A 114887-nucleotide genomic window follows, 5' to 3' on the forward strand; every position below is an offset into this window, starting at 1 on the left:
CCGCCGCCGCGCCCGCCGGTCGCGGTGGCGCGCAACGCCGCGCCGCAGGTCGGCGGGCTCGGCTGGCCGGTCAGTGGCGCGTTGCTCGCGGCCTACGGCGGCAAGCTGCCCGACGGCCGCAGCAGCACCGGCGTGCTGATCGGCGCGCCCGCGGGCACCGTGGTCCGGTCGGTCGCCGACGGCACGGTGGTGTTCGCCGAATGGATGACCGGCTACGGCATGCTGCTGATCGTCGACCACGGCAACGGCTACATGAGCCTCTACGGGCACAACGACGCGCTGGTGAAACGCGCGGGCGATGCGGTCAAGCGCGGCGACACCGTCGCCAGCGTCGGCAATTCCGGCGGACAGGGCCGCAGCGGCCTGTATTTCGAGCTGCGCCAGAACGGTACACCGGTCAATCCGGTGACGTGGCTGCAGCGCCGCTGAGGCCGCCGCCGCGCGCGTCGCGTGGAACTGAACATTCCCGCGCGCTCGCCACCCATTCACGGAGCGCGCCCGCATAATCGATCAGCGCGCACCCGGTGCGTGCGCTTCCGTTCTCTCCCCCGGAGTCCTGCATGCGCGTACGTTCCCTGACGCTGGCCCTGTCCCTGCTGTTGTCGCCGGCGGCGTTCGCCCAGGATCCTGTGGTTCCGCCCGCGACCGCGCCGCAGGCCGGGCCGGCCGACGCCGTGCCTGCGAATGACGCGCCGCAAGAGACGGACCCGGTGCCGGCGACGCCCGCCGTCGATCCGCCTGCCGAGGACATGCCTGTCGAAGATGCGCCCGCGGCCGCCCCGGTCGACGCCGCGCCGCCGGCCGACGCGCCTGCGGACGAGGACGGGATCGCACCGGAGGTCGCCGCCAGTGACGACCCCGATGCGATGACCCAGGCGTCGAGCCGGGTGCCGCTCGAGGAGATCCGCCGCTATGTCGGCGTCTTCAACGCGGTGCGCCAGGCCTACGTGGAGCCGGTCGAGGACCGCAAGCTGATGACGTCGGCGATCCGCGGCCTGCTGCTGGATCTCGATCCGCACAGCGTCTACATGGAACAGGACACCGCGACCGCGTTCGACGAAGGCACCGAAGGCGCCTACGACGGCATCGGCGTGGAAGTGATGTACCTGCCCGACGGCAGCATGCGGGTCATCGCGCCGATCGACGGCACCCCGGCTGCCGAGGCCGGCATCCGCGCCGGCGACGTGATCGTCAGTGTCGACGGCAAGCCGCTGAGCCCGGCCGACAACACCGGCCCCGGTCCACTGCGCGGCGCCTCCGGCACGCCGGTGACGCTGGGCGTGCTGCGCGACGGCGAGACCGCGCCGCTCGAGATCGAGGTGATGCGCGAGACGATCCGCGTCGTCAGCGTGCGCGGGCGCATGCTCGAGCCCGGCTACGGCTACATCCGCGTCAGCCAGTTCCAGGTCGATACCGCGACCGATTTCGCCCGCGTCACCGGCGAGCTCAAGCAGCAGGCCGGCGGCGCATTGCGCGGCCTGGTCATCGACCTGCGCAGCAACCCGGGCGGCCTGCTGACCTCGGCGGTGCAGATCGCCGACGACCTGCTCGATCGCGGCACCATCGTCACCACGCGCGGGCGCATTCCGATCAGCGACGCGGAGTTCAACGCGACGCCTGGCGATCTGCTCGATGGCGCGCCGGTCGTCGTGATCACCGATGTCGGTTCGGCCAGCGCCTCGGAAGTGCTGGCCGGCGCGCTGCGCGACAACGAGCGCGCTCGCATCGTCGGCAGCCGCACCTTCGGCAAGGGCTCGGTGCAGACCGTGCTGCCGCTCGACAACGGCGATTCGGTGAAGCTCACGACGGCGCGTTACTACACGCCGAGTGGCCGCTCGATCCAGGCGCGCGGCATCGATCCCGATGTCGTGCTGCGCCCGGAGAATGCCGACGACGCGGCCGATGCGCCGCGTGCCGCGAGCGCCTACACCGAAGCCGCACTGCCGGGCCACCTCAGTGGCGACGAAGAGGATGGCCAGACCGGTGGCGAAGCCTTGCCGGGCGATGCCCCGATCGCCGCGGCGCTGGCCGAGCTGAAGACGCCGGGCGCTGCGACGGCGGCAGGCGCTGCACCCGCGCCCGCGGACGACACGGCGGAATAACGCCGCGCGCGGCGGCGGTGGCGCGCTGCCGTCGCGCAATCAGCTGGCGTGTATCGCGTCGGCGCCGTGGCGCCTGTGCGCGTTCGGAACGACGCCTTGCGACCGGCCTGTCGTGCCGATGCAGCAAATCGTCGATACAGCGACCGGCACGATGCGGCGCGATGTTCGAGTGGTCGGCGCGCGTGCCGTCAGACGTGGCACCCGGCAGGCGCTTGCAGCGCCGGGCACGGCGCACGACGTGTTCCAGGCGGCGCCAGTAGCGCGCGCGATACGGTCCACGAGCAGCACGTTTCACTGGTGACGTGCGATCCAGGCCCATGCGGCCGGCACAAACGACCAGCCAGGTCTTCGGATGCTCCCCGGCAGCCGGATCAGGCTGCCGGGCCAGCCGCGAGACGCCAGCCGAACCAGGCCAGCACCAGCCCGACGACGACCGTCAGTCCGACATACAGCGCCGCCATCGCGATGTCGCCGCGCCGCAGCAGCGCCAGCGTGTCCATGCCGAAGGCCGAGAACGTCGTGAATCCGCCGAGGACGCCGACCATCAGCATCACGCGCACGTCCGGCGAGAACCAGCCGTGGCGCGCGATCGCGCCGGTCAGCAATCCGGCGACCAGGCAGCCGAGCAGGTTCACGCCGAGGATGCCGAACGGAAAGCGGGCGCCGGCGTCCGGCGCGGCCAGCGAGGTGAGCCACAGCGACAGCTGGTAGCGGCAGATCGAGCCGACGAAGCCGCCCAGGCCGATCAGCAGCAGGCGGGTCATCGCGCGGTGCTCAACGCGGACGGGCCGGCAGCGGGAACGGCGTGACCACCGACTCCCCGGCCGTCGCGTCGCGGATCGCCGACGGGCCTTTCTTCGCGACCTCCTCGATCCGCAGCACCGCCTGCATCGGCACGTGCAGCGTGCGCGTATCGGCGAACTCGGCGCGCAGCCGTTCCTCGGTCGGGTCGACGACGACGCCCTCGTGGGCATCGAACACCAGCTCCGAGATCTCGACGAAGCCCCACAGGCGTCCGCTGTCCACGCGCCGGGCATACAGCGTCTGCACTGTGCCGGCGCTGAGGAAGGTGATCTTGAACAGGGACGCGGCGCTCATGTGGCGCAGTATAAAGTCACGCTCAGTACCCCTTGAGCCGCCGCAGCCGCAGGCCGATCGCGCGTCGCGACACCAGCGCGAAGCCGATGCCGAACAGGAACCCGGCGACGTGCGCCGCCCATGCGACCGCGCCGAACGCCGGGCCGATGTACGCGAACACGACCTGCAGCAGCGCCCAGACGCCGATCAGCACCGACGCCGGCGCGCGCACGAATTCCAGGAACAGACCCAGCGGCACCACCACGCCGAGCCGCGCGTTCGGAAACAGCGCGAGATACGCGCCGATCAGCGCCGACACCGCGCCGCTGGCGCCGATGATCAGGCGGTCCGGCGCGCCGATCGCGAACACCGCGGCGAGATTGGCCAGCGCGCCGCCGAACAGGAACAGGACCAGCAGGCGCCACGCGCCCATCAGGCGCTCCGCCGGCAGGCCGAAGATCAGCAGGAAGACGAGGTTGCCGAGCAGGTGCGCCCAGTCCGCGTGCAGGAACAGCGCCGAGAACAACCGGAGCCAAGGCCCGGCATCGAGCCAGTTCGCCAGCACGCCGCCGGTGCCGACCGGTTCGCCGTACAGCGCGCCCCAGTCGAGCAGCAGGGCGTGCTGGTCGAGCGCCGACCGCGAGCTCGCCCACAAGAACGCCAGCCACAGCAACGCGAACAGCATCGGGGTGGCCCAGCGCAGCTGCGTGCGGCCATGGCGGTTGGGAATCGAGATGAACATCGCGGGGCATTGTCGAGGGCCGGCGAGGTGCCGGTAAAGCGCATCATGGCGCCGTTTTCATGCCGCAGCGCACAACTGCTTCCGGACGCCCCGGTACGGTATAGTGCCGCCCGCTGCGCGCGTTCGGGAGGGGATTCCGACAGGCGACAAGAGGTGGAAAGGGGGGCCTTTCCCTTGTCCGGCGAAGCGACCCGACATCCCTGTCTTTGGAGAGAACGCGACACATGGCTACCAACCCCCGCTTCATGCAGAGCACTGTCCTGGCCGTCGGCATCGCCGCCGCCCTGACGTTTGCCGGCCAGGCCCAGGCCGCCGGCTTCCAGCTCAAGGAAAACAGCGTCAAGTCGATGGGCAGCGCCTTCGCCGGCACCGCCGCGAAGACCGGCGACAGCTCGGTCGTGACCAACAACCCGGCCGTGATGACACAGTTCGAGGGCACCACGACGCAGCTCGACCTGACCGTCATCGACCTCAACTACGAATTCCAGGGCAGCGGCACCGATGCCCTCGGCCGTCCGCTCACCGGCAGCAACGGCGGCAACGCCGGCGACGTCACCCCAGTGCCGGCGTTCTCGGTCGTGCACAAGCTCGACAACGGCGTCGCGCTCGGCGCGATGGTCAGCGCCCCGTTCGGCCTGAAGACCGAATACGACGCCGGCTGGGTCGGCCGCTACGCCGCGCAGACCTCGGAAGTCGAAATCATCGACCTGACGCTCTCGGGCGCGATCGACATCACCGACCGCTTCTCGGTGGGCCTGGGCGTCATCGCCTCGCGCGCCGACGTGACCCTGTCGCGCGCCGTCGATTTCGGTGGCCTGCTTGCACAGCAGGGCGTCCCGCTGCCATTCGCGCAGCCGCAGGGCGCTGATGGTCTGGCGGTCGTGCAGGGCGACGACAACGGTTTCGGCTACATCCTCGGCGCGAACTTCCGCCCGACCGATGCCGTGTCGATCGGCGTCAGCTACCGCTCCGAGATCGATTACGAGCTGACGGGCACCGCTGACTGGACCGTGCCGACGAATGCGGCCTCGGTCTTCGATCAGGTCGCGCCCGCGCTGTTCCAGGACGGCACCGTGGTAGCCGACCTGACCACGCCGTCGATCCTCAACATCGGCGCCGCCTGGCAGGTCACCGACGCGCTGATGCTGTCGGCGACGTACGCCGAGACCGACTGGTCGTCGCTGCGCGAAGTGCGCATCCAGTTCGACAACCCCGATCCGGATTCGGTCGAGCCCTTCGAGTGGAAGGACACGTACTTCGCCGCCCTCGGCGCCGAGTACAAGCTCAGCGACAGCTGGAAGCTGCGTGGCGGCGTCGCGTACGACGAAACCCCGACCAGCCTCGCGCACCGCACGCCGCGCCTGCCCGACGCGAACCGCATCTTCTACTCGGTCGGTGCGACCTGGATGCTCAGCGACGCGTTCGATCTGAACTTCGCCTACACCCGCATCGAGCCGCGCGATCCGACGATCGACACCACCAGCGGCGGCAGCCGCGTCGCCGGCGATTTCGACGGCAACGCCAACCTGTTCGGCGTCTCGGCGCAGTACCGCTTCTGATCCACCTGTGACATCGTGGGATCAAAAAGCCCCGCTTCGGCGGGGCTTTTTTTTTATGTAGCGGTGAGTCAAACCGTCAGAAGGTCATATTTCGCGGGGGTCTAAGTCTGTGCGCAAAGCGTCTTCTGGCCGACAGCGAAAAAGCGTAAAAGTGATGTCGCAGGGGGTCTAACCAAGGAGCGGTTCGATGAAGCGTCTGAAGTTCCGTTTTCGCCTGCTGCCGATCCTGTCAGTCTTTATCGACACGAGCGGCGCGGCGTACGCCGCGTGCCAACCCAATAACTGCTTGTCTCTACGAGAGCAGTGCGTAAGTAGCGGTGGTCAGCTTTGTGAGCTCAACTACTACCGCTGCCTCCGCACATTCGGCTGTCCGCCGCCGTAACAGTTATCTGCCTGGGCACCGGCAGGTGCCCAGGCTGTCATCCCAGCACCCACGCCCACGCGGGCAGCGTGACCAGCGACAGCAGGATGCCGTACCCGACCAGCGCGGCCGCCAGGCGCGGGGCGAGGCCGGCGGCGATCGCCAGCGCGGCGGCGGTGATCATCGTCGGCATCGCCGATTCCAGCACGTTGGCCTGCAGCATCGTGCCGTCCATGCCGAACGCCCACGACAGCGGCAGGGCGATCGCCGGCATCACCAGCAGTTTCAGCAGAAGACCGGTCGCCAGCGGACGGATCTCGTCGCGCGGCATGCGCAGCTGGATCGACAGGCCGACCGCGAGCATCACCAGCGGCAGCATCGCGGCGGCCAGATTCTCCAGCGCCGCGGCGATCCATGCGGGCGGCGCGGCCGGCATCGCCGTCAGCCCGACAGCCAGCGCCCACAACGGCGGAAACCGCAGCATGCGGCGCACGATGTCGCGCCAGCCCGGCGGGGTGTCGCCGCTGTAGCGCGCGAGGATCGTCAGGCCGAACGTCGACAGCAGCACGAAGGTGCCGAACTGGTCGTAGACCACCGCATACGCCACCGCGTCCTGCCCCAGCAGCGCGGCGATCATCGGGTAGCCGATGAAGCTGCTGTTGCACAGGCCCACGCACAGCAGCAGCACCGCGGTCTCGTCTCGGCGGAACCGCAACCAGCGCGCCAGCGGCAGCACCAGCGCGACGGTCGCGACCGCGAGCAGCCACGGCGTCGCGGCGACGCCGACCAGAGACGCGTCGAACTGCAGTTTCGGCACGTGCACCAGCACCGCGGCGGGCAGGCACACGTAGAGCACGACGAGGTTCAGCACCTCGGCCGCATTGGCCGGCATGACCCGCAGGCGGGCGAACAGCAGGCCCAGCGCGAGCATCGCCAGGATCAGGGCAAAGGCATCGAAGGCCATGGGCCGTCAGGACAGCGGGGGATCGACGATGGTAGCGGGCCACGCCGTGCGTCGCCTCGGACTTGCGCCGCGATCCGCGCGATGTGCTCCGCGCGCAGGCGCGGGGCGGACGGCGTTGCGGCCGTCCGCGCCCCGCACCTGTCAGTCGCCGAGCGTCAGCAGCGACGCATTGCCGCCGGCGGCCGTGGTGTTGATGGTCACGGTCTTCTCGGCGGGGTGCCCGACAGGCGCTGGCCGCCGAAGGGCTGCACGCCGACGACGGCGCCGATCTGGTTGCGGTTGACGTAGACGTTGCCGACCCGCGCGCGCGACGTGATCGTCTCGACGGTCTCGTCGATGCGCGAGTGGATGCCGAGCGTCAGGCCGTATCCGGTGTTGTTGATCGCGTCGATCACCGCATCGAGCTCGTTGGCCTTCCAGCGGATCACGTGCAGCGCCGGGCCGAAGTTCTCGCGCTGCAACTGCGACAGCGACTGCAGTTCCCACGCGCGCGGCGCAAAGAACGTGCCGTGCGCGGCGGCCTCGCCGAGCGGCGTGGTCGCGATCAGGCGCGCCTCGCGGGCCATGCGTTCGGCGTGCGCATCGAGCATGCGCAGCGCGTCGGCATCGATCACCGGGCCGACGTCGGTCGACAGCAGCGCCGGATCGCCGACGGTGAGCTCCTGCATCGCGCCGGCCAGCATGTCGAGCACCTTGTCGGCGATGTCGTCCTGCACGAACAGTACGCGCGCGGCCGAGCAGCGCTGGCCGGCCGAGGTGAACGCCGAACCCAGCGCGTCCTTGACCAGCTGCTCGGGCAGCGCGGAGGAGTCGGCGATCAGCGCGTTCTGGCCGCCGGTCTCGGCGATCAGGGTGCCGATCGCGCCGTCGCGCGCGGCGAGCGCGCGATTGATCGCCAGTGCGGTCGCGTTCGAGCCGGTGAACACCACGCCGGCCACGCGCGCATCCGAGGTCAGCGCCGCGCCGACGCTGGCGCCATCGCCGGGCACGTACTGCAGCACGGCGTCCGGCACGCCGGCTTCGTGCAGCAGCTTGACCGCGGCATGGCCGACCAGCGTAGTCTGCTCGGCGGCCTTGGCGATGACGGTATTGCCGGCCGCGAGCGCGGCGGCGATCTGGCCGGCGAAGATCGCCAGCGGGAAGTTCCACGGACTGATGCAGACGAACACGCCGCGGCCCGAGAGCTGCAGGCTGTTGGATTCGCCGGTCGGGCCGGGCAGCGCCTCGACGATGAACAGGCGGCGCGCCTCGCCGGCGTAGTAGCGCAGGAAATCCACGGCCTCGCGCACTTCGGCCACGCCGTCGGGAATCGTCTTGCCGGCTTCGCGCGTGCACATCGCGATGTATTCGGGCGTGCGCGCTTCCAGCAGGTCGGCGGCGTGTTCGAGGATCGCCGCGCGCGAGGCGGCGGGCATCGCGTTCCAGTCGGCGTGGGCGTCGGTCGCGTTGCGCAGCGCCTGCTCGACGGTCGCGGTGTCGGCGGCCTGCCACTGGCCCACGCGCACGCGGCGGTCGGCGGGGCTAGTGACCTCGACGGTCGCGCCGCTGCTGGTCGCACCCGGCACCAGCGGGCCCGCGGTCCACGGGCCGGCATGGGCCCGGATCTGTTCGGCGAGTGCGGCGAGCTGCGCATCGTTGGCGAGATTGACGCCCATGGAATTGCTCCTGTCGTGCGACTGGCTGCGGTAGAGGTCGACCGGCAGCGGAATGCGGGGGTGGGGAATGGATTCGAAACCGGACACGACCTCGACCGGATCGCGGATCAGGTCGTCGATCGCGACGTCCTCGTCGCTGATCCGGTTGACGAAGCTGGAGTTGGCGCCGTTCTCGAGCAGGCGCCGCACCAGGTACGGCAGCAGGTCCTCGTGCGAGCCGACCGGCGCATAGACGCGGCAGGCCACGTCGAGGCGATTGGCCGGAATGACCTCGGCGTAGAGGTCGTCGCCCATGCCGTGCAGCTTCTGGAACTCGTAGGGCTTCGCACCGCCCGCGGCCGGCAGCAGCGTCGTCGCCATGCGGTGCACGGCGGCGATGGTGTGTGCGTTGTGGGTCGCGAACATCGGATAGATCGCATCGGTCGCCGACAGCAGGCGGCGCGCATTGGCGAGATAGCTGACGTCGGTGTTCGGTTTACGGGTGAACACCGGATAGCCCGGGTGGCCTTCGACCTGGGCGCGCTTGACCTCGCTGTCCCAGTACGCGCCCTTGACCAGGCGCACCGGGATGCGGCGGCCGTGTGCGCGGGCGAGGGCGGCGATCCAGTCGATCACGAACGGCGCGCGCTTCTGGTAGGCCTGCACGACGATGCCGAAGCCGTCCCAGCCGGCCAGCGAGGCATCGGACCAGGCCGCCTCGATCACGTCGAGCGAGAGTTCCAGCCGGTCGGCTTCCTCGGCGTCGACGGTCAGACCGATGCGGTAGCCCTTCGCGCGCTGCGCCAGATCGCGCAGACGCGGCGCGAGTTCGGCCAGCACGCGTTCGCGCTTGGCGTGCTCGTAGCGCGGGTGCAGCGCGGACAGCTTGACCGAGATCGACGGCGCGGTGATCGCGTCCTCGAACGGCCCGGTGCGCCCGATCGCGTCGATCGCATCGCGGTAGGCCTTCAGATAGCGGTCGGCGTCGGCCCGGGTCAGCGCGGCCTCGCCGAGCATGTCGAACGAATAGCGGTACGCGGCGTTGGCGCCCTTGCGGCTGCGCGTCAGTGCCTCGCCGATCGTGCGGCCCATGACGAACTGGTGGCCCATGATCCGCATCGCCTGGCGCACCGCGAGCCGGATCACCGGCTCGCCGACGCGACCGATCAGGCGCTGGAAGGCGTTGTGGACATTGCGTTTGGTGTCGTCGGCCAGGTCGACCAGGTGGCCGGTCAGCATCAGGCCCCAGGTCGAGGCGTTGACCAGCACCGAGTCCGACTGGCCCATGTGCTTGCGCCAGTTGGCCTCGCCGAGCTTGTCGCGGATCAGCGCATCGGCCGTGTCCTGGTCCGGAATGCGCAGCAGCGCCTCGGCCACGCACATCAGCAGCACGCCTTCCTCGCTGCCGAGGTCGTACTGCTGCATGAAGGCCTCGATCGCGCCCTGGTCCTGCGCGCGGGCACGGACCCGGCGCACCAGGTCGGCGGCCGTGGCCTGGATGGCGGCGCGGTCGGCGTCGGGCTGGCGGGCCTGTTCGAGCAGCGCCTGCACGCGCTCGGTTTCGTCCGCGGTCCAGGCCGCGGTGATCGCCGGGCGCAGCGACGAAGGGGAGACCGCCGGGGCGGTGGACGACGGACTGGCGTTCAAGAGGCAACCGGCGGGGACGTGGCGAGCCCGCGATTCTAGACGCGCGGCATCGGCGCGACCATGACCCAGATGGTCGGTTGGCGGGCGTCGTGCCACATCTTTATATCGTGCCGGTCGCCGGAGGCCGCGAACCCCACCAGAGCGCGGTTCCGCGCGTCGTTCGCGGCCGTGCGGCGGCGCCGGGTGCGACGATCCGACGCAGTCCGGCTTGCCGGTCCATGTCGGCCACGGCTACCATCCGGGGGTTTTCCGCAGTACGCCGCCGCTCCTGCGCACGATTCAGCCCCGCACGCAGGGGCGAGGACGGTCGCGTTCCCGCCAGCCAACGCCAGCTCAGGCACTTGGGGTTCGATGTGATGCAAGCCGGTCGTTTCATGCAATGGATGTCGGGTGCGCTCGCCCTGGCGATGTCGGCGGGTGCCGCGGCCCAGGCCAGCGATCCCAAGCCGTGGCAGCTGAACATGGGCAAGGGCGTCACCGCCTCGTCCCAGCACGCCTACGACGCGCACATGATGGCGCTGTGGATCTGCGTCGCGATCGGCATCCTCGTGTTCGGCGCGATGGCCGTCGCGATGTTCAAGTTCCGCAAGTCCAAGGGTGCGGTCGCGGCCCAGTTCAGCCACAACACGACGGCCGAGATCATCTGGACGGTGGTCCCGATCATCATCCTGGTGGTGATGGCGGTGCCGGCGACGCAGAAGCTGATCGCGATGTACGACACCCGCGATTCGGAAATGACCGTCAAGGTCACCGGCATCCAGTGGATGTGGAAGTACGAGTACATGGGCGAGGACGTGGCGATCACCAGCCGCCTCGACCGCGAGAGCGACCGCCTGCGCCAGAACCCGGCCACGACCCGCGCCGAGCTCGACGCGCACGGCCATTACCTGCTCGACGTCGACAACGCGCTGGTGCTGCCGACCGACACCAAGATCCGCTTCGTGGTGACCGCCGACGACGTGATCCACTCCTGGTGGGTGCCGGCGCTGGGCTGGAAGCAGGACGCGATCCCCGGCATCGTCAACGAGGCCTGGACCGAGATCCTCGAGCCCGGCGTCTACCGCGGCCAGTGCGCCGAACTGTGCGGCAAGGACCACGCCTTCATGCCGATCGTCGTGCGCGCGCTGCCGCGTGCGGAGTTCGACACCTGGCTCGCCGCCGAGAAGGCCCGGAACGCACCCCCCCCGGTCGAGGCGGCCCCCGCGGCGCCCGCACCGGCACCTGAGCAGGCGGACGGGGACACCCCGGCCACCGCGCAGACCCCATCCGCCCCTGCCGCTCCCGCGGCCGGCTGATCGATTCCGAGGCCCGCACGCTCATGTCCACGCATACCGCCACCGCCGCGCACGACCATCACGACGATCACGCCCACACCCAGGGCTTCGTCCAGCGCTGGTTCTTTTCCACGAACCACAAGGACATCGGCACGCTGTACCTGCTGTTCTCGTTCGTGATGTTCATCATCGGCGCGGGCATGAGCGTGATCATCCGCACCGAGCTCGCCGTCCCGGGCCTGCAGCACGTCAGCCCGCAGTTCTTCAACCAGATGACCACCATGCATGCGCTGGTGATGATCTTCGGCGGCGTGATGCCGGCCTTCGTCGGCCTGGCCAACTGGATGATCCCGCTGCAGATCGGCGCGCCGGACATGGCGCTGCCGCGCATGAACAACTGGTCGTTCTGGATCCTGCCGTTCGCGTTCACGATGCTGCTGATGACGCTGTTCCTGCCCGGCGGTGGCCCGGCCGGCGGCTGGACGCTGTATCCGCCGCTGTCGCTGCAGGGCGGCAACAGCGTGTCGCTGACGATCTTCGCCATCCACATGATGGGCATCAGCTCGATCATGGGCGCGATCAACGTCATCGCGACCATCCTCAACATGCGCGCCCCGGGCGTGGACCTGCTGAAGATGCCGATCTTCTGCTGGACCTGGCTGATCACCGCGTTCCTGCTGATCGCGGTGATGCCGGTGCTGGCCGGCGCGGTCACGATGCTGCTGACCGACAAGTTCTTCATGACCTCGTTCTTCAACGCGGCCGGCGGCGGCGACCCGGTGATGTACCAGCACATCTTCTGGTTCTTCGGGCATCCCGAGGTCTACATCATGATCCTGCCGGCGTTCGGCATCGTGTCGGAGATCATCCCGACCTTCAGCCGCAAGCCGCTGTTCGGTTACCAGGCGATGGTCTATGCGACCGCGGCGATCGCGTTCCTGAGCTTCATCGTCTGGGCCCACCACATGTTCACCGTGGGCATGCCGCTGGGCGGCGAGATCTACTTCATGTTCGCGACGATGCTGATCTCGATCCCGACCGGCGTGAAGGTGTTCAACTGGGTGTCGACGATGTGGCGCGGCTCGCTGAGCTTCGAGTCGCCGATGCTGTGGTCTGTCGCCTTCGTCATCCTGTTCACCATCGGCGGGTTCTCGGGCCTGATGCTCGCCATCGTGCCGGCCGACTTCCAGTACCACGACACCTATTTCGTCGTCGCCCACTTCCATTACGTGCTGGTGACCGGCGCGCTGTTCGCGATCATCGCGGCGACCTACTACTGGTGGCCGAAGTGGACCGGCCGCATGTACAACGAGCTCTGGGCGAAGGTGCATTTCTGGTGGACGATCGTGTTCGTCAACCTGCTGTTCTTCCCGCAGCACTTCCTCGGCCTGGCCGGCATGCCGCGCCGCATCCCCGACTACAACGTCGTGTTCGCGGACTGGAACCTGATCAGCTCGATCGGCGCGTTCGGCATGTTCGCCACGCCCTTCCTGATGTTCGCGATCCTGCTGCATTCCAAGCTGCGCGGCGCGCCCGCCGCGGCGCGGTCGTGGGAAGGCGCCAAGGGTCTGGAGTGGACCGTGCCGTCGCCGGCGCCGCACCACACGTTCGCGACGCCGCCGGTGCTCAAGCCGGGCGACCTGGCGCACGACGACATCAGCCACTGATCCCGGGACCGATGCCGATCGCCATGCCCACGCCACTCGCCCCCGATGAGATCGCCGCGCGCCGCCGGCGCGCGAAGCGGACCGCGGGCATCGCGGCGCTGATCGCGGCGGGCATCTATGTCGCCTTCATCCTCAGCGGCGTGATCGGTCGATGAGCGCGCCGGCGAAGAAGGGCTTCGGCGTCGGCAAGCTGGTCGCGATCTCGTTCGCGGCGTTCGCCTTCACGTTTTCGCTGGTGCCGCTGTACCGGATCGCCTGCGAGAAGGTGTTCGGCATCCGCCTCGAGAACAGCGCGGTCGCCGCGCCGGTCACCGCCGGCGCCGCCGACGAGGCGCGGATGGTGACCGTCGAGTTCGACGCCAGCGTCAATTCGCACCTGCCGTGGTCGTTCCGCCCGAACGAGACCCGCATGCAGGTCCGGGTCGGCGAGCAGTACGAGACGACGTACTACGCGCACAACGACAGCGCGTCGCCGGTCGTCGGCAGCGCGACGCCGTCGGTGGCGCCGGCGCGGGCGTCGGGCTTCTTCCAGAAGACCGAATGCTTCTGCTTCACCGCGCAGACGCTGGAAGCCGGCGAGACCCGCGACATGCCGGTGCGGTTCATCATCGATCCGTCGCTGCCGGCCGACGTCAACACGGTCACTCTGTCCTATACCTTCTTCAAGAACGACGTGCTGACGTCGCGACTGGCGGCCGACACGGCGTCCCGGCGCGGCAATCCGGGCCCTGCGGCCGCACCCTGAGCCGCACGCCGCTTCCTTTTCCGCTCATCGCTCCACGCCACACGGACCTCGCCATGGCACACGCCCAGCCCGACCCCAAAGACGCCAACATCTATTTCGTGCCGCACGACAGCAAGTGGCCGGTGTTCGCATCGGTCGCGCTGTTCATCACGATGCTGGGCCTGGCGAGCTGGTTCAACGAAGTCAGCTGGGGCCGCACGACGTTCTTCGTCGGCGCCGTCGCGCTGTCGGCGATCCTGTTCAAGTGGTTCGCCGACGTGATCCTGGAATCGGTGTCGGGCTACTACAACAAGCAGGTCGACGTGTCGTTCCGGATGGGGATGGTGTGGTTCATCTTCTCGGAGATCATGTTCTTCGCCGCGTTCTTCGGCGCGCTGTTCTACGCGCGCACGCTGGCGCTGCCGTGGCTGGGCGGCGAAGGCTCGGGCGTGGCGACCAACGAGGTGCTGTGGGAGGGCTACAGCGCGGCCTGGCCGTCGGCGGGTCCGGGCGAGGTCGGTGGCGTGTTCCAGACGATCCCGGCCTGGGGCCTGCCGCTGCTCAATACGCTGATCCTGCTGGCGTCGGGCATCACGATCACGATCGCCCACCACGCGCTGCGCGCCGCGCACCGCACCCAGTTGCTGGTGTTCCTCGGCGCGACCATCCTGCTGGCCTGCGTGTTCCTGTTCTTCCAGGTCGAGGAATACGTCCACGCCTACCGCGATCTCAACCTGACGCTGGGCTCGGGCATCTACGGCTCGACGTTCTTCATGCTGACCGGCTTCCACGGCGCGCACGTGACGCTCGGCACGATCATGCTGATCGTGATCTGGCTGCGTTGCTTCCGCGGCCACTTCACCAAGGAAAACCACTTCGCGTTCGAGGCGGTGGCCTGGTACTGGCACTTCGTCGACGTGGTCTGGCTGATCCTGTTCCTGTTCGTCTACGTCATCTGACGACGCGGGTCACGACGGGTCCGGCATGTCGTGGAGACGTGCCGACTCGCCGCGTCACCCGCACGCGGCGGCGGTCTTCAGCGACGCCGCGCGGGGTGGCGACAACGGCGCATCCGCGCGCTCGCGTCAGCCGTAGACTCCGTGGGGCTTGATCCAGCCCATCCACACCGCCAGCAGCACCAGCAGGATCAGGCCGACCGACAGGCCGATCCGTCGCGTCAGTGCCTTGACGGTCCGGTCGGTGCGGCCCTTGTCTGTCAGCATGTAGTACAGACCCGCACCGAGGTTCCACAGGATCAGGATCAGGAAGCCGATGATCAGCAGCGTCTTTAGCGAATCGTTCATGACCATGGCGTGCTCCGGCGCGGTCGGTTCGTGAGCGGATTGTCGCAGGTCGTCCCGACATGCGGGTGAGCCGGCGCACGACGACGATCGTCGGCTGGTCGCTGGCGGTCGCACTGATCGTGGCCTTCGCCGCGCTCGGGCAGTGGCAGCTGTCGCGCATGCACCACAAGCAGGCGATGCTGGGCGCGGTCGAGCGCGTGCTGGCCGAGCGCGACGCGCAGCCGCTGGCGCTGGCGGGCGATGCCGCACGCGCGCAGGACTACGACTGGGTGGCCGGCCGCGGCCGCTTCACCGACGATCGCGCCTTCGTGCTCGACAACCAGATCCAGGACGGCCAGCCGGGCCTGCGAATCTATCGCCTGTTCGCGCCCGAGGCCGGTGCGCCGCTGCTGGTCGACCTGGGCTGGGCGCCGATCGCCGACCGGGTCACGCGGCTGCCGGCGGCCGACATCGTCAGCGGCGCCGGTCTGCTCGACACCCCGCTCGAGCTGCGCGGCCTGCTGATGCCGCCTCCGTCGGCCGGGCTGGCGCTGGGGCCGGCGCTCGGCGAGGGCGCGGCGTACCTGATGACCCGCGTCGACCTCGCCGCGATCGCCACCGCCGCGGACCTCGACACGCCGCCGCCGCCGCGCGTGCTGCGGCTCGATCCGGCATTGCCGCTTGGCTACGCGCGCGATCTCGACATCCTGCCCAACACCCTGCCGCCCGAAAAACACCTCGGCTACGCGGTGCAATGGTTCGGCCTCGCCCTCGCGGTGCTGGCGACCGCGCTGCTGCTGACATTCCGGAAATCCCGTCGATGAGTGCTCCCGTCTCTCCCCACCAGCGCAACCGCAACCGCCTGCTGCTGGTCGCGATTGTCGTGCTGTTCCTCGGCAGTGCGCTGGTCGCCGGCGCCCTGCGGTTTTCCGGCTGGCGTCCGGCCGGCATGCAGAACCACGGCGAGCTGCTGGATCCGCCCGCGGATCTGCGCGAGGTCGTGCCGGTGCTGGCGGAAGGCGGCGGCGACTACCGCTGGCAGCCGGTCGAGCGTCGCTGGCGCATCGTCGTGGCGCCGCCGGCCGGTTGCGCGGCCGCGTGCGTGGAACTGGCGCGTGAGCTCGACCTCGTCTGGCAGCTGTTCGGCCGCAACGCCGACCATGTCGACATCCTCTGGCTCGGCGCGGTACCCGAGGGCGCGGTCCGCAACACCGGCTGGCGGGTGCTCGCGCCCGATCCCGCGCTCCGCGACAAATTGCCGCGCGTCGACGGCGGTCCCGGCGAAGCGGACAATGGCGTCCCGGCCTACGTCGTGGATCCCAACGGATTCGTGATCCTGCGCTACGCCCCCGGCTTCGATCCGGGGCACCTGCGTGCGGACATGGCCAAGCTGCTGAAGTTGAAGTGATGCATTCCACGCCCCCACCCGCACGCGGCAGCGCGTTCAAGCCCGCGATCCATCGGCCGGCGGTCCATCGGCATTTCCACCGCATCGCGTGGTTCACCGTCGCGCTGACGCTGTGCGTGATCGTGTTCGGCGCCTTCGTGCGCCTGTCCGACGCCGGCCTCAGCTGTCCGGACTGGCCCACGTGCTACGGCCGCGCGGCGTGGCCGCAGGCGGCCGACGAGGTCGCCGACCATGCCGCGACCGCGATCCGCGAGTTCGAATCGCACAAGGCCTGGCGCGAGCAGGTCCACCGCCACCTGGCCGCGGGCCTCGGCGTGCTGGTGCTGGGCCTGGCGCTGATCGCCGCGCGCCGGCGCCGCTTCGGCGTCGCCCAGATCGTCGGCGCGTCGCTGCTCGTCGGCCTCGCGATTCCGCTGTACATGCAGGGCCACATCCTGGCCGCGCTCGCGTTCGCCGGACTCGGCGAGGCGCTGCTGCTGTTCGCCGCGTTGCGCTGGTCGAACATCGACCTGGCACGGGCCGCGGCGCTGACGCTCGCGGTCGTGGTGTTTCAGGCGCTGCTCGGCAAATGGACGGTGACGATGCTGCTCAAGCCGGTCATCGTCATGGGCCATCTGCTCGGCGGCATGCTGACGTTCTCGCTGCTGCTGTGGATGGCGTGGCGGGCGACGGTGCGACCGATCGTGCTGGTCGACGCGTTGCAGCTGCGCCGCTGGGTCATCGCGGCGATCGCCGTGGTCGCCGTGCAGATCGCGCTCGGCGGCTGGGTCAGCGCGAACTACGCCGCGCTCGCCTGCGGCGCCGGCGGGTGGACCACGGCCGAGACCCACTGGATCGATTTCCCCAAGTGCGCGGGCCAATGGCTGCCCGGCGGCGACTACCGCGAGGGCTTCGTGCTGTGGCGCGGCGTCGGCGTCGACTACGAAGGCGGCGTGCTCGACGGCGCGGCGCGCATCGCGATCCAGATGGCGCACCGGGTGATGGCGATCGTCGTGGTCGCGACCCTGCTGGCCTTCGTCGTGCGGCTGCTGCGCACCCCGGGCCTGCGCGGCTGGGCGGTCGCGCTGACGCTGCTGACGCTGGCCCAGGTCACGCTCGGCGTCCTCAACGTCAAGCTCGCGCTGCCGTTGTGGGTCGCGGTGTTGCACAACGGTGGCGCGGCGCTGCTGCTGTTCGTGCTGGTGTCGCTGCTCGCGCGCCTGAAGCGGCCAGACTGACGTGGCCCATGTCGCCGGCCAGTACTGGGAACTGACCAAGCCGCGCGTCGTCGCGCTGATCGTGTTCACCGCGCTCGTGGGCATGTTCCTCGCGGTGCCGGGGCTGCCGCCGCTGCGCGAAGGCGTGTTCGGCCTGCTCGGCATCTGGCTCGCGGCCGCGTCCGCCGCGGCGATCAACCATCTGATCGACCAGCGCATCGACAAGGTCATGGCGCGCACCGCGAACCGGCCGCTGGCGACCGGCACGCTGCGCCCGGTGCAGGTGCTGGTGTTCGCGCTGGCGCTGGGCGCGCTGTCGATGGCGATCCTGGTGCTGCTGGTCAATCCGCTGACGGCCGCACTGACGTTCGCCTCGCTGATCGGCTACGCGGTCGTCTACACCGGCTTCCTGAAACGCGCGACGCCGCAGAACATCGTCATCGGCGGCATCGCCGGCGCGGCGCCGCCGCTGCTCGGCTGGGCCGCGGTGACCGGCATGCAGGGCCAGTGGGACTGGGCCCACGCCTTGCTGCTGGTGCTGATCATCTTCGTGTGGACGCCGCCGCACTTCTGGGCGCTGGCGATCTTCCGCCGCGAGGACTACGCGCGCGCGCTGGTGCCGATGCTGCCGGTGACCCACGGCGTCGAGTACACGCGCTGGCAGATCCTGATCTACACCGTGCTGCTGGTGGTCGTGACGCTGCTGCCGGTCGCGGTCGGCATGAGCGGGGTGTTCTACCTCGGTGGCGCCGTGGTGCTGGGCCTGGTGTTCCTGTGGTACGCGTGGCGCCTGCTCGATCCGCCCGACGAATTCTTCGCCATGCGGATGTTCAATTATTCCGTGGTCTATCTGATGGCGCTGTTCGCCTTCCTGCTGATCGACCACTGGCTGCTGCCGTGGCTGCCGGGCGCCGGTGGCGCGGCCGGCGGGCTGCAGTTCCAGCGCATCGGCTGAGCCGGTAGATCGCGACCGGCGGGCAGCGCCCGGCCGGTCGCGCGAGCCGGAATCAGGCTTTCTTCGCGGCCTTGTCGGCGCGCTTTTCCTTCAGGGTCTTCTCCGGCTTCTTCTTCGTCTCTTTCTTCTTGTCGAGGCTCTTGGCCATCGTCGCGCTCCGGTGGTGTCGCATGGGGGCGGCGGAAGCGGACTTCCGCGCCGGACTGTGACCCGGCGTCGCGCCGGATCAGGTCGCATCCTACGCCGTGCGGTGCGAGGCGGGAATCCGCAGCGGCGGAACGCGCGACCGGCGCGCGCGTCAGCCGGGCACCTGGCGCGCGTAGCGGCGCGCCAGGACCGCGCAGACCAGCAGCTGGACCTGGTGGAACACCATCACCGGCAACATCACCGCGCCCAGCGTGCCGCCGGCGAACAGCACCTTCGCCATCGGGATGCCGGTCGCCAGGCTCTTCTTCGAGCCGCAGAACACGATGGCGATCTCGTCGGCCCGGTCGAAGCCGAGACGTCGCGCGCCGACGGTCACCAGCGTCATCGCCACCGCCAGCAGCGCGGATGCCAGCACCAGCACCGCCAGCAGCGCCAGCGGCGGCGTCTGCCGCCACAGGCCTTCGATGACCGCGGCGCTGAAGGCGGTATAGACCACCAGCAGGATCGTGCCCTGGTCGGTGACGCGCAGCACCGCGCGGCGCCGTTCGACCCAGCCGCCGACCAGCGGCCGCAGCAGGTGGCCGGCGACGAAGGGCACCAGCAGCTGCAGCATGATCGCGCCGATCGCCTGCAGCGGATTGCCGCCGCCGGCGTGGGCGCCGACCAGGGCCAGCATCAGCAGCGGAGTGACGAACACGCCGATCAGGCTCGACGCCGACGCGCTGCACACCGCGGCCGGCACGTTGCCGCCGGCCATCGACGTGAACGCGATCGACGACTGCACCGTTGACGGCAAGGCGCACAGGAAGAGCATGCCGACGACCAGTTCCGGCGTCAGGGCCAGTTCGAACAACGGCCGGCCGAGCATGCCGAGCAGCGGGAACAGCAGGAAGGTCGCCGCGAGGATCGTCAGGTGCAGCCGCCAGTGCAGCGCGCCGGCGACGATGGCCTGGCGTGATAGCCGTGCGCCGTGCAGGAAGAACAGGGCGGCGATGGCGACGTCGGTGACGACCTCCATGACCTGCGCGCCGCGCCCCGCGACCGGCAGCAGCGATGCCAGGACCACGGTCGCCAGCAGCGCCAGCGTGAACGGGTCGGGCGCGAGTCGGCGCAGCCGGTCGATCATGCGGCGACGTGCCGCAGGTCCGCGGCCGTGCGCCAGGGCGACGGGAACATCGGACCGGTCACCGGTCGAACGCGTGCGCGCTGCAGGCGGGTGGACAGTGCCCGGGACGGAGCGGGCCGCCGACGGCACGGCGTCGAGGCATGCACGGGGATCAACGCGATGCCGCGTCGCGTGGCCGGGTTCAGCCCTGGCTGCCCGCCGCGACCGCGGTCTCGGTCGGCGACGTCGGCAGGCAGAGTTCGGTCTCGCCGTCGAGCGTCGCCGGCACGCCGCAACCGCGCGGTTCGAAATCCAGCGTCGTCTGCCAGCCGGTCTTCGGGTCCTGGCGCAGCGCGACCATGACGTCGACGTCGTTGACGACGAGTTTCGTCGACTGCGTGCCGCGGCCATCCAGCGCCCAGCCGTCGAGCGTGCGCGCCAGCGTCGGATCGAGCAGCTGGTTGTCGTCGAGCAGCGCGCGGATGTCGCGCAGCGCGGCGTCCTGCGCCTCGGCGCCGGCGTCCGGCGTCACGTTGACGCTGACCAGCAGGCCCTCTTCCTGGCGGAACGTGGTGCGCGTCGACGGCGTCGACAGCAGCTTGCCGTTCGGCAGTCGCAGCGTGACCTGGCGCGGCTGCGCGATCGTGTGCTCGGCCGCCAGCGCCTCGCCCGAGCGGGGCCACGCCAGATCCAGCTGCTCGCCGACCGGCGTCGCCAGGTCCACGTGCAACGGCTTGACCAGTTCCGGCGTCGCGGCTTCCCGGGCGCAGGCGCCCAGCAGCAGCGCAGTCAGCATCAGGGCGAGCGCGGCGGACCGTGCAGCGACGCGCGACAGGCGGGGGGAACCGGAAGGGCGGGGGAAGCCGGACATGACGTGGAACCTGCGGAAGTCGAGAATGATGACGCGCGTCGCCGGCTCGTAAGTCGTGGCGACAGCCTGCCGGACCTGCAAGGCAGGCGCGTGACACGGCGAACGTGGTGCAACGGTCGATCCCCCGGGCGGAATCAGACCAAGGTCGTAGTTAACAGCATGTCGACATCGCGCGCCTCGCGGCGTCATCGCGCGCGGCGCGCCAGCAGGTCGCGCAGTTCCTGCTTGCCGAGCGCGTCGAGCGTGCCTTCGCGCTGTTCGCCGAGCAGCTCGTCGATGCGCTGGTGTTCGGCCTGCCGGTTGAGCTGGGCGATGTTGTCGAGCAGTTCCTCCTGCCAGATCGCCTCGTCGCCGGGCAGGCTCTGGCCCGCGAGTTTCTGCAGCGCCGCGGCTTCCTCGCGGCCATCGAAGTGCGCCAGCAGCATGCCGCTGTTGATGTCGGGCCGCATGCTGACCACCGCGATCAGTTCGGTCAGCAGGTCGATGCCGGGCTGGCGCAGCACGACGAACGGGAACGGCGACGCCAGTTCCAGCGCCAGTGCCGGCTTCTGCAGCAGCAGCGCGATCGCGTGGCGCACCAGGCTGCGCTTCGGCGCCGGCGCGCCGCGTCCGCCGCGCATCGGACGCGCCGGCGGCGGCGCATTCGCCGCTGTCGTGCCGCCGATGCCGGTGAGCTCGGCGAGCCGCTGCCGCATCAGGTCGCCGAACGCGCCATCGGGAATCTGCGCCAGCAGCGGCTTGGCGCGTTCGGCCAACCGCGCCTTGCCGTCGAGCGTCGCCAGGTTGATGCCGTCGCCGGTGGTATCGAAGAAGAACGTCGACAGTGGCGTCGCATCCTGCAGCCGCGCCTCGAAGCCGGCCGCGCCCTCGTTGCGGACGATGGTGTCGGGATCCTCGCCGTCGGGCAGGAACAGGAAGAACGCCTGGCGGCCGTCGCGCATGCGCGGCAGCACCGAAGCCATCGCCTTCTCGCCCGCGCGACGGCCGGCGGCGTCGCCGTCGAAGCAGAAGTACACGTCGGGCGCATTGCGGAACAGCAGCTCGGCGTGGTCGGGCGTGGTCGCGGTGCCCAGTGTCGCGACCGCCTGCGGCACACCGTGCTGGAACAGCGCGACGACGTCCATGTAGCCCTCGACGACGATCAGCCGCTCGATCTTCTGGTTCGCCTGGCGCACCTGCCACAGGCCGTAGAGTTCGCGGCCCTTGTGGAACAGCGGCGTTTCGGGCGAGTTGAGGTACTTGGGCGAATCCTCGGGCTTGAGCACGCGGCCGCCGAACGCGATCACGCGGCCGCGGCGGTCGTGGATCGGGAAGATCACCCGGTCGCGGAACTTGTCGTAGCTGTGGCCGCGGTCGTTCTTCGACAGCAGGCCGACTTTTTCCAGCAGCGCGACCCGGCGCGGATCCGTGCCCAGCGTGTCCTTCAGCGCGGAGAAGCCGTCGGGCGCATAGCCGATCGCGAACTGCTCGCGGGTGGCGTCGTCGACCTGGCGGCCGTCGAGATACGCGCGCGCCGGCGCGTGCGCCGCCAGCTGCTTGCGGAAGAAGCGCGCGGCGGCGTCGAGCGCCTCGAACATCGGAGCGCTGTCGGACTGCGGCGCGCGCTGCGGGCCGTCGTCGCGCGGGATTTCCATGCCGGCGCGCTTGGCCAGCTCGTCGATGGCATCGAGGAATTCGAGCCGGTCGTAATTGATCAGGAACGAGATCGCGGTGCCGTGCGCGCCGCAGCCGAAGCAGTGATAGAACTGCTTGGTCGGCGAGACGGTGAAGCTGGCCGAGCGCTCGTCGTGGAAGGGGCAGCGCGCCGAATACTCCTTGCCCTGCCGCTTCAGCGGCACGCGTGCGTTGATGATCTCGACGATGTCGGTGCGCGCGAGCAGGTCGTCGATGAACGCGTCGGGGATCCGGCCCATGTCAGCGCGCCGACCACAGGGGAGCGGGCCGGACGGCCCGCCAGCGCGCGCCGCGGACGCGCGCTGGCGTTCCGCACCCGACGTCGGAGGCGGCGCGATCGTCGGAGCGGGCGGCGGCGGGGTGGCTCATGCGGCCGATAGGATGCCACGCGCGACGCCACTTGCCCGCGCGCATCGGGGCGTCTCGGCTCAGGACGTGGGCGGCGCCGGCGTCGGCGGCGTCGCGGCCGCGGGCTTCAAGCCCGCCGCCTGGCGCGCGGCGCGCTTCTCCAGCGCACGTGCGACAGAGGCGCGACGCAGGTGGTCGTCGATCACCGCGGTGATCAGCGCGCCGACGAAGAAGATCGTCGCCGCGTAGTACATCCAGACCAGCAGGATCACCAGCGTGCCGAACGACCCGTAGGCGCTGCCCGGCGCGGCGGTGGCGATGTAGACGCCGATCGCCCAGCGGCCGAGCACGAACAGGCCCGCGGTGATGGCGCCGCCGAACAGCGCCTGGCGCCAGCGCACGCGCCGGTCCGGCAGGTAGTGGTACAGCAGCGCGAACGCGAAGGCGTAGAGCACCAGCCCGGTCGCATTCCCCAGCAGCGGCAGCAGCGACGGCACGTTGGCGAACACCACTTCCAGCGCCGTCGTCGCCAGCGTCGAGACCAGCAGCAGGAAGCCGAGCGCGAACACCACGCCGAACGAGAACACGCGCTTGCGCAGGAACTCCACGATGCCGCCCGGCAGCGCGTCGCCATCGGTGTGGAAGATCAGGTTCAGCGTGGCCTGCAGGCGCGCGAACACGACCGTCGCGCCGAAGAACAGCAGGCCCGTGCTCCACAGCCCGGCCAGCGAGCCGATGTCGGGTTGCTCGGTCGCATTCTGGATCACGGTGCCCGCGACCGATTGCGCGCCTTCGCCGGCCAGCGCGCCGATCTGCGTGAGCAGCGCTTCCTGCGCCGCCGGATACAGCGACGCCGTCACCCAAAGCACCAGCACCAGCAGAGGCGCCAGCGAGATCAGCATGTAGAACGACAACGAGGCCGCATGCGTCAGCAGGTCGATTTCGACGAACCGCTTGACCAGCGCCGCCGGCACGCTGTCCTGCACCCGGACCACGCCGTGGTCGATGCGATTGCGTGCGCGGCTCCAGCGGGTGCGTGGCACGACGGCGTCGGATGCGTCGGCAGGCGCCTGTGGGGCGGGGGGCTGGGAAGTCGTCATGCGGGAGATGAGAGCGCGTGCGTGCGGCGAAGGCCTGCATCGTCGGCGGGGCGACGTTGGCGCAGTGTTAAGGCGCGTCGTTCGCGTCGGCTGCCAACCGGTGCAGGGCCTCACCGTCAAGACGCTGCACCGTCCACTCGTCCTGTCCCACGGCGCCGAGCGTGCGGTAGAAGCCGATCGCCGGCGCGTTCCAGTCGAGCACCGACCATTCGAAACGCCCGCAGCCGCGCGCGACCGCGAGTGCGGCGAGATGCGCCATCAGCCGGCGCCCCAGGCCGTGGCCGCGGAACGCGGGGCGCACGTACAGATCCTCGAGGTACAGGCCGCGTCGCCCGAGGAAGGTCGAGAAGTTGTGGAAGAACAGCGCGAAGCCCGCAGGCGCGCCGTCGACTTCGGCGATGACCACTTCCGCGCCGGGCGCCGCGCCGAACAGCGCGTCGTCGAGCATCGCCGCATCGGTGACCACGGCATCGGCCAGCTTTTCGTACTCGGCCAGCTCGCGGATGAAGGCGAGCACCAGGGGCGCATCGCCGGGACGCGCCGGCCGCAGTACGAGCGTGGGGTCGACGCGCGTGGCCATGCTCAGCCCAGCGCCTGCTTCACCAGGCGCGACACCAGGCCCATGTCGGCCTTGCCGGCGAGACGCGGCTTGAGCGCGCCCATCAGCTTGCCGATGTCGGCCGGGCCGCTGGCGCCGGTCTCGGCCTTGGCGGCTTCGATCGCGGCGAGGATCTCGGCCTCGTCCATCTTGGCCGGCACGTAGCGCTCGATGACCACGATCTCCTCGCGCTCGATCGCGGCCAGATCCTCGCGCGCGGCAGCCTCGTACTGGCTGACCGAGTCGCGGCGCTGCTTGATCATCTTGTCGAGGATCGCGATCACCGCGGTGTCGTCGAGCTCGATGCGCTCGTCGACCTCGCGCTGCTTGATCGCGGCGTTGATCAGCCGGATCACGCCGAGCGAATGCTTGTCGCCGGCCTTCATCGCGGCCTTCATGTCATCGGTGAGCTGCTGCTTCAGGGGCATGGCGGCGGTCCTTGGATGGGGCGGAATGCGGTCGGGCAGGGCCGGACCGGCAGGTGGGTAACGGAAACGACAAAAAGCCGGCGGCGCGTGGGCGCTGCCGGCTTGATGCGTCAACAAACGATCGAACCGGACGGCACAGCCGTCCGGCGCGCGCCGATCAGTACAGGCGCTGGCGCTTGGTGACGTCGCGCGAAACGCGGCGGGACTGGCGCTTCACGGCGGCAGCGGCCTTGCGCTTGCGCTCCTGGGTCGGCTTCTCGTAGAACTCGCGCTTGCGGGTTTCGGCGAGCACGCCTGCCTTCTCACAGGTGCGCTTGAAACGACGCAGCGCAAACTCGAAGGGCTCGTTTTCGCGGACTTTGACGCTTGGCATGGAATCTCCGGGGATTTGACTGCCCGGCCATCGTTGACCGGATCGACTGCGAGTGGACTCGCATGACACCGGGCTCCGGCCCGGCGAGCCGCGTATGATAGCCGCACGTCCACGGCGCGTGCAAGCGACCGGGATCGGCCTGTCTCGACCCGCCGGGCCCGCTCCCGGACCGCTGCCGCCGCCCGCTTCCCACGGGTCCTGCTCCGCTATGAAAGTCCTCGGCATCGAAACCTCCTGCGACGAAACCGGCGTGGCCGTCTACGACACGGCGATCGGCGGTGGCGACGGCCTGCGGGCGCATGCGGTCTACAGCCAGATCGCCCTGCATGCCGAATACGGCGGCGTGGTGCCGGAACTGGCCAGCCGCGACCACGTGCGCAAGCTGCTGCCGCTGATCCGGCAGACTCTGGCCGAGGCCGGCATGGGCACCGCCGACATCGACGGCGTCGCCTACACCGCAGGCCCCGGCCTGGTCGGCGCGCTGCTGGTCGGCGCCGGCGTCGCGCGTTCGCTGGCCTGGGCGCTCGAGGTGCCGGCGATCGGCGTGCACCACATGGAGGGCCATCTGCTGGCGCCGCTGATGGAAGACGATCCGCCCGCGCCGCCGTTCGTCGCGTTGCTGGTGTCGGGCGGGCACACCCAGCTGGTCGCGGTCGATGCGATCGGCAGCTACCGTCTGCTCGGCGAAACCCTCGACGACGCCGCCGGCGAGGCCTTCGACAAGACCGCGAAGATGATGGGCCTGCCGTATCCCGGCGGGCCCCAGCTGGCGGCGCTGGCCCAGGACGGCACGCCGGGCGCCTACCGGTTCTCGCGACCGATGACCGATCGTCCCGGCGTCGATTTCAGTTTCAGCGGCCTCAAGACCCAGGTGCTGCTCGCCTGGCAGGGCAGCGACCGGAGCGACGCGACCCGCCGCGACATCGCGCGCGGCTTCGAGGACGCCGTCGTCGACACGCTGGCGATCAAGTGCGCGCGCGCGCTCGATGCCGCGGGCTGCGACACCCTGGTCGTCGCCGGCGGCGTCGGCGCCAACCTGCGGCTGCGCGAGAAACTGCAGGCCGATGCCGCGCGTCGCGGTGGCCGCGTGTGCTTCCCGCGTCCGGCGCTGTGCACCGACAACGGCGCGATGATCGCCTTCGCCGGCGCGCTGCGCCTGCAGGCGGGCCAACATGCCGATGCCGCGGTGCACGTGACCCCGCGCTGGGACATGGCGACATTGCCGGTGGTCGGCGCGCCGCTGCGGGCCTGAGTCGCGACGCGGCGGAAATCGTCGCCGCGTTAAGCTCTGCGGCCCGCGCAGGCGCGACATTCCGGCAGTGTCCATGGACAAGGTCTTCATCGAAGGGCTCGAGATCGAGGCCCTGATCGGCATCTACGACTGGGAGCGGCGCATCCGCCAGCCGCTGCTGTTCGATCTCGAGATGGCGTTCGACAACCGCGTGCCGGCCGCGACCGACGACATCGCCCGCACGCTCGACTACAAGGCGGTCAGCAAGCGGCTGATCGACTACGTCACCGCGTCGGACTTCGGCCTGGTGGAAACGCTGGCCGAACGCTGCGCCGCCCTCGTGATCGAGGAGTTCGGCGTCGGCTGGCTGCGGCTGAAGCTGAGCAAGCCCGGCGCGGTGCGCGGTGCGCGCGCGGTCGGCGTGATCATCGAGCGCGGCGCGCCCTGAGGTTTCTTCGAGGAGGACGGATGCAAGACCAGCTGGACCAACTGCAGACCACGCTCGCGCCCTATCCCTGGGCCTACACCCTGATCGTACTCAGCGGCATTCTCGCCATCGCCTGGCTGGCCAACTGGCTGACCAAGCGCGTGCTGCTGCGCGGCCTGATGCGGGCGCTGCGCGCGACCCCGCTCGGCGGCCGCGACCACGATCACGACGTGCAGCTGAAGGTGATCCCGCGGCTGGCGAACGTGGTGCCGGCGCTGGTGCTCGCGGCCGGCGTGAGCATCGTCCCGGACATGCCGCCACAGCTGGTCACCATCGTGCGGGCGCTGTGCCAGGCCTTCATCGTGGTGACGGTCGCGCTGTCGCTCTCGCGCCTGCTGGACCTGATCAACGGCGCCTACGAGCGCCGGCCCGAAGCGCGCGACAAGCCGATCAAGGGCTACTTCCAGGTCGTCAAGATCATCATGTTCGTGCTGGTCGGGATCTCGCGGCCTCGGCGCGATGACCGCGGTGCTGATGCTGATTTTCCAGGACACCATCCTCTCGCTGGTCGCCAGCGTGCAGATCAGCAACGACGGCCGCGTGCGCGTCGGCGACTGGATCGAGATGCCGGCGCAGAACGCCGACGGCGACGTCATCGACATCGCCCTGCACACGATCACCGTGCAGAACTTCGACCGCACCGTGACCACCGTGCCGACCAAGAAGCTGGTCAGCGATTCGTTCAAGAACTGGCGGCCGATGAGCGAAGGCGGCGGCCGCCGGATCAAGCGCGCGCTGTACATCGACCAGCGCAGCGTGCGCTTCCTCGATCCCGAGCACGTGCAGCGCCTGCACCGGTTCCGGGTCATCGACGGCTATCTCGACCGCAAGCACCGCGAGCTCGACGACTGGAACGCGCGCCTCGACGGCGCCGATACGGTCAATACGCGCCGCGTCACCAACCTCGGCACGTTCCGCGCCTACGTCGAGCACTACCTGCGTCACCACCCCGGCATCCACCAGGAGCTGACGTTGCTGGTGCGCCAGCTGCAGCCCACCGAGACCGGCCTGCCGCTGGAGATCTACTGCTTCACCAACGACACCGCGTGGGTCGCCTACGAGGGCATCCAGTCGGACATCTTCGACCATCTGCTGGCGATCCTCGGCGAGTTCGACCTTCGGGTGTTCCAGCGCACCAGCGACGCGCCGGTCGACGTGAACCTGCGCCGCGTCGAGGCCGGTCCGCGCGCGGCCGATGCGTCGCCGTCGCTGCCGTCGCCGGTGCCGGCAGGCTGAGCCGGCGATGGCCCGCGTCGCCCTGAGCCTGGGCAGCAACGTCGCCCCGCGCCTGCACCTGCGCGCGGCGGTCGCGGCGCTGCGCGACGCGTTCGACGATGTCGTCGTGTCGGCGACCTACCGCTTCCCCGCGGTCGGCTACGACGGCCCGGATTTCCTCAACGCCGCCGCGCTGGTCACGACCGCGCTGTCGCCGGCCGCGCTCAACGCCTGGCTGCACGCGCTGGAAGACGCGCAGGGCCGCGACCGCAGCGGGCCGCGTTACAGCGACCGCACGCTGGACATCGACATCGTGCTGTACGACGCGCTGGTCTGCGACGGCGCGGACAACCTGCGGATTCCGCGCGACGAACTGCGGCATGCCTTCGTGCTCAAGCCGCTCGCGGAGATCGCGCCCGGGTGGCGGCATCCCGTCGACGGTCGCGCACTGGACGCGCTGTGGGCGGCGCACGCCGACCGCGACACCGTGTTCGAGGCGGTCACGCTCGACGGGTAGCCGCGCGCCGGCGGCATGACGACCGTCACTTGCCGGGCCCGCGCCGCGGCCGCACGATGGCCGCATCCAGGGAGGAGGCGCGCATGATGTTCGACAAGCTGTCGCGGAGTTGGGGGCTGGTGAAGGCGAGCGCGGCCGTGCTGCGCTCGGACAAGGAACTGATGCTGTTCCCGGTGATTTCCGGGCTGGCGACGCTGGTCGTGCTGGCGACGTTCGTGCTGCCGGTGACGGCGCTGCGGATGTTCTCCGACGGCTTCGGCGTCGCCGCGGTGGTGGTCGGTTTCGCGTTCTATTTCTGCCAGTACACGGTGATCGTGTTCTTCAACTGCGCGCTGGTCGGCGCGGCGATGATCCGTCTCGACGGCGGCGATCCGACCCTCGGTGACGGCCTGCGTGCGGCGCGGGCGCGGTTGCCGGCGATCCTCGGCTACGCGGCGATCTCGGCGACCGTCGGCGTGCTGATGCAGTCGCTCAAGCACCGCGACAACGGCGTGCTGGTGCGGCTGCTCGGCAGCGGGCTGGGCGCGTTGTGGACGCTGGCGACCTTTCTCGTCGTGCCGATCCTGGTCAGCCGCGACATCGGCCCGATCGCCGCGATGAAGGACAGCGTGCGCCTGCTGCGCCGCACCTGGGGCGAGAACGTCATCGGCAATGTCGGCATCGGCGCCGCGTTCGGCCTGCTGACCGGTGCGGTCGTGGTGCTCGGTGTCGCGCTGACCGTGCTGTCGGCGCAGGCCTCGCTGCCGCTGGCGGTCGTCGTCGGCACCGTCTTCGTGCTGGCCACGCTGTTCCTCGGCGTGTTCCAGGCGGCGCTCAGCGGCATCTACTCCGCGGCGCTGTACCGCTACGCTGTGTCGCACGAAACACCGGCCGGCTTCGAAGGCCGCGACCTCGCGCACGCCTTCGTCGCGAAATCCTGACGCGGGGCGACGCGCTCAGGACAATAGCCGGCCGCCGTCCACGGTCAGCACGGTGCCGGTGGTGTAGCGCGCCCCGGCGATCAGGTGGTGCACGGCCGCGGCGATGTCGGCCGCCGCGCCGATGCGCCCCAGCGGCGTGCGTGCCAGCAGCGCGGCCTGCAGCGCGGGATCGGCGTCGTGTTCCGGCCACAGGATCGCACCCGGCGCGACGCCGTTCACGCGCACCTCCGGTGCCAGTTCGACCGCGAGCACGCGGGTCATCGCATCCAGCGCGCCCTTGGTGATCGCGTAGACGCCCAGCCCGGCGCGCGGCTGGCGCGCGTGGATGTCGGACAGGTTGACGATCGCCCCCCGCGCGGCGCGCAGGTGCGGCGCCGCCGCCTGGGCCAGGAAATACGGCGCGCGCAGGTTGGTCGCCAGCAGCGCCTCCCATTGCGCGGGCGTCGTCGTCGCGAACGGTGTCTCGTAGAACGCGGACGCGTTGTTGACCAGCGCATCGAGCCGGCCGAAGCGGCCGACGGTGCCGGCGACCAGTTCGGCGAGGCGGTCGACGTCGCGCAGGTCGGCCTGCAGCACGTGCGCGCTGCCCGGCCGCGCGGCATCGAGCGTCGCGGCCAGGGCATCGGCGGCGTCGCGCGAGGTATTGCAGTGCAGGGCGATGGCGTAACCGGCCGCGTGCAGGTGCCGCGCGGTCTCCGCGCCCAGGCGGCGCGCCGCGCCGGTGACGAGGACGACAGGCGACGGGGCGGACGGAGGGGACATGCGGGCGGACCGGGCGGGGAGGCCGTCACCTTACGCCACGGGCGCAGCGGCGGACTAAGCTGGGGCCGTCCGTCCGCCGCCTGGAGTCGCGATGCAGCCCTTCGCCATCGAAGCGATCGATCACGTGGTGCTGCGGGTGCGCGACCTGCCGCGCGCGGTCGCGTTCTACACCGAGGTCGTCGGCTGCACGCTGGCCCGTCGGCGCGACGATCTCGGCCTCGTGCATCTGCGCGCCGGCGCATCGATGCTGGATCTCGTCGATGTCGCCGGCCGGCTCGGCGGCGGCGCCGCGCCGGATCCGGCCGCGCGCAACGTCGACCACGTCTGCCTGCGGATCGCGCCGTTCGACGAGGCCGCGCTGGTGGCGCATCTCGCACGTCACGGCGTCCAGCCGCGCGGACCGGCGGACGCCAACTTCGGCGCGCAGGGCGACGGCCTGTCGCTGTACATCGACGATCCGGAGGGCAACGGCATCGAATTCAAGGCCGGCGCCTGAGCCGTGCTGACCTGGCGTGCAGGCGCGCTCGCTTATCCTGACGTCCGCTCCCCGATGCCGCGCCGATGTCCAACGCCCACGCCCCCACGCCGTCCCCCGATGCCCTCGCCCACAGCGAACAGCTGCGCGCGCTGATCCACGCCCAGATCCGCGAGGCCGGCGGCGCGCTGCCGTTCTGGCGCTTCATGGAGCTGGCGCTGTACGCGCCCGGCCTCGGTTACTACAGCGCCGGCGCGGCGAAGTTCGGCGCGGCCGGCGACTTCGTCACCGCGCCCGAGCTCGGCGCGCTGTTCGCCGAATGCATCGCCGAGGCCTTCGCGCCGGTGTTGCGCGAGCTGGGCGAGGACACCGATTTCCTCGAGATCGGCGGCGGCAGCGGCGCGTTCGCCGGCGACGCGCTGGCGCATCTGGCCGCGCTCGACGCCGCGCCGACGCGCTACGCGATCCTCGAGCCGAGCGCCGATCTGCGCGAGCGCCAGCGCACGCACCTGCAACAGCGCCTGCCCGCGGATCTGTTCGCGCGCGTGCACTGGCTCGACGGCCCGATGCCGGCCGACTGGCGCGGCGTGCTGTTCGCCAACGAGGTCGTCGATGCGCTGCCGACGCCGCGTTTCGTCATCGGTGAAGGCCAGATATTCGAGGAGTACGTGACCGCCGCCAGCGATGGCGGCTTCGCGCGCACGCTGCATCCGGCCGACGCGATGCTGTCGGCGGCGGTGCGCCATGTCGAACGCGCGCGCGGCACGCCGCTGCCCGACGGCTACCGCTCGGAACTGCTGCCGCAGCTGCCGTACTGGGTGCAGGCGGTGGCCGGCGGCCTGCAGCAGGGCGCGCTGCTGTTCGTCGACTACGGCTATCCGCGCGCGGAGTACTACCGCGACGATCGCCGCGACGGCACGCTGCGTGCGTTCCATCGCCACCAGGTCTCGAACGACGTGTTCGCGCTGCCCGGGCTGCAGGATCTGACCGCGTCGGTCGACTTCACCGCGCTGGCCGAGGCCGGCACCACGGCGGGCTTCGCGTTCGCCGGCTACTGCAACCAGACCTCGCTGCTGCTCGGCAACCGGCTCGACCACCGGCTGGCCGCGCACGAGGCCGAAGCCGCGGATGAAGGCGCGCGTTACGCCCTGCGCCAGCAGGCCAAGAAGCTGACGCTGCCGGGCCAGATGGGCGAGGCCTTCCAGGCGATCGGCTTCGCACGCGATGTCGAGTTCGACCACGCCTTCCTGGTCGGCGATCTGAGCTACCGGCTGTGAGCCCGCGCCGGCCGCGGCTCGGGCGGGCGTTGAAACCGCTGCGCCGTCCGCGGTTGTGGACCGGCCTGTGGTGCACGGCGATCGCGCTGGTCGTGGTGCTGTCGCTGGCGCCGGCCGTGCCGATGCCGGATGTGCCCGACGGCGACAAGCTCGGGCATTTCCTGGTCTACGCTGCGCTCGCGGCCGCGGCGGTGCAGCTGTACGCGCGCTGGTCGTCGCTGCTCGGCGCGGGCATCGGCCTGGTGCTGCTCGGCATCGGTCTGGAATACGCGCAGGGCGCCCTGACCGCGCACCGCCTGCAGGACCCGATGGACGCGCTGGCGAACACGCTGGGCGTCCTCGCCGGCCTCGCCACGCGGCTGACGCCGCTGCGCGATCTGCTGCTGCGCATCGACGGCGGTCGCGGGCACGCAACGCGCCGATAGACGCGCGACGGGCGCTCCCGACACGCATCGTCGCCGCGCGCACCGGCAGGCGATCAGCGGGGCTGCAGGGTCACCGTATCGACGACCCACATCGTCGGTCGCGTGTCGCCGGTGAAAGTCAGGCACAGGTCGGTCGCCTCGGGGGATGCGAGCGCGGACGTGTCGATCGGCGTGCGCAGGGTCAGGAAGCCGTCCGCATCGGGCGCGGCCGGCAGCGGCAGCGTCGCCAGCACCGGTCCCGTGCAGCCGGCCGCCTGCACGACGAGTTCGCCATGCGCGGTCGTGGCCGGCAGGAACGTGCGGTGCGGTTCGTCGTGGGCCAGCTGGAAGTAGTACGGCATGCGCCCGGCGCGGATCTCCAGCCCGCCGATGTCGCCGAGGTCCGCCTGCGGCCACAGCCAGCAGGGGTAGAAGATCGTGACGTTGAAGATCGCGCGCTCGCCGCGCAGCGGGCCGTCGTCCTCGAGCCGCAGCAGCAGGCGGCCCGTGTCCGGGCAGGTGGCCAGGTCGTCGTCGCGGCGGGTCAGCAGCGTCGTCGCATCGAACGCGTGGCGGCGCGCCGCCGCGAGCGGCGCGCCATCCGAGAACGCCGCCGCGCGGATGTCGGCCGGCAGGCGCACTACGAACGGCGCCTCGTAGCGCGGCGAGCTCGCGTGCGGCGCGCTGCCGTCGGTCGTGTAGTGCACCGGATAGCCGAGCGGGTTGCGCAGCGTCACCTGCGCGGGGCCGGCGCGACGGTCGCCGTCGATGTCCGCCAGCGCCTGGAACGGCGTCTGCGCATAGCCCGTGCCCATCGCCGTCGACCACGCACGTTCGGCCAGCGCGGCCAGGCGCGGGAACATGTGGTGCTGCAGGCGTTCGAACGTGCGCGTGTGCTCGGTCCACAGGTTCGCCTGCACGCCGAGGATGTGGTGATGCAGAGCGGCGGGCAGGGCCGCCGGCACCGGTTCGAAGTCGTAGACCTGCCGCAGCGTGACCATCGCCGGACGGCCCGGCGGCTCGTCCGGCGCGTCGGTCTGCAGGTAGTCGAGGTAGAGATCCGAAGACGGCGTCATCACCACGTCGTGGCCCTGGCGCGCGGCGTCGAGCCCGCCGTCGATGCCGCGCCACGACATCACCGTGGCCTCGGCCGGCAGGCCGCCTTCGAGGATCTCGTCCCAGCCGATCAGGCGCCGGTCGTGCGCGACCAGGAATCGCTCCATGCGCTTGATGAAATGGCTCTGCAGTTCGGCCTCGTTGCGCACGCCGAGCTCGCGCATGCGTTGCTGGACGCGCGGTGACGCTTCCCACTGGTCCTTGACCGCCTCGTCGCCGCCGACGTGCACGTAGGTGCCGGGGAACAGGTCGACGACTTCGGCCAGCACGTTCTCCAGGAACGTGAAGGTGGATTCCTCGACGTTGAACAGCGTCCGGTTGACGCCCCATTCGTTGAGCACCGGCACCGGCGTGTCGAGCACGCCGAGTTCGGGATACGCGGCGACCGCGGCCTGCGCGTGGCCCGGGCCGTTGATTTCCGGTACCACGGTGATGTGCCGCGCCGCGGCGTAGGCGACGATGTCGCGGACCTGGTCCTGGGTGTAGAAGCCGCAGTAGGGCACCGGCGCGCCGGTCTGCGGATCGATGCCGCCGTCGCCCGCCGGCAGGCGGCAGCCGCCGACGCCGGTCAGGCGCGGGTAGCGCTTGATCTCGATGCGCCAGCCCTGGTCGTCGGTCAGGTGCCAGTGGAAGACGTTGAGCTTGTGCAACGCCATCGCATCGAGCACCTGCTTGATCTCGTCGACGCTCTGGAAATGCCGGGCCGAGTCGAGCATGAAACCGCGCCAGCCGAACCGCGGTGCGTCCTCGATGCGCGTGGCCGGCAGCGTCGGCGTGGCGCCATCCACCTGGGCGACCAGCTGCCATAGCGTGACCGCGCCGTAGAACAGGCCGCGCTCGTCGGACGCGCGCACCGAAACGCCGTTCGGGGTGATGTCGAGGACGTAGCCTTCCGCGTGCTGCGGCGAGGCGGCGGCGTCGAGTGCGAACGTGATCGCGGGGGACGCGCCGTGGCCGGCGGTCCCTGTCTGCAGGCGCAGCCCGTTCGAGGTCGCAACGACACCGGCGAAGTGCTGCGCGACACGGCGGGCGGCGTCGCTCTCGGCCCGCAGCGGCGTAGCCGACGTCAGCGCGAATCCGCCATCACCCGCGACGAGGTGCGCCGGCGCCGGAATCAATGCCGGCACGAGGACGACGGGTGGCGGTGCCTGCGGGCGGGGCGTGCAGGCCGCCAGTGCCGCGAGGGCGGCGAAGACCAGCGAGACGGCAGCGGTACGACGGAACGGACGAGCACTCATGCGGACGACCTTGCGATGCGGTGACGGGTCGCGACCGCCGGTCCGCGCACGGTGGCGCGGGCCGCGCGGACGCGCGAGGCGGGGCCCGTGCCCGGCATGCGCACCGGGCACGGACACGCCGCCGGCGTGCTCAGAACTTGAAGCGGAAGTTGAGGTAGTACTGCCGGCCGTTCGAGTAGAACGCGTACGGCAGGAAGCCCGCGTCGGTCTCGGTGTAGTACTTGTGGTCGGGGTTGTTGAGGTTCAGACCTTCCAGCGTCACGGTCATCCAGTCGCTGACCTTGTACCCGAGGGATGCCGACAGGGTGCCGAAGTCGTCCTGGTAGAACGCGTCGGTGCGACTGACGCCGGCGTAGAACGCGTCGCGGAAGGTGTAGCTCAGGCGCGCGTTGAACCGCTCGTTCTCGAAGTAGCCCGACAGGTTGTAGGTGTTCTCGGACGTGCCGTTCAAGGGCCGGCCGCCTTCGGCGCTGCCGTCGGCGTAGGTGTAGTTGGCCGCGACGCCGAAGTTCTCGCCGATCGGCTGTTCGTAGGTCAGCTCCACGCCCTGCACCTTGCCGTCGCTGTTGACCGGCGTGGAGACCTGGTAATCCGCGTAGACGTCCTGCCCGGCCTCGATGCTCGCGGCCTGGTCCTTGAACTGGATGATGGCGGTGCCGAAGTTGATGTAGTCGTCCAGCTCCATCCGGAACAGGCTCGCCGCCAGCAGCGCGCGCGGTGCGAAATACCACTCCAGCGACACGTCGACGTTGGTCGAGACGATCGGGTCGAGATAGGGATTTCCGCCGCTGCCGGTGTGGGTGAGATCGTCGAGCGCCAGCGTGCCCGACAGCGCCGAGAAGTCCGGCCGGGTCATCGTCTGCGAAGCGCCGAAACGCGCGACCAGGTCGTCGCGGAGGTCGAGTTTCAGGTTCAGGCTGGGCAGCAGCTTGCTGTAGTTGTTCTCGTCCTGGACCGGCAGGTAGGCGCCGAAGTCCGAGCCGGTGATCGCGCCCGGCACGTCGTCGGGCGCGGCGACGGCCTGGTTGTAGCGGACATCGGTATCGGTCTGGACGTAGCGCAGGCCGAGGTTGCCGCTCCAGCGGTCGCCGGCGAAGTTGGCCTGGACGTACGCGGCCGAGACCGCTTCCTTGACCCCGTAGACACCGGAGAAATCGAAGCGTCCGACCGGATCGCGGTTGGCGAACTGGGCGTTGAGAGCGGCCAGCTGTTCGGGCGTGTAATACCAGATGCCGCCCGGCACGCTGCCGCCGACGCCGTTGCCGAAGTCGCCGGGGAACTGCCCGCCGGGCGCCGGATAGGCGTCGATGTTCTGCCAGTCGCTGGCCCAGTTCGGGCCTTGGCCGATCTGCCGGTCGTTGCGGCGCTCGTGCTCGGCGTAACGCACGCCGACATCGAGCGTCGACAGCACGCCACCGAAGTACAGCTCGCCGTCGGCCGAGAACCAGTCCTCGTCGTCGCGCACGTCGATCGCCTGCCCGCCGAAGATCCAGCCGAACTGCGGCAGGTGTTCGCCGGCGCTGTTGTCGCCGCCGAGCGACCAGTTGATCGGCGTGCCCAGCCCGCCCATCTGCCAGCTGGCGCCCGCATTGCCGGCGACGCCGGTTTCGATCACGTCCTGGGTCGGGCTCGTGCCGCGGCCACGGGTGCTGCCGGCCTGCAGCTTGACGCCGAAACTGTCGCTGGCCTGCCAGTCGGCATCGAGCGTGACGAACCGGGATTCCGAGCCCGCGCCCGGGCGCGAGATCATGTCGTAGACGCCGTAGGGCGTGATGCTGTCGGCGCCGGTCACCGGCGCGTAGACCGCTTCGGTCAGCACGCCGTCGCGGACCACGTAGCCCGGCTGCGGCGCGCGAGTGTTGACGAACTGGCTGCCCCACATCATGTAGTTGCGGTTGTAGTTGTCGGCTTCCAGCTTGGAGTAGAACGCGTTGAGGCCGAGGGTCAGGCTGTCGGTCGCGCGCACCTCGATGTCGAGGACGCCGCCCTTGCGCTCGCGTTCCTGCTCGAACAGCACCGCGCCGAGCAGGTTGGGATAGAGCACGCCGGCGAGGTCGGGATTGGTGGCCACGACCGGCGCATCGTCGGCGATGACGCCGTAGCCGCCGACCACTTCCTGTCCGTCGCGGCGCAGGTTCCGCTTCTGGTAGAAGCCCTGGACCATGACTCCGACGTTGCCGGCGTCGTTCTTCCAGTTGAACAGTGCGCTGACCTGCGGATCGGTCTCGCCGGGCAGGTCCGAATGCACCGCGCCGACCGAGGCCTCGGCGGTGAACGGCTCGGCGAACTGCAGCGGGCTGCGGGTGATGATATTCACCGAACCCGCGGTGCCGCCTTCGACCAGCTTGGCCTGGGAGCTCTTGTAGACCACGACCTGGTCGACGATCTCGGCCGGCAGCAGCGAGTAGCTGACGCTGCGCCCGACGTTCGCCGTCTGGCTGAGCACGAACCAGTCGCCGGTGCCGATGGTGTGACCGTTGACGAGGGTCTGGGTGAGGCTCGGATTGGTGCCGCGCAGGCTGACACGGTCGGCCTCGTCGAAGCCGCCTTCGCTGGCGCTCGACGAACTGATGTTGACGCCCGGCAGGCGCTGCAGCGCATCGGCGACGTTCTTGGCGGGCAGCTTGCCGATGTCTTCGGCGGAGACCGCCTCGACGTGGGACTCGGCCTCGCGCTTGGTGTCGAGCGACTTCTGCAGGCTGCCGCGGATGCCGGTCACGATGACGCGGTCGAGTTCCGTGGCCGCCTCGCCCTGGGGCGCGGCCTGCTGCGCCTGGGCCTGGAGGGAGACGCACAGGCCCAGGGTGATTGCGGCCGAAAGCACTGATTTGCGGTAGTTCATGGTGGTCCCCATCGCTGATGTAAGTGGCGCCGTGGCGGACCCGTGCCGCCGCGGCGTGCCTGTACCGGCGTCACCCGAACCGCGGTGTCGCGTGTCGCGTTGGCCAGCGCTGTCGCGCCACCCGCACGCAGGTCCTTCCCCGACCTTCCGCGCGCCGGCGGCGCGTCAGTCGTGCTGCCCGAGATACCAGCTGGCCGCGCCTATGACGCCCAGCTGCCCGTGCTCGACCAGCCGCACGGGAATACGTTCGAGCGCCTCGCGCATCGGTCCCTTGTTGAGGAACCGCGCGACGAACGCGCTCTGCATCAGGTAATCGCGGATCTGCGGCAGGATGCCCCCCGCCAGATAGATGCCGCCGTGCACGCCGTAGAGCAGCGCCATGTCGCCGACGGTGCTGCCGAGCAGGCCGCAGAACGCGTCCAGGCTCTCGCGCGCCAGTGCATCCCCGCCCTGCATCGCCGCGGCCGTGACCTCGTCGGGCGCCGCGTGCACCGGCGTCCGGCCGTGCAGTGCGCACACCGCGCGGTAGAGGTTCATCAGGCCCGGACCCGACAGCGCGTGTTCGATCGGCACGTGGTTGCGGCCACGCTGCAGTTCGCGCAGCAGCGCCATCTCGTGATCGGTGCCGGTCGTCAGCGCGGCCTGGCCGGCTTCCGTCGCCAGCACCACCGGCCCGTGCGCGGTGGGGATGCGCACCGCCGCGCCGAGACCGGTGCCCGGCCCGACGATCAGCATCGGCCCGGGCTGTGCGATGTCGGGCCCGGTCAGGCGCAGCACCTCGCTGCCGTCGACCTGCGCCGCGGCGTGGGCGACGGCCTCGAAATCGTTGACCAGGCGGAAGCGACGGAACCCGAGCCGCACGCGGGTCTCTTCCAGCGAGAGCGGCCACGGCAGGTTCGCGGTGATGACGGTGCCGTCCTCGAGCGCGTAGCCGGCGCTGGCGATCGCACCGGCATCGACGCGCGGGCCCGGCAGGGCGGCGAGGAAGTCCTCGATGATGTCGGCCAGGCCCGCGTGCTCGGCGCAGACGTACTTGCGGTACTCGAGCACGCGCACCGGATGCGCGGCATCGCCCGTGGCCTCGACCAGGCCGATGCGCACGTGGGTGCCACCGACGTCGGCGGCGATGAACGGCGCGTGCGGCGTCGGCGTGCGGGACTGCGGAAGAGAGGATGCGACCACGGAAGCTCCGGGAGGGAAGGGCGCCATACGATGACAGCCACCACCAGACGGCTCGACTCTCGACGTTTAATGACAACGATGTCAACGGGCAAACCGAAAATGTTGTTCTGACCTGCTGCATTCGTCACACGAATGCAACAATCTCGAAGAGAAGGCGGAAATTAGCCATCCGACGCGGTTAATAACCAGTGTCCGGGCCGGTCATCGTCATGGCGCGCAGGACTTTGTGACGCGCTGCAGCAGGATTTCTGCCGGGTCTCTGCGGCATGATCGACACGCCGGATGGTGTCCGGTGATGTTCTATGACAACGTTGGTACCGGATGTCCGACGACGACATCCGCTGCAGGTTCCGTCTCTGTCCGCACCACGGGAGCGCACCAGATGTCCGCGATCGCCACACCGCACGTCCGCCCGAGCCACGCGAGTTCGATCGCGATCATGGGCCTGCTGTTCTTCATCATCGGGTTCTTCACCTGGATCAACGGCCCCCTGATCACCTTCGTGCAGCTCGCTTTCGAGCTCGACGAGGTCAACGCCTTCCTGGTGCTGATGGTGTTCTACCTCTCGTACTTCTTCCTTGCGCTGCCGTCGGCATGGGTACTGCGCCGCACCGGCATGAAGAAGGGGCTCGCGCTGAGCCTGTTCGTGATGGCCTGCGGCGCGATGCTGTTCGGCGAGTTCTCCACCCAGCGCTGGTATCCGGGCGCGCTGTCGGGGCTGTTCGTCATCGGCGGCGGCCTCGCGCTGCTGCAGACCGCGGTCAATCCCTACATCAGCATCCTCGGCTCGATCGACAGCGCCGCGCAGCGCATCGCGCTGATGGGCATCTGCAACAAGTGCGCCGGCATCCTCGCGCCGATCGTGCTCGGCACCGTGGTGCTGCACGGCATCGGTGATCTCAGTGCGCAGGTCGCGGCGGCCGACGCGGTGCAGCGCGCGCAACTGCTGGATACGTTCGCGGCGAAGATCCACACGCCGTATCTGGTGATGGCGGGCGTGCTGATGCTGGTCGCGGTCGGCGTGCTGCTGTCGCCGCTGCCCGAGCTCAAACCCGCCGACGCCAACGCGTCGGGTGACGCCGCCGGCACGCCGTCGCGCGGCATCTTCCAGGTGCCGCACCTGTGGCTGGGCGTGCTGTGCCTGTTCGTCTACGTCGGCGTCGAGGTGATGGCCGGCGATGCGATCGGCACCTACGGCAACGGCTTCGGCCTGCCGCTGGACCGCACCAAGTTCTTCACCTCGTTCACCCTGGGCGCGATGCTGCTCGGCTACGTCGTCGGCCTCGTGGCGATCCCGCGCTTCATCAGCCAGGAACACTACCTCGGCGTGTCGGCGGTGCTCGGCATCGTGTTCACCATCGGCGCCTTCCTCACCCACGGCTACGTGTCGGTCGGCTTCGTCGCCGCGCTCGGCTTCGCCAACGCGATGATGTGGCCGGCGATCTTCCCGCTGGCGATCAAGGGCCTGGGGCGGCTGACCGAAACCGGCTCGGCGCTGCTGATCATGGGCATCGCCGGCGGCGCGATCATCCCGCAGGCGTTCGCGGTGCTGAAGCAGCATTACGACTTCCAGCTGGTGTTCCTGGCGCTGACCTTGCCCTGCTATCTCTACATCCTGTACTTCGGCCTGCGCGGGCATCGCGCCGGGCGCGCGCCGGCGCGAACCGGGCGATCATGACCGCCTGAGCCTCCGGAACCCGCCCCGTGCGCAAACCCACCATCAAGGATGTCGCCGAGCGCGCGAAGGTCTCGCTGAAGACCGTCTCGCGCGTGATCAACAACGAACCGTCGGTGCTGCAGGCGACGCGCGCACGCGTGCTGCATGCGATCGACGAGCTCGACTACGAGCCCGATCCGTCCGCGCGCAACCTGCGCAGCGCGACCTCGTTCGTCATCGGCCTGATCTACGACAACCCGAATCCGTACCACATCATCGGCGTGCAGAACGGCGTGCTGGCGGCCTGCCGCGAGACCGGCTTCGGCCTGCAGATCCATCCCTGCGATGCGAGCTCGCCGCTGCTGGTCGAGGAACTGGTCGACTTCGTGCGCCGCTCGCGCCTGGCCGGCCTGGTGCTGACCGCGCCGATGTCCGAGCGTCGCGAACTCATCGATGCGCTGGCCGCGCGCGACATCCGCCTGGTGCGGATCATCGCGGCGACCGAGGATCCCGGCGACGGGCATCCCTGCGTGTTCGTCGACGATCGCGACGCGGCCTACGAGATCACCGAGCACCTGGTCCAGCTCGGCCACCAGCGCATCGGGTTCCTGTGGGGCGGGGCGCAGCACCATTCCAGCGGCGAGCGGCATGCCGGCTACGAGGCCGCGCTGAAGGACTATGGCATTCCGCACGACAAGCACCTGGTGATTCCCGGCGACTACACCTTCGACGACGGCTTCCGCGGCGCGCGCCGGCTGCTGGCGCTGCGCGATCCGCCGACGGCGATCTTCGGCTCCAACGACGAGATCGCGGCCGGCGTGCTCGCCGCGGCGAAATCGGCGGGCATGAACGTGCCCTACGACCTGTCGATCGCCGGCTTCGAGGACAGCCCATTCTCGCGCCAGTCGTGGCCGGCGCTGACCACCGCCAAGCAGGCGACCGAGGACATCGCGCGGCATGCGGCGCGGATGCTGATCGCCAGCCTGCGCGAGGAGACCGATCCGGTCGCCGCGCAGGCCACCCACAACCAGGGCTTCGTGCCGCAGCTGGTGGTGCGCGGCTCCACCGCGCCCGTGCGCCCGCGCCCGTCCGCCCCGAGGAGCGACGATGCAGCCACCGGATGATGCCGCCCGCGCGGCCGCCACGTGGATGTTCCGCGAAGCGGCCGAGGCGCCCGACGTGGTCGCCGCGCAACTGGCGCGCAACGCCGCCGCGGTCGACGCGCTGGTCGACGACCTGGTCGCGCGACCGCCGCCGTTCGTCGTCACCTGCGCGCGCGGCAGCTCCGACCACGCCGCGACCTGCGCCAAGTACTTGTTCGAGACCCGCCTCGGCGTGGTGACGACGTCGGCCTCGCCGTCGGTCGGGTCCGTCTACGCGGTGCGGCAGCGCATGCGCGGCGCGCTGTTCGTCGCGATCTCGCAGTCGGGCAAGAGTCCCGACCTGCTGCGCAACACCGAGGCCGCGCGTGAGGCCGGGGCGCGCATCGTCGCCCTGGTCAATGTCGAAGCGTCCCCGCTCGCGCAGCTGGCCGATGTCGTGCTGCCGCTCGGCGCCGGCCCGGAGCGCAGCGTCGCGGCGACCAAGAGCTATCTCGCGTCGCTGTCAGCTCTGCTGCAGCTGACTGCCGTGTGGCGCCGCGCGGACAGCGGCGATGGTGCGCTGGCCGATGCCTTGCCCGCCCTGCCGGACGCGATGCGCGCGGCCTGGGCCTGCGACTGGTCACCGCTGGTCGACGGGCTCGCCGACGTGCGCAACCTGTTCGTGCTCGGTCGCGGCATCGGCCTGGGCATCGCGCAGGAAGCGGCGCTGAAGTGCAAGGAAACCAGCGGCCTGCACGCCGAGGCCTACAGCGCGGCCGAGGTCAAGCACGGTCCGATGGCCCTGGTCGGTCCGGGCTTCCCGGTGCTGGCGTTCGGCCAGCCGGACGCGACCGATGCCGGCACGCGCGCCGTCGTCGACGAATTCCGCGCGCGCGGCGCAGCGGTGTGGCTGGCCGCGCCGGGCGGCGAGCTGCCGGTCGCCGCTGCGCCGGATCCCGCGTTCGCACCGCTGCTCGCGGCGCAGTCCTTCTACCGCGCAGTCAATGCGCTGTCGCTGCGGCGCGGCTTCGATCCTGACCGCCCACCGCATCTCAACAAGGTCACGGAGACCGTCTGATGGCGACCGCTCTGGTCAACGGCCGCGTGCTGACGGACGACGGCTTCCGCGACGATGTCGCTGTGCTCGTCGACAGCGGGCGCATCGTCGCGCTCACCGCGCCCGATGATCCGCGTGTGCGGGGGGCGCAACATCATGATCTCGGCGGTGATTGGCTCTTGCCGGGCTTCGTCGACGCGCAGGTCAACGGCGGCGGCGGCGTGCTGTTCAACAACGCGCCGACGGTCGAGGCGATCCGCACGATCGCGGCCGCGCACCGCCGTTTCGGCACGACCGCGTTGCTGCCGACGCTGATCAGCGACGATCTCGACGTGATGCGCGCGGCCATCGCCGCCGTGCGCGAGGCGATCGACGCCGGCGTGCCCGGCGTCGTCGGCCTCCATCTCGAAGGTCCGTATCTCGCGCCCGCGCGCAAGGGCACGCACGACGCCGGCAAGTTCCGCGTGCCGGACGCCGACGAGGTCGCGCTCGCGACGTCGCTGGGCAACGGTGTCACCCTGGTCACGCTCGCGCCGGAGCAGGTGCCGCTCGCGCGCATCCGCGCACTGGTCGCGGGTGGCGCCATCGTCGCCGCCGGCCACACCGAGGCGCACTACGAAGCGGTGCGCGCCGGCCTCGATGCCGGCATCCGCGGCTTCACCCATCTCTTCAATGCGATGTCACCGCTGCAGGGGCGCGCGCCCGGCGCGGTCGGCGCCGCGCTCGAGGACCGCGACAGCTGGTGCGGGATCATCGTCGACGGCGCGCACGTGCACGCGGCCAGCCTGCGCGTCGCGCTGGCGGCCAAGCCGCGCGGCAAGGTGTTCCTGGTCACCGATGCGATGCCGCCGGTCGGCAGCGACCGTCCGGACTACGTGCTCTACGGCGAAACGATCACCGCGATCGACGGCGTCGTGCGCAACGCGGCCGGTGCGCTCGCGGGCTCCGCGCTCGACATGATGACCGCGGTGCGCAATACCGTGCAGACCCTCGGCGTGCCGCTGGACGAAGCGGCGCGCATGGCGGCGACCTACCCGGCGCAGTTCCTCGGACTCGACGGCGAACGCGGACGCATCGCCCCGGGCCTGCGCGCGGATTTCGTCGTCGTCGACGAAGCCCTCGCGCTGCAGGCGACATGGATCGGCGGTGCGACCGCCTGAGGTGCCCGCGACGACGCCACGCCTGGCGTCGGTCGATGCGCTGCGCGGCCTCACCGTCGCGGCGATGCTGCTGGTCAACACACCGGGCGACTGGGCGCACGTCGTCGCGCCGCTGCGTCACGCGCCGTGGCACGGCTGCACGCTGGCGGATCTGGTGTTCCCGACGTTCCTGTTCGTCGTCGGCGTGTCGCTGGCGCTGTCGCTGGTGCCGCGCCGCGAGGCCGGTGTCGCGACCGCCGCACTGGCGCGCGGCGTGCTGTGGCGCGCGCTGCGGATCGTCGGCATCGGCCTGCTGCTGCACCTGCTCGCGTGGTGGGCGCTCGACCAGGCGTACGTGCGTCCCTGGGGCGTGCTGCAGCGGATCGGGCTGTGCTTCGCGCTGGCCGGGCTCGCCGCGCTGACCCTGCCCCGGCGCGCACAGTGGCTGTTGCTCGCCGGCCTGCTGCTCGGCAGCACGGTCGCGCTCGTCTGGGGCGGCATGGCGCCGGGCACCAATCCCTTCGACCGGCTCGACACGGCGCTGTTCGCGCCGTGGCTGTATCGCTACGACCCGGCGACGGGCCTGGGCCACGATCCCGAAGGGCTGGCGAGCACGGCTGGCGCGCTGGCGACGACGCTACTCGGCCTGCGCGCCGGGTCGTGGCTGCGCGCCGGCCGCGTGCGCGCGCTGGGCATCGCCGGCCTGGTGGCGCTGGGCATCGGCGGTGCGTGGTCGTGGTGGCTGCCGCTCAACAAGCCGCTGTGGTCGCCGTCCTACGTGCTGTGGACCGGCGGTCTCGCGATGCTGGCGCTGGCGGTCGTGCACGTGCTGGTCGACCGGCGCGGCTGGCGGCCGCTCGGGCGCCGCTTCGGTGTCAACGCGATCGCGGTCTACGCCGGCTCGATCGCCGTGGTGCTGCTGGCGATCGCGCTGGACCTGTGGACGCCGCTGTACCGGCAGCTGTTCGACACGCCGCTGGCGCCGTGGCTCGGACCGCAGGGCGCGTCGCTGGCGTTCGCACTGGTCTTCGTCGGCGCGTGGTGGGGCGTCGCCTGGGTGCTGGACCGGCGCGGCATCCATCTGAAGGTCTAGCACCGCGGGGTCCAGGGCCGGATCGGACGCGCACGTGGCGATGCCGGCGTCCCGAACGCGTGCGTCGGACGCGACCGCGACTTTGGCGACACGCGCCCAGCTTGTACCCTGCGCGCTGCCGTTCCCGGATTCCGCACGATGACCGTTCTCTCCGATGCCGCGCCCGTCGCCTGCGACGCCGACCGCGCGCGTACACGCCTGGCCTGGGCGCGTGCGACCACCGGCGACGCCGCGCTGGAGCTCGAACGGGCCTCGATGGACGCGGGTTTCCGCAGCTACTGGCGCACGCGCGGCGCGGGCGCGAGCCGCATCGTCATGGATTCGCCGCCCGATCTCGAGGACGTGCGCCCGTGGCTGCGCATCCGCACGTTGTTGCGCGACGCCGGCGTGCGCGTGCCCGGGGTGCTGGCCGAGGACGCCGACGGCGGCTTCCTGCTGCTCGAGGATCTCGGTGCGCAGACCTGCCTCGACGTCGTCGACGACGGGTCCGCCGATGCGATGTTTGACGCCGCGTTCGACCAGTTGTTGCGGGTGCAGGCGATCGCATGCCCCGACGACCTGCCGGCCTACGACGCGCCGATGCTGCAGCGCGAACTCGACCTGTTCGAAGACTGGTTCCTCGGGCGCCATCTCGGCGTCACGCTCGTTGCCGACGAACGCGACGGGTTGCGCGCAGTGCAGCAGACGCTGATCGACGCGGTGCTCGCGCAGCCGCAGGGCTTCGTGCATCGCGACTACATGTTGCGCAACCTGATGCCCCTGGCCGCGAGCGTGGCGGTCATCGATTTCCAGGGCGCGGTGCGCGGCCCGCTGGCCTACGATCCGGTCAGCCTGTTCCGCGACGCCTTCCACAGCTGGCCGGCCGCGCGCGTCGACGGCTGGCTCGCGCGCTACCACGCGCGCGCGCGCGATGCCGGCGTGCCGTTGCGCGCGGACCACGCCGCGTTCCGTCGCGACGCGGATCTCGCCGGCATGCAGCGCCACCTCAAGATCCTCGGGCTGTTCGCGCGTCTGCACTATCGCGACGGCAAGCCGAAATACCTCGCCGACGCGCCGCGCTTCGTGGCCTACCTCGACCACGTGCTCGCACGCGAACCGTCGCTGGCGCCGCTCGCGTCGATCCTGGATCGCCACGTGCGGCCGCGGCTGGCAGGACGGGTCGCATGATCCAGACCGTCATTCCCCAGCTGCGCATGACCGATGCCGAGCGCAGTCTGGCGTTCTATGCCGCACTCGGCTTCGTCGTCGACTGGGAGCACCGCTTCGAGGCCGGCATGCCGCTGTTCGTGCAGCTCACGCGCGACGGCCAGACGGTGTTCCTCAGCGGGCATGCCGGCGACGGCGCGATCGGCGGCGCCGTGTACTTCAAGGTCGCGGATGTCGATGCCTGCGCGCGGGCGTTCGCCGCGGCCGGCGCGCCGATCGTGCAGGCGCCCTGGGACACCGACTGGGGCACGCGCGAAATGCTGCTCGTCGATCCCGACCACAACCGCCTGCGCTTCGCGCAGCACCCCGACTGAGCGCCGCACGCGTGCGGCCCACCCGTCTCTGGAGAGTCCGATGATCGACCTGTTCGACAGCGCCCCGACCCCGGTGGACGGCATCCGCACCGGCATCGGCGGCTGGACCTTCGCGCCCTGGCGCGACAATTTCTATCCCAAGGGCCTGGTGCAGAAGCGGGAGCTGGAATACGCCAGCCGCCACCTGACCGCGATCGAGATCAACGGCACCTTCTACGGCACGCAGCCGCCCGAGGTCTACGCGCGCTGGCGCGACGAGACGCCCGAGGGCTTCGTGTTCTCGCTGAAGGCGCCGCGCTTCATCGTCGGCGCGCGGTCGCTGGCCGGCACGGGCGAGAAGATCGAGGCCTTCGTGCAGGGCGGCATCGCCGAGCTCGGCAGCCGGCTCGGCCCGGTGCTGTGGCAGTTCGATCCGCGCCGTGCGTTCGATCACGACGACGTCGCCGCGTTCCTCGACCTGCTGCCCCGCACCCTCGACGGCGCGCCGCTGCGCCACGTGCTGGAGGTGCGCCATCCGAGCTTCCAGTCGCCGGCCTATCTGGCACTGATGCGGGAACACGGCCTGCCGTCGGTGTTCACCGATTCCACGGACTATCCGTCGTTCGCCGATCTCAGCGGCACGTTCGTCTATGCGCGGCTGATGGCCAGTCGCGAGCAGCACAAGGACGGCTATCCGGGCCTGCAACTCGACGCGTGGGCCGACCGCGCGCACCAGTGGGCGCGCGGCGAGGCGCCGGGCGACCTGCCCTACATCGACGCCCGCGACGCCGCGCCGGTCACCCCGCGCGAGGTCTTCGTGTTCTTCATCTCGGCGGCGAAGGCGCGCAACCCGGCCGCGGCGATGGCCCTGCAGGCGCGGCTGTAGACGACGAGTCCGCGCCGCGCCGCGTCGATCAGTCGGCGGTACCGGCGCGTTCGGCGTCGAGACGGGCGTCGAACGCCTGCTCGGCCGTATCGGCATAGGCGCGGCAGTCCACCGGGCGGAGGCGCTCCAGCGTGGCCCCGTAACGAAGGCCGCTGAAACCGGGATGCGGCGTCAGCAGCAGGTCGCAGGGCAGCGCGCGGATGCGCGCGAAGCTGGCGCGGTAGTCCTCGACGATGCGCGGATAGCGCGGATTGTCGAGCAGCCGGTAGTCCGGCGCGCTCAGGCTGTCGGCGTAGACCAGCTGCAGCGGCGTGCCGTCCCCGGCCCGGTCGGTCCAGGTCCAGCTCATGCTGCCGGGCGTGTGGCCGGGGGTGAAATGGACCTGCAGCCGCAGGTCGCCGAGCACGATGACCTCGCCGTCGAGCAGCAGGCGATCGGTCGCGACCGGCGGATAGACGAGGCCGTCGCCGTAGTGGATGTCGTCGCTGCCGCCGCGGGCGAGCAGCTGCGCGGATTCGGCATTGGCCGCGACCCGCGCCCCGGTCGCCCGACGCATGGCGGCCAGCGGCCCGGCGTGGTCGGCATGGGCGTGACTGAGCACGATCAGCTTCAGATCCGACGGCGCCACGCCGAGCGCGGCCATGTTGGCGAGCAGGTGGTCGGCCGCCTGCGGCATCCCGCCGTCGATCAGGATCGCGCCGTCGCTGCCGACCAGCAGCAGCGCGCTGAGCTCGGCCGTGCCGATCTGCCAGGTCCGCGCGGCGATCTGCAACGGCGCGACCGGCTGTCGCCAGGGCGCGGGCACTTCGTAGGCGCGCAGCTGCGGCAGTGGCTCCGCCGGCTGGGCCTGGGCGTGGCCCAGGCTGCCGAGGAGGAAAACCGTCGCGAGGGTCCGTCGTGTCCAGTGGTGCATGGCGTGTCCTTGGAATGGGAGGGGGGCGGACGATTGTCGGAAGCCGGCGGGGCCAGGAGAAGCGAGGCGATCTCATCGCAGACATGAGCTGATCTAATGCCGGCATGGACAATCCGCACCTGCCGCTGACCGGCCTGCGGGCCTTCGAGGCCGCGGCCCGCCACCTCAACTTCACCCGCGCCGCGCTGGAGCTGCGCATCACCCAGGCGGCGCTGAGCCATCGCATCCGCGGGCTGGAAACGCGCCTGGGCTGCACGCTGTTCCGCCGCCTGCCGCGCGGTGTGGCGCTGACCGACGAGGGCCTGGCGCTGCTGCCGGCGATCGGTGATGCCTTCGCGCGCATCGGCGCGGCGCTGGCGCGGTTCGACGGGGCCGGGCCGCGGCAGGTGCTGACGGTCAGTGCGGTCGCCACCTTCGTCACCGGCTGGCTGCTGTCGCGTCTGCCGGCGTTCGAGGCCGCGCACCCGGGCGTCGACCTGCGCCTGCTGACCCACAACAACCGCATCGATCAGGCCGGCGAGGGGCTCGACCTGGCCGTGCGCTTCGGCGACGGCACCTGGCTGGGCCTGGACGCCGTGCACCTGTGCGATGCGCCGTTCGCGCCCGTGTGCGCCCCGGCGCTGGCGCGGCGCGTGCGCCGCCGCAGCGACCTCGTCGGCCTGCCGCTGCTGCGCTCCTACCGGCAGGACGAATGGGCGCGGTGGTGCGCGGCCGCGAAACTGCCGGTGCCCGCCCTGCGCGGGCCGGTGTTCGATTCTTCCCTGGCCATCGCCAGTGCGGCGGCGGCCGGCGCCGGCGTGGCGCTGTTGCCGGTGGCGATGTTCGAACAGGATCTCGCCAGCGGACGCCTGGTGCGGCTGTCACCGGTCGAGGTGGACGTCGGCGGCTACTGGCTGACCCGGTTGCGCTCGCGCGAGGACACCGCCGAGATGCAGGCCTTCCGCACCTGGGCCGTCACAGCCGGCGGCGCCTGAGTCAATCGCGCGCGGTGGCGATCGCCGCGATCCGCGCCTTGCGCAGCGCCGCGCCGATCGCGGGACCCGTCAGGCCGTCGGCGGCGAGATCGCGGGCGTTGATCGCCAGGGCGGCGGCCTGCGCGCGGCGCAGCAGATGGCCTTGCGGATAGTCGCTGTCGGCGCTGCCGAGGCGGCCGCGCTTGTCGCATTCGCAGACGGTCGCCAGCTGGTCGATCCGCTCGGGCTTGCGGAAGCCGTCGCAGCGCGCGATCAGGTCGTGCAGGGTGTCGTCGCGCAGTTCGGCGACGCGATGCACGTTGAGGTGCTCGCGGCAGGCGATCACCGCGAGTTCGCGCTGCGCCGCCGGCACCTTCAGGCGCGTGCACAACGTCGCGAGCGGCTTCAGCCCCGCGTGCTCGTGACCGATGTGGCGGGGCAGCCTGTCCGCCGGCGTCAGCGCCTTGCCGAGATCGTGGGTCAACGCGGCGAACCCGATCACCGCATCGCCGGGCGCCAGTCGCGCGGCCATGTCGCTGACCAGTTCCTGGTGCACGCCGGTGTCGACCTCGGGATGGTAGTCCGCGCGCTGCGGCACGCCGTACAGCGCATCGACTTCCGGCAGCACGACGGCGAGCGCGCCGCACTCGTGCAGCGTGCGCAGGAAGGCCGACGGCTGTTGCAGGGTCAAGGCGCGCGACGTCTCCTGCCACACGCGCTCGGGCGTCAGCGCATCGAGCTCGCCGCTGTCGACCATGCCGCGCATCAGCGCCATGGTCTCGTCGGCGACGCGAAAACCGAGCGGCGCGAAACGCGCCATGAACCGCGCGGCACGCAGCACGCGCAGCGGATCTTCCGAGAATGCCGGGCCGACATGGCGCAGCACGCGGGCCTCGATGTCGCGCGCGCCACCATGGGGATCGACGAGGCTGCCGTCCGGCGCTTCGGCGATCGCGTTGATGGTGAAGTCGCGGCGCTGCAGATCGTCCTCCAGCGTCACCGATGGATCGGCGTCGACGACGAATCCGCGATAGCCGCGCCCGGATTTGCGCTCGGTGCGTGCCAGTGCGTGTTCCTCGCGGGTGCCGGGATGCAGGAACACCGGAAAATCGCGGCCGATCGCGCGGAAACCGGCGGCTTCCATCGAGGCCTGGGTTTCGCCGACGACGACGTAATCGCGGTCGCCGGGCGTCAGGCCGAGCAGGCGGTCGCGGACCGCGCCGCCGACGAGGTAGATCTTCATGGCGCGATGATGCCACGGCCGCTCACGGCGCCTGGACTACACTGGCCCGCCGCTGCACAGGTGCCGTCCGTGGCTGCCGCCCGCTTCCGTTCCCATCTCCTCGCGACCGCCTGCGCGCTCGCGCCGTTTCCGCTGCTGGCCGCGGTCGCCGACACCGCGCCCTCCGGCGATTCGATGGATCTGGTGCTGATGCTGGTCTACCTCGGCGCGGCGATCGGCCTGTCGTTCCTGTGTTCGGTCGCCGAATCGGTGCTGCTGAGCATCACCCCGTCCTACATCGCCGGCCTCAAGGCCGAGCGGCCGGGGCTCGCGGCGAGGCTGCAACGCCTGCGCCACGACAACATCGACCAGTCGCTGGCTGGCATCCTGACGCTCAACACCATCGCCCACACGGCCGGCGCGGTCGGCGCGGGTGCGAAGGCGTCCGACGTGTTCGGCAGCGCCTGGGTCGGCGCGTTCTCGGTCGTGGCGACGCTGCTGATCCTGTTCCTGTCGGAGATCGTGCCCAAGACGCTCGGCGCGCAGTACTGGCGCCAGCTGGCTGCGCCGGTCGCGGTGTTCGTGCGCGTGCTGATCCTGGTGCTGTATCCCCTGATCCGCCTGTCCGAACTGCTGACCCGGCTGATATCGGGCGGCCAGCAGGCGCACGTGTTCAACCGCGAGGAATTCATCGCGATGGCCGGCGTCGGCGAGGAGAGCGGCGGCATCCTGCCGCGCGAATCGCACATCCTGCGCAACCTGTTCCGGATGTCGGACCTGCGCGCGCGCGACGTGATGACGCCGCGCACCGTCGTCGCCGCGCTGCGCGACGACACCACGGCCTCGCAGGCGCTGCTCGACACCCGCGCCGCGCCGTTCTCGCGCGTGCCGATCTACCGCGACGACATCGACGATGCGTCGACGTTCGCGCTGCGCTCGGAAATGCTGCAGGCCGAAGCGCGCGGCGACGGCGACGTGCCGCTGCGCACGCTGGGGCGCGCGATGCGCAGCGTGCCCGAGAGCATGCCGCTGACCGGCCTGCTGGAGTTCCTGCTCGACCGCCGCCAGCAGATCGCGCTGGTCGTCGACGAATACGGTTCGACCAGCGGCGTGGTGACGATGGAAGACGTCGTCGAGACCCTGCTGGGGCAGGAGATCATCGACGAGAGCGACCGGGTCTCCGACATGCAGCGCCTGGCGCGCCGGCGCTGGGAACAGCGCGCGGCCGCGCACGGCCTGTCGCACACCGGCGCGGTACTGCCGCCGGACGCCACGAAACCCGAGTCCGAGTGAGCGCCGGCCTCAGCCGGCCGGGCAGCTGAAGGCCTTGCGCTTGGCGGCGGTGTCGCCCTGCATGCGCGCGGTCACCGGCACCGCCTGGCCGTACATGCGCCAGTCGTAGATCACGCTGAAGGCCAGCACCCGCGCGACGTACTCGCGGGTCTCGCGGTAGCTGATCGTCTCGATCCAGAAATCCGCGTCCATTGCCGGGCGCTGCGACAGCCAGCGGCTGGTCGGCGTGGGCCCGGCGTTGTACGCGGCGATCGCGACATGCGGCGCGCCGTACATGTCCTTCTTCTCGCGCAGGTAGGCGGTGCCGATCGCGACGTTGGTCGCGGGATCGTAGAGACTTTCGGCGCCACCCCAGGGCATGCCGAGTCGGCCCGCGACGGCGGCGCCGGTCGACGGCAGCACCTGCATCAGGCCCAGCGCGTTCGCCGGCGACCGTGCGTTCGGGTTGAAGGTGCTCTCGGCGCGGATCTCGGCCGCCACCCAAGCCGGGTCGAGGTTGTGGCGGCGCGATTCGCGCTCGATCAGCGCCTGCTGGGTCAGCGGGAAGCGCAGCGTGTACAGCCGCAGTTCGTCCGGCTGGCGGCCGAGGCCGAACACGCCGCGGTCGTACCAGCCGTTGTCCTGCGCGACCTGCACCGCGATCCGGCGCTGGTCGTCGTCGAAGCGCGCCAGCGCCGCGGTCCACTCGCGCGTCGCCCACAGCGCGCGGTCGGCGCGGTACAGCGCCATCGCGCGCACGAGGCCCGGATCGCCCGCGACGCGCGACTTGGCCGCCGCCGCCGGCGCGAAATCCCAGGGGCACAGCGCGTACGGCTGGCCGAGCCGGTCGGCGGCGAGGAAGCCGTGGAAATCGGGTTTGGTCGCCGCGTCGCGGTACAGCGGCTGCGCGCCGGCGGCATCGCCGGTCAGTTCGGTCAGGCGCGCCTGGAAATAGGTCCAGCGCGACTGTCCGCGCTGCGCGTCGCCCATCCTGCGCACCGCCGCGAGCGCCGCGGGCCAGTCGCTGCGGGCCAGCCCTTCGCGCACGCGCCACTCGTGCAGGCGCTCGTCGTAGGCGCTGGCGGGCACGCGGTCGAGCAGCCGTGCCGAATCGGGCAGATAGGACGCGACGGTCCACAACGCGGCCTGGTAGAGCACGCGGCCGCGGTCTTCCTCGGTGAAGTCGAGCGCAGCGGCGAACGCCGGAAGGCGCGCCTCGGCGGCCAGCGGATCGTCCTTGGCAAACTTCGCCAGGCCCTGCGACGCGACCAGACGGCTGCGCGCGGTCTTGGGCCACTGCAGCGCGCGCTCGTGCGGCGCCTGCATGAAGGCGGCGTAGTCGGTCGCCAGCGCCTGTTGCGACGCCGACATGCTGCCGGCGATGGCGCGCAGCATCGTCGCGTCCCAGTCGGCGACCGCGAGATCGAAACGTTCCCAGCGCAGCGCATCGTCGAGGCCGCCGCTGGCCGCCAGCGCGGACAGCGGCGCGTTGCACGCGTCGGGCAGCGACTTGCCGGTGCTGCGCCAGATCGCCTGCGTGTCCCGCGTCCACTGCGCATCGGCGGCGCCGGTGCGCTGGCGGGCGTCGAGTTCGATGCATTGCAGCGCGGTCGTGGTGATCGACGGCTGCCACGCGGCGCGCACGCCGGCCCAGTCGCCGCGTTTGGCGAGCGCCCGCAACCAGGCGGCGCGGAATTCGGTCGCGACGGGCTGGTCGCGATAGCGCGTCAGGAACGCGTCCGCCTGCGCGGTCGGCAAGGTGTCGAGGTTGCGTCGCAGCGCGGCGAACTCGATCCAGCCGTAGGCGGGATGCGCGGCCAGCGACGTCGGGGCGGGCTGGCCGCGCTCGGCGGCCTGCAGCGCGGCGCGCAGGCTGGCGTCGTCGCCGGTCTGGCCGAATGCCGGCGCGCAGGCGATCGCCAGGGCGGCGAACGCGAGGCGCAGGCGCGGGATCGCGCGGGGCATTGCAGCGGGAACAGCACGGCGCGGCGCGGCGCTCGCGGGCAGGGCGTCAGTCATCGGCGTCCGGGTCTCAAAACCGCCGGCGACTATAGCCCAGCGTGGCTGAAGCACCGGTGGCGCGCGGTCAGCCGAGCCGGCGCTGCACGATGCGTGCGAACACGCTGACCGCGACCGGCAACAGGGCGTCGTCGAAATCGAAGGTCGGGTGGTGGCACATCGCGCTGTCCTGGCCGAGGAAGAGGTAGGCGCCGGGCCACTGCTCGAGCATGTACGAGAAATCGTCGGAGAACGCATACGCCCGCAGGTCCGTCGCGACGTGGTCCGCGCCCAGCACGTCGGCGCAGGCCTGCGCCGCGAGCGCGGCCTGCTCGGGCGCGTTGACGCAGGGCGGGCAGGAATGCGGAATCGTCAGCGTCACGCGGCAGCCCGACATCGCCGCGAACCCGTCGCACAGCGCCCGCAGGCGCTCGCCGAGCAAGGTGTGCACGTCCTTCGACAGCGCACGGAACGTGCCGCTGAGCGACGCCGTCGACGGAATGATGTTGTGCGTGGTGCCGGCCTGCAGCGAGCCGACATTGATCAGCGCCGCGTCCATCGGGTCGACATGGCGGCCGACGATGCCGGAGATCTCCACCGCGAGACGCGCGGCGACCTGCAGCGGATCGGTCGCCTTGTGCGGCGCCGCGGCGTGGCCGCCGACGCCTTCGATCGCGATCTCGAACACCGCCAGCGACTGCAGCGTCGGGCCGCTGCGCACGCTGGCGCGGCCGCTGCCGAGCAGCGGCATGTTGTGGAAGGCGTAGACCTCGTCGCAGGGGAAGCGCGTGAACAGGCCGTCCTCGGCCATGCGGATCGCGCCGCGGCCGCCCTCCTCGGCGGGCTGGAAGATCAGCACGACGCGGCCGCTGGCCGGTGGATGCGCAACCAGGTACTGCGCGGTGCCGAGCAGCGCCGAGGTGTGGCCGTCGTGGCCGCAAGTGTGCGCGGTGCCGTCGCGCTGCGAGCGGTAGCCGACGTCGTTCTGCTCCTGCATCGGCAGCGCGTCCATGTCCGCGCGCAGGCCGATCGACAGGCCCGGCTTGCCGCTGTCGACGATCGCGACGACGCCGGTGCCACCGAGGCCGCGATGCACCTCGAGGCCCAGCGATGCCAGCACCTCGGCCACCAGCGCCGAGGTCTTCAGTTCCTCGAAACCGAGCTCCGGCCAGGCGTGGATGCGCTGCCGCCACGCGGTCATCTGCGGGGCGAGCGGCAACACGGGGGCGAGGATCGACATCGGCAACTCCAGCAGCGGGGCGGACGCGTCGCGGCGCAGCACGGCCGGCGCGGGGGCGTCGATTATATTTCGGATGGCCTGCGCGCCCAGGCGCGCCGCCCGCGTCGCGCTCGCGGCGCGTCCCCGCACACTGGAGCGACCATGGCGCAGCCGCGCGACACGCCGACCCTGCCGCTGCTGCACCACGTCATCGACGGCCGTCCGGTCGCCTCGTCGCGGCCGCCGTTCGAGAACCGCGATCCGGCGACCGGCGCGCTGATCGGCCATGTGCACGAGGCCGATCCGGCCATCGTCGACCAGGCCGTGCAGGCCGCGCGTCGCGCGCTGCGCGGACCGTGGTCGCGGCTCGGCGACGGCGAACGCGCGGCGCTGCTGCGCCGCATCGCCGAGGGCATCCGCGCGCGCTTCGACGACTTCCTCGACGCCGAGATCGCCGACACCGGCAAGCCGGTCACGCTGGCGCGGCAGATCGACATCCCGCGCGGCGCGGCGAACTTCGAGATCTTCGCCGACCAGATCGCCGGCGTCGCGACCGAGAGTTTCCGCACGCCGACGCCCGATGGCCGCGGCGCACTGAACTACGGGCTGCGCACGCCGCGCGGCGTGATCGCGGTGATCTGCCCGTGGAACCTGCCGTTGCTGCTGATGACCTGGAAGGTCGCGCCGGCGTTGGCCTTCGGCAATACGGTCGTGGTGAAGCCGTCGGAGGACACGCCGTCGACGACCGCGCTGCTCGCCGAGGTCATGCGCGACGCCGGCGTGCCCGACGGCGTGTTCAACGTCGTGCACGGCTTCGGCCCCGACAGCGCCGGGCAGTACCTCAGCGAACATGCGGGCGTCGATGCGATCACCTTCACCGGCGAAACCCGCACCGGCGCGGCGATCATGCGCGCCGCGGCGCAGGGCGTGCGACCGGTATCGTTCGAACTCGGCGGCAAGAACGCGGGACTCGTATTCGCCGACTGCGACCTCGACGCCGCCGTCGCCGGCATCGCGCGCGCGGCCTTCCTCAACAGCGGGCAGGTGTGCCTGGGTACGGAGCGTGTTTATGTCGAGCGCCCGATCTTCGACACGTTCGTGCAGCGGTTGAAAGCGGCGGCAGAAGCGCTGCAACCTGGTGATCCCCGGGATGACACCACGACGTTCGGTCCGCTGAGCAGCGACACGCATCGCCGCAAGGTGCTGGACTACTACGCGCGCGCGGTCGCTGATGGCGCGACCGTCGTCACCGGCGGCGGTGTGCCCGAACTACCGGATGCCCTCGCTGGCGGCGCATGGGTGCAGCCGACGGTGTGGACCGGCCTGCCGGAGCATGCGGCCGTGGTGCGCGAGGAGATCTTCGGTCCCTGCTGCCACGTCGCGCCGTTCGACAGCGAGGACGAGGCGATCAACCTGGCCAACGACAGCGACTACGGCCTGGCGACGACGATCTGGACGCAGGACCTGGCCCGCGCGCACCGCGTGGCCGCGGCGGTGGAGGTCGGTGTCGCCTGGATCAACTGCTGGTTCCTGCGCGACCTGCGCACCGCGTTCGGCGGCGCCAAGCAGTCCGGCATCGGCCGCGAGGGTGGCGTGCACGGGCTGGAGTTCTATACCGAGCTGCGGAACGTCTGCATCAAGCTGTGAGGCGGGCGTCGTGGTGCGTGCGCGGCGCACGCGGATGACCATTCGCCTGACACCAGCGCAGCCGATCACGGGTTGCGCGCGCCGCGTCCGCGCGGCAGGTGAATTGCCGGGCGCGACGGATCGCCGTGCGTCAGACCACATCCTGTTGGGAGCATGCCCCCGCGCGCGCCGCAGCGATGCACGGCGCACACGTTCCGGCGTCGTCGTTCGTTCTCCTGATTTTTTGAACCGGCGCGGTCGAAGACGACACGTACGCTGTTCGCGCGCGAGCGCGCTCCTGCAGGGCCGGACGTGCGGCTCTCCGCCTTGCAGCCTGCGGCGCGACAGTCGATGCCGATCCAGTGCGGCGCCAGCCGGTCACGTCAATCGCCCGATCGTGCGATACCGCGGCACTGCCGTCGCCGGCTAGGCTGGACACCCTCGCGTCGTCCCTTCGCGTCTCCCCGGTGTGACGCGTGCCAGCGGCCGCGGCGCCGGTGCGTCGGCGCAACGCCGCCATCCTCCTGTGTGCCCGGAAGTCCTGCCCGATGTCGATCTCGATACTGCTGTTTCCGGTGCTGGGCGCGATCGCCGGGGTGCTGGCCGGACTGCTGGGCATCGGCGGCGGCATGGTGCTGGTCACGGCGCTGGTGTTCCTGCTGCCGTTGTACGGCGTGCCCGCGGACGCGGCGATGCACGCGGCACTGGCGACCTCGCTGGCCAGCATCGTGCTGACCAGTGCCGCATCGACGCGCGCGCACCACGTCCGCGGCGGTGTGCTGTGGCCGACGGTCGCGTGGCTCGTGCCCGGTGCGCTGCTCGGCGGCTGGCTCGGCAGTCGGGTCGCCATCCGCATCGACGGCGACGTGCTGAAGTTCGGCGTCATCGCGTATTGCGGCATCGCCGGCCTGCAGCTGCTGCTGTCGCGGACGCCATCCGATCGCGGCGTCGACGTGGTGCCCACCGGTGCGGGCCTCAGCGTGGCGGGCGTCGGTATCGGTGCGGTCGGATCGGTGGGGTGGCGGGGCGTGCGCCCGGTGCGCGCGGTCGGCACGTCGTCGGCCTGCGGCATCTTCGTCGCGCTGGCGAGTGCGGCAGGCTATGCGATGCAGGCGCCGGCAGCCGCCTTGCCGTCCGACGGCATCGGTTACGTCTACGTGCCCGCGGCGATCGGAATCGCGATCACGTCGGTGCTGTGCGCGCCGCTCGGCACCCGCCTCGCGCATGCGATCAGCGGGCCGGCGCTGAAGCGCGTGTTCGCGGGATTCCTGTTCGTCATGGGGGCCTGTCTGACGCTGCTGTGACGGCGCGGGCTGCGAGACGGAGATCCGGCAACGCGTGCGACGCGGTCGGTGACACGACGTCGCAGCGGACGTCGTGCGTCATGGCGCCACCCGGCGATGCGGTCGCGCGCGCTCCCGCAGGCGCGGCCGCAGGGATTCGTGCGGCGCCATGCCGGCGCCGCACGGCCCGCACTAGAACCAGATCCGCACGCCGGCGACCACGCGGGTGTCGCGGACATGTCCGCCGGCGGCGTCGACGAGATCGGCCGTCTCGCCGAAGCGGCGTTCGTGCACCACACCGACATACGGCGCGAACCTGCGGCTGATCTCGTAGCGCAGGCGCAGGCCGGTCTCGACCGTGTTGAGGCCGCTGCCGAGCCGGCGCGCCGGTTCGTCCTCGAGCGAGAACGTCGCTTCGACCAGCGGCTGCAGGATCAGCCGGTTGGTCAGCAGGATCTCGTATTCCGCCTCGAGCCTGGCCTGCGCCTGTCCGCCGCTGCCGACGTAGCCGGTGGCGGACACCTCGACGAAGTACGGGGCCAGCCCTTGCACGCCGAACGCGGCCCAGGTGCGCCCGTCGGGCTGGATCTCGTGCCGCGCGCCGACGACGACATCCCACCACGGCGTGACGCCGCGGCCGTACAGCAGCTCGAGGTCGGCCGAACCGGTGCGGCCGCCGCTGCGTTCGCCTTCGCTGCGCAGCCACAGGCGGTGCACGTCGCCGCCGACCCAGCCGCCGACCTCCCAGGCCTGGCCGGTGCCGACGTCGGCGTCCCAGGCTTCGAGCCGTTCGACCAGAAGCATCGCGCTGGTCTGCGAGGCGTGGTCCATCGCGTGATGGTCGAGCACGGGGAACGCGGCCGCGACATCTGCCTCGGTCGGGACGGGCACGGGGTCGCGCGGCGCGGCATCGGCGGGCAGATCGCCCGCACTGCGCGCAGGCGCGTGGCCGGCCTGCGGCGCGTGCGCCCGGGCGTCCGGCATCGTGTGGCCCATCGCGGCATGGTCGACCGGATCCGCATCGCCGGACGGCGTGCTGGGGGCGACCGGCTGGGCATGCGGCTGCGGAGGCGCATGGTCGCTCGCGGCAGCGCCTGCGGGTCGTGCCGCCTCGCCGGGCACGGCGTTCCGTCGAGGGCCGGCATGTGGCTCGGAATCCGCCGCAGGCTGGTGCGGGTGCGCGCCCGATGCCGGGGTGGCGCGTGGTCGCGCTGGCGGTGCCGGGCGCACCGGCGAGGCAGGACGCGACGCGGGGGCGGCGGCCGGTCCGTGGCCCATGGCGGCGTGATCGACGGCATCGTGTGGCGCGTCGTCGGCTGCCGCCGCAGGTGATCGCGCCTCGCGGTCGGCATGCGTCTGCGGTGCTCTGCGCGGTGCCGGGGCCGGCGCCGCAGGTCTGGGCGCGACCGCCGGCTTCGCAGCCGGTGCGTGGTGGTCGTGGGACGCCTTCGGCGCAGGGTGCCCGTGGTGCTGGGCGAAGGCCGGCAGGCCGCTGGCGAGCAGCAGCGCCGCGGCGAGTGCGTGATACGGAAGGCGCGCGCTCATGCCTCGATCCTCACTTCGCGCATCATCCCCGCTTCCATGTGGTAGAGCAGATGGCAGTGGTAGGCCCAGCGGCCGAGGGCATCGGCGCGCACGCGATAGCTGCGCCGCGTGCCCGGCGGCATGTCGACGGTGTGCTTGCGGACCATGAAGTTGCCGTCCGCGTCTTCCAGATCGCTCCACACGCCGTGCAGGTGGATCGGGTGGGTCATCATCGTGTCGTTGACCAGCACGATGCGCAGGCGCTCGCCGTAGTTGAGCCGCAACGGTTCGGCGCCGGCGAACGGCTGGCCGTCGAACGACCACGAGAATTTCTCCATGTGGCCGGTCAGGTGCAGGGCGATCTCGCGACCGGGCGCGCGTCCGTCGGGATCGTCGAACAGGCTGCGCAGGTCGGCATACGTCAGCACGCGGCGGCCGTTGTCGCGCAGGCCGATGCCGGGATCGTCGAGCCGCGGCGACGGCGTCATCGTCTGCATGTCGACCAATGGATTGCCCGACTCGCTACGCGGATGCGCCTGCATCGCGGCGCCGGCCTGCGTGTCGCCGTCGTGTCCCATCGCCACGTGCCCCATCGCCGCGTGATCCATGCCGGCGTGCCCGTCGCCTGCAGGCGCTGTCGCCGCCTGCACGGGCGCCGCGTGCGCCATCGCCGCATGTCCCACGTCGGCGTGCCCGCCGTGCGCCGCACCGGCGGCAGGCATCGCATGCGCGCCGTGGCCGTGATGGCCCATGTCGGCCATCGTCAGCAGCGGGCGCGGATCGTTCGCGGGCACCGGCGCCTGCAGGCCGTGGCGCACCGCCAGGGTGCCGCGCGCGTGGCCGGTGCGGCCCATGTCCTGGGCGAAGATCGTGTAGGCGTCCTGGCCGCCGGGTTCGACGATGACGTCGAAGGTCTCGGCCGCGGCGATGCGGAATTCATCGACGGTCACCGGATGGATCGGCTGGCCGTCGGCGGCGACCCCGGTCAGTTTCAGCCCCGGGATGCGCACGTCGAAATAGCTCATCGCCGCGCCGTTGATGAAGCGCAGCAGCACCTTCTCGCCGCTGCGGAACAGGCCGGTCCAGTTGCCGCCGGGCGCGGTGCCGTTCATCAGGTAGGTGTAGGTGTGCGCGTTGACGTCGGACAGGTCGGTCGGCGTCATCCGCATTTCGCCCCAGGCCTTGCGGTCCGCGACCGTCGCGCGCCAGCCGTCGCGCCGCACGTCGCGGACGAAATCGCCGACGGTCGGCTGGTAGTAGTTGTCGTACTCGGAAAACTTCTTCAGCCGTCGGAACAGTGCGGCCGGGTCCAGATCGGTCCAGTCCGACAACAGCACGACGTGCTCGCGATCGAAGGCGTAGGGCAGCGGTTCGCGCGGATCGACGATCAGCGCGCCGTACAGGCCGGCCTGTTCCTGGAACAGCGAATGGCTGTGGTACCAGTACGTGCCCGACTGGCGCAGCTGGAAGCGGTAGGTGAAGGTCTCGCCGGGCGCGATACCGTCGAAACTCATGCCCGGCACGCCGTCCATGTTCGCCGGCAGCAGGATGCCGTGCCAGTGGATCGAACTCGGCACGCCGAGCCGGTTGGCCACGCGCACGGTGACGGTGTCGCCTTCGCGCCAGCGCAGCACTGGCGCCGGCAGCGATCCGTTGACGGTGATCGCAGGCCGCGGGCGGCCGGTGAAGTTGACCGGCGAGGCGCCGATCGAGAGATCGAAGTCGCTGCCGCGCAGCTCGGGATGCGGGGCCGGTTCGCTGGCGTGTGTGGGCCAGGGCAACAGGCCGGCGCCGGCAGCGACGCCGCCGAGGGCCAGACCCTGGACGAACTGGCGACGCGAGACGGGCGTCCGCGCCCACGGCGCGGAAGAGGGATCGTGTGACATGCAGGACTCCGCGACGACCCGCCTCTCGGCAGGCCTCGCTCAGACGGGAACAGGGCGCGGCACGCCCGGTCGGGCGTCGCTTCGCGCATCCGGGGCCGCGGACGCGGCCGGTGCAGGTCAGACGATCGGAGGGCGCAACAGCGGGAGCTGCGGCGCGGCGGCGAGACCGCTGCCGGTGCCCGGCACCAGGGCCGCATGGCGCACGGCCAGCGCGAACGGCACGGCGATCACGACCAGCGCATGGCAGTGCTGCAGGCAGGCGTCGAGACAGATCTGCGCGCAGTCGTCGCCGTGCCCGGCGTGCTCGGCCGGCGTGGCGGTCGTGGACGATGCGGGATGCGATGCGTGCGGGTCGGCGACCACGGCTGCGCCGGCCTCCGCGTCGTGGCAATCGGGCACCGGCGCCGGCATCGCAGCCTGCGACACCGCGTGCGCGGACTCGACGCCCAGCACCGCGACACGCGCGGACGCGCTGGCGGCGCCGATGCCGTTGGCCAGCAGCACCAGGCACAGCAGCACACGCAGCAACGCGGCGCGGCAGGTTCGGCGGAGGGCGGGGCGTCGGCTCACCGCGACAGGATACCGCCGTGTCGCGTGGCGCGTGTCGCGACACGGCGCGGGCCGCGTTCACGCGCAACAAGTTCCGCGATCCGCGTAGCGAAGCCGGCCTGCGTGGCATTGGTGGCGGCCGGATCGCGCGCAGGCGCGCGCCTACAACAGGCAGGAGCACACCGACGGCTGGACGCCCGACCCGTTCCTGCAGGAACGCCTGCGCGCGCGACGCGGTTGCGTCACCTCTCGATGGCCCACATGCGCGCGCCTGCAAAGCGGGCGCGCATCGGCCTGCGTCGTGCCGGCCCCGCCCTTGCAGCGCCTGCGCGCCAGCGCATTGCGTACTGCCCGGGTCGCGCGCAAGCGCGCGCCTCCAGGACGCGGGCACACGAACCGGGTGTCAGGGATACCCGCCCCAGCGCGTCGTCCGTGGGCGCGTGGTCGCGTCGGAAATGCGGACGCGACGGGCCACGGCATGGGCAGCCGGCCCACGCCATCGAGGCGCCCCTATCGGTCACCGCCTGCGCGATCCGGTTGCGCGCCGCATTGCCGATGCAAGGCGCCATCCGGCAACGCCGGAAGCCTCTCGGGGCAACGCCGGCACCGCCACGACGTCCACCGTGATGCCGGCCACAGACGCGTCAAGCTGGGGTTGACCCCAGGTGTCGGCAGGTTAAGGATTCGTTACAACGTCATGACCGGTGGCTCAGGGGCACCGGTCTTTCCCGTCCCTGCCGGAGCCGTTGCCATGACCCCACTGTCGCGCCACCGCCTGACCACTGCTGTCCAGCTGTCCCTGCTGCTCTGCACGCCCGTGCTGGCCAGCGCCCAGACGCCGTCCCCCGAACCCGAAGCCCGCACGCTCGACACCGTCAGCGTGACCGGCACGCGCATCCGCAAGGCCGAACTCGAGACCGCCGTTCCCGTGCAGGTGCTCACGCGCGAGGACATCGACCGCAGCGGCTTCACCTCGGTTGCCGACATCGTCCAGAACCTCACCGCCAGCGGCGCGGCGCTCAACACCAAGTTCAATTCCAGCGGCAACTTCGGCGCACCGCCGGACGGCGGCGGCGTCGGCGCCGGCGCGGCGACGGTCGACCTGCGCCATCTCGGTCCCAAGCGCGTGCTGGTGCTCGTCGACGGCATCCGCTGGGTCAACGAATCCTCGGCCTCCGGCGTCGGCGCCGCGGTGGATCTCAACACGATCCCGCTGGCGCTGATCGAACGCATCGAAGTGCTGGAGGACGGCGCCTCGTCGATCTACGGCTCCGACGCGATCGCCGGCGTCGTCAACATCATCACCCGGCGCGATGCCGAAGGCGGCAGCCTCGACCTGCACTACGGCGAGTACGACGATCTCGGCGGCGCGACCTGGGGCGCGGACCTCGGCTGGGGCGGCAGCAGCGAACGCGCGCAGTGGTTCCTCGGCGCGTCGTACTACAAGCAGGACGAGATCGCCTCGTCGGAATTCGCCAATGCCAGCGTGCCGGTGCCCGGCACCGGCCTCGCGAACGGCAGCTCGGCGACGCCGGCCGGCCGTTTCATCTTCCAGGATCCCAACACCGGCGAGGTGCTCGACATCACGCCGAATGCGGGCGCGACGTCGCCGGTCTACGACCCGACCCAGACCGGCTGCGACCGCACCGACGACTTCCATTGCTTCGGTACCGCGGACCGCTACAACTTCGCGCCGAACAACCTGCTGCTGACGCCGTCGGAGCGCAAGTCGGTGTTCGGCCAGGTGCGTTTCGAGTTCACGCCGCAGATCTCCGGTTACACCCGTCTGCTCTACAACGAGCGCAATTCCGCGAACCAGGCCGCGCCCGAGCCGTTCTTCCTCGGCACCGACGCCGGCGTCTACAACCCGTTCGCGGAGAGCACGCTGGTGATATCGGCGCTGAATCCGTTCAACCCCTTCGGCTTCGACCTGACCACGGTCGGCGACGACGCCAACCTGTTCCTGATCGGCCGCCGCCCGGTCGAAGGCGGCCCGCGCCGCTACACCCAGGACGTGAAGACCTGGTACGCCGCCGGCGGACTCGAAGGCATGTTCGCCGTCGGCGACCGCACCTGGAACTGGGACCTCAACCTGATGCGCAGCGAGAGCCGCGCCGAGCAGACCAACACCGGCAGCTACAACGTGCGCCGCATCAACGAGGCGCTCGGCGATCCTGCGGTCTGCGCGACCATCGCCGGCTGCACGCCGCTGAACCTGTTCGGCGGGCCGGGCACGATCACGCCCGAGATGCTGGCCTTCATCCAGCCGGTGGTCCGCGACGAAAGCCGCAACACGCTGAGCCTGGCATCGGCCAACATCACCGGCGACATCGCCGAGCTGTGGGCCGGCGCGCTGTCGTTCGCCGCGGGCCTGGAATACCGCAAGTACGAAGGCAGCTACACGCCCGATCCGATCACCATCGCCGGCGAGTACAACGGCGTGCCCTCGGGCGCGACCCGCGGCGACTACGACGTCAGCGAGGCCTACGGCGAACTCAGCGTGCCGCTGCTGCGCGACTCGGCGTTCGGCCAGAGCCTCGATCTCAGCATCGCCGGCCGCTACTCGGACTACTCGACCTTCGGCGGCGAGAGCACCGGCAAGCTCGGCCTGCGCTGGCAGCCGGTCGACGAGCTGCTGTTCCGGATGAGCTACGCGGAAGGCTTCCGCGCACCGTCGATCGGCGAGCTCTACGGCACCCTGAGCCGCTTCGATGCGACCCTCGTCGATCCGTGTTCCGGCGGGGGCGCGACCACGCCGCAGTGCGTCGCCGACGGCGTGCCGCCGGGCTACGAGCAGACCAACTCGCAGATCTCGGTCGTGACCTCGGGCAACGAGGCGCTGGAACCCGAGCGCAGCCGCAGCTTCATGGTCGGCGCGGTCTGGAGTCCGTCGTTCGCCGACGAGACCAGCTGGTCGGACCGGCTGGATCTCGGCGTGACCTTCTACCGGCACAACATCGACGATGCGATCCAGGCGCCGGATGCGCAGGGCATCCTCGACCGCTGCGTCGCGACCCGCGACCCGGTCGCCTGCGCCTCGTACGACCGCAGCGAACGCGGCCAGATCGTCCGTTTCGACGACATCCTCGACAACCTCGGCACGATCAAGACCGACGGCTGGGACTTCAACGCCGGCTGGACCCTGCCCGAGCACGCCTGGGGCCGCCTGCGGTTCGACTGGAAGACCACCTGGGTCACGCGCTACGAGCTGGTCAACGAGACCGGCACGCCCGAACCGCGCCGCCCGGGCGTGGAGGTCAACAACAGTGCGATTCCGGAATGGACCTCGACCCTGGTCGCCGACTGGCGCACGGGGCCGTGGTCGGTGTCGTGGACCACGCGCTACATCGACAGCCTGACCGAGTCCTGCGGCGGCGCCAACGGCTTCCCGATCTGCGACGACAGCGCCAACGACATCAACGGGCTCGGCTCGACGACGTACCACGACCTGCAGCTGTCGTGGCGTTCCACCGCGTGGCTCAAGGGCACGCGCGTGAGCCTGGGCGTCAACAACCTCGGCGGCAAGGAACCGCCGGTGTGCCTGAGCTGCAGCCTCAACGGCTACGACGCGTCGACCTACGACCTGCCGGGCCGGTTCGTCTACGCGCGGCTTGGCCTGGAGTTCTGAGTCGGGGGCGGACGCCCGGATCCCTTCCCCCGCGCCGCGGGGGAAGGCAGGGGCTCAGCGCCGCAGGGCGGCGTCGGGAATCTCGAGCTCGGTCGACAGCGCCAGGTGGTCCGAGAACGCCGCGGGCAGGGCCTGCATGTTGGCGCACTTGAGATTGGACGTGACCAGGATGTGGTCGATCGCGCGCTGCGGCCGCCAGCTCGGAAAGGTGTGCACGGCGCAGGCCGGCGGCTGCAGATTGGTGCTGCGGTAGAGCACGTCCATCTCCGGCCGGTCGGACGTGCAGTTGAAGTCGCCCATCAGCACCGCGTGCGGGTGGTCCTGCAGCAGTTCGGCGATGAACGACAACTGCGCATGCCGCGACTGCGCGCCGAGCGACAGGTGGGCGACGGCGATCGTCAGGCCTTCGTCGCCTTCGCCGAAACGTCCCAGCAGCACGCCGCGTCCGGAGATCCGGCCCGGCAATGCGTGGTTGACGACCTCGAGCGGCTCGACCTTGCTCAGCAGCCCGTTGGCGCTGGACGCGACCGCGCCGACGCGGCGGTTCGGCTGGTGGCTCCAGTAGCCGAAACCGCCGCGTTCGGCGAGGTAGTGCGTCTGGTTGGTGAAGCCCGACCGCCAGCTGCCCGGATCGCTTTCCTGCAGCCCGACGATGTCGTGGGTGCCGGCCAGCGCGGCGATCGCGTCCAGCGACACGGTCTTGCCGACCGGCAGCACGTGCGACCAGCTGCGCGTCGCGTAATCGCTGTAGCGACGGGTGCTGGAACCGGCCTGGATGTTCGCGCTGAGGAGTTTCAGCCGCTGGGTCGACATGGCGGTGCCGCGCTCAGGGCGCGGCACGTTCCATGGCGACGAGATGGTCGGCGATGCGCAGGGTGTCTTCGAGCGAGTTGCCGCCGGTCACCCGGTACTTGCCGTTGACGACCAGCGTCGGCGTCGCGTTGATGCCGCTGCGCACGGCGAACTGGCGGGCGCGGCCGAGGCTGGCGTTGACCGCGAAGCTCTGCATCGTGCTGCGCAGCTGCTTGGCGTCGACGCCCAGCGTGCCGTAGAACTCGGCGATCGCATCGGCGCTGGCGTTGGGCGGCAGCCGGCGCTGCAGGTGGATCGCGTTGAACGTCGCCTCGTGGGTCTGGCCCAGCACGCCCATCGTTTCGGCCGCGTAGTAGGCGCGCGGGAAATTGTCGGCTTCCTGAAACACGGCCGGCACCGCGACGAAGGCCACGTCGGACGGCTGCTTGGCCTTCCACGCGTTGACCAGCGGTTCGAACGCGGCGCAATGGCCGCACCAGTAGGCGAAGACCTCGGCGACTTCGATCTTGCCCATGGTCTGGCCGAAGGGCTGGCCGCCCTCGATGACCACGTAGTCGGAGCCGGCGACCGGGGCCGGGCCTTCGGGCGCGCGGACCGGGCCGGCGGCGGCCGGCGCGGCCTCTGCAGGCGCGTCGGTCGGGGCGGTCGCAGCTGCATCGCCGCTCGCGGCGGGCGCGGCAGGCGGCGTCGCGGTCTGGGCGGTGGGTGCGGGCGCGTCGGGCGCGGCGGCCGGGTCGGGCTGCTGCGAGCAGGCGGCGAGCAGAACCGGGGCGACCAGAAGCAGCAGGGCGTGGCGGATCTTCATGCGGACTCTCTCGGAAGGGCGGACTGGGAGGACTCGGTGACTCAGCGGGCGGCGCGTTCGCGGGCGATCAGCTGTCCCGCGGTGTCGAGCGTGCCCTGCAGCGTCCGGGACTGGACACGATACCGGCCGTTGATGATGAGGGTCGGCGTGCCTTCGACACCACTGCGGGCGGCGAAGGCGCGGGCCTGGTTCATTTTCTCGTCAGTCGCCGGGCTGGCCATCGCCGCGAGGAAATCGGGCTGCGACAGCGCGCCGTGCGCGGCATACCAGCGCGCGACCGCATCGAAACTGGCGCCGCCGCGCGGCAGCGCCGAGGTCTCGTGCACCGCCTCGAACAGGGCGTGGTGGGTCCGGGGCTGCAGGCCCTGCGCCTGGGCGACGAAGAAGCCCCGGGCGAACGCATCGTTGGCCGCGAACGCCGCAGGCAGATAGGTGAAGCGCACGTCCTCGGGCAGACCCGACAGCCACGCATCGACCGGACCCTGCAGGCGGTAGCAGTGGATGCAACCGTAGGAGAAGACTTCGACGACCTCGATCCGGCCGTCCAGCGGGGCCAGCGGCTCGCCGCCTTCGATGACGACGTAATCGACGTTCTCGACCGGACCGGGTGTCTGCGCCAGTGCCGGCGACAGCAACGCCGCGAGCGGCAGCAACAGGGACAGCAGCGCGATCGCGCGCGGGCGGGGCATCGGGAGCATGGCCGCAATTCCAGCAACGGGGGCGCGCAGCATACGACTGTCGGCGCGGGCCTGCTGCGGCGGACGGCGACGCGACGGCGGCAGTGCCGCCTGCCGGCGTGGCCCGCGATCCCGGAGGCGCGCGGGCTGCGAGGGCTTCAGTCGGCGTCCGGCGCGTCGGCAGGCGCGGGCTTGGCAGGCGCGGGCGCGTCCTGGGCGTCGAGTTCGGCGTCGGCGGCCTCGGCATCGGGCGTCGGCACCGGCGTCTGTTCGAGCGGCGTGGCGGGCGCCGGCTGCGCGGCGGCCTGGGCCTCGATCGCGGCCATCATCGCCGGGTCCGGACGCTCGTGCAGGCCCTGCATGTAGCTGGCCAGCGCTTCGATTTCCTCGTCGGTCAACGACTTGGCCACCGAGGCCATGACGTCGAACAGGTGCGTGTCCTGCTGCGTCGTCGTGCCTTCGCGGTAGGCGTAGAGGCGCGCCGAGCTGTACCAGGCCTGCTGGCCGGCGACGTGCGGGTACGCGGGGCCCGGGTTGCCGGCGCCGGCGGGACCGTGACAGGCCATGCAGGCCGGCAGGCCGCGTTCGGTGTCGCCGCTGCGGAACAGCTTCTGGCCGACTTCGAAGAACTTCATGTCCTTGTAGGGACCGGCGTCGACCACGGCGTCGTCGGCGATGCCGGCGCCCGCTTCCTGCTGGGCGTAATGAGCGCCGAGGTCACGCATGTCCTGCGCGCTCAGCGGCTGCGCATACGGCTGCATGATCGGGCTGATGCGCTCGCCGGTCTTGAACAACGCCAGCTGGCGGGCGACGTAGCGCTCGCTCTGGCCGGCGATGCGCGGGTAGAGCGTCGGGTCGATCTCGGCGTTGCCGTCGAGGCCGTGGCAGGCCGCGCAGGCGCCGGCAAGCTGGCCGCCCTTCTGCGCGTCGCCGGGCGTGGCCTTCGACAGTTCGGCGACCAGATTGGCCTCGAGCGGTGCGGTCTCGACCGCCGGATTGTCCGGCAGCGGTGCCACGGTGGTCTGGGCAAAAGCGACGGCACCGACCAGCAGGACGGCGAGACCGGCGACTCCGTAGGCGCGAGCGTGGCGCATTGCTGGGCTCCGTGGATCGTTGACGCAACGGCCGGCGGAATGCGGGCGCGAGTCTCGAAATTATGTGTCGCGGGGTCGGGACGGTCAAACCGGGGCGCCGCGGGCGGGCGGTACGGGCCGGTCCGTGCCAAGCTATCGCGATGTCGAATCCCTTTGCACGCGCCAAGTATCTGTTGGCCGCCCACACCCCGCAGCAGCTCCCGCCCGACGGCGGATTCGAGGTCGCATTCGCGGGTCGCTCCAATGCCGGCAAGTCCAGCGCCCTCAACGCGCTGTGCCAGCAGAATGCGCTCGCGCGCGTGTCCAAGACCCCGGGCCGCACCCAGCAGCTGGTGTTCTTCGACTTCCCGCCGCACGACAACCGCTTCCTCGTCGATCTGCCCGGCTACGGCTACGCGAAGGTGCCGCGCGACCTGAAAGCGCACTGGCAGGCGTTCCTCGCCCAGTACTTCCGCGAACGCGGAGCCCTCAAGGGCCTGGTGGTGGTGATGGACATCCGCCATCCGCTCAAGGAATACGACCGCCAGATGATCGCCTTCGCGGTCGAACACGGCATGCCGGCGCACGCGCTGCTGACCAAGGCCGACAAGCTGGGCCGCGGCGCGGCCGGTAACACCCTGCAGGCGGTGCGCAAGGAGCTGCTGGCACTGCACGGCGACAAGGTCAGCGTGCAGACGTTCTCCGGCGAGACCAACATCGGCATCGACGAGGCGCGCGGCGTCATCGCGCGCTGGCTGGAGATCGGGCGTCCGGCGGCCAAGCCCGCGTCCTGACGCGCGCCGTCGCTGGAACACTGGCGACGCATCGCCACAACGCCGCCCCCGGTATCGCGCGCTTATAGTGCCGCCTTGCGATTCCGGGTCCGGCCCGCACCTCGCCCATTTCCGATCGAGCGGCCCGCATGTCCAGCCCCAGCCACGTCAGCGACACCCCCATCACCGATCGCAACACCCTGGTCGAGGTGCTGGCCTCGGGCGAGAAGCCGATCGCCGACTGGCGCATCGGGACCGAGCACGAGAAGTTCGGCTTCCGCCTCGACGATCTGCACGCGCCCACCTTCGATGGCGATCGCGGCATCGAGGCGTTGCTGCGCGGCCTGACCCGCTTCGGCTGGGAAGCCGTCGATGAAGGCGGCCGCACGATCGCGCTGCTCAAGGACGGGGCGTCGGTGACGCTGGAACCGGCCGGCCAGCTCGAGCTGTCGGGCGCGCCGCTGGAGACCATCCACCAGACCTGCGGCGAAGTCGGCTCGCACCTGTTCGAGGTCAAGAGCGTCGCCGACGAGTTGCGGCTGGGGTTCCTCGGCATGGGCTTCCAGCCCAAGTGGCGTCGCGACGACATGCCGTGGATGCCGAAGGGCCGCTACAAGATCATGCGCAGCTACATGCCCAAGGTGGGCGACCTCGGCCTCGACATGATGACGCGCACCTGCACGGTGCAGGTCAACCTGGACTACGCGACCGAAGCCGACATGGTGAAGAAGTTCCGCGTGTCGCTGGCGCTGCAGCCGATCGCGACCGCGCTGTTCGCCGATTCGCCGTTCACCGAAGGCAAGCCCAACGGGTATCTCAGCTACCGCTCGCACATCTGGACCGACACCGACGCCGACCGCACCGGCATGCTCGACTTCGTGTTCGAGGACGGCTTCGGCTACGAGCGCTACGTCGACTACCTGCTCGACGTGCCGATGTACTTTTCCTACCGCGACGGCATATACCACGACGCCAGCGGCCAGAGCTTCCGCGACTTCATGCGCGGCGAACTGCCGGTGCTGCCCGGCCAGCTGCCGACGCTGCGCGACTGGTCCGACCACATGACCACCGCGTTCCCGGAAGTGCGCCTGAAGAAATACCTGGAGATGCGCGGCGCCGACGGCGGGCCGTGGAACCGGCTGTGCGCGCTGCCGGCGTTCTGGACCGGGCTGCTGTACGACGACGCGGCGCTCGACGCCGCGTGGGACCTGGTCCGCGATTTCACGATGGTCGAGCGCAACGCGCTGCGCGACGAGGTGCCGCGGCAGGCGCTCAACACCCCGTTCCGCGACGGCACGCTGCGCGACCTCGCGGTCGAGGCGCTGAAGATCGCCGCGTCGGGCTTGCAGCGTCGCGCCCGCCTCAACGGCCACGGCCAGGACGAGCGCGTGTTCCTCGACACGCTGATCGAGATCGCCGAGTCCGGCCAGACCCCGGCCGAGCGCAAGCTCGAGCTCTTCCACGGCGCGTGGAACGGCGACATCGACCGCGTGTTCCGCGAGTTCGCGTACTGACGCAGCGGGGCTGCCGGTTCCACGAAGCGGTGACTTCGCTCGTGTAGGCTGCAGCGATGACCGATCGACATGACGAACCCTTGCGCGAAGTCAGCTTCGCGCAGACCGATGCGCTGCTGCGCGACGACGTGCGCCGGCTCGGCGCGATGGTGGGCCAGATGCTGGCCGAGCAGGGCTCGCAGCAGCTGCTCGACGAAGTGGAAACCGTGCGCCGCGCGTCGATCGAACGGCGCGAGGCCGGCCGGCCGGTCGACGCACTCGCCGACACGCTGGCGCAGATTCCCACCGACGATGCCGAAGCCCTGGTGCGCGCCTTCGCCGCGTACTTCGGCGCGATCAACCTGGCCGAGCGCGTGCACCGCATCCGTCGCCGGCGCGACTACCAGCGCGCCAGCGATGCGCCGCAGCCCGGCGGCCTGGAGGCGGTGTTCCGCGCGCTGCAGGACGATGGCGTGACGCTCGAGGAACTGGAGGGCTGCCTGGCCCGGCTGCACATCGAGCCGGTGTTCACCGCGCATCCGACCGAAGCGGTCCGGCGCGTGCTGCTGGAGAAGGAGCGCACGATCGTCGAGCGGCTGATGGCCGACATCGACCGCGAACGCACGCCGACCGAACGCCGCGCCGACGATGCGCGCATCGTGCTGGCGCTGACGTCGTCGTGGCAGACCTCGGAAGCGCCCGCACGCAAGCCGACCGTCGGCGACGAGGTCGAGCACGTCGGCTATTACCTGTCGAACGTGCTGTACCGCGTGCTGCCGGTGTTCTACGAGGCGCTGGGCGATGCGATCGAGCAGGTCTACGGCACCCGCCCCGACCTGCCGCTGCTGCTGCGCTTCGGGACCTGGGTCGGCGGCGACATGGACGGCAACCCCAACGTCAACGCCGACACCATGCGCGCCGCGCTCGGTGCGCAGCGCAGCCAGGCGCTGGCGCAGTACCGCCAGGACCTGCGCGCCCTGGGCAACGTGCTGACGCAGACGCTGGATCGCGCCGGCTTCGACGACGCCGTGCTCGCGCGCGTCGACGACTACCGGCGCCGCGTGCCGGGCGCCGAGGCCGCGCTCAATCCGCGCCATGCCGACATGCCCTACCGGCGCCTGCTCGACCTGATGCAGGCGCGGCTGGCGGCGACCGACGCCGACCATCGCGCCGGCTATGCGGGCGCCGAGGAATTCGTCGGCGATCTGGAACTGATCGACGCCAGCCTGCATGCGCACCGCGGCGACAAGGCGGGCGCGTTCGCGCTGCATCGTCTGCTGTGGCGCGCGCGCACGTTCGGCTTCCATCTGGCCGCGCTCGACCTGCGCCAGGACTCGGCGGTGCACGACGAGGTGCTGGGCCGCATCGACGGCAGCGACTGGGTCGCGCGCGACGTCGGGACCCGCGTCGAACGCCTGCACGCGATGCTCGACGCGCCGCCGAAGACCGGCGACGCCGCGCCGCACGAGACGGTCGCCTCGACGCTCGGCGTGTTCCGCGCCGTCGTCGACCTGCGCCGCAGCCACGGCGCTTCGGCGACCGGCCTCTACATCATCTCCATGGCGCGCAGCGCGGCCGATGCGCTGGCGGTGCTCGCGCTCGCGCGCATCGCCGACTGCACCGTCGACGGCGAAGTGCCGCTCGATGTCGCGCCGCTGTTCGAAACCGTCGACGACCTGCAGGCCGCGCCCGCGGTGATGCGCCAGCTGTTCGACGACCCGCGCTATCGCCGCCACCTCGCCGGGCGCGGCGACCGGCAGACGGTGATGCTCGGTTATTCCGACAGCGCCAAGGACGGCGGCCTGCTGGCCTCGCGCTGGGCGCTGCAGCGCACCCAGGTCGAGCTGACCGCGCTGGCCCGCGAGGCCGGCGTGCGCATCATGTTCTTCCACGGCCGCGGCGGTTCGGTCAGCCGCGGCGGCGGCAAGACCGAGCGCGCGGTGATCGCCGCGCCGCGCGGCTCGGTCGACGGCAGCCTGCGCGTCACCGAGCAGGGCGAGGTCATCCACCGCAAGTACGGCATCCGCGCGCTGGCGCTGCGCAATCTCGAACAGTCCACGGCCGCGGTGATCCGCGCGACGCTGCGGCCGCGGCCCGCGGATCCGCGCGAGGACGGCTGGCGCGATCTGGCCGCGACGCTGGCCGAGGTGTCGCGCACGCACTACCGCGCGCTGGTGCACGAGCGCGCCGACTTTCCCGACTACTTCCGCGCCGCGACGCCGATCGACGTCATCGAGCGCCTGCAGATCGGCTCGCGCCCGTCGCGGCGGCGCGATGGCGGCATCGGCAACCTGCGCGCGATCCCGTGGGTGTTCGCGTGGGCGCAGAACCGCTCCGGCCTGACCGGCTGGTACGGTCTCGGCACCGCGCTGCAGCACGGCATCCGCACGGTCGGGCAGCAGGCGATGACCGAGATGGCACGCGACTGGCCGTTCTTCCGCGCGGCGCTCGACGATGTCGAGATGCTGCTGGCCAAGACCGACATCGCGATCTTCGAGCGGTATTCCCAGCTGGCCGGCGACGCGCATGCCGATTTCTTCCCCGGCATTCTCGACGAGTGCCTGCGCACGCGCGACGCGATCCTGCTGCTGAAGGAGCAGGACGTGCTGCTGGCCGACGACTACCGTCTGCAGCTGTCGATCCGCCTGCGCAATCCCTATGTCGACCCGATCAGCCTGCTACAGGTCGAACTGCTGCAGCGCTGGCGCGCCGGCAACCGCGAGGACGACGGCCTGCTGCGTGCGCTGGTGTCGACGGTCAACGGCATCGCCGCCGGCATCCAGAACACGGGCTGACGCGGCGCGTCTCGCCGGCTGCGACGCGTCTGCCTAGACTGGCGGCTTCGTCCCCGTGAGTGCGCCCCATGTCCGACGTCGAACTCGTTCTCTACACCAACCCGATGTCGCGCGGCCGCATCGCGCGCTGGATGCTCGAAGAAGTCGGGCAGCCCTACCGCACCGAGGTGCTGGACTACGGCGACGGCATGAAGTCGCCGGCCTTCCTCGCGATCAACCCGATGGGCAAGGTGCCGACGCTGGTCCATGGCGACGCGGTCGTGACCGAGGCCGCCGCGATCTGCGCCTACCTCGCCGACGCGTTTCCCGACGCCGGCCTGCTGCCTGCTGCCGAGCCGGTGGCGCGCGCGGCGTACTACCGCTGGCTGTTCTTCGCCGCGGGCCCGGTGGAAGCCGCCGTCACGGCCAAATCGCTGGGCCTGCTGGCGCCGGCGGAGCGGGCGCAGATGGTCGGCTACGGCAACTTCGAGCAGACCGTCGACGTGCTCGAGCAGGCCGCGGCCGGCGCCGCACCCTGGCTCACCGGCGAGCGTTTCACCGCCGCCGACGTCTACGTCGGCAGCCAGATCGCCTGGGGCCAGATGTTCAAGTCGATGCCGGCGCGGCCGGCCTTCGTCGATTACGTCGCGCGGCTGCAGGCGCGCCCCGCGTGGCAGCGCGCGAACGCGCTCGACGATGCGGCGATGCCGGCGTCCGCCTGAGTTGGTCGGGGCGGGCGTGGGCGATGGTGCGCGCCGTGGGTCGCGGCGCTGCCATCGGCCTGCAACGTGCGTGTCATATCGTCGCGGGTCGCCCTCGCACCCCAGGTGTCACCCGATGCATCGTGTCCGTCGTCCGCGCGCCCTCGTCCTCCCGGCCATCGTTGGCCTGTGCCTCCTGCCTGCCCTCGGCCAGGCGCAGCGGCAGCCCGCGCCGGCATCCGAGCGCAGCGACGCCACGTGCACGCTGACCGCGTTCCGCGTGCGCGCCGATTTCGAGGCCGTGCTCAACGCCGGGGACGGCTGGGCCGGTGGCACGAACGAGGCGGTCACGCTCGAGGCGGACCGGCCGTTCCGGCTTCGCGTGGAACTCGAAACCGCGGACGCCGCTGAGCAGGCGCGGCGTTTCTGGCTCCAGTACCGCCGCAACCACGGGCCCTGGACCGATCTGCCGGCGGCCGACTTTCCGTATCCCCTGGGCGTGACGCCGCCGATCAGCGTGGTGGCGAACGGGGAGTACGCGCCGGGCGAGGCAACCGCCGATCTGCTGGCCGGCGCCACCGCGCCGTTCCGGGCCGGGACCGGCCTCGTGCTCGAAGCGACGACGCCGACGTGGCAGGGCGGACGGGTCCACGGCGAATGGGAATGGCCGCTGGTGATCCGGCGCTTCTCCGACGGGGCCGCGACCAGCGAGACGGGCGACGTGTTCGAGCTCCGCATGGCCGGGACCCCGGGCGCGTGCGCCAGCGTCGCCAGCCCGCGCCTCACCCTGGCCGTGCCGCCGGGCCTGCTCGGCGGCACCTTCGTCGAGACACCGGGTCCGATCGGGCCGTGGCAGGCGGCGAACGGCGACCTGTATTTCACGATCGAGCCGGCGGAAACGACCAACGTGCTGATGATGGTCAAGTCCAGCGACGGGGGCCGCACCTGGCGCGAGGTGGACGGTGCCCGGCGTCCGGTGACGGGCGACCTCGAAGGCGTCGCGGCGACGTTCGACGGCGACACCGTGCATATCCTCCACCAGACCTCCGAGGACGTGTGGCATCACGCGTTCCGCACGTCCGACCATCCGACGCATCCCGACACCTGGGCGATCCGCGACGAACGGCTGGCCTCGCCCGTGGAACCGCCGACCCAGGTCGCCGCGCTGGCCGCCCGTTCTGACGGCAGCCTGGTGGGCGTGTACGGCGGCCCCGACCGTCTCCACGTCAGGATCCGCGGCGCGGACGGCACCTGGGGGGAGGAGGCCATCGTCGATGCCGGCAGCGGTCCGCGCCTGTCGGGGCCGATGGCCGTCACCGGCCGCGACGATGTCGTGCATCTGGCCTACACCGGCCACGACGGCACGGCGTGGTACCGGACCGTCGCCGCCGATGGCACGCTCGGCGCGCGCCAGCGCGTGTCGGATCGACTGGCGCGCGGCAGTGGCGATGTCGGTTCGGTATTGCCGCTGGTCTACCTGCCGGAAGACGACACGCTGGTGGTGATCTACCGCACGGCCGATGGCCGCCTGCGCGCGCGTCGCGCGGTCGCGGGCGCGCCGTTGGGCGAGGAGCGCGTGGTGACCGACCGCGTCGTCGTGCAGAACGCGGTGGACGCCGACCAGACCGGCGCCGACGCCATCGCGCTCGATGGCGCGGCGCACGTGCTCTTCATCGATGCGGCATCCGGCAGCCTGTTCCACACGTCCAGTGATCCGGACGGGTCATGGCGCGACGCCGTCCTGCAGCAGGACGATGTCGACGCCCAGTGGGTGCGCGGGCAGGCGGTCCGACGCGCGGACGGGACGACCGTCTACGGCTACGTGTTCGACGCGGGCTCCAATGGCGGCTCGGGCATGAACCGCTACGGCGAGGTGGCGCCGGCAGCCGCGGTCCGCTGATCGGGGTTCGAGCGTCGCGACCGGCGCCGTCGCTGCGCGTCCAGGCGGGACATCGCCAAGCCCGGACCGCGGGTGCCCTCCATCGCCCTGGGCAGGCGCGCGCTCGCGAGCGCGCGCCTGCCCAGGGCGGTCGTTCGTAACCGGGGTTGACAGGCTGCCGCGATGGAGCGCGGCGGGCTGAAGGGGCCGCGTCGTCGTCCGCCGCTTCTATGCGGCGCTCCGGGCCGCTGTCATCAGAAGCAGGCGCGCGCTCCCGATGCGGCCGCCTCGTGACACCCTGACGCGATCGCCCGCACGCGTCGCGCACGCCCGGCGTGCCGCATCACCCGCGCGCGTCCGGAGCGCGGCGCAGCGTGATGCGGGTGAGCTCCGACGGCTTACCGAGCCGCAGCGCCATGCCCGGCCACAGCGCGGTGCCGTTGTTGACGTAGAGCTGCATGCCGTCGACCGCGTACCGCCGCGACACGAAGCCCGCATTGGCCAGCGCGAACACCCGGTCGAGCCCGACGATCAGGCCGCCGTGGGTGTGTCCCGACAGCTGCAGCGCGACGCCTTGCGCGGCAGCGGCGCGGGCGTTCCGCGGTTGATGGTCGAGCAGCAGCACGGGCGCGCCGGTCGGCGCTCCGGCGAGCGCCGCGGCGACGTCGGGCGCGGGGAAGCCGGCACCGGTCGCCGAGACGTCCGCCACGCCGGCGAGCACCAGCGCCGCATCGTCGCGCGCGATGACGGCATGGGCGTTGACCAGCGGCGTCATGCCCAGCGCCGCGAAGTGCCGCATCCACACCGGGTAGCCGAAAAAGTATTCGTGGTTGCCCGGGACCACGTAGACCCCGTCGCGCGCCTGCAGCGCGCCCAGCGGCGCGACATCGTCGAGCCGGTCGGCGAGCACGCCGTCGATCAGATCGCCGGTGATCACCACGAGGTCCGCGTCCAGCGCGTTCGCACGCTGCACCATGGCCGCCGTCCACGGCCGCTCGAACAGCCGGCTGATGTGCAGGTCGGTCAGCTGCAGCACCCGGTAGCCGTCGAACTGCGGCGGCAGGCCGGCGATGGCGATCTCGACGTCGTGGACCGGTGGCACGCGGATGGCCTGGTGCACGCCGATCGCCGCCAGCACCAGCGCCGCGCCAGCGATGCCGTGGCGCACGGCGCGCGGAATCCGCAGCCGCCGGCGTCGCGCCAGCATCGCCAGCAGCGTGCCGACGTCGACCAGGAGCTGCAGCAGCGCCAGCAGCAGGATCGCGCCGAAGGCCCAGTTGAACGCGATCACCAGCGCCCGCGGGAACTCGGGTGAGAACACGCTGCCCGACGACAGCAGGCAGAACAGGTGGTACTGCGACGCGGTGAGCAGCACCAGGGCCGCCCCGAGTTTCGCCGGCCACGCCCACGGCAGCGGCCACAGGAACCGGGCCAGCACGTAGAGGCAGGGATCGCGAAGATCAGGTGGAACATGGGGCGGTCCTTCGGAAGCAACGGGCAGGCAGCGAGGCGCGTTCGCGTGCAGCGGGCGCGCAACGGGATCGGGCGGGACGGTCGGCGACCGCGCCGCACAGGGTAGTCCGCCACACGTGGCGATCGCATCGCGGCCACGGTCGCGCGTCATCGGCAGTGCGCTTGCCGCTGCGCGGACCTCGCGTGAGACCGCGTCGCGACAACAACGCCCGACGCAGACCACGCCTCGCCTGCTATACTCCCCCAGAGTATCCGACACGGCGACACCGATGCCGCATTCGCCCGAAGAAAAGAAGCGCGTCATCGCCCGTGTGCGTCGCATGCGCGGCCAGCTCGATGCGCTGGAGCGCGCGCTGGAAGGCGGCGCCGACTGCGGGCCGGTGCTGCAGCAACTCGCGGCGCTGCGCGGTGCGGTCAACGGACTGATGTCGGGCGTGCTCGAGAGCCATCTGCGCGAAACGCTGGGGCCGACGGCCGCCACGCCCGCCGCGCGCCAGACCGGGATCGACGACACCGTCGCACTGGTCCGGTCGTATCTCCGATAAGTCACCCGGTGCCTGCGCGCCGCGCCACCCCTTCCTCACGGAGCTGTCCATGAAATCTCGTGCCGCCGTCGCCTTCGCCGCAGGCGAACCCCTGAAGATCGTCGAGATCGACGTCGCCTCGCCGCAGAAAGGCGAAGTGCTGGTGAAGATCACCCACACCGGCGTCTGCCACACCGACGCGTTCACGCTGTCGGGCGACGATCCGGAAGGCATATTCCCGAGCGTGCTGGGCCACGAAGGCGCGGGCATCGTCGTCGAAGTGGGCGAGGGCGTGACCTCGCTCGCGCCCGGCGACCCCGCCAGAGTGCAAGTTCTGCCTGTCGGGCAAGACCAATCTCTGCCAGAAGGTGCGCGCCACCCAGGGCAAGGGCCTGATGCCGGACGGCACCACGCGCTTCTCCTACAACGGCGAGCCGATCTACCACTACATGGGCTGCAGCACCTTCAGCGAATACACGGTGGTCAACGAGATCTCGCTGGCGAAGATCAACCCCGAGGCGAACCCGGAACAGGTCTGCCTGCTCGGCTGTGGCGTCACCACCGGCATCGGCGCGGTGCACAACACCGCCAAGGTCAAGGCCGGCGACACGGTCGCGGTGTTCGGGCTCGGCGGCATCGGCCTCGCGGTGATCCAGGGCGCAGTGCAGGCCGGCGCCAGCCGGATCCTCGCGATCGACACGAACGCGGGCAAGTTCGAACTCGCGACCTCGATGGGCGCGACCGACTGCATCAACCCGAAGGATCACGACAAGCCGATCCAGGAGGTCATCGTTGAACTCACCGACGGCGGCGTCGATTTCTCGTTCGAGTGCATCGGCAACGTCAACGTGATGCGCGCCGCGCTCGAGTGCTGCCACAAGGGCTGGGGCGAGAGCGTCATCATCGGCGTGGCCGGCGCCGGCCAGGAGATCAGCACGCGGCCGTTCCAGCTGGTGACCGGGCGCGTCTGGCGCGGCTCCGCGTTCGGCGGGGTCAAGGGCCGCACCCAGCTGCCGGGCATGGTCGAGGACGCGATGGCGGGCCGTATCGATCTGGAGCCCTTCGTCACCCATACCATGGGGCTGGAGCAGATCAACGAGGCCTTCGACCTGATGCATGAAGGCAAGTCGATCCGTTCGGTGATCCACTACTGACATGACGCACCCACTCGACAAGGCCGCACTCGACCGTGCGATGGAAGACATGACGCTCGAACAGGCGGAGCGCGACGCGGTCGCGCGCCTGGACGACGGCGATCTCGAACAGATCGACCGCGCCATCCTCTCGGCACTCGACGACCGCTGGCAGAAGGCGGGCTTCATCGCGTCGGGCGTGATGATCGCTGCGCCGGATGAACACGAGGAACTGCCGGAGGTGCTGTACGCGGAGCGCATCCGCGCGCTGGTGCAGGCCGCGCGTCTCGAAGGCAAGGGCGATCCGTCGGTGCTGAAGACCTTCGAGATCCGTCTTCCGCAGGCGGGCCGCTGACATGACGCTCGAACGCATCGAACACCGCGCCTGCTTCGGCGGCTGCCAGGACGTCTATGAGCACGCGTCCGCGACCCTCGACTGCACGATGCGTGTCGCGGTGTATCTGCCGCCGCAGGCGGAGACCGCGAAGCTGCCGGTGCTGTACTGGCTGTCGGGCCTGAGCTGCACCGAGCAGAATTTCATCACCAAGGCCGGCGCGCAGCGCTACGCCGCCGAGCACGGGGTGATCCTGGTCGCGCCGGACACCAGCCCGCGTGGCGACGCCGTCGCCGATGCCGACGGCTACGATCTCGGCAAGGGCGCGGGGTTCTACGTCGATGCGACGGAGTCGCCGTGGTCGGCGCACTACCGCATGTACGACTATGTCGTGAACGAGCTGCCGGCGCTGGTCGAGGCGCACCTGCCGGTCACCGGCGCGCGCGCGATCAGCGGGCATTCGATGGGCGGCCACGGCGCGCTGGTGATCGCGCTGAAGAATCCCGGCCGCTACCGCAGCGTGTCGGCATTCTCGCCGATCGTCGCGCCGAGCCAGGTGCCGTGGGGCGAGAAGGCCTTCGGCGCGTATCTCGGCGACGACCGCGCAGTGTGGCGGCAGTACGACGCGACCGCGCTGGTCGCGGACGCGGCCGAACGCCTGCCGCTGCTCGTCGACCAGGGCGACGCCGACGAGTTCCTCGACGGCCAGCTCCGGCCGCAGTTGCTGCAGGCCGCCTGCGACGCCGCCGGGCATCCGCTGACGCTGCGCCTGCAGCCCGGCTACGACCACAGCTACTACTTCATCCAGAGCTTCATCGGCGAGCACATCGCCCACCACGCGGCCGCGCTGCGCGACTGAGGACGGCAGGCGGACCACGCCACGCGCGTCCTCCACGCGGGGGCCGCCGACGCTCGCGCACGCGGCGCAGTGGCCGCAGCACGCATGGCGCGCTGGACGTGATCGACCGGCATCGAATCGCGTCGATCCGCGTGCTAGCGTCGGCGCCGTGCCCATGCGAGGTCGCGACGATGACGCTGCAACGGATCCTGCTGCTGTGCTGTCTGTGCCTGCTCACCCTGCCCGCGGTCGCGGCCACGCCGACCTGGGGCGCGGCGCGCTCCAGTCCGGTCGATACGCCGTCGACGCAGCTGCGTCCCGGCGACTGGATCTGGGGCGGTGACGACCCCGCGCTGGGCCCGATGGTCGTCGTCGTCAGCCTCGACGAACAGCGCGCCTACGTCTATCGCAACGGCCTGCAGATCGCGGTCTCCACGGTCAGCAGCGGCAAGCCCGGCCATGAAACCCCGACCGGCGTTTTCACGATCCTGCAGAAGGATCGCGACCACCACTCCAGCAAGTACAACAACGCGGCGATGCCCTACCAGGAGCGGCTGACCTGGGACGGCGTCGCGCTGCACGCGGGCGGCCTGCCGGGCTATCCGGAAAGCCACGGCTGCGTCCATCTGCCGACCGAGTTCGCGCGCCGCCTGTTCTCGGCGACCACGCTGGGCATGACGGTCGTCGTCGCCCAGGGCGGTCATGCCACGGCGGCCAGTGCGCATCCGGGCCTGCTGTCGCCAGTGGATCCGGCGAGCGGTGCCACGGTGGCCGTCCTGCCGCTCGATGACGGCCAGCCCTGGCGCTGGACCGGCGACGCCGCCGCGACCGGTCCGGTCTCGCTGGTTCTCAGCCGCAGCGACCAGCGCCTGATCGCGCTCGAGGACGGCCGCGAAGTCGGCCGCGCGCGCATCACGCTGCCACCCGCGACCGCGCTGCGCGGCACCCACGTCTATGTGATGGGCGACGGCGCGATGCCGGTCCACGTCGACGGCGTGCCCGACGGCCGCATGCCGCAATGGCAGGCGATCGCGGTGCCGGGCCGCGACGACGACGCCGGCCAGCCGCTCGATCCGGCGCTGCTCGCCGGCGTGCGGGTGCCGGCGGCCTTCGTCGATGCGCTGCTGCCGCGTCTGCGGCCGGGCACCGTGCTCGTCGCCACCGATGCCCACGTGATGCCCGAGACCACCGGCCGCAGCCAGCGCGTGCTCGACGCGTTGCCGCCGGGCGGCTGATCGCGTATCAGGCGCGCAGCCGGAAATCCGTGTAGGCGAAGCGCGACTCGCGCAGCACGGTCTCGCCGCGGACCAGGTCCAGCGGCTGCGCGAACATCGGTCCGGCCGACACGCAGGTGTGGAACTCGCCGCGCTCGCCGCAGGGATCGACGTCCGCGGGCAGTGCATCCAGCAGCGCGGCGTCGAACGCGCGGCCTGCGAACCCGGCATCGAGCTGGGTGGTGTCGACGCAGCACAGGTCCGCGCGCAGGCCGCCGGCCTGCATGGTCCGGGCCAGTGCGCCGGTGTCGCTGTCGAACAGAGGAAACCGCGCGTCCCAGCCCAGGCGCGCGCACAGCGCCTCGCGCCAGGCGCGGATGTCGGCGAGGAACAGATCGCCGAACGCGATCGTCGACAGCGCGGGCCAGCGCGCCCGCGCACGCGCCAGTGCATCCGCGAAGGCGGCTTCGTAGCCGGCGTTGTCGGTCGACGGTTCGATCCGCGCTTCGATCACCGGCAGGCCGGCGGCACGCGCCTGGGCGTGCAGCACGTCGACCCGGATGCCCTGCATCGAGATGCGTTCGTAGCCCGCCGTGATCGTCGTGAACAGACCGACGACGTCGACGTCGTCACGAGCGCGCAGCACGTGCAACGCCCAGGCCGCGTCCTTGCCGCCGCTCCACGACAGCAGGACGGGCGTCGGCACCCCCTCAGCCGGCGCGGACGTCGCGCAGCTCCCAGGCATTGCCCGCGAGCAGGCGCAGGCGATGCTTGAGCACGGTGCTGGAGATCGACGTGGTCACGACCAGGTCCACGCCCAGGTCGCGGTCCTCGCCGGTGACCTGGGCCGCGGGATCGGTGACGCCCAGCGCAGGATCGACCTCGTCGGGGTCCGGCTGGCGGTCGCGCCAGCGCGCGAACAGCGCATCGCCCTGCAGCGCGGCCTGCACTTCGGCGGCGATGCCGTCGGCGCCCTGCGACCGCAGCGCATAGTCGCCCGCGCCACGGGCCTGCTCGGGTTCGGGCAATCGGATCAGGAAGCGGGTGCTCATGCGCAGCCTTGAAAACGGTGGAGGCCGCAGCGTAGCAACCCGCGCCGTTAGAAATCCGTCATGAGAACGCGTGCGGCGGCGCCGCGAAGCCGACCGTCAGCGAGCCGGCGCCGACGTTCACCATGCCGGTCAGGCTCATCACGGTCTCGAAGCGTTCCACGTTGTGCGCCTCGCACTCGGCCACCAGCGCGTCGTAACCCGGCAGGCGGCGCAGCTCGTCGAGTTCGCCGCCGTAACTCAGGCACAGCGTCGGCGTCAGCAGGCCGGCGCGAACGCGCTCGGCGACGAAGCCCAGCAGCTTCTCGGCCGCCGGTGCGAAGCCGCGGATCTTGCCGACCGGCCCGGTGTCGCCGCGATGGCAGTGCAGGATCGGCTTGATGTCGAGTGCGCCACCGATCATCGCCGCCAGCAGGCTCACGCTCTTGTCGCCGCGATGCTTGATGCGCGCGCGCAGGTAACCGAGATCGCGCGGCACCATGTAGGCGTAGGAGCGCTCGGCGAGGAATTCGAGACGGCTGCGGATCTCGGGCGCGGTCGCGCCGGCGTCGCGCAGGCGCACTGCTTCGACCGGCAGCAGGCCCTGGCCGGCGAACACCTGCTGGGTGTCGACGATGCGCAGCGCGAACGGCGTCGTGTGCCCGGCCTGGGTGCGGATCGGCCTGTATTCGTTGAGGATCGCGAAGCTCGCATGCGTCGCGTTGTCGTGGATCTGGCTGCGGTTGCGCGTCACCGTGATGCAGAACACGTAGTCGTAATCGATGACCAGCCGCTCGAGGAACAGCGCCTTGATCTTGTCCGACGGAAAGGCCGCGGTCTCGGCCGTGTGCCCGCGCTCGGCGACGTGGGCGTCGACGAAGTCGAGCGTCGCGCGTTCGTCGCGCAGGTCCACGAACTGCGTCTCGCCGATGCGGACCGTGACCGGCAGCAGCACCACGTTGTTCGCTTCCAGCCAGTCCGGCGGCAGATCGCAGGCCGAGTCGACGACGATTCCGATCCGCATGGGCGCCCTCCCGAGGCATTCGATGCGACCCGCGGCGCACGTCAGGGCGCGCCGCAGGCGGGTGCGACACCCGCGAGCGCACTTTACACGCGATCTGTGACCCGGTGCTCCGATCGGGTGGGACGCAGGCCGGAGACCGACCGGCCCGTCACGCAGTCCGCAGCCGACGCCGGCTCCGTCAGCTGCCCCGCGCGCGGGCGAAGGCGTCGGCCAGCGCGTTGTTGGCCGGCGGGGCTGCGGTGGCGGGCTTGCCGCCACCGGTTGGCCGCGCGCCGCGCGCATTGCCGGGACCGCGCGCGGCACCGCGATCGTCGCCGCGCGCGTCGCGTGCGGGCTTCTCGCCCGGCACGTCGTCGAGCCGGCGCGTCAGCGCGATGCGTTTGCGCAGCACGTCGACCTCCAGCACCTTGACCTTGACGATGTCGCCGGCCTTGACCACGTCGCGCGGATCCTTGACGAAGGTGTCCGACAGCGCCGAGATGTGCACGAGGCCGTCCTGGTGCACGCCGATGTCGACGAACGCGCCGAACGCGGCGACGTTGCTGACTACGCCTTCGAGGATCATCCCGACCTGCAGGTCCTTGATGTCCTCGACGCCGTCGGCGAACTGCGCGGCCTTGAATTCGGGGCGCGGATCGCGGCCCGGCTTTTCCAGTTCCTTGAGGATGTCGCGCACCGTCGGCACGCCGAACTTGTCGTCGGTGAACTGTTCCGGCTTGAGCGCGCGGACGAAGCTGCCGTCGCCGAGGATCTGCCTGACGTCGCGGCCGCTGGCGCCGGCGATGCGTTCGACGACCGGATAGGCTTCCGGATGCACCGACGAGGCGTCGAGCGGTTCGTCGCCGTCGGCGATGCGCAGGAAGCCCGCGCACTGCTCGAAGGTCTTGTCGCCGAGGCGCGGGACCTTCAGCAGATCCTTGCGGCGCTTGAACGGGCCGTTCGCGTCGCGGTGCACGACGATGTTCTCGGCCACGCCCGCCGACAGACCGGACACGCGCGCCAGCAGCGCGCTCGATGCGGTGTTGACGTGCACGCCGACCGCGTTGACGCAGTCCTCGACGCGCGCATCCAGCGCGCGCGCCAGCCGGTACTGGTCGACATCGTGCTGGTACTGGCCGACGCCGATCGCCTTGGGTTCGATCTTGACCAGCTCGGCCAGCGGATCCTGCAGGCGCCGCGCGATCGACACCGCGCCGCGGATCGACACGTCGAGATTCGGGAACTCCTTGGCCGCGGTTTCCGACGCCGAATACACCGACGCGCCCGCTTCGCTGACGACGATCTTCTGCAGCTGGAGCTCCGGCGCCAACTTGATGACGTCGGCGGCGAGGCGGTCGGTCTCGCGCGACGCGGTGCCGTTGCCGATCGCGATCAGCTGCACGCCGTGCTCCGCGCACAATTTGCGCAGCGTGTGCACCGACTGGTCCCACTGCTTGCGCGGCTCGTGCGGATAGATCGTGTCGGTCGCGACCAGCTTGCCGGTCGCGTCGACCACCGCGATCTTGCAGCCGGTGCGGATGCCGGGATCGAGGCCGAGCACGGCTTTCGGGCCCGCGGGCGCGGCCAGCAGCAGGTCTTTCAGGTTGTCGCCGAACACGGTGATCGCCTCGGCTTCGGCCTTCTCGCGCGCCTGCGCGAACAGGTCGATCATCAGGTGCAGGTGCAGCTTCGCGCGCCAGGTCAGGCGGCAGGCGTTGCGCAGCCAGGCATCGGCGGGCCGGCCCTGCTCGGCGATGCCCGCATGCAGTGCGATGCGGCCTTCGGCGTAGGCGTTGCCCTGTTCGGCGTCGGTGCCGGGGTCGAGTTCCAGGGTCAGGAACTCCTCGCGGCGGCCACGGAACAGCGCCAGCAGGCGGTGCGAGGGAATTTTCGCCAGCGATTCGGCGTGATCGAAATAATCGCGGAATTTCTCGCCTGCGGCTTCCTTGCCGGGCACGACCGCGGCGCGGATCACGCCGTTGCCCTCCAGCCAGCCGCGCAGTTCGCCGAGCAGGGCGGCGTCCTCGCCCCAGCGCTCCATCAGAATCGCGCGCGCGCCTTCCAGCGCGGCCTTGGCGTCGGCCACGCCCTTGTCCGCGTCGACGAAGGTCGCGGCGACGGTCTCGGGCACCTGGGTGGGATCGGCCAGCAGCGAATCGGCCAGCGGCTCGAGGCCGGCCTCGCGGGCGATCTGCGCGCGTGTGCGGCGCTTCTGCGTGTACGGCAGATAGAGAGCTTCCAGCCGCGCCTTGCTGTCCGCGGCGTCGATGTCGGCCCGCAGCGCCGGCGTCAGCTTGCCCTGCTCGTCGATGCTCGACAGGATCGCCGCGCGCCGGTCCTCGAGCTCGCGCAGATAGGCCAGGCGCACTTCGAGGTTGCGCAGCTGGGTGTCGTCGAGCCCTTCGGTGACTTCCTTGCGGTAGCGCGCGATGAAGGGGACGCTGGCGCCCTCGTCGAGCAGCGCGATCGCGGCGATGGCCTGTGGCGGGCGCGCACCGATCTCGGCGGCGATGGTCTCGGCGATCCTGCGGGCCAGTGCGGCGTCGTGTTGCATCGTGTCCAGTCATGTCGCGGCCGGATGCCGCGGACGGATTGTCGCCCCGGGCTCCGGGCAGCGGTACCCGTTGACAGATGCCGTGATTCCGCATGCGCAGGGCGTGCCCGCATGGCGGTCGCGCTCCGGTCCGCGTGCAGCAAGCGACTGGCGCACGATCGGATCGTCGCGTTGTCTGCCGACTGGACAACAAGACCGGCACAGCGTCGCGCGCCAGCGCGCGCCCACATGCGGCGCCAGAGTTCCTGCAGGAGCGCGCTCGCGCGCGATGGCGCATTCTCGATTCCCCGATCCGAAGCGCGAACGCACCGCGGGAATACCGATGCGCCGACGCCGGACGGGCGTCTCCGGGCTCGCGCGTCTACCTGCGCCTGCGCCGCCACGGCAACGGAATCGAGAACAGGATCAGCGCTACCCACGCGAGCCGGCTCGACCAGGTTTCGCGCGGGGGCGGTGCGTCGTCCGGGGCGGCATCGCGTGCCTCCGTCGCGTCCATGGCCTCCGCCGGCAGGCTGAACTCGCCGGCATCGAGCCGGCGGATGATCTCGCGCGCATGTCCGGCCTGGTCGTCGCGCACGTGCAGCTTCACGCCGCCGATCGCGAGCCGCCATTCCCAGTTCGCCAGCGCCATGTTCTGGTCGCCCAGATGCACGCCGATGCCCTCGGCCTGCAGCAGGCCGGCGGCGATCTGCGCCTCGATCGGATCGACGTAGCGGGCGACGATGACGGTCATGCGGGTTACGTGACGGAAGCCGCCGACAGGGTAACCTTCGCGCCATGACACGCCATTTCACGATTTTTCCGCGCCGCCCCCTGCGTTCCCTCGTCGCCGCGGCCTGCGCCGCGCTGCTGCTGGCCGGCTGCGGCGGCGATGCCGATCCCGCTGCGACGACGCCCGCGTCGCGCTCCGCGCTCGCGCCCGACGCGCCCAGCCAGCGCGTCGACTGGGCGCTGCCGGCCGTCGAGGCCGGCTCGGCGACGCCGGATCTGTCGACCGCGCCCGACGGCAGCCTGCTGCTGAGCTGGATCAATTCGCGCGAAGGCCGACGCCACGTGTTCCAGTTCGCGCGTTTCGATCCCGCGCAGCAGCGCTGGCGCAACGCGCCGGCGACGATCGCGATCGGCAACCGCATGTTCGTCAACTGGGCCGACACGCCGCACATGCGCGCAACGCCCGACGGCGCGCTGTGGGCGCACTGGCTGCAGAAGAGCGGCGATGCGCCCTACGCCTACGACATCGCCCTGGTGCGCTCGCGCGACGGTGGCGCGAACTGGGGCGCGCCGGTGGTGCCGCACGACGACGGCACCAGGACCGAGCACGGTTTCGTGTCGATGTGGCCGCAGGGCAACGACGGCAGCCTGGGCCTCGCGTGGCTCGATGGGCGCTACACCGCCGCCGCCGATCACGAGGGACACGGCGCCGCCGCGGGCGAAGACCCGCACGCCGCCCACGCCGATGGCGGCAAGCCGATGACGCTGCGCGCCGCGGTGTTCGACGCGAACCTGCGCCGCACGGCCGACCACGAGATCGATGCCAGCGTTTGCGACTGCTGCCAGACCGCGGCCGCGGTGACGGCGCGCGGTCCGGTGGTCGTCTATCGCGGCCGCACCGAGGACGAGATCCGCGACATCATGACCACGCGCTTCGACGGCAGCGCCTGGACCGCGCCGGCGCGCGTGCATGCGGACGAGTGGAAGATGCCCGCCTGCCCGGTCAACGGCCCCGACATCGCCGCGCAGGGCGAGGGCGTCGTCGTCGGCTGGTACACCGTCGATGGCGACACGCCGGTCGTGAAGCTCGCCCGCAGCGACGATGCCGGCGATGTCTTCGCCGCGCCGGTCGTTCTCGACAGCGGCGACGCCGTGCACGGCCGGGTCGCGGTCGCGCTCGATGCCGACCAGGCCTGGGCGCTGTGGCTGCGCGAGGAAGGCGGGGCGCAGACCCTGTGGCTGTCGCGTCGCAGCGCCGATCTGGCGACTGAATACGAGCGCGTGGAAATCGCCACGCTGCAGGGGCGCGGGCGCGGCACCGGGTTTCCACAGCTGCAGGTCGTCGCCGGCCAGGCCTACATCGTCTGGACCGACGTCGTCGACGGCGCGCCGCAGCTGCGCGGCGTGCAGCTGCAGCGCTAGGCGGCGCGGGAGCCGCTCGGGCGGAACGCGGGGCAGGATGCGGTCTCCCGCCGGCCGATCCGGTCGATGGCGCGACTGGCGATGCCTGGCCCCGGACGAAACGGCATCGCGGCCGAGGCCGCTCCTGCTGCGACGCGGACCAAGGCCGCCGCCGCGCATCCGTCGGCTGAAGGAGCATCTGCACCGCGTCAACGCCTCGGACCCTGCAGCTGCCCACACGCGCGTGGGAGCGGCCCCGGCCTTGAAGCTGTCGGCTGGATTGTCGGACGTGCCTCTTTGCAGCGGACATGCCGCGACTGGAACGTCACCTGATTGCAGTCACCGCCGGCGGTCGTCGCGCCAGTCGGGACCAGGCTGCAAACGTCGCCGTCCAGGCACCGGACGTCGATCGACCCGTTCGCAGATCAGACGCCGGCCATCGGACGCGCGTCAGCGGCGTCGCATCCGGCTCGCGCTCAGCGCTCGCGCCGCCAGTTCAAGGAACCGCGGCTTTCGATCGTGCTCGATTCCACTTCGACGTCGAAGCCGCGCGTCAGCAGGTACTTCAGCGTCAGCACCTGGCCGGTGCCGAGCAGCGAGACACCGAAGCCGACGTACAGGCGTGGCGACAGCTGCTTGCCGATACCGAGCACGCTGCCGCCGAGCGCACGCGAGTCGCTGATGCCGGCATCGTCGAGACCGATGCGGCTGCCGAGCTGCGCGGCGAGCAGGTTGCCGCCGGCATTGAGCGCGGCCGAGGCGGCATCGATCTGCTCGCCCTCGGCGCTGGTCAGGCTCGACGCCGAGCGGCCCAGCACGAGATAGGACAGCGCCTGCGAATCATCGCTGGCCGGATTGGTCCAGACGTTGACCTCGGGCGCGGTCGCGCGTCCGGTGACGTCGATGCCGGCGGTCACATCTTCCGATTCGATGCGGCGCTCGGCGCGCACGTCGAGCAGCGGATCCGAGACCGGGCTGTTGGAGAACACCAGGTTGCCGCGGGTCACCCGCAGGTCCTGGCCGTAGGCCTTGTAGCGGCCGCCGACTTCCAGGCGTCCGCTGCCGGTCATCTCGCGGCCCGGACGCGCGCGCACGCGCAGGTTGCCGCCGAGCTTGCCGTCGAAGCCGAAGCCGCGCAGCACCACGTCGTCGCCCATCGTCAGGGTGACGTCGAGTTCCAGCGGCGACGCCGCCGAGACGTCCGGATCCACCGGGTCCAGCACCACGACATCGGGCGAGGGCGACACGCCTTCGCTGAGCCGCTCGAGATCCATCAGCGCGCTGGGCACGGTGACCGTGCCGGTGACGTTGAGCGGTTCCAGCGCGGCGTAGCGCACGGTGATGTCGGGGCTGGCGACCACGCGCAGGTCGCTGGTGTCGGCGACCAGCACGTTCTCGCCGCGGATGGTCAGCACCAGCGGCGTGTCGTCGCCGCGCCAGCCCAGCGAGCCGTCGATGCCGAGCGTGCCGCCGCCCGACTGGACGCTGCCGGCGATGCGCGCGGTGCCGTCGGGCAACGCGTCGAGATCGATGTTGCCGTTCTCGAGCGCGATCGCCAGCGAGGGCAGCTCGGTGGCGAAATCGTTCAGCCGCGCATGGCCGCCGATCGTCGGCGCGCTGCGGGTGCCGCCGATGGCGATGTCGGCGGTCAGTCGGCCCGTCGGCTCGACGATGTCGGGCGAGAACAACTCGACGAAGGTCAGGTCCTCGACGTTGGCGACCAGCGAACCCGACAGCGGCGCGTACGCGTCCCAGCCGTTGCGGACCTCGGCGCGGATGCGACCGGCCTCGTTGAGCGTCGTCGACAGTGTCGCGTCGATGCGGGTGGCATCGAACTCGGCCTCGAACAGCAGATCGGCGTAGTTCAGCACTTCGTTGCGCGCGCGCTCGCTGGTGCGCACGCCGCCGGTGGGCGAACTGATCCGCACGTTGCCGGCGAAGCCGTTGCCGACCGGACGCGCGCTGCCGTCCAGGGCGATCTCGCCGCGCAGCAGGAACGGGCGCCCGCCGTCCTGTTCGGGCAGGTAAGGCGTCGCCAGCGACAGCGGCAGACCGGTGCCGGTGAGCGCGATGCCGCGGCGCGGCCAGTCCGCGCTGGCGCACAGCGAGCCGCCGCCGCTCGAGGCGAAGCAGCTCTCGGTCAGCGTGTAGCGTGTGCCGATCTGGCGGAACTGCGCCGGGCCCTGCAGCGCCCAGCTCGCGCCGGTGGTCGGTGCGAGCCGCAGCGAGGCCAGTGCGCCCTGCCAGTTGCCGTTGCGGCGCTCGGCATTGCCGGTCAGTGCCAGCGTGCCGATGTCGCCGCGTGCGTCGGCCTCGAGCTGCAGCTTCTCGACCGCGCCGCGCGCCGAGACGCGCACCTGCGACAGCGCGACGCCGGCTTCGACGCCCGTCGCGACGACGTCCAGCGTGCCGCTGTCGCGCCGCCATGGCAGCCTGCCCTGGATGCGCGCGCTGGCCGCGGCGTAGTCGCCGTAGCGCAGCGCGGCGCCGGTCAGGTCGGCGGCGATGTCGGGCGCGGTGCGCGGCCCGGTCACGCGCACGGTGCCGCGCAGCGTGCCGCTGGTGTCGGGCACGAAATCGGCGAGCTGCAGCGGCGCCAGCGTCGCGTCGATGTCGAGGCGATCGGTGAAGACTGCGGTCGCGTCGACCCGGCTGCCGCCAAGCGTCAGCGCGACGTCGGCGTCGAAATCGCTGCGACCGGCATCGCCGGCGTCGGCCGCCGGGCCGTGCATCGCGAACGTCGCGCGGCCGTCGAGACGGCGTCCGCGCAGCGTGCCGCCCAGATCGCTGGCGTCGACCGCGAGTTCCAGTCCGCCGTCGTCGCGGGTCGTGCCGGTGCTCGCCAGCGTGCCGTTGACCGCGCCGTTCCAGTCCGGCGCGAAGTAGCCGGGATCGAAGCCCGCGAGCGTCGCATCGATGTCCCAGTGCAGGCCGGGTGTCCAGCCCACATCGCCGGTCGCGTCGAGCGTGCCGGTCGGCATCGTCACGCGCGCCGTCTCCAGGCGCATGCGTTCGGTGTCGCCGCGCCCGTCGAAATCGACCGTCGCCTGCAGCGCGTTGCGCACGATGGTCGCGTTGCCGATCGCCGCCCAGTCCGCGCTGCGGCCGGCGAAGCCCAGATCGGCGTCGGCGGTGATCGGCGGGGTGGGCGTGTCGGCATCGGGATCCGCGCCGAATGCCAGCCCGCGCGCATTGACCGCGAACTTGAAGCGCACGTCCTCGGGCGCAGTGAAGTCGGCGTTGCCACGCAACGTGATGCGGCCCTCGAAGACGTCGAGCACCAGCGGCTCGACAGCGAGCACCTGGTCCTCGATCCGGACCCTGGACGGCTGCAGCACCACGGCAAGGCCGCCGTCGTCGGGATCGCCGAGGGCGAAGCGGCCCTGCAGCTCGGCCGCGCCACCGACGCCGTCGGCGGTCAGGTCGAACGCGATCGGCGTGCCGGGTTCGCCGCTGCCGGCCAGCAGGCCGGGATCGAGCGCGGTGGTGTGCGCGCGCAGCGCCCAGCCCGGATTCTCGCGGCCGCGCAGCGTGACCACCGCGCGCAACGGTTCCGGCACGTGACCGATGACGGCGACATCGAGCCTGGCTAGATCACCGCGTGCGACCAGGCCGATCCGCGGCCGCGTGCGGCCGGGCGGCGCCGGCAGCAGCGCGCTCGCGGTGAGATCCATGCGGTAGTCGTCGTCGGGCGCGTAGACGCCGTTCGCGGCGAAGCGGCCGCGGTCGCTGTCGACGATCACGTGGGCCAGATTCAATTCGCCCTGCTGGGCGTCGAGTCCGCCGCGCAGCGTGCGGATGTCGATCAGCGCGGTATTCATGCGCTCGACGCGGAAACCGTCGATGCGGATGGTGTCGGCCTGCAGCGACAGCGGCAGCGCGATGCGCGGCAGCGAATCGGGCCAGCGCGGCAGTTCGAACGGCGTTTCCACCGGCGGCGGCAGCGACAGCGCGGCATTGTCGATGTCGAGCACGTCGAGCCGCAGGCGCCGGCCGATCAGCGGCATCACCGCCGGATCGACGGTCACGCGCACGGCGGTGAAGGTCAGCACCGTCGGTTCGTCGCAGTTGCCGTAGGCGACCGGCTGCTCGTCGACGTCGGGGCAGCCGCGCTGCACGTAGCGCAGGTTGTGCAGCGTCAGCGGACCGGACGCCGGGCCTTCGGCGCGGTCCCAGGTCAGCTCGGTGCCGGCGGGCAGCCGCGCGACGACCTGGGTCAGCAGGAAATCGCGACCGCCGAAGGTCGTCAGCAGCCACCACACCAGCACCAGCACCAGCGCGGCCAGCGTGACGATGCCGATGCCGCTGCGGATCGCCAGCTTGCGCGCGCGTGCGCGGCGTCGCGCGCGGAGTTCGGCGATCCGCGCTTCGCGTTCCTCGGGCGTCAGGTCGGCGGGCAGGCGGTGACGTCGGAAGGCCACGTCAGAACTCCGCGCCGATCGTCAGACCGATCGTGAAGCCGGAGTCCGGATTGTCGAGGCCGCGCGCGATGTCGAGTTTCAGCGGCCCGACCGGCGAGCGGTAACGCGCGCCGATGCCGACGCCGGTGCGCCAGTCGGGCGAGGTGCCGTCGAAGGCGTCGCCGCTGTCGACGAACACCGCCGCGCCAATGGTGTCGGTGAAATAGCGCTCGAACTCGACGCTGGCGGTGACCAGGTTCTGCGCGCCGACGGAATAGCGGCCGAAGTCGGTGTCGATGCGCGGGCTGACCTCGCGGTATTCGTACCCGCGGATGCTGCGGTCGCCGCCGGCGTAGAACCGCAGGCTCGGCGGCATGTCGGTCAGCTCGTCGGTGAAGGTGTGGCCGATCTCGCCGCGGACGATCAGGCGGTTCGATTCGCCGATGCCGCGGAACCAGCTGGCGCGCGCGTGGATCTGGCCGAACGAGGCATCCGAGCCGACACCCTCGACGCCGCCGCGCAGCATCAGCGATCCGCCGATGCCGGCGCGCGGGAAGATGCGGTCGTCGACGTCGACGTATTCGGCGCGCACCGACGGATAGGCGAACGTTGCATAGCGGTAGGGCTGCGCGGCGAGCGCGCCCTCGCCATCGTCGGCGACGCGGAACAGCCAGCGCTCGCGCAGCACGTGCATCGACGCGACGAGATTGAGGAAGGGGTTGTACTGGCCGCTGCGGCTGGCGACGAACTCGATGCGGCGCGAATCGATGTAGTCGGTCTGCTCGTCCGCCGCCTGCAGGCTGGCCGTGTACCAGCCGTCGAGCCAGGCGAATGCCGGAATGCGGTACTGCACCGTCAGCGTCTTGCGCTTCTGCGCGTAATCGAGCTGCGCCAGCGCCTTGTGCCCACGCATGTTGACGTAGCGGCGCTCGACGCCGAGGCGGATACCCGCGCCGCTGTCGGTGCCGTAGCTGACGCCCGAGGTGTAGATGCTGCGTTTGGCCGGGGTCAGCGTGACCTGGATCGGGACTTCGCGGTTCGCATTGGCCTCGTCGACCTGCGGCGAGATGTCGATGTTGGCGAAGTAGTCGAGCCGGGTCAGCGACGTGCGCAGGCGGTCCAGGCGGCCCTGGTGGTAGTAGCTGCCTTCGTCCCAGTAGATCAGCCGTTCCAGCAGGCTGTCGTTGACGACCTGTTCGGGCGTCTGCTCGAACGTGGTCGCGCCCATGTTGAAGCGGTCGCCGCTGTTCCAGACCAGGTCGATGTCGGCGGCGAAGTCCGCGCGTGTCACCTCGACCCGGCGCGACGTGAACTCGGTGTCGAAATAGCCGCGCTCGGCGAGCCGGCGGGTGATGCGGTTGCGGCTGCCGTCGTACTCGGCATGGTTGAACACCGACCCTTCGTCGGGGACGAACCCGGCCAGATCGCGCGCCAGGTACCGGTCCTGGCCGCCTTCGCCGAGGATCGCGATGTCGCGGTTGCGCACCCGCACCGGCTGGCCCGCATCGACGACGACCCGGACCACGACGCCGCCGTTCTCGTTGCTGCGCTGCACGTCGATCGTCGGCGAGTAATAGCCGAACGGTTCGAGCGCCTCGCGCGTCTGGTCGTCGACCTCGCGGATCAGATACGCCAGCCGCCGCCCGGAGACTTCCTTGCCGACCGAATTGATGACCGACAGCGAGACCTCGACGTTCTCGGTCATCGGCTCGTCGAGGCCCACGATGTCGACGCGCTCCACGCGCGCGGCCTCGACGGCCGTCGCGGACAGGAGCAGCACGACGGCAGCGAGGATCGAAGGGAGGCGACGCATCGGCGCAGCATACCGGCGCGATGTCAAAGCGGGCTTAACGCGACGTGGCGGTTCCGCGGCGGTGCGCCGCATCAGCTCGACAGATGTTCGATCGCCGCGACCGCGCCCAGCCGCTCCGACAGCCGCTGCAGCAGCGCGAGGCGGTTGCCGCGCAGCGCCGCGTCGTCGGCATTGACCATGACGCCATCGAAGAACGCATCGACCTGCGGCCGCAGTCGCGCCAGGTGCGTCAGCACCGACACGTAGTCGCCGTGCGCCAGCGCATGTGCGGTTTCCGCGTGCACCGCTTCGACCGACTCGGCTAGCGCGGCTTCGGCGGGTTCGCGCAGCAGCGCCGGGTCGACCTGGTCCGGGATCGGCCCGTCGACCTTGCGCAGGATGTTCTGGATGCGCTTGTTCGCCGCTGCCAGGGCGGCCGCTTCCGGCAACGCGGCGAACGTGCCGATGGCATCGACGCGGCGGTCGAAGTCGTACAGCGACGCGGGCCGGCGCTCGGCGACGGCGTTGAACTGCGGCACGGTCACGCCCCTGTCGGCGTAGTAGCCCTTCAGACGATCGAGGATGAAGTCGTAGAGCTCGCCGGCATCGGCGAGCGCAGTCGCGCCATCCTTGCCGGTCGGCAGTGGGCCGACGCGTTCGATCGCGTTGCGCAGCAGGGCGTGCAGGTCGAGATCGAACCCGCTCTCGATCAGCGTCCGCGCCAGGCCCAGCGCATTGCGCCGCAGCGCGAACGGATCCTTGTTGCCGGTCGGCTTCAGGCCCGCGGCGAATCCGCCGGCCAGGGTGTCGAGTCGTTCGGCGATCGCCAAGGTCTTGCCCAGCGGCGACAGCGCGATGTCGTCGCCGGCGAAGCGCGGCTGCCAGGCTTCGTCGAGCGCATTTGCAAGTGAGGCGCGATCGTCGTCGCCGAGATCAGCGAGCGCGGCGTCCCGCTTGGCGTAATAACGGCCGGCGATGCCCTGCAGCTCGGGGAACTCGTTGACCATGCGCGACTGCAGATCGGCCTTCGACAGCAAGGCGGCGCGGCGCGCGAGCGCGGCGTCGACGCCGATCTCTGGTGCGATGATTTCCGCCAGCGCGGCCACACGCGCGGCCTTGTCGGCGACGCTGCCCAGCCTGGCCTGGTAGGTGACGGTCTTCAGCCCGTCGTTCATCGCCGACAGGCCCTGCTTGAGGTCTTCGTCGAAGAAGAACTTCGCATCGGCGAAGCGCGGACGGATCACGCGCTCGTAGCCCTTGGCGACCTCGGCCGGATCCTTCGACACGATGTTGGCGATCGCGATGAAGTGCTCGGTCAGGCGGCCGTCGCGCAGCACCGGGAAGAACTTCTGGTTCGCTTCCATCGTCGCGATCAGCGCTTCCTGCGGCACGGCCAGGAACTCCGGCTCGAACGCGCAGGTGATCGCGCTGGGCCATTCGACCAGGCAATTCACCTGCTCCAGGTTGTCGGCCTCGATGCGCGCATCGCCGCCGGCGGCGCGCGCCGCGGTCTCGACCTCGCGCACGATCTGGGCGCGGCGCGCATCGGCATCGACCAGCACATGGGCCTCGCGCAACGCGGCGACGTAGGCGCCCGGCGACGCGATGTCGACCGCCGCGTCGTGCATGAAGCGATGGCCGCGACTGCTGCGACCGCTGCGCACGCCGAAGACTTCGGCTTCGACGATCGCCTCGCCATGCAGCAGCACCAGCCAATGCACGGGCCGCGCGAACGCGTAGCTGTGCGCGCCCCAGCGCATCGGTTTGGGAATCGGCATCGCCGCGATCGCCTCGAGCAGCACGTCCGGCAGCAGCGCGGCAGTCGACGCGCCCGGCGTCACCGCGCGGTGTACGAAACGTTCGCCCTTGGCGTCGCTGGTCTTCTCCAGCGCGGTCCACTCGATCCCGGCCTTCGCCGCGAAACCCTGCAGCGCCTTGGTCGGCTGGCCGTCGGCATCGAGCGCGATGTTGAGATACGGCCCCAGCACTTCCGAACGCTGCTCGGGCTGTTCGGCGGCGACGCCCGGCAACAGCACGGCCAGACGCCGCGGCGTGTACAGCGGCGCCGCATCGCCACGCTCGACCGAGACGCCGCGCTTCGCGAGTGCGGCGAGAACGCCGTCGAACAACGCCTGCGCCAGGCCGGGCAGGGCTTTGACCGGCAGTTCTTCGGTGCCGAGTTCGATGAGCAGGGGATGCATGTCAGTCATGGCGACAACCTGGATTCTGTGGTGAAGCCCCTCGCCCGCGTGCGGGAGAGAGGGTGGGGTGAGGCGCTTCTGAGCTGCCCTCATCCGCCCTTCGGGGACCTTCTCCCAAGAAGGGGACCGGTGTCCCGCGCGCGGGAGAAAGGATCGATCAGTGCAGCGTGACGCTCAAGCGGCGTCCGCCGTGCGCTTCAACCCAGGAAACCCCAACGCCTCGCGCTGCGCGTGATACGCCTTGGCGACCGCCTGGGCCAGCGTGCGCACGCGCAGGATGTAGCGCTGGCGCTCGGTCACGCTGATCGCGCGGCGCGCGTCGAGCATATTGAAGCTGTGGCTGGCCTTCATCACCTGCTCGTAGGCCGGCAGCGGCAGGCCCAGCTCGACCAGCTTCATGGCCTCGGCCTCGCAGGCGTCGAAGCGGTGGAACAGCTCGGCGACGTCGGCGTGTTCGAAGTTGTAGGTGCTCTGCTCGACTTCGTTCTGGTGGTAGACGTCGCGGTAGGTCACCGGCGCGCCGTCGGGGCCGTGGGTCCAGACGATGTCGAACACGTTGTCGACGTTCTGCAGGTACATGCACAGGCGTTCGAGACCGTAGGTGATCTCGCCGAGCACCGGCTTGCACTCCAGGCCGCCGGCCTGCTGGAAGTACGTGAACTGCGTGACCTCCATGCCGTTGAGCCAGACTTCCCAGCCCAGGCCCCAGGCGCCGAGCGTCGGCGATTCCCAGTTGTCCTCGACCAGGCGCAGGTCGTGCACCTGCGGATCGATGCCCAGCTCCTTCAACGAGTCGAAATACAGTTCGACGATGTTGTCCGGATTCGGCTTCATCGCCACCTGGTACTGGTAGTAGCGCTGCAGGCGGTTGGGGTTGTCGCCGTAGCGGCCGTCGGTCGGGCGGCGGCAGGGCTGCACGTAGGCCGCGTTCCACGGCTCCGGGCCGAGCGCGCGCAGGAAGGTCGCCGGGTGGAAGGTGCCCGCGCCGACCTCGAGGTCCAGCGGCTGGATCAGCACGCAGCCCTGCGTCGCCCAGTAGGCGTTGAGGGTCTGGATGAGCTGCTGGAACGTCGGTCCGGTCATCGGAGAATGGCGTCTGCGGCGGCCGGTGCCTTGGCCGTGATGTCCTGTGTGGTCATGTGGTTTCTCGTTCCCACCCGGCCCCACGTGCCCGCGCGACTGCCGCCGGGCCGGCTGGCGCTGGACCCGGTGATCGCCGGTCTGGTCATCGACGGGCTGCTGGCGCCGGCCGACGCCGAGCGCGCGCGGGCGAGCGGACGCCAGACCCGCGGCCTCGACGCCGTGCACCCGCTGGTGCTGCTGGCGAATCTCAAACTGCCCTCGGCGCGGCGCGCCGGCAGCGAGCTCGGCCTCGAGACGCTGACCGAATGGCTGGCCCAGGCCAGCCGCCATCCCTACCTGCGGATCGACCCGACCAAGATCGTCGTCGCCGACGTCACCGACCTGGTTTCGCATGCCTACGCCAAGCGCCACCGCATCCTGCCGGTCGAAGTCACGCCCGAGCGCGCGCGCATCGCCACCAGCGAGCCGATGGCGCTCGACTGGCTGCCCGACATCCAGCGCCTGCTGCGGCGCGAGATCGATCTGGTCGTCGCCAATCCGCTCGACCTGCACCGCTACACGATGGAGTTCTTCGGCGTCACCCGCTCGATCCGCGGCGCCAAGGACACGCGCGAGGCCGGCAGCGAGGCGCCGACGTTCGAGCAGCTGGTCGAACTGGGACGCTCGGGCGACGTCAACGCCGACGACCACCACATCGTCCACATCGTCGACTGGCTGCTGCAGTACGCCTACGAGCAGCGCGCCTCCGACATCCACCTGGAGCCGCGCCGCGACGTCGGCCGCGTGCGCTTCCGCATCGACGGCGTGCTGCACAAGGTCTTCGAGATGCCGCCGCCGGTGATGACCGCGGCCGTCAGCCGCATCAAGGTGCTGGGCCGCATGGATCTGGCCGAACGCCGGCGTCCGCAGGACGGCCGGATCAAGACCCGCTCGCCCGGCGGCCGCGAGGTGGAGATGCGCCTGTCGACGATGCCGACGGCGTTCGGCGAGAAGGTCGTCATGCGCATCTTCGATCCCGACACCGCGTTCAAGCCGATCGAGCAGCTGGGGTTCGACCCCGGCGAGGCGAGCGCGTGGAACGATCTCGTGCAGCGCCCGCACGGCATCGTGCTGGTGACCGGCCCCACCGGCTCGGGCAAGACGACGACGCTGTATTCCACGTTGAAGAAGCTCGCGTCCGACGACGTCAACGTCTGCACCGTCGAAGACCCGATCGAAATGGTCTCGGTCGAGCTCAACCAGATGCAGGTGCACAACGCGATCGACCTGACCTTCGCCCAGGGCGTGCGCACGCTGCTGCGCCAGGATCCCGACATCATCATGATCGGCGAGATCCGCGACCTCGACACCGCGCAGATGGCGGTGCAGGCCTCGCTGACCGGGCATCTTGTGCTGTCGACGCTGCACACCAACGACGCGCCGTCGGCGATCACCCGCCTGCTCGATCTCGGCCTGCCGCATTACCTCATCGCGTCCACGCTCAACGGCGTGCTCGCCCAGCGCCTGGTGCGCACGCTGTGCACGCACTGCAAGCAGCCCAAGCCCGTCGATCCCGAAGGCTGGCGCGCGCTGATCGGCCCCGGCAACGACCTGCCGCCGCCGACCACCGCCTGCGGCCCCGTCGGCTGCCTCGAATGCCGCAACACCGGCTACTTCGGCCGCCTCGGCATCTACGAGCTGATGCCGATGACCGCGCCGCTGCGCGCGATGATCCGCGCCGACATGGAACTCGCGGGCTTCAGCCGCGCCGCCGTCGGCACCGGCCTGCGCACCCTGCGCATGGCCGGCGCCGAGAAGGTCGCCCTGGGCCTGACGACGATCGAGGAAGTGATGACGGTGCTGCCGCCGCAGGAGTGAGGGGCGGGTGGGGTTGGTGGGACGATCTCGGGCTGCATCTGCGGCGGCGCGGCTTCCGATGGCCGCTCGCCTTTCCAGCCCCGGCGGGGCCGGAGTGCCGCTAGCGGGCGCGATCCAACGGGCGGACAACCGTCATGGCATGTAGACCTTCAACGCGTTCTCGCGGATCTCGAACGTCACCGGGGTCGTGGTCTTGAGCTCGCCATCGAGGTTGACCGGCAGCGGCTTTCCGGTCTCCAGGTGCAGGGCCTTGGAGGAGAACGCCCGCACGTCATTCCACTGGCCATGCGTGCCCTTGCGCAGCGCCGGCAGCAGGCGGAGCAGTTTCCACCAGTGGTCGATCTCCAGGCTGTACACGTCCAGCATGCCGTCCATCGGGGAGGCCTCATTGTGGACGGTCATGCCGCCGCCGTAGAAGCGACCGTTGCCCACTGACACCTGGAACGTGTGGAAGCGCTCCACGGCGCCGTCATGCGTGATCGCCGCATCGAACACCTTCGAGCCGGCCAGCAGTTTGGCGGCGGTGATGGCATAGCCCAGCTTGCCCCAGCGCTTCTTGTTCTCGGCGGTCAGCGCGGCGGCCAACTCCGCACTGAAGCCGACGCTGGCGACGTTGAGGTAGGCGTGGCCATTGGCCACACCCAGGTCCACGTGGAAGGCATGCGCTCTTGCGATCACCCCGAGTGCCGACGCGAGGTCCACGGGGATGCCGAGGCTGCGGGCGAAGTCGTTGGCCGTGCCCAGCGGGAGGACACCCATCGGCAGCCCGGACGCCGCGATCGCGTCCACGCAGGCCCCCAGCGTCCCGTCCCCGCCGCCCACGATCACGCAGTCGACCCCGGCGGCGTGCGCCCGGATGGCGTCGACGAACGCCATGCCCGCCGTCGGTTCGATCGTGGCGATCCCGGCGCGTTGCATGAGCTGCCGGACCAGATCCCCGGACTCGCGTCCGCGGCGCGCATTGTCATTGAGCAACAACAGAGCAGTGCGTGGCGGGCGGATGTGCGCGCTGTCGATCGGCGTCATGCGGTGCTGTCCCAATGCGAATCCAACACGCCTGTATGGCGTCGAGGTGCAGCGATGCAAGGCAACGCGACGCCGCCGTTCGGCGCAGGTTGATCCGGCCGTCGCGAACGGACGACCGCATCCGCGGGTGGCCGGACATGGACATCCATCCTGATCGGGACGCGCGACCTTTCGTCATGCCCGGCGGCGAAATTCCCGCAGGACCCTCGATACTGTGCATCCCGCCACGATGCCGACCGACCCATGCCGCATGCCCGACCCTTCCTGATCGTCGAAACCGGCCAGCCCCTGCCGTCGATGCGCCGCTACGGCGGGTTTCCGCACTGGATCCGCGTGGCGGCAGGGCTGGGCCAGCACGCGGTCGACGTGGTCGATGTCGAACGCGGCGGCGCGTTGCCGGCTGCCGATGGCTACGCCGGCATCCTCGTCACCGGCTCGGGCGCGATGGTCACCGACCGGCTGGACTGGAGCGAGCGCAGCGCGGCGTGGCTGCGTGTCGCCGCGCATGCGGGCGTCCCGATCTTCGGCATCTGCTACGGCCATCAATTGCTGGCGCACGCGCTGGGCGGCGAGGTCGGCGAGAACCCGCGTGGCCGCGAGATGGGCACGTTCGAGATCGAGACCACCGCGGCCGCGCGCGACGATGCGCTGTTCGCGCCGGCGGGCGCGGGCTTCACCGCACAGACCACGCATCTGCAGAGCGTGCTGCGATTGCCGGACGGCGCGACCCTGCTGGCGCGCTCCGCGCTGGAGCCGCACCACGCCTTCCGCTGGGGCGACCGGGCCTGGGGCGTGCAGTTCCATCCCGAGTTCAGCGCCACCCACATGCGCGGCTACATCCGCGGCCGGTCGGGCGCGCTGTACCGCGAAAATCTGGATTCCGTCGCGCTGGTCGCGGCCGTGCGGGCCGCACCGGACGCGCGCGCGGTGCTGCAGCGATTCGTGCGGGTGGCGGAATCCATGGCGCAGCCTTGAGTCGCACGTGCGCCATCGAAGCGGTCGCGTCAAACCCGGGTGTCATGCGGATCGGGCGCGATCGCGCCGTGCGGCCTCCGGTGACGCGTCCCGCGGCCTGACCGGGAGCCGGGGATTCGAGAGGCGCACGCCCGCGTGCGTCGCCCGCCGAGGCGTTGCGCCAGGCCTCAGCGCATCGGATCCCTCGGATCCTCGAACCGCTCGACGACGCCCGCATCCGCGGCCAGCGGCGGCGCCGGCGACGGATCGTCAGGCAGCCCGATGTCCGCCCGCATCTAGGGCGGCGGCACGAAGTCCGGTGGCTCGGGCCGCAGTTCGCCCATGCGCACGCCCTCGGCCCAGAACAGCACCTGGGCGACGGCTTCGAAGAAATCGTGGCCGATGTAGTCGTCGATCTCGACCTTGGCATTGAGGCCGCGCGCCAGCGGGACGTTCTGCAGGATGGGCACGCCGGATTCCTCGGCGACGCGCTTGATCTCCTCGGCCACGTGGCCTTCGCCCTTGGCGCCCACCACCGGCAGGTCGTCGTTGCCCGGCTCGTACTGCAATGCGACGGCGATGTGGGTGGGATTGGTCACGATGACGCTCGATCCGCGGACGGCGTTGAGCATGTTCTGCTGCGACCACTCCTGGTGCAACTGCTTGCGCCGCTGCTTCACGTAGGGATCGCCCTCGTTCTCCTTGACCTCCTGCTTGATGTCGCGGCGGCTCATGCGCAGCTTCTTGATGTACGAATACTTCTGGTACGAGGCATCGAGCGCGGAGACGAAGAAGAACACGAAGATCGTCCAGATGCCGATCCACTTCAGCGCGTGCCAGATCGCGCTGCCGATCGACGCGGGCTGCGCGAACGGCAGGTGCAGCAGGTTCGGGATCATGCCCCACAGCACGAAGCCGCCGATCAGCAGCAGCGCCGCGCTCTTGAACACCGACTTCACCAGCTCGACGAGGTTGTCCATCGAGAACATCTTCTTGATGCCGCTGACCGGATTCATCTTCGACAGATCCGGCGTGACCTTCTTCATCGATGCGATCGGTCCGATCTGCAGGAACTCGACGATCAGCGCCAGCATCACCGCCAGCAGCAGCAGCGGCAGGGTCATCGCCAGGAACGTCTGCGCGGCGACCGGGACGATCGCCCGCAGGGCGATGTCGAACGGCTGGGTCATCACGTCGAGGCTGTACTCGAACAGGCCGCGCACGCTGCGGAACATGTAACCCATCAGCATCCAGCCGCCGGCGAGCCAGCCCATGATCAGCACGGTGCTGGTCAGCTCGCGGCTCTTGGCGACATTGGCGTCCTTGCGCGCGTCCTTGAGCTTCTTGGACGTCGGTTTTTCGGTTTTGTCGGCGCCCTCGTTCTCTTCGGCCATCTGCTCGTTCCACGGACGAAACCGCGCGTATGCGCGCGAGAAGCACGAGGCTAGCATGGGGGTGTCATGCCGCCGTGCGGCCCGCGCGAGCGCTCGACGAAGGGGTAAATCCTGGTGACAGGGCACCGGTTCCGCGTCTCACGTTCAGCTTCGAGGGCGCGCTGCCGCGCGCCGCGCGACACCTAGGGCCAGCCCGAGATAGCCGGCAGATGTCACCGGCGTTACATTCCCGCCATCGCCGCGACTGCGGCCCGCCCGGACCGCCGTGTCACCCTCATGAGCAGCATCCACTCCGACGCCATGTTCTCCAGCGCCAGTCTCGATCGACTGGGCAGCCAGGTCTCGCTCGACGACCTGCGCCGCCAGTCCGGTCTGGACAGCGATGTTGCGGTGGCGGGCGACGGCGGGGACGCGCCACGCGGCCCGCAGGCGGACGCGGGTGAGGATGTGCTCAATGTCGCGGCCTGGGACGGCGTGTCGTCCGGCCAGCGGTTGCTGGCGGGTGACGCCGGATTCGAAGCGCGGCTGGGTCAGCTCGACCTGTCGCTCGCCGCGGACCAGGCGGCGGACGCGATCCTCGAAGCGCTCGCCTGAGCCCGGACCGGCACGCGATTTGAGCTCGTGATCTGAGCTCGTGCGCGGACGCCTCCGGTTATCGCGTTCGTGCGCCATTGACGCGTGCCGCCCGACGCGGCGAGGGGAGCATCGCGCACGCAGTCCGTTACAGTGCCGTCGCATGGTCTCCGCTCCCGCCCCGAACCGATGAACGCGCCCGCGCCCACCGCCGCGGCGCTGCGCGCGGCGGCCGATCGTCTGGTGTCCGCGCTCGCCGCACACGCTGATCCGGAATACCGGCTCACGGTGCTGAAGCGCCTGGTCCGGCGGCTGGGCGAGGAGCGCTACCCGGTGTTCCTGCGGCTGCTCGGCGTCGTGGCCGAAAGCGACGACACGCACGCGCAGCGCCTGCTCGCCGAGACCTTCGGTACTGCGCTGCGCCGCATGGACCTGCCCGGGGGTGCGCTGAGTTCCTGGGGCGCGACCCGACTGCCCGATACCACCGGCCCGGTCGATGCGAGCGCGTTCTCCGGGCAGTTCTTCGGCGGCACGCCGCGCCGGATGCTCGGTCCCGTCGAATACCTGACGGTCTGGCATCTGCAGCGCACCCAGCGTACGGCGCTGTCGGCCGAAACCTTCCGCACCAGCCTGTCGCGGATGATCGCGCTGCTCAACCGCAGCGAGGACGCGCGCACCTTGTATCCGCAGAAGCTGGCGTCCGACGCCCGCAGCGAACTCGAAGGCGCCTACACCCGGGCCACGCGCGAACGGCTGGCGGCGATCGCGGCCGCGTGGAAGGCCGGCCGCAGTCCCGATGAAATCGCCCAGGCCGCGCTCGATGCGACCGCCACCGATGCCCCGCCGGGCTGGGTCCTGCGCGACCTGTAACGCCGCATTGAATCCCTGGTCGCCCTGCGCCGTCGAGGCGTCGGCATCGGACGATCGGATCGCCGCACGGCATTTCCGCCGTCGAAGGAATGGGCAGGCGCCCGTCGTGCAGGGTGGTCTGGCGGGCGCCGCCGCGCTTGTCGCCGCAACGGCGCCCCCGCAAGATGCAGGCAACGGGGCAGGCGGGAGACAACGACGATGACCGTGCGTGCGCGCACCGAGGGCAGCGGAATGCAGTCCATGCGGCGGCCAGGCCGGCGCGGCACGCGACGCGTGTTCGCACTGGCGCTCGCGGCCGGACTGGCGCTCGCCGGCTGCGGCCGGGATGCGGCCGAAACGCCAGCAGAGACGGCCACCGCCCCCGGCGCCGAGACCCCGGCCGACGCGGTGCTGCTGCTGACCCGCCACCTGCGCGCCAACGATCTGTCGGCATTCGCCCGCGATGCCACGCCCGCGGCGCTGCAACCCGCGCTTGAGGCCGCCTGGCGCGACGGGCGCTCGCGCTGGCCGCTGTCGGAGCTGCCGCTGTCGGCGCAGTTCCCCGCGATGCTGGCCGGCCTCCACGCACCGCAATCCGAGCGCCTGCTGCTGCAGACCTTCAACCGCCAGTTCGCCGGCGCCGACCGCGAATTGCGGGCCGCGGCGCAGTCGCTCGGCGTGTTCGCGACCCAGTACCTGCAGCAGGACCCGGCCGCCAGCGAGGGCGAGCGCGCGCATTACATCCAGGTGGTCGGCGCGATCAGCGCCTGGGCTGGCCAGGCGCCGCTGTCGAACCGCGATCACGCACGCACCGCGATCGCCGCGCTGGTGCCTGCCGCGCGCGAGGCCGGGCTCGCCTCCGATGCGGCGCTCGGCGCGGCCGGCATGCACGGCAGCCTGGCCCGCCTGCAGCCGGTGGTCGCGGCCGGCAAGCAGGGCCTGCTGCCGTACGGCCTGGATCTCGATGCCGCACTCGACGGCGTGGAAGCGACCCTGCAGGTCCAGACCGGCGACACCGCCGAGGTGCGGATGCGCTACCCCCTGGCCGGGCAGCCGATCGACGCGGTGATCGGGGTCGAACGGCACGACGGGCGCTGGTTCGTCAGCGATTTCCTGCGCAATGCCGAGGCGGCCGCGGCGGCGCTGGCGCCGGCCGGCACGACCGCGCCGCCGCCCGTGGACCTGCCGGCCCGCGGCACCTGAACGGGGCGCGCGATGCGGGCCGACGCGACGGCTTGGGCATAATGCCGCCGATGCCCGATCAGCCTTCCCTCCAGTTTCCCGACGGTCGCGACCCCGCGGCCGGCCCGTCGCCGGACGACGCGTCGCTCCCTTCGGGACCGGCACCCGGCCTTGCGCCGTCCGACGGTGCGAGCACGCTGCCGCCCGGCGGCACGGCCGGCGCTGGTGGCGGTGCGGAGGACGGCGACGATGCCGACCCGCACGCGCCGGTACCGGCCGCGATGCTGCCGGTGCCGATCGGTCCGCTGCGGCAGATACGGCCCGCGCGTCGCCCCTGGTGGGCCGGCCTGCTGGGCTGGCTGATGCGGCCGTGGATCGGCCTCAAGGTCGAACCGCAGGCGCCGGAAGCGCTCGTCGACCCGCGTCCGGTCTGCTACGTGCTCGAAGACTACGGCCTGTCGAACGCGCTGATCCTGGAGCGCGCCTGCCGCGAGGCCGGCCTGCCGTCGCCGCTGCAGCCGCTGCCCGGCGACCCGCTCGGCCGCAAGCGCGCGTATGTCGCCCTGTCGCGGCGCAATGCCGGCGGCGCGCTGGCGCTGGCGATGGCGGCGGGCAAGCCCGTGTCGAAGGCGACGCATTCCGAATCGCTGGCGCGCCTGCTCGATGCGCACCGCAAGGATCCCGCGCTCGACGTGCAGCTGGTGCCGGTGTCGATCTTCGTCGGTCGTTCGCCGGACAAGAACAACGGCTGGTTCTCGGTGCTGTTCTCGGAGAACTGGACGATCGTCGGCCGCTTCCGCCGGCTGCTGGCGATCCTGCTCAATGGGCGCGACACCCTGGTGCGCTTCGCCGAACCGGTCGCGGTGCGGCCGCTGCTGGCCGAGGACCTCGGCGCGGAGCGCACCGTGCGCAAGCTGTCGCGCGTGCTGCGGACCCATTTCAACCGCGTGCGCGAAGCGATCATCGGGCCCGACCTGTCGACCCGCCGCCTGCTGATCGACAAGGTGCTGGCGTCGACGTCGGTCAAGGATGCGATCGCCGACCAGGCGCGCCGCGACAACAGCAAGCCCGAAGATGCGTGGAAGAAAGCCCACGCCTACGCCTACGAGATCGCCGCCGACTATTCGCATCCGGTCGTGCGTTCGGCGAGCTACCTGCTCACCACGGTCTGGAACCGGATCTTCCGCGGCGTGCTGGTGCACCACATCGATGCGCTGAAGGCGGCGGCGCCGGGGCACGAGATCGTCTACGTGCCCAGCCACCGCAGCCACATGGACTACCTGCTGCTGTCCTATCTGCTCTACAGCCGCGGCATCGTGCCGCCACACATCGTCGCCGGCATCAACCTCAACCTGCCGGTCATCGGCACGATCCTGCGCAAGGGCGGCGCATTCTTCATCCGCCGCTCGATCCGCGGCAACGCGCTGTACTCGACGGTGCTCGCCGAATACGTCGCCCAGCTGGTCGCCGGCGGCTATTCGATCGAATACTTCGTCGAAGGCGGCCGCTCGCGCACCGGGCGTCTGCTGGCGCCGAAGGGCGGCATGGTCTCGATGACGCTGCGCGCGTTCCTGCGCCAGCCCACGCGTCCGGTGCTGTTCCAGCCGGTCTACATCGGCTACGAGAAGCTGATGGAAGGCGGCAGCTATTTCGACGAACTCTCCGGCAAGGCCAAGAAGAAGGAATCGATCTGGCAGCTGCTGTGGAGCATTCCGCGCGTGCTGCGCTCGAACTTCGGTCAGGTCGTCGTCAACTTCGGCGAGCCGATCGCGCTCAACGACATGCTCGCCGAGCACGCCCCGGCATGGGACGGCAGCGCGGTCGCCGACAGCGAGCGTCCCGAGTGGCTGTCGCGCACCGTCGATGCGACCGCCGAGCGCATCAACATCAACATCAACCGCGCCGCGGACGTGAACCCGATCAACCTGCTGGCGCTGGCGCTGCTGTCGACGCCCAAGCACGCGATGGGGGAGGCCGACCTGCTGGCGCAGATCACGCTGTCCAAGCAGCTGCTGCACGACGTGCCGTACTCGGACCGCGTGACCGTGACCCCGCATGCGCCGCACGAGATCGTCGCCCATGGCGAGGAGATCGGTGTGCTGCAGCGCATCGCCCATCCGCTCGGCGACGTCTTCAGCGTCGACGACGACAACGCGGTGCTGCTGACGTACTTCCGCAACAACGTGCTGCACCTGTTCACCGCGTCGGCGTGGATCGCGTGCTGCTTCCTGCACAACCGCCGCATGAGCCGCACCACGCTGCTGCGCCTCGGCCGGGCGATGTATCCGTTCCTGCAGGCCGAGCTGTACCTGCCGTGGGACGAGGACGGTTTCGCCGAGCGCATCGACCGGACCATCGACGTGTTCGTGCGCGAGGGCCTGCTCGAGCACGTCAACGACGACGACGGCGGCGTGTTCGCGCGCAATGCCGGCCAGACCGACGAGGTGTTCCGCCTGCGCGCGCTGAGCCATCCCCTGCAGCAGGCGTTCGAGCGCTACTACATCGCCATTTCGGTGCTGGCCAAGAACGGGCCGGGTACGCTCGGCGCGGGCGAGCTCGAAAGCCTGTGCCAGCTCGCCGCGCAGCGCCTGTCGCTGCTGTACGCGCCGGCGGCGCCGGAGTTCTTCGACAAGTCGCTGTTCCGCGGCTTCATCCAGAAGCTGCGCGAGCTGGGCCTGGTCAAGCTCGACGGCAACAGCAAGCTGGGGTTCGACGAGCGCCTGACGCACTGGGCCAAGGACGCCAAGGTGATCCTCGGCCGCGAGCTGCGGCACACCATCGACAAGGTCACGCCGGAAGCAGTCAAGCCGGTCGATCCGGCGCCGGTCGTCGTCGACTGACGCGGCGCCCGCGATCCGCGAGGCGGGCGCAGGACGTCAGGCGGGCTCGTCGGGAATCAGGTCCGATTCCAGCCGCGCGATGCAGTCCTTGAGCTGCAGCTTGCGCTTCTTCATCCGCTGCAGCGCCAGCGCCTCGTGGCCCGGCGTCGCCTGCAGCGCGACGATCGCGCCATCCAGCGCGCGATGCTCGGCGCGCAGCCGGCACAACCGCGTGGCCGGCGTCTCGTCGGTGTCGCAAAGGTCGGTCGGCATGCGCCGAGCTTAGCGCAAGGCCATCGTGCGCCGCTGCCGCTTGGCGCACCGTCGGCGCGCTGCAACAATGCCGATGCGCCGGACAGGGGGCGGCGCGACGCCGGCGCATGCCGCGTGCCGTCGATCCGCGGCACCCCTGGCCGCGTCCGCCAAGGAAACAGGATGTCCCTTCCATCGATTCGCCGCGCCCCGGCGCGCTTCGCCGCTCCCTTGCTCGCGCTCGCCGCGTTCGCCGCCGCGTCTTCGGTCTCCGCCCAGGAGAAATACGACGGCTATCTGTGCTGCAACCTGCGCAGCGACGGCAACTGGATCAGCGACAGCAACTACGCCGAGAACGGCAAGCGCGTCATTCCCGCCGGTACCCCGGTCAGCATCACCGGCTACGGCCGCCAGCGCGTCCACCTGCGCATCGATGGCGAGAAACACTCGATCGGCAACGACTACAGCCGCGACCTCGACCTGGACGCCTTTGCCCGCCGCTACGTCGTCACCGAAGATCCGAACGTGACGCTGGCGACCTACCCGGCGAAGATCCAGGACGCGATCCAGCGCGCCAAGATCACGCCCGGCATGACCCGCGCCCAGGTGCTGATGGCGCTGGGCTACCCGATCAGCAGCGAGAACCCGGACCTGGCATCGAACCTGTGGCGGTACTGGCTCAGCAGCTTCGCCGAGTTCCAGGTGCAGTTCGACGAAGCCGGCCGGGTCAGCGACATCACCACCGACGCTAACACCCGCAACCTGGTCTGGGTGCCCTGACGCAGCGGCGATCCGCCGAACGAACGCACCGACAGGCGCCGCGAGGCGCCTGTCCTGCCTCCGGGTCGGGTAGTGCGCGTGGGCGTCGCGATCCTGCCCGTGCTGCCGGGTCGCCACGACGCGCGCCGAGACGCGGTCGCCCGTGGCGCATCGCGTCAGCGCAAGGTCAGCGCATATGCTCGAGGCGCAGCCGGTGCCTCATGGCCAGAGTATCGGGCAACGCGGGGTCGTGGCCCACGACCAGCAGGGCCCATGACAGCAGGCTCCCGGCCAGACGCGCAACAGCGTGATCAGCGCGTCGATGCTGTCGAGATCCAGATGGCTCGCCGGATAGCAGCAGCAACGGCGCCGCGGGCTGCGCCCAGGCCGCGGCTGCGAGCGTCACGCGCACGCGCTCGACCCCCGGCAGCCTGTGGCGGGCACGCGCGCCGCCGGGCAGCCCCAGCAGCGCCAGCCGCGTCGCCAGCAGGCCCGGCGTGGTGTCGTGCAGGTGCGGCCCCAACCAGTCGAGCGCCGCATCGCGTCGGGCTGATGCGCGAGCTGGTGGTCCAGCGCCTGCGACCTGACGCCGTGACCACGCGGGCAGCGGCGCCGTTCCGGACGGCCGCTAGACTAGGCCGATGTCCACGGTCCTGCCCCTGTCCGATCCGCTGCCGACGACGGCCGCGCGCCTGCGCGGACCGCGCCGCGCCGCGGACGGCACCGGAAAGCGCGCCGCGCGGCTGCGCCACCAGGTCGGCCGGGCGATCGCCGATTTCGGCATGATCGAAGCCGGCGACCGGGTCATGGTCTGCCTGTCGGGCGGCAAGGACAGCTACACCCTGCTCGACGTGCTGCTGCAGCTGCAGAAGAAGGCGCCGGTCGACTTCTCGATCACCGCGGTCAACCTCGACCAGAAGCAACCCGGTTTCCCCGAGCACGTGCTGCCCGGCTACCTGCGCGCGCGCGGCGTCGACTTCCACATCATCGAACAGGACACGTACTCGGTCGTCAGCCGGGTGATTCCGCCCGGCGGCACGATGTGCTCGCTGTGTTCGCGGCTGCGGCGCGGTGCGTTGTATGCGCACGCCGCCGCGCACGGGTTCAGCAAGATCGCCCTCGGCCACCACCGCGACGACATCGTCGCGACGTTCTTCCTGAACCTGTTCTTCCACGCCAAGCTGGCCGGCATGCCGCCCAAGCTGCGCAGCGACGACGGCCGCCACGTGGTGATCCGCCCGCTGGCCTACGTGGCCGAGGCCGACATCGCCGCGTATGCCGAGGCGAAGGCGTTCCCGATCATTCCGTGCACGCTGTGCGGCTCGCAGGACACCCTGCAACGCCGGCAGGTGCGCCAGATGATGGATGCCTGGGAACGCGAGACGCCCGGGCGCCTGGAAACCATCGCGCGTGCGCTCGGCGACGTGCGGCCGGCGCAGCTCTGCGATCCGGCGCTGTTCGACTTCCGTGCCCTGGACGGCGGGGACACGTCGCCCGGCACGAGGCCGGACGCCGCCCCGTGCAAGGGGCGCCCGACGCTGCCATGATCGCGTCCCCGCCCGACCTGCGGCCGCCGTCGGCGCCCCGCGCCCGCATCGGCGCCCGGCGCTGACCCGGGCGCACGCGGCCCGCATCGCGCACGCTGCGACGCGCCCGCAGTCCAATCCGCTCTTTCTCCCCTCATTCCGGATCCTGCATGTTCTTTCGCAATCTCACGCTGTTCCGTTTTCCCACCGCGCTCGACCTGTCGGAACTCGACAGGCATCTCGGTGAATTCATCCTCAAGCCCGTCGGCCCGCTGGAGATGTCGTCGCGCGGTTTCGTCTCGCCGTTCGGCCGCGATGCGGAGGCGATGTCGCATCGCATCGAAGACGCGATCTGGCTGACCGTCGGCGGCGAGGAGCGGATCCTGCCCGGCGCGGTCGTCAACGAACTGCTGTCGCGCAAGCTCGCCGAGATCGAGGAGAAGGAAGGCCGGCGCCCCGGCGGCCGCGCGCGCAAGCAGATGAAGGACGACCTGCTGCAGGAACTGATGCCGCGCGCCTTCGTGCGTCCGGTGCGCACCGATGCGCTGCTCGATCTCGAACACGGCGTCTGCGCGGTGGACACGTCCAGCCGCAAGACCGCGGAGAACGTGGTCTCGGAAATCCGCACCGCGCTGGGCAGCTTTCCCGCGCTGCCGCTGAACGCGGAAGTCTCGCCGCGCGGCGTGATGACCGGCTGGCTGGCCGGCGAGCCGCTGCCCGACGGCCTGACGCTCGGCGAGGAATGCGAGCTCAAGGATCCGTCGGACCAGGGCGCGATCGTCAAATGCCAGCGCCAGGAACTGCTGTGCGACGAGATCACCAAGCATCTCGATTCCGGCAAGCAGGCGACCAAGCTGGCGCTGACGCTCGACGACCACGTCTCGTTCGTGCTCGGCGAGGATCTGGTGATCCGCAAGTTCAAACTGCTCGACGGTGCGATCGACCAGCTCGAAGGCACCGACAACGACGACATGCGCGCCGAACTCGATGCGCGCTTCGCGCTGATGAGCGGCGAGTTCAAGCGCCTGTTCACCGTGCTCGAGCGTGCGCTGAAGCTGTCGAAGGCCGAGTAGGCCGCGCGCCACCGCGTCGTCGTCGCCACGCCGGCGCGACGACGCGACCGCGCGCTCGCAGGCGCGACATCCATCGCCGCGCCCGTGCGTGCAGCGCATACAATTCGCGCATGCCGCTCCTGTCGCGCCTGTTGTCGCCGTCCCCCAAACCCGCGTCGGTCCAGCGCGACACGCTCTCCCTGCAACTGGCCGACGGCCGCGCGATCGACGTGCTGCGGGTCCGCGATCCGCGCGCACGGCGCATCCGCCTGAGCGTCAGCGAGCGCGGTGCGAGGCTGACCTTGCCGGTGCGCGCGAGCCTCGTCGCCGGTAACGAATTCCTGCAGTTGCATCGCGACTGGCTGGCCGCGCAACTCGCTGCGCACGGGCCCGCGCTGCCCTTGCGACGCGAGCTCACGACGACGCTGCCGTTGCGCGACGCGCAGCTGCCGCTGCACTGGCGGGGCGGGCGCTTCAGCCACGTCCAGGTCGCCGACGACGGCCTCGCCTTCCATGCGCCCGAGCACGCCGGCCCGGCGGCGCTGCAGCGCGCGCTGCGCGATTTCTACGAAGCCCAGGCGCGCAGCGATATCGCGCGCTGGCTGCCGGCCTATCTGCCCGGCCTGCCGCGGCCGCCGTCGCGGATCCGGCTCAAGGTGATGTCGTCGCAATGGGGCTCGCTGGCGCCCGACGGCACGCTGACGCTGGATCTGGCGCTGGTGCTGGGGCGTCCCGAAGCGTTCGAGTACGTGCTGGTGCACGAGCTCTGCCATCTGATCCACGCCAACCATTCGCGCGCGTTCTGGCGCGAGGTCGAGGCGCGCTGCCCAGGCTGGCGCGACGCGCGTGACTACTTCCACGCCGAAGGCCGCCGGCTGAAATCCGACCTGCACGCGCTGCTCGCGGCCTGAACCGCATCGGCGCTGGCCGCTCCACGCGGCGTGCGGCGTTGACCGGGAGGACGGCACACCGCCGTCGCATCCGGAGGTTCCGATGCCGCGTCCGTTCCGCTCCGCCGTCGCGTGCTGGCTGCTGGCCTGCGCGGTCGCGTGGCTGCTGCCCGCCTGCCAGCGCACCGACGCCGTGGCGAGCAACGCGCCGCCCGGCAGCGAGGTCATCCGCTTCGACCGCAACGGCGACCGCGTGCCGCGCGATGCCGCCGGCGCGTTCGCCGCCGGCCAGGCCCTGCTGCTGCCGCAGGAATTCCCGGACGATGTCTACCTGCCGGGTCGCTACGCGGTGCACAGCGTCATGGACATGCCGGGCGTGCAGGTGGTCAGTCTGTTCGCGCCGGGCGACGTCTCGGCGCTGTCGCGCGATGCGCGTACGGCGATGCAGCACGACGGCTGGACGCGGCGCATGGCCGCCCAGCATTCGGTCGACAACGCCGTCCTGGCGTTCGAGAAGGACGGGCGCAGCGCGCTGCTGGCGTTCAACCGCAACGTGCGCGCCGACGGCGTGCCGGATGCCGGCGTGATCGTCAGCGTGCAGTTGCAGGACCGCAGCGTGCTGCAGTAACGATGCGCTCAGCGCCGCAGGAAATCGCCGATCGCGTCGGCCACCGCGGCGGGCTGGTCCATGTGCAGATGATGCCCGCCGGGCAGCACGGTCAGCCGGCCGTCGGGCAGCAGCGCGGCGCGACGGCTGCGGTCGGGCTCGGGCAGATAGGGCTGCGCGGGATCGGCGAAGATCACGTGGGTCGGGCATTCGATGCCGGCGATCAGGGCATCGACCTGGCCACCGGTCATCCGCACCGCGGTCGGCACGGTCAGGCGCGGATCGCTGCACCACACGAACCCGCCGTCGACCGCCTGCACGCCGCGCTCGACCAGCAGGCGCGCGACGGGCTCACCGAGGGCGTTGACCCGCATGCGCGCACGGATCGGCGCATCGAGATCCGGGAACACGCGCAGCGGCCGGCCGCCGAGGCTGCGTGCCGACACCGTGGCCTCGCGCAGGCGCGGCACGGTCTGCGCTTCGGTTTCCGGCAATGCGCCCAGCGCCTCGATCGCGACCAGGCGCTCGATGCGCGCCGGCACCGCGGCGGCGATCAGGCTGGCGATGCCGGCACCCATCGAGTGGCCGAGCAGCGCGAAGCGGTCCCAGCCCAGGGCATCGGCGACATCGAGGATCTGGTGCACGGCGCCGATGAAGGTGTAATCAGTGCCGCGCGGCTGGTGCACGCTGCGGCCGTGCCCGGGCAGGTCCGGGGCGACGAGATCCAGCCCATGCAGGTGCGCGGCCAGCGGGACGAAGCTCGCCGCGTTGTCGAGCCAGCCGTGCAGGGCCAGGACCCGGCGACCGCCGATCGCGCCGAACCGCAGGCCGTGCACCGTGCCGATGCCGATCTCCGCCGAGAACGGCGCACCGGCCGGCGTCATCGCCATGCGGCGAGATCCTCGCGCACCAGCGCCGCCAGCGCCGCGGCATGCGCCGGCGCCTCGTTGAGGCAGGGGATGTAACGCAGGTGGCGACCGCCGTGCGCGTGGAAGATCTCGGCGTTCTGCAGCGCGATCTCCTCCAGCGTTTCCAGGCAGTCGACCGCGAAGCCGGGACAGACGACATCGAGATCGCGCAC

The 114887-nt window shown here is 70.9% G+C and carries 95 protein-coding genes and 4 pseudogenes (1 of these 99 running past the window's edge); 55 read left to right on the forward strand and 44 right to left on the reverse strand.

The genetic code is table 11. The features are described from left to right. Together CJ022_RS07495 and CJ022_RS07500 are read left to right on the forward strand one after the other, a co-directional pair. Positions 1-429, forward strand: a 429-nt coding sequence (locus CJ022_RS07495; RefSeq protein WP_158238372.1) for a murein hydrolase activator EnvC family protein, incomplete at its 5' end; no start/stop codon positions are given. A 320-nt stretch (positions 430-749) separates the two neighbouring features. Further along, complete coding sequence (locus CJ022_RS07500; protein WP_101926151.1) at positions 750-2102, forward strand: S41 family peptidase; 1353 nt, start codon at positions 750-752, stop codon at positions 2100-2102. Between the two features lie 371 nt (positions 2103-2473). Here CJ022_RS07500 and crcB read toward each other — a convergent pair whose 3' ends face one another. Genes crcB through CJ022_RS07515 form a run of 3 tightly spaced genes read right to left on the reverse strand, consistent with a single transcriptional unit; the run spans position 2474 to position 3921 of the window. Continuing rightward, a complete protein-coding gene (gene crcB, locus CJ022_RS07505; RefSeq protein ID WP_101926044.1) occupies positions 2474-2866 on the reverse strand; it encodes a fluoride efflux transporter CrcB in 393 nt (130 codons plus the stop codon). 10 nt (positions 2867-2876) lie between these two features. Next, positions 2877-3200, reverse strand: a complete 324-nt coding sequence (locus CJ022_RS07510; RefSeq protein ID WP_101926045.1) for a DUF1820 family protein — start codon at positions 3198-3200, stop codon at positions 2877-2879. A gap of 22 nt (positions 3201-3222) precedes the next feature. Further along, positions 3223-3921: a rhomboid family intramembrane serine protease gene (locus tag CJ022_RS07515; RefSeq protein ID WP_101926046.1), complete on the reverse strand. Its 699-nt coding sequence runs from the start codon at positions 3919-3921 to the stop codon at positions 3223-3225. Between the two features lie 224 nt (positions 3922-4145). Between CJ022_RS07515 and CJ022_RS07520 the strand changes: the two genes are divergently transcribed. Further along, entirely contained in the window at positions 4146-5480 is a 1335-nt protein-coding gene (locus CJ022_RS07520) for an OmpP1/FadL family transporter (RefSeq protein ID WP_101926047.1), read from the forward strand. 419 nt (positions 5481-5899) lie between these two features. Here the strand turns inward: CJ022_RS07520 and CJ022_RS07525 are convergent, their stop codons facing one another. After that, positions 5900-6805 carry an AEC family transporter gene (locus CJ022_RS07525; protein ID WP_101926048.1) on the reverse strand — a complete coding sequence of 302 codons (906 nt, stop codon included), beginning with the start codon at positions 6803-6805 and terminating at the stop codon, positions 5900-5902. A gap of 141 nt (positions 6806-6946) precedes the next feature. Beyond that, positions 6947-10086: pseudogene (gene putA, locus CJ022_RS07530) on the reverse strand (bifunctional proline dehydrogenase/L-glutamate gamma-semialdehyde dehydrogenase PutA). A gap of 356 nt (positions 10087-10442) precedes the next feature. On the opposite strand from putA, the gene coxB reads away from it, so the two are divergent. Genes coxB through CJ022_RS07550 form a run of 5 tightly spaced genes read left to right on the forward strand, consistent with a single transcriptional unit; the run spans position 10443 to position 14710 of the window. Next, positions 10443-11381: a cytochrome c oxidase subunit II gene (gene coxB, locus CJ022_RS07535; RefSeq protein ID WP_233198644.1), complete on the forward strand. Its 939-nt coding sequence runs from the start codon at positions 10443-10445 to the stop codon at positions 11379-11381. A gap of 23 nt (positions 11382-11404) precedes the next feature. Continuing rightward, positions 11405-13027, forward strand: a complete 1623-nt coding sequence (ctaD, locus tag CJ022_RS07540; protein ID WP_101926049.1) for a cytochrome c oxidase subunit I — start codon at positions 11405-11407, stop codon at positions 13025-13027. Between the two features lie 11 nt (positions 13028-13038). Continuing rightward, positions 13039-13182 (forward strand): hypothetical protein, encoded by a 144-nt coding sequence (locus tag CJ022_RS17050; protein WP_158238373.1) that lies wholly within the window; start codon positions 13039-13041, stop codon positions 13180-13182. Further along, entirely contained in the window at positions 13179-13772 is a 594-nt protein-coding gene (locus CJ022_RS07545) for a cytochrome c oxidase assembly protein (RefSeq protein ID WP_101926050.1), read from the forward strand. The genes CJ022_RS17050 and CJ022_RS07545 overlap by 4 nt, the downstream gene beginning before the upstream one ends. 53 nt (positions 13773-13825) lie before the next feature. Further along, positions 13826-14710: a cytochrome c oxidase subunit 3 gene (locus CJ022_RS07550; RefSeq protein WP_101926051.1), complete on the forward strand. Its 885-nt coding sequence runs from the start codon at positions 13826-13828 to the stop codon at positions 14708-14710. A 126-nt stretch (positions 14711-14836) separates the two neighbouring features. On the opposite strand, the gene CJ022_RS07555 is transcribed toward CJ022_RS07550, so the two are convergent. Beyond that, complete coding sequence (locus CJ022_RS07555) at positions 14837-15055, reverse strand: twin transmembrane helix small protein (RefSeq protein ID WP_101926153.1); 219 nt, start codon at positions 15053-15055, stop codon at positions 14837-14839. Between the two features lie 65 nt (positions 15056-15120). Between CJ022_RS07555 and CJ022_RS07560 the strand changes: the two genes are divergently transcribed. Genes CJ022_RS07560 through cyoE form a run of 4 tightly spaced genes read left to right on the forward strand, consistent with a single transcriptional unit; the run spans position 15121 to position 18593 of the window. Then, entirely contained in the window at positions 15121-15858 is a 738-nt protein-coding gene (locus CJ022_RS07560) for an SURF1 family protein (protein ID WP_101926154.1), read from the forward strand. Further along, complete coding sequence (locus CJ022_RS07565) at positions 15855-16442, forward strand: hypothetical protein (protein WP_101926052.1); 588 nt, start codon at positions 15855-15857, stop codon at positions 16440-16442. The genes CJ022_RS07560 and CJ022_RS07565 overlap by 4 nt, the downstream gene beginning before the upstream one ends. Continuing rightward, a complete protein-coding gene (locus tag CJ022_RS07570) occupies positions 16442-17659 on the forward strand; it encodes a COX15/CtaA family protein (protein ID WP_101926053.1) in 1218 nt (405 codons plus the stop codon). The genes CJ022_RS07565 and CJ022_RS07570 overlap by 1 nt, the downstream gene beginning before the upstream one ends. Position 17660: 1 nt before the next feature. Then, entirely contained in the window at positions 17661-18593 is a 933-nt protein-coding gene (cyoE, locus tag CJ022_RS07575; RefSeq protein ID WP_101926054.1) for a heme o synthase, read from the forward strand. A 298-nt stretch (positions 18594-18891) separates the two neighbouring features. Here cyoE and CJ022_RS07580 read toward each other — a convergent pair whose 3' ends face one another. The 7 genes from CJ022_RS07580 to rpsU form a co-directional block, all read right to left on the reverse strand. Next, the gene (locus tag CJ022_RS07580) at positions 18892-19902 is read right to left on the reverse strand and encodes a bile acid:sodium symporter family protein (RefSeq protein WP_425490843.1); all 1011 of its coding nucleotides are present in this window, start codon (positions 19900-19902) and stop codon (positions 18892-18894) included. Positions 19903-20047: 145 nt separating this feature from the next. Beyond that, complete coding sequence (locus CJ022_RS07585) at positions 20048-20716, reverse strand: hypothetical protein (RefSeq protein ID WP_143703908.1); 669 nt, start codon at positions 20714-20716, stop codon at positions 20048-20050. Positions 20717-20901: 185 nt separating this feature from the next. Next, positions 20902-22629 carry a DNA primase gene (gene dnaG, locus CJ022_RS07590; protein ID WP_101926057.1) on the reverse strand — a complete coding sequence of 576 codons (1728 nt, stop codon included), beginning with the start codon at positions 22627-22629 and terminating at the stop codon, positions 20902-20904. 189 nt (positions 22630-22818) lie between these two features. Beyond that, the gene (locus CJ022_RS07595; RefSeq protein ID WP_101926058.1) at positions 22819-23838 is read right to left on the reverse strand and encodes a YihY/virulence factor BrkB family protein; all 1020 of its coding nucleotides are present in this window, start codon (positions 23836-23838) and stop codon (positions 22819-22821) included. 67 nt (positions 23839-23905) lie between these two features. Then, positions 23906-24418 carry a GNAT family N-acetyltransferase gene (locus CJ022_RS07600; RefSeq protein ID WP_101926059.1) on the reverse strand — a complete coding sequence of 171 codons (513 nt, stop codon included), beginning with the start codon at positions 24416-24418 and terminating at the stop codon, positions 23906-23908. A 2-nt stretch (positions 24419-24420) separates the two neighbouring features. Next, positions 24421-24864 (reverse strand): GatB/YqeY domain-containing protein, encoded by a 444-nt coding sequence (locus CJ022_RS07605; RefSeq protein WP_101926060.1) that lies wholly within the window; start codon positions 24862-24864, stop codon positions 24421-24423. Between the two features lie 157 nt (positions 24865-25021). Further along, positions 25022-25237: a 30S ribosomal protein S21 gene (rpsU, locus tag CJ022_RS07610; RefSeq protein WP_101926061.1), complete on the reverse strand. Its 216-nt coding sequence runs from the start codon at positions 25235-25237 to the stop codon at positions 25022-25024. Between the two features lie 208 nt (positions 25238-25445). Between rpsU and tsaD the strand changes: the two genes are divergently transcribed. The 5 genes and pseudogenes from tsaD to CJ022_RS07635 all read left to right on the forward strand — a co-directional run bounded on the left by tsaD (position 25446) and on the right by CJ022_RS07635 (position 29607). Next, a complete protein-coding gene (gene tsaD / locus CJ022_RS07615) occupies positions 25446-26489 on the forward strand; it encodes a tRNA (adenosine(37)-N6)-threonylcarbamoyltransferase complex transferase subunit TsaD (protein WP_101926062.1) in 1044 nt (347 codons plus the stop codon). Positions 26490-26562: 73 nt separating this feature from the next. Continuing rightward, positions 26563-26916 (forward strand): dihydroneopterin aldolase, encoded by a 354-nt coding sequence (folB, locus tag CJ022_RS07620; protein ID WP_101926063.1) that lies wholly within the window; start codon positions 26563-26565, stop codon positions 26914-26916. Positions 26917-26936: 20 nt separating this feature from the next. Beyond that, positions 26937-28191, forward strand: a pseudogene (locus CJ022_RS07625) (mechanosensitive ion channel family protein). 7 nt (positions 28192-28198) lie between these two features. Beyond that, entirely contained in the window at positions 28199-28687 is a 489-nt protein-coding gene (gene folK, locus CJ022_RS07630; protein WP_101926064.1) for a 2-amino-4-hydroxy-6-hydroxymethyldihydropteridine diphosphokinase, read from the forward strand. Positions 28688-28770: 83 nt separating this feature from the next. Next, positions 28771-29607, forward strand: coding sequence for a DUF6159 family protein (locus CJ022_RS07635; RefSeq protein WP_233198645.1), 837 nt, complete (start codon positions 28771-28773; stop codon positions 29605-29607). 15 nt (positions 29608-29622) lie between these two features. On the opposite strand, the gene CJ022_RS07640 is transcribed toward CJ022_RS07635, so the two are convergent. Continuing rightward, positions 29623-30369 (reverse strand): pteridine reductase, encoded by a 747-nt coding sequence (locus CJ022_RS07640; RefSeq protein WP_101926065.1) that lies wholly within the window; start codon positions 30367-30369, stop codon positions 29623-29625. A 91-nt stretch (positions 30370-30460) separates the two neighbouring features. Here CJ022_RS07640 and CJ022_RS07645 point away from each other — a divergent pair, with 91 nt between their 5' ends. From CJ022_RS07645 to CJ022_RS07655, 3 genes are all read left to right on the forward strand, one after another. Further along, positions 30461-30865, forward strand: coding sequence for a VOC family protein (locus CJ022_RS07645; RefSeq protein WP_101926066.1), 405 nt, complete (start codon positions 30461-30463; stop codon positions 30863-30865). A gap of 65 nt (positions 30866-30930) precedes the next feature. After that, entirely contained in the window at positions 30931-32121 is a 1191-nt protein-coding gene (locus CJ022_RS07650; RefSeq protein WP_101926067.1) for a class I SAM-dependent methyltransferase, read from the forward strand. Next, a complete protein-coding gene (locus tag CJ022_RS07655) occupies positions 32118-32546 on the forward strand; it encodes a VanZ family protein (RefSeq protein WP_101926068.1) in 429 nt (142 codons plus the stop codon). The genes CJ022_RS07650 and CJ022_RS07655 overlap by 4 nt, the downstream gene beginning before the upstream one ends. A gap of 53 nt (positions 32547-32599) precedes the next feature. On the opposite strand, the gene CJ022_RS07660 is transcribed toward CJ022_RS07655, so the two are convergent. From CJ022_RS07660 to CJ022_RS07670, 3 genes are all read right to left on the reverse strand, one after another. Further along, positions 32600-34879, reverse strand: coding sequence for a beta-N-acetylhexosaminidase (locus tag CJ022_RS07660; protein WP_101926069.1), 2280 nt, complete (start codon positions 34877-34879; stop codon positions 32600-32602). A gap of 130 nt (positions 34880-35009) precedes the next feature. After that, on the reverse strand, positions 35010-37721 hold the full coding sequence (locus CJ022_RS07665) for a TonB-dependent receptor (RefSeq protein WP_101926070.1): 2712 nt from the start codon (positions 37719-37721) through the stop codon (positions 35010-35012). A gap of 165 nt (positions 37722-37886) precedes the next feature. Next, on the reverse strand, positions 37887-38903 hold the full coding sequence (locus tag CJ022_RS07670; protein WP_233198646.1) for a glucokinase family protein: 1017 nt from the start codon (positions 38901-38903) through the stop codon (positions 37887-37889). Positions 38904-39285: 382 nt separating this feature from the next. On the opposite strand from CJ022_RS07670, the gene CJ022_RS07675 reads away from it, so the two are divergent. The 8 genes from CJ022_RS07675 (at position 39286) to CJ022_RS07710 (ending at position 47316) form a co-directional block, all read left to right on the forward strand. Next, positions 39286-40581, forward strand: coding sequence for a sugar MFS transporter (locus CJ022_RS07675; RefSeq protein WP_101926072.1), 1296 nt, complete (start codon positions 39286-39288; stop codon positions 40579-40581). Positions 40582-40607: 26 nt separating this feature from the next. Next, positions 40608-41684 (forward strand): LacI family DNA-binding transcriptional regulator, encoded by a 1077-nt coding sequence (locus tag CJ022_RS07680; protein WP_101926073.1) that lies wholly within the window; start codon positions 40608-40610, stop codon positions 41682-41684. Further along, positions 41668-42720: an SIS domain-containing protein gene (locus CJ022_RS07685; protein ID WP_233198647.1), complete on the forward strand. Its 1053-nt coding sequence runs from the start codon at positions 41668-41670 to the stop codon at positions 42718-42720. The genes CJ022_RS07680 and CJ022_RS07685 overlap by 17 nt, the downstream gene beginning before the upstream one ends. Then, positions 42720-43859: an N-acetylglucosamine-6-phosphate deacetylase gene (gene nagA, locus CJ022_RS07690; protein ID WP_101926074.1), complete on the forward strand. Its 1140-nt coding sequence runs from the start codon at positions 42720-42722 to the stop codon at positions 43857-43859. The genes CJ022_RS07685 and nagA overlap by 1 nt, the downstream gene beginning before the upstream one ends. Position 43860: 1 nt before the next feature. Then, positions 43861-44931, forward strand: a complete 1071-nt coding sequence (locus tag CJ022_RS07695) for an acyltransferase family protein (RefSeq protein ID WP_101926075.1) — start codon at positions 43861-43863, stop codon at positions 44929-44931. Positions 44932-45069: 138 nt separating this feature from the next. Next, positions 45070-46098 carry an aminoglycoside phosphotransferase family protein gene (locus CJ022_RS07700; protein WP_101926076.1) on the forward strand — a complete coding sequence of 343 codons (1029 nt, stop codon included), beginning with the start codon at positions 45070-45072 and terminating at the stop codon, positions 46096-46098. Next, a complete protein-coding gene (locus tag CJ022_RS07705; protein ID WP_101926077.1) occupies positions 46095-46451 on the forward strand; it encodes a glyoxalase superfamily protein in 357 nt (118 codons plus the stop codon). Before CJ022_RS07700 ends, CJ022_RS07705 begins: the two co-directional genes overlap by 4 nt. Positions 46452-46491: 40 nt before the next feature. Next, the gene (locus CJ022_RS07710) at positions 46492-47316 is read left to right on the forward strand and encodes a DUF72 domain-containing protein (protein WP_101926078.1); all 825 of its coding nucleotides are present in this window, start codon (positions 46492-46494) and stop codon (positions 47314-47316) included. 28 nt (positions 47317-47344) lie between these two features. Here CJ022_RS07710 and bla read toward each other — a convergent pair whose 3' ends face one another. Further along, complete coding sequence (gene bla, locus CJ022_RS07715; protein WP_101926079.1) at positions 47345-48229, reverse strand: subclass B3 metallo-beta-lactamase; 885 nt, start codon at positions 48227-48229, stop codon at positions 47345-47347. A 104-nt stretch (positions 48230-48333) separates the two neighbouring features. On the opposite strand from bla, the gene CJ022_RS07720 reads away from it, so the two are divergent. Continuing rightward, positions 48334-49203: a LysR family transcriptional regulator gene (locus CJ022_RS07720; RefSeq protein WP_101926080.1), complete on the forward strand. Its 870-nt coding sequence runs from the start codon at positions 48334-48336 to the stop codon at positions 49201-49203. Position 49204: 1 nt separating this feature from the next. On the opposite strand, the gene CJ022_RS07725 is transcribed toward CJ022_RS07720, so the two are convergent. Then, a complete protein-coding gene (locus CJ022_RS07725; RefSeq protein WP_101926081.1) occupies positions 49205-50425 on the reverse strand; it encodes a multifunctional CCA addition/repair protein in 1221 nt (406 codons plus the stop codon). A 69-nt stretch (positions 50426-50494) separates the two neighbouring features. On the opposite strand from CJ022_RS07725, the gene CJ022_RS07730 reads away from it, so the two are divergent. Continuing rightward, positions 50495-51697, forward strand: coding sequence for a CNNM domain-containing protein (locus tag CJ022_RS07730; protein ID WP_199171446.1), 1203 nt, complete (start codon positions 50495-50497; stop codon positions 51695-51697). Positions 51698-51706: 9 nt separating this feature from the next. Here the strand turns inward: CJ022_RS07730 and CJ022_RS07735 are convergent, their stop codons facing one another. Together CJ022_RS07735 and CJ022_RS07740 are read right to left on the reverse strand one after the other, a co-directional pair. Next, on the reverse strand, positions 51707-53641 hold the full coding sequence (locus CJ022_RS07735) for a lytic transglycosylase domain-containing protein (protein WP_101926082.1): 1935 nt from the start codon (positions 53639-53641) through the stop codon (positions 51707-51709). Between the two features lie 121 nt (positions 53642-53762). Then, positions 53763-54914, reverse strand: coding sequence for an amidohydrolase (locus CJ022_RS07740; RefSeq protein ID WP_101926158.1), 1152 nt, complete (start codon positions 54912-54914; stop codon positions 53763-53765). A 141-nt stretch (positions 54915-55055) separates the two neighbouring features. Here CJ022_RS07740 and CJ022_RS07745 point away from each other — a divergent pair, with 141 nt between their 5' ends. Together CJ022_RS07745 and CJ022_RS07750 are read left to right on the forward strand one after the other, a co-directional pair. Further along, positions 55056-56540 (forward strand): 2-hydroxymuconic semialdehyde dehydrogenase, encoded by a 1485-nt coding sequence (locus tag CJ022_RS07745; protein WP_101926083.1) that lies wholly within the window; start codon positions 55056-55058, stop codon positions 56538-56540. 527 nt (positions 56541-57067) lie between these two features. Continuing rightward, positions 57068-57823: a sulfite exporter TauE/SafE family protein gene (locus CJ022_RS07750; protein ID WP_101926084.1), complete on the forward strand. Its 756-nt coding sequence runs from the start codon at positions 57068-57070 to the stop codon at positions 57821-57823. Positions 57824-57994: 171 nt separating this feature from the next. On the opposite strand, the gene CJ022_RS17440 is transcribed toward CJ022_RS07750, so the two are convergent. From CJ022_RS17440 to CJ022_RS07765, 3 genes are all read right to left on the reverse strand, one after another. Continuing rightward, a complete protein-coding gene (locus tag CJ022_RS17440) occupies positions 57995-58786 on the reverse strand; it encodes a copper resistance protein B (protein WP_458351493.1) in 792 nt (263 codons plus the stop codon). A gap of 557 nt (positions 58787-59343) precedes the next feature. Further along, on the reverse strand, positions 59344-61212 hold the full coding sequence (locus tag CJ022_RS07760; RefSeq protein WP_101926086.1) for a copper resistance system multicopper oxidase: 1869 nt from the start codon (positions 61210-61212) through the stop codon (positions 59344-59346). Positions 61213-61329: 117 nt separating this feature from the next. Next, positions 61330-61782 (reverse strand): CopL family metal-binding regulatory protein, encoded by a 453-nt coding sequence (locus CJ022_RS07765; protein ID WP_143703909.1) that lies wholly within the window; start codon positions 61780-61782, stop codon positions 61330-61332. Between the two features lie 730 nt (positions 61783-62512). On the opposite strand from CJ022_RS07765, the gene CJ022_RS07770 reads away from it, so the two are divergent. Beyond that, positions 62513-65389, forward strand: coding sequence for a TonB-dependent receptor plug domain-containing protein (locus tag CJ022_RS07770; protein ID WP_101926088.1), 2877 nt, complete (start codon positions 62513-62515; stop codon positions 65387-65389). 54 nt (positions 65390-65443) lie between these two features. Here the strand turns inward: CJ022_RS07770 and CJ022_RS07775 are convergent, their stop codons facing one another. The 4 genes and pseudogenes from CJ022_RS07775 to CJ022_RS07790 all read right to left on the reverse strand — a co-directional run. Continuing rightward, positions 65444-66202: an endonuclease/exonuclease/phosphatase family protein gene (locus CJ022_RS07775; protein ID WP_101926159.1), complete on the reverse strand. Its 759-nt coding sequence runs from the start codon at positions 66200-66202 to the stop codon at positions 65444-65446. Positions 66203-66215: 13 nt separating this feature from the next. Further along, positions 66216-67007: a thiol:disulfide interchange protein DsbA/DsbL gene (locus CJ022_RS07780; RefSeq protein ID WP_101926089.1), complete on the reverse strand. Its 792-nt coding sequence runs from the start codon at positions 67005-67007 to the stop codon at positions 66216-66218. Positions 67008-67048: 41 nt separating this feature from the next. Beyond that, a complete protein-coding gene (locus tag CJ022_RS07785; RefSeq protein ID WP_158238374.1) occupies positions 67049-67705 on the reverse strand; it encodes a thiol:disulfide interchange protein DsbA/DsbL in 657 nt (218 codons plus the stop codon). 254 nt (positions 67706-67959) lie between these two features. Then, positions 67960-68778 (reverse strand): annotated as a pseudogene (locus tag CJ022_RS07790) (c-type cytochrome); the annotation flags it as partial. 140 nt (positions 68779-68918) lie between these two features. Between CJ022_RS07790 and yihA the strand changes: the two are divergent. From yihA to CJ022_RS07815, 5 genes are all read left to right on the forward strand, one after another. Further along, positions 68919-69551, forward strand: coding sequence for a ribosome biogenesis GTP-binding protein YihA/YsxC (gene yihA, locus CJ022_RS07795; RefSeq protein ID WP_101926092.1), 633 nt, complete (start codon positions 68919-68921; stop codon positions 69549-69551). A gap of 128 nt (positions 69552-69679) precedes the next feature. After that, positions 69680-71044, forward strand: a complete 1365-nt coding sequence (locus CJ022_RS07800) for a glutamate--cysteine ligase (protein WP_101926093.1) — start codon at positions 69680-69682, stop codon at positions 71042-71044. Between the two features lie 56 nt (positions 71045-71100). Further along, a complete protein-coding gene (gene ppc / locus CJ022_RS07805) occupies positions 71101-73818 on the forward strand; it encodes a phosphoenolpyruvate carboxylase (protein ID WP_101926094.1) in 2718 nt (905 codons plus the stop codon). A 68-nt stretch (positions 73819-73886) separates the two neighbouring features. After that, the gene (locus CJ022_RS07810) at positions 73887-74519 is read left to right on the forward strand and encodes a glutathione S-transferase family protein (protein WP_101926095.1); all 633 of its coding nucleotides are present in this window, start codon (positions 73887-73889) and stop codon (positions 74517-74519) included. A 115-nt stretch (positions 74520-74634) separates the two neighbouring features. Further along, the gene (locus CJ022_RS07815; protein WP_101926096.1) at positions 74635-76398 is read left to right on the forward strand and encodes a sialidase family protein; all 1764 of its coding nucleotides are present in this window, start codon (positions 74635-74637) and stop codon (positions 76396-76398) included. Positions 76399-76720: 322 nt separating this feature from the next. Here the strand turns inward: CJ022_RS07815 and CJ022_RS07820 are convergent, their stop codons facing one another. Continuing rightward, positions 76721-77815, reverse strand: coding sequence for a metallophosphoesterase (locus CJ022_RS07820; RefSeq protein ID WP_233198648.1), 1095 nt, complete (start codon positions 77813-77815; stop codon positions 76721-76723). A gap of 304 nt (positions 77816-78119) precedes the next feature. On the opposite strand from CJ022_RS07820, the gene frmR reads away from it, so the two are divergent. The 5 genes and pseudogenes from frmR (at position 78120) to CJ022_RS07845 (ending at position 81914) form a co-directional block, all read left to right on the forward strand. After that, positions 78120-78395, forward strand: coding sequence for a formaldehyde-responsive transcriptional repressor FrmR (gene frmR, locus CJ022_RS07825; protein WP_101926097.1), 276 nt, complete (start codon positions 78120-78122; stop codon positions 78393-78395). 49 nt (positions 78396-78444) lie between these two features. Further along, positions 78445-79528 (forward strand): annotated as a pseudogene (locus CJ022_RS07830) (S-(hydroxymethyl)glutathione dehydrogenase/class III alcohol dehydrogenase). A gap of 1 nt (position 79529) precedes the next feature. Then, a complete protein-coding gene (locus CJ022_RS07835) occupies positions 79530-79862 on the forward strand; it encodes a DUF3658 domain-containing protein (RefSeq protein ID WP_101926098.1) in 333 nt (110 codons plus the stop codon). A 1-nt stretch (position 79863) separates the two neighbouring features. Beyond that, positions 79864-80700, forward strand: coding sequence for an S-formylglutathione hydrolase (gene fghA / locus CJ022_RS07840; protein WP_101926099.1), 837 nt, complete (start codon positions 79864-79866; stop codon positions 80698-80700). Between the two features lie 170 nt (positions 80701-80870). Beyond that, complete coding sequence (locus CJ022_RS07845) at positions 80871-81914, forward strand: L,D-transpeptidase (protein WP_101926100.1); 1044 nt, start codon at positions 80871-80873, stop codon at positions 81912-81914. A 7-nt stretch (positions 81915-81921) separates the two neighbouring features. Here the strand turns inward: CJ022_RS07845 and CJ022_RS07850 are convergent, their stop codons facing one another. From CJ022_RS07850 to CJ022_RS07870, 5 genes are all read right to left on the reverse strand, one after another. After that, entirely contained in the window at positions 81922-82599 is a 678-nt protein-coding gene (locus CJ022_RS07850; protein WP_233198649.1) for a Dph6-related ATP pyrophosphatase, read from the reverse strand. A gap of 4 nt (positions 82600-82603) precedes the next feature. After that, complete coding sequence (locus CJ022_RS07855; RefSeq protein WP_101926102.1) at positions 82604-82945, reverse strand: hypothetical protein; 342 nt, start codon at positions 82943-82945, stop codon at positions 82604-82606. A gap of 58 nt (positions 82946-83003) precedes the next feature. After that, positions 83004-83945 carry a DegV family protein gene (locus CJ022_RS07860; RefSeq protein ID WP_101926103.1) on the reverse strand — a complete coding sequence of 314 codons (942 nt, stop codon included), beginning with the start codon at positions 83943-83945 and terminating at the stop codon, positions 83004-83006. A 178-nt stretch (positions 83946-84123) separates the two neighbouring features. Further along, the gene (locus CJ022_RS07865; protein ID WP_101926104.1) at positions 84124-86478 is read right to left on the reverse strand and encodes a Tex family protein; all 2355 of its coding nucleotides are present in this window, start codon (positions 86476-86478) and stop codon (positions 84124-84126) included. 361 nt (positions 86479-86839) lie between these two features. Further along, complete coding sequence (locus tag CJ022_RS07870; protein ID WP_101926105.1) at positions 86840-87211, reverse strand: putative signal transducing protein; 372 nt, start codon at positions 87209-87211, stop codon at positions 86840-86842. A gap of 44 nt (positions 87212-87255) precedes the next feature. Between CJ022_RS07870 and CJ022_RS07875 the strand changes: the two genes are divergently transcribed. Next, a complete protein-coding gene (locus tag CJ022_RS07875; protein WP_101926106.1) occupies positions 87256-88611 on the forward strand; it encodes a sialidase family protein in 1356 nt (451 codons plus the stop codon). A 455-nt stretch (positions 88612-89066) separates the two neighbouring features. On the opposite strand, the gene CJ022_RS07880 is transcribed toward CJ022_RS07875, so the two are convergent. The 4 genes from CJ022_RS07880 to glyQ form a co-directional block, all read right to left on the reverse strand. After that, positions 89067-93011, reverse strand: coding sequence for a translocation/assembly module TamB domain-containing protein (locus CJ022_RS07880; RefSeq protein ID WP_233198650.1), 3945 nt, complete (start codon positions 93009-93011; stop codon positions 89067-89069). Position 93012: 1 nt separating this feature from the next. Continuing rightward, positions 93013-94803, reverse strand: coding sequence for an autotransporter assembly complex protein TamA (locus tag CJ022_RS07885; RefSeq protein WP_101926107.1), 1791 nt, complete (start codon positions 94801-94803; stop codon positions 93013-93015). Positions 94804-94874: 71 nt separating this feature from the next. Then, positions 94875-96992: a glycine--tRNA ligase subunit beta gene (gene glyS, locus CJ022_RS07890; RefSeq protein WP_101926108.1), complete on the reverse strand. Its 2118-nt coding sequence runs from the start codon at positions 96990-96992 to the stop codon at positions 94875-94877. Between the two features lie 165 nt (positions 96993-97157). Further along, positions 97158-98066, reverse strand: coding sequence for a glycine--tRNA ligase subunit alpha (gene glyQ / locus CJ022_RS07895; protein ID WP_101926109.1), 909 nt, complete (start codon positions 98064-98066; stop codon positions 97158-97160). A gap of 54 nt (positions 98067-98120) precedes the next feature. Here glyQ and CJ022_RS07900 point away from each other — a divergent pair, with 54 nt between their 5' ends. Then, complete coding sequence (locus CJ022_RS07900; RefSeq protein ID WP_101926161.1) at positions 98121-99923, forward strand: GspE/PulE family protein; 1803 nt, start codon at positions 98121-98123, stop codon at positions 99921-99923. A 132-nt stretch (positions 99924-100055) separates the two neighbouring features. On the opposite strand, the gene CJ022_RS07905 is transcribed toward CJ022_RS07900, so the two are convergent. Continuing rightward, positions 100056-100949: a lipid kinase gene (locus CJ022_RS07905; protein ID WP_101926110.1), complete on the reverse strand. Its 894-nt coding sequence runs from the start codon at positions 100947-100949 to the stop codon at positions 100056-100058. 243 nt (positions 100950-101192) lie between these two features. On the opposite strand from CJ022_RS07905, the gene CJ022_RS07910 reads away from it, so the two are divergent. Continuing rightward, a complete protein-coding gene (locus CJ022_RS07910; RefSeq protein ID WP_101926111.1) occupies positions 101193-101924 on the forward strand; it encodes a glutamine amidotransferase in 732 nt (243 codons plus the stop codon). Between the two features lie 275 nt (positions 101925-102199). Here the strand turns inward: CJ022_RS07910 and sctU are convergent, their stop codons facing one another. Then, positions 102200-103297 (reverse strand): type III secretion system export apparatus subunit SctU, encoded by a 1098-nt coding sequence (gene sctU / locus CJ022_RS07915; RefSeq protein WP_158238375.1) that lies wholly within the window; start codon positions 103295-103297, stop codon positions 102200-102202. A gap of 276 nt (positions 103298-103573) precedes the next feature. Here sctU and CJ022_RS07920 point away from each other — a divergent pair, with 276 nt between their 5' ends. The 4 genes from CJ022_RS07920 to plsB all read left to right on the forward strand — a co-directional run bounded on the left by CJ022_RS07920 (position 103574) and on the right by plsB (position 108741). Beyond that, on the forward strand, positions 103574-103891 hold the full coding sequence (locus tag CJ022_RS07920) for a hypothetical protein (RefSeq protein WP_143703910.1): 318 nt from the start codon (positions 103574-103576) through the stop codon (positions 103889-103891). Between the two features lie 168 nt (positions 103892-104059). Next, the gene (locus CJ022_RS07925) at positions 104060-104740 is read left to right on the forward strand and encodes a hypothetical protein (RefSeq protein WP_101926114.1); all 681 of its coding nucleotides are present in this window, start codon (positions 104060-104062) and stop codon (positions 104738-104740) included. 240 nt (positions 104741-104980) lie between these two features. Further along, positions 104981-105922, forward strand: a complete 942-nt coding sequence (locus tag CJ022_RS07930; RefSeq protein ID WP_143703911.1) for a hypothetical protein — start codon at positions 104981-104983, stop codon at positions 105920-105922. A gap of 41 nt (positions 105923-105963) precedes the next feature. Continuing rightward, complete coding sequence (gene plsB / locus CJ022_RS07935; protein ID WP_101926116.1) at positions 105964-108741, forward strand: glycerol-3-phosphate 1-O-acyltransferase PlsB; 2778 nt, start codon at positions 105964-105966, stop codon at positions 108739-108741. A gap of 36 nt (positions 108742-108777) precedes the next feature. Here plsB and CJ022_RS07940 read toward each other — a convergent pair whose 3' ends face one another. After that, a complete protein-coding gene (locus CJ022_RS07940) occupies positions 108778-108993 on the reverse strand; it encodes a YdcH family protein (RefSeq protein ID WP_101926117.1) in 216 nt (71 codons plus the stop codon). Positions 108994-109155: 162 nt separating this feature from the next. On the opposite strand from CJ022_RS07940, the gene bamE reads away from it, so the two are divergent. Then, positions 109156-109752, forward strand: coding sequence for an outer membrane protein assembly factor BamE domain-containing protein (gene bamE, locus CJ022_RS07945; protein WP_101926118.1), 597 nt, complete (start codon positions 109156-109158; stop codon positions 109750-109752). A 166-nt stretch (positions 109753-109918) separates the two neighbouring features. Here bamE and CJ022_RS07950 read toward each other — a convergent pair whose 3' ends face one another. Next, positions 109919-110254: a hypothetical protein gene (locus CJ022_RS07950; RefSeq protein ID WP_101926119.1), complete on the reverse strand. Its 336-nt coding sequence runs from the start codon at positions 110252-110254 to the stop codon at positions 109919-109921. Positions 110255-110372: 118 nt separating this feature from the next. Between CJ022_RS07950 and ttcA the strand changes: the two genes are divergently transcribed. The 4 genes from ttcA to CJ022_RS07970 all read left to right on the forward strand — a co-directional run bounded on the left by ttcA (position 110373) and on the right by CJ022_RS07970 (position 113827). Continuing rightward, positions 110373-111278, forward strand: coding sequence for a tRNA 2-thiocytidine(32) synthetase TtcA (gene ttcA / locus CJ022_RS07955; RefSeq protein ID WP_101926120.1), 906 nt, complete (start codon positions 110373-110375; stop codon positions 111276-111278). Positions 111279-111427: 149 nt separating this feature from the next. Beyond that, on the forward strand, positions 111428-112330 hold the full coding sequence (locus tag CJ022_RS07960) for a recombination-associated protein RdgC (RefSeq protein ID WP_101926121.1): 903 nt from the start codon (positions 111428-111430) through the stop codon (positions 112328-112330). 110 nt (positions 112331-112440) lie between these two features. After that, positions 112441-113220 (forward strand): M48 family metallopeptidase, encoded by a 780-nt coding sequence (locus CJ022_RS07965; protein WP_101926122.1) that lies wholly within the window; start codon positions 112441-112443, stop codon positions 113218-113220. Positions 113221-113302: 82 nt separating this feature from the next. Next, the gene (locus CJ022_RS07970; RefSeq protein ID WP_101926123.1) at positions 113303-113827 is read left to right on the forward strand and encodes a hypothetical protein; all 525 of its coding nucleotides are present in this window, start codon (positions 113303-113305) and stop codon (positions 113825-113827) included. An 8-nt stretch (positions 113828-113835) separates the two neighbouring features. Here the strand turns inward: CJ022_RS07970 and CJ022_RS07975 are convergent, their stop codons facing one another. Together CJ022_RS07975 and hemH are read right to left on the reverse strand one after the other, a co-directional pair. Then, the gene (locus tag CJ022_RS07975) at positions 113836-114690 is read right to left on the reverse strand and encodes an alpha/beta fold hydrolase (RefSeq protein WP_101926162.1); all 855 of its coding nucleotides are present in this window, start codon (positions 114688-114690) and stop codon (positions 113836-113838) included. Then, positions 114687-114887, reverse strand: partial view of a ferrochelatase gene (gene hemH, locus CJ022_RS07980; protein ID WP_101926163.1) — the final stretch only. It continues 777 nt past the right edge of the window; the window shows 201 of its 978 coding nt (coding positions 778-978); its start codon lies beyond the right edge, outside the window; it ends in the stop codon at positions 114687-114689. Before hemH ends, CJ022_RS07975 begins: the two co-directional genes overlap by 4 nt.

The organism is Luteimonas rhizosphaerae, assembly GCF_002849595.1.
Taxonomy (GTDB): Bacteria; Pseudomonadota; Gammaproteobacteria; order Xanthomonadales; family Xanthomonadaceae; genus Luteimonas; species Luteimonas cellulosilyticus.

Excerpts from the sequence above, each read along its gene's own strand:
- CJ022_RS07900 (WP_101926161.1), top strand. The coding sequence starts at position 98,121 with ATGTGGTTTCTCGTTCCCACCCGGCCCCACGTGCCCGCGCGACTGCCG.
- CJ022_RS07550 (WP_101926051.1), top strand. The coding sequence starts at position 13,826 with ATGGCACACGCCCAGCCCGACCCCAAAGACGCCAACATCTATTTCGTG.
- CJ022_RS07660 (WP_101926069.1), bottom strand. The coding sequence starts at position 34,879 with ATGAGTGCTCGTCCGTTCCGTCGTACCGCTGCCGTCTCGCTGGTCTTC.
- bamE (WP_101926118.1), top strand. The coding sequence starts at position 109,156 with ATGTCCCTTCCATCGATTCGCCGCGCCCCGGCGCGCTTCGCCGCTCCC.
- frmR (WP_101926097.1), top strand. The coding sequence starts at position 78,120 with ATGCCGCATTCGCCCGAAGAAAAGAAGCGCGTCATCGCCCGTGTGCGT.
- yihA (WP_101926092.1), top strand. The coding sequence starts at position 68,919 with ATGTCGAATCCCTTTGCACGCGCCAAGTATCTGTTGGCCGCCCACACC.
- CJ022_RS07510 (WP_101926045.1), bottom strand. The coding sequence starts at position 3,200 with ATGAGCGCCGCGTCCCTGTTCAAGATCACCTTCCTCAGCGCCGGCACA.
- nagA (WP_101926074.1), top strand. The coding sequence starts at position 42,720 with ATGGCGACCGCTCTGGTCAACGGCCGCGTGCTGACGGACGACGGCTTC.
- plsB (WP_101926116.1), top strand. The coding sequence starts at position 105,964 with ATGCCGCCGATGCCCGATCAGCCTTCCCTCCAGTTTCCCGACGGTCGC.
- CJ022_RS07870 (WP_101926105.1), bottom strand. The coding sequence starts at position 87,211 with ATGACCGTCATCGTCGCCCGCTACGTCGATCCGATCGAGGCGCAGATC.
- ppc (WP_101926094.1), top strand. The coding sequence starts at position 71,101 with ATGACCGATCGACATGACGAACCCTTGCGCGAAGTCAGCTTCGCGCAG.
- CJ022_RS07920 (WP_143703910.1), top strand. The coding sequence starts at position 103,574 with ATGAGCAGCATCCACTCCGACGCCATGTTCTCCAGCGCCAGTCTCGAT.
- CJ022_RS07770 (WP_101926088.1), top strand. The coding sequence starts at position 62,513 with ATGACCCCACTGTCGCGCCACCGCCTGACCACTGCTGTCCAGCTGTCC.
- CJ022_RS07675 (WP_101926072.1), top strand. The coding sequence starts at position 39,286 with ATGTCCGCGATCGCCACACCGCACGTCCGCCCGAGCCACGCGAGTTCG.
- CJ022_RS07865 (WP_101926104.1), bottom strand. The coding sequence starts at position 86,478 with ATGCAACACGACGCCGCACTGGCCCGCAGGATCGCCGAGACCATCGCC.
- CJ022_RS07815 (WP_101926096.1), top strand. The coding sequence starts at position 74,635 with ATGCATCGTGTCCGTCGTCCGCGCGCCCTCGTCCTCCCGGCCATCGTT.
- sctU (WP_158238375.1), bottom strand. The coding sequence starts at position 103,297 with ATGGCCGAAGAGAACGAGGGCGCCGACAAAACCGAAAAACCGACGTCC.
- dnaG (WP_101926057.1), bottom strand. The coding sequence starts at position 22,629 with ATGGGCCGGATCCCCGACGCGTTCATCGACGACCTGCTCGCGCGCACC.
- CJ022_RS07810 (WP_101926095.1), top strand. The coding sequence starts at position 73,887 with ATGTCCGACGTCGAACTCGTTCTCTACACCAACCCGATGTCGCGCGGC.
- CJ022_RS07650 (WP_101926067.1), top strand. The coding sequence starts at position 30,931 with ATGTCCAACGCCCACGCCCCCACGCCGTCCCCCGATGCCCTCGCCCAC.
- CJ022_RS07925 (WP_101926114.1), top strand. The coding sequence starts at position 104,060 with ATGAACGCGCCCGCGCCCACCGCCGCGGCGCTGCGCGCGGCGGCCGAT.
- CJ022_RS07745 (WP_101926083.1), top strand. The coding sequence starts at position 55,056 with ATGGCGCAGCCGCGCGACACGCCGACCCTGCCGCTGCTGCACCACGTC.
- CJ022_RS07760 (WP_101926086.1), bottom strand. The coding sequence starts at position 61,212 with ATGTCACACGATCCCTCTTCCGCGCCGTGGGCGCGGACGCCCGTCTCG.
- CJ022_RS07875 (WP_101926106.1), top strand. The coding sequence starts at position 87,256 with ATGACACGCCATTTCACGATTTTTCCGCGCCGCCCCCTGCGTTCCCTC.
- CJ022_RS07520 (WP_101926047.1), top strand. The coding sequence starts at position 4,146 with ATGGCTACCAACCCCCGCTTCATGCAGAGCACTGTCCTGGCCGTCGGC.
- CJ022_RS07940 (WP_101926117.1), bottom strand. The coding sequence starts at position 108,993 with ATGCCGACCGACCTTTGCGACACCGACGAGACGCCGGCCACGCGGTTG.
- CJ022_RS07735 (WP_101926082.1), bottom strand. The coding sequence starts at position 53,641 with ATGCCCCGCGCGATCCCGCGCCTGCGCCTCGCGTTCGCCGCCCTGGCG.
- CJ022_RS07965 (WP_101926122.1), top strand. The coding sequence starts at position 112,441 with ATGCCGCTCCTGTCGCGCCTGTTGTCGCCGTCCCCCAAACCCGCGTCG.
- CJ022_RS07885 (WP_101926107.1), bottom strand. The coding sequence starts at position 94,803 with ATGCGTCGCCTCCCTTCGATCCTCGCTGCCGTCGTGCTGCTCCTGTCC.
- folB (WP_101926063.1), top strand. The coding sequence starts at position 26,563 with ATGGACAAGGTCTTCATCGAAGGGCTCGAGATCGAGGCCCTGATCGGC.
- CJ022_RS07595 (WP_101926058.1), bottom strand. The coding sequence starts at position 23,838 with ATGACGACTTCCCAGCCCCCCGCCCCACAGGCGCCTGCCGACGCATCC.
- CJ022_RS07640 (WP_101926065.1), bottom strand. The coding sequence starts at position 30,369 with ATGTCCCCTCCGTCCGCCCCGTCGCCTGTCGTCCTCGTCACCGGCGCG.
- CJ022_RS07515 (WP_101926046.1), bottom strand. The coding sequence starts at position 3,921 with ATGTTCATCTCGATTCCCAACCGCCATGGCCGCACGCAGCTGCGCTGG.
- CJ022_RS07545 (WP_101926050.1), top strand. The coding sequence starts at position 13,179 with ATGAGCGCGCCGGCGAAGAAGGGCTTCGGCGTCGGCAAGCTGGTCGCG.
- folK (WP_101926064.1), top strand. The coding sequence starts at position 28,199 with ATGGCCCGCGTCGCCCTGAGCCTGGGCAGCAACGTCGCCCCGCGCCTG.
- CJ022_RS17440 (WP_458351493.1), bottom strand. The coding sequence starts at position 58,786 with ATGCCGGACGCCCGGGCGCACGCGCCGCAGGCCGGCCACGCGCCTGCG.
- crcB (WP_101926044.1), bottom strand. The coding sequence starts at position 2,866 with ATGACCCGCCTGCTGCTGATCGGCCTGGGCGGCTTCGTCGGCTCGATC.
- CJ022_RS17050 (WP_158238373.1), top strand. The coding sequence starts at position 13,039 with ATGCCGATCGCCATGCCCACGCCACTCGCCCCCGATGAGATCGCCGCG.
- CJ022_RS07930 (WP_143703911.1), top strand. The coding sequence starts at position 104,981 with ATGCGGCGGCCAGGCCGGCGCGGCACGCGACGCGTGTTCGCACTGGCG.
- ctaD (WP_101926049.1), top strand. The coding sequence starts at position 11,405 with ATGTCCACGCATACCGCCACCGCCGCGCACGACCATCACGACGATCAC.
- CJ022_RS07635 (WP_233198645.1), top strand. The coding sequence starts at position 28,771 with ATGATGTTCGACAAGCTGTCGCGGAGTTGGGGGCTGGTGAAGGCGAGC.
- CJ022_RS07800 (WP_101926093.1), top strand. The coding sequence starts at position 69,680 with ATGTCCAGCCCCAGCCACGTCAGCGACACCCCCATCACCGATCGCAAC.
- CJ022_RS07710 (WP_101926078.1), top strand. The coding sequence starts at position 46,492 with ATGATCGACCTGTTCGACAGCGCCCCGACCCCGGTGGACGGCATCCGC.
- CJ022_RS07780 (WP_101926089.1), bottom strand. The coding sequence starts at position 67,007 with ATGAAGATCCGCCACGCCCTGCTGCTTCTGGTCGCCCCGGTTCTGCTC.
- CJ022_RS07665 (WP_101926070.1), bottom strand. The coding sequence starts at position 37,721 with ATGAACTACCGCAAATCAGTGCTTTCGGCCGCAATCACCCTGGGCCTG.
- CJ022_RS07705 (WP_101926077.1), top strand. The coding sequence starts at position 46,095 with ATGATCCAGACCGTCATTCCCCAGCTGCGCATGACCGATGCCGAGCGC.
- CJ022_RS07555 (WP_101926153.1), bottom strand. The coding sequence starts at position 15,055 with ATGAACGATTCGCTAAAGACGCTGCTGATCATCGGCTTCCTGATCCTG.
- CJ022_RS07855 (WP_101926102.1), bottom strand. The coding sequence starts at position 82,945 with ATGAGCACCCGCTTCCTGATCCGATTGCCCGAACCCGAGCAGGCCCGT.
- rpsU (WP_101926061.1), bottom strand. The coding sequence starts at position 25,237 with ATGCCAAGCGTCAAAGTCCGCGAAAACGAGCCCTTCGAGTTTGCGCTG.
- bla (WP_101926079.1), bottom strand. The coding sequence starts at position 48,229 with ATGCACCACTGGACACGACGGACCCTCGCGACGGTTTTCCTCCTCGGC.
- CJ022_RS07645 (WP_101926066.1), top strand. The coding sequence starts at position 30,461 with ATGCAGCCCTTCGCCATCGAAGCGATCGATCACGTGGTGCTGCGGGTG.
- CJ022_RS07970 (WP_101926123.1), top strand. The coding sequence starts at position 113,303 with ATGCCGCGTCCGTTCCGCTCCGCCGTCGCGTGCTGGCTGCTGGCCTGC.
- CJ022_RS07975 (WP_101926162.1), bottom strand. The coding sequence starts at position 114,690 with ATGACGCCGGCCGGTGCGCCGTTCTCGGCGGAGATCGGCATCGGCACG.
- CJ022_RS07785 (WP_158238374.1), bottom strand. The coding sequence starts at position 67,705 with ATGCTCCCGATGCCCCGCCCGCGCGCGATCGCGCTGCTGTCCCTGTTG.
- CJ022_RS07600 (WP_101926059.1), bottom strand. The coding sequence starts at position 24,418 with ATGGCCACGCGCGTCGACCCCACGCTCGTACTGCGGCCGGCGCGTCCC.
- CJ022_RS07685 (WP_233198647.1), top strand. The coding sequence starts at position 41,668 with ATGCAGCCACCGGATGATGCCGCCCGCGCGGCCGCCACGTGGATGTTC.
- coxB (WP_233198644.1), top strand. The coding sequence starts at position 10,443 with ATGCAAGCCGGTCGTTTCATGCAATGGATGTCGGGTGCGCTCGCCCTG.
- CJ022_RS07720 (WP_101926080.1), top strand. The coding sequence starts at position 48,334 with ATGGACAATCCGCACCTGCCGCTGACCGGCCTGCGGGCCTTCGAGGCC.
- CJ022_RS07570 (WP_101926053.1), top strand. The coding sequence starts at position 16,442 with ATGCATTCCACGCCCCCACCCGCACGCGGCAGCGCGTTCAAGCCCGCG.
- CJ022_RS07725 (WP_101926081.1), bottom strand. The coding sequence starts at position 50,425 with ATGAAGATCTACCTCGTCGGCGGCGCGGTCCGCGACCGCCTGCTCGGC.
- CJ022_RS07565 (WP_101926052.1), top strand. The coding sequence starts at position 15,855 with ATGAGTGCTCCCGTCTCTCCCCACCAGCGCAACCGCAACCGCCTGCTG.
- tsaD (WP_101926062.1), top strand. The coding sequence starts at position 25,446 with ATGAAAGTCCTCGGCATCGAAACCTCCTGCGACGAAACCGGCGTGGCC.
- CJ022_RS07525 (WP_101926048.1), bottom strand. The coding sequence starts at position 6,805 with ATGGCCTTCGATGCCTTTGCCCTGATCCTGGCGATGCTCGCGCTGGGC.
- fghA (WP_101926099.1), top strand. The coding sequence starts at position 79,864 with ATGACGCTCGAACGCATCGAACACCGCGCCTGCTTCGGCGGCTGCCAG.
- CJ022_RS07835 (WP_101926098.1), top strand. The coding sequence starts at position 79,530 with ATGACGCACCCACTCGACAAGGCCGCACTCGACCGTGCGATGGAAGAC.
- CJ022_RS07910 (WP_101926111.1), top strand. The coding sequence starts at position 101,193 with ATGCCGCATGCCCGACCCTTCCTGATCGTCGAAACCGGCCAGCCCCTG.
- CJ022_RS07585 (WP_143703908.1), bottom strand. The coding sequence starts at position 20,716 with ATGTCCGGCTTCCCCCGCCCTTCCGGTTCCCCCCGCCTGTCGCGCGTC.
- CJ022_RS07500 (WP_101926151.1), top strand. The coding sequence starts at position 750 with ATGCCTGTCGAAGATGCGCCCGCGGCCGCCCCGGTCGACGCCGCGCCG.
- CJ022_RS07845 (WP_101926100.1), top strand. The coding sequence starts at position 80,871 with ATGACGCTGCAACGGATCCTGCTGCTGTGCTGTCTGTGCCTGCTCACC.
- CJ022_RS07860 (WP_101926103.1), bottom strand. The coding sequence starts at position 83,945 with ATGCGGATCGGAATCGTCGTCGACTCGGCCTGCGATCTGCCGCCGGAC.
- CJ022_RS07700 (WP_101926076.1), top strand. The coding sequence starts at position 45,070 with ATGACCGTTCTCTCCGATGCCGCGCCCGTCGCCTGCGACGCCGACCGC.
- CJ022_RS07905 (WP_101926110.1), bottom strand. The coding sequence starts at position 100,949 with ATGACGCCGATCGACAGCGCGCACATCCGCCCGCCACGCACTGCTCTG.
- CJ022_RS07960 (WP_101926121.1), top strand. The coding sequence starts at position 111,428 with ATGTTCTTTCGCAATCTCACGCTGTTCCGTTTTCCCACCGCGCTCGAC.
- CJ022_RS07750 (WP_101926084.1), top strand. The coding sequence starts at position 57,068 with ATGTCGATCTCGATACTGCTGTTTCCGGTGCTGGGCGCGATCGCCGGG.
- glyQ (WP_101926109.1), bottom strand. The coding sequence starts at position 98,066 with ATGACCGGACCGACGTTCCAGCAGCTCATCCAGACCCTCAACGCCTAC.
- ttcA (WP_101926120.1), top strand. The coding sequence starts at position 110,373 with ATGTCCACGGTCCTGCCCCTGTCCGATCCGCTGCCGACGACGGCCGCG.
- CJ022_RS07740 (WP_101926158.1), bottom strand. The coding sequence starts at position 54,914 with ATGTCGATCCTCGCCCCCGTGTTGCCGCTCGCCCCGCAGATGACCGCG.
- CJ022_RS07605 (WP_101926060.1), bottom strand. The coding sequence starts at position 24,864 with ATGCCCCTGAAGCAGCAGCTCACCGATGACATGAAGGCCGCGATGAAG.
- CJ022_RS07775 (WP_101926159.1), bottom strand. The coding sequence starts at position 66,202 with ATGTCGACCCAGCGGCTGAAACTCCTCAGCGCGAACATCCAGGCCGGT.
- glyS (WP_101926108.1), bottom strand. The coding sequence starts at position 96,992 with ATGACTGACATGCATCCCCTGCTCATCGAACTCGGCACCGAAGAACTG.